The organism is Clostridia bacterium, from assembly GCA_017410375.1.
Lineage (GTDB): Bacteria > Bacillota > Clostridia > RGIG6154 > RGIG6154 > RGIG6154.
Window position 1 is genome coordinate 57,672 of the sequence record JAFQQW010000059.1, and the last position, 96,649, is coordinate 154,320.

Annotated in this window: 87 protein-coding genes and 2 pseudogenes; 37 read left to right on the top strand and 52 right to left on the bottom strand. The window is 44.6% G+C overall.

Going from position 1 to position 96,649, the window contains the following annotated elements:
* Positions 1 to 86: 86 nt before the first annotated feature.
* Positions 87 to 863: a transporter substrate-binding domain-containing protein gene (locus IJE10_09535; GenBank protein MBQ2968346.1), complete on the bottom strand. Its 777-nt coding sequence runs from the start codon at positions 861 to 863 to the stop codon at positions 87 to 89.
* Positions 864 to 986: 123 nt separating this feature from the next.
* Here IJE10_09535 and IJE10_09540 point away from each other — a divergent pair, with 123 nt between their 5' ends.
* The 20 genes from IJE10_09540 to IJE10_09635 all read left to right on the top strand — a co-directional run bounded on the left by IJE10_09540 (position 987) and on the right by IJE10_09635 (position 16,630).
* Positions 987 to 1,988, top strand: a complete 1,002-nt coding sequence (locus IJE10_09540; protein ID MBQ2968347.1) for a LacI family DNA-binding transcriptional regulator — start codon at positions 987 to 989, stop codon at positions 1,986 to 1,988.
* Between the two features lie 102 nt (positions 1,989 to 2,090).
* Positions 2,091 to 3,809, top strand: a complete 1,719-nt coding sequence (iorA, locus tag IJE10_09545; GenBank protein ID MBQ2968348.1) for an indolepyruvate ferredoxin oxidoreductase subunit alpha — start codon at positions 2,091 to 2,093, stop codon at positions 3,807 to 3,809.
* Positions 3,810 to 3,822: 13 nt separating this feature from the next.
* Positions 3,823 to 4,392, top strand: a complete 570-nt coding sequence (locus IJE10_09550) for an indolepyruvate oxidoreductase subunit beta (GenBank protein ID MBQ2968349.1) — start codon at positions 3,823 to 3,825, stop codon at positions 4,390 to 4,392.
* Positions 4,393 to 4,490: 98 nt separating this feature from the next.
* Entirely contained in the window at positions 4,491 to 4,988 is a 498-nt protein-coding gene (locus IJE10_09555; protein MBQ2968350.1) for a hypothetical protein, read from the top strand.
* Between the two features lie 17 nt (positions 4,989 to 5,005).
* The gene (locus IJE10_09560; GenBank protein ID MBQ2968351.1) at positions 5,006 to 6,064 is read left to right on the top strand and encodes an iron-containing alcohol dehydrogenase; all 1,059 of its coding nucleotides are present in this window, start codon (positions 5,006 to 5,008) and stop codon (positions 6,062 to 6,064) included.
* On the top strand, positions 6,065 to 6,409 hold the full coding sequence (locus IJE10_09565) for a BMC domain-containing protein (protein ID MBQ2968352.1): 345 nt from the start codon (positions 6,065 to 6,067) through the stop codon (positions 6,407 to 6,409).
* Positions 6,406 to 6,837: a EutP/PduV family microcompartment system protein gene (gene eutP, locus IJE10_09570; protein MBQ2968353.1), complete on the top strand. Its 432-nt coding sequence runs from the start codon at positions 6,406 to 6,408 to the stop codon at positions 6,835 to 6,837. The genes IJE10_09565 and eutP overlap by 4 nt, the downstream gene beginning before the upstream one ends.
* A 1-nt stretch (position 6,838) precedes the next feature.
* Positions 6,839 to 8,194 carry an ethanolamine ammonia-lyase reactivating factor EutA gene (locus IJE10_09575; GenBank protein ID MBQ2968354.1) on the top strand — a complete coding sequence of 452 codons (1,356 nt, stop codon included), beginning with the start codon at positions 6,839 to 6,841 and terminating at the stop codon, positions 8,192 to 8,194.
* Between the two features lie 14 nt (positions 8,195 to 8,208).
* Positions 8,209 to 9,573 carry an ethanolamine ammonia-lyase subunit EutB gene (locus tag IJE10_09580; protein MBQ2968355.1) on the top strand — a complete coding sequence of 455 codons (1,365 nt, stop codon included), beginning with the start codon at positions 8,209 to 8,211 and terminating at the stop codon, positions 9,571 to 9,573.
* A 15-nt stretch (positions 9,574 to 9,588) separates the two neighbouring features.
* The gene (eutC, locus tag IJE10_09585; GenBank protein MBQ2968356.1) at positions 9,589 to 10,488 is read left to right on the top strand and encodes an ethanolamine ammonia-lyase subunit EutC; all 900 of its coding nucleotides are present in this window, start codon (positions 9,589 to 9,591) and stop codon (positions 10,486 to 10,488) included.
* A gap of 8 nt (positions 10,489 to 10,496) precedes the next feature.
* Positions 10,497 to 11,150 carry an ethanolamine utilization microcompartment protein EutL gene (gene eutL / locus IJE10_09590; protein ID MBQ2968357.1) on the top strand — a complete coding sequence of 218 codons (654 nt, stop codon included), beginning with the start codon at positions 10,497 to 10,499 and terminating at the stop codon, positions 11,148 to 11,150.
* A 3-nt stretch (positions 11,151 to 11,153) separates the two neighbouring features.
* Positions 11,154 to 11,498, top strand: a complete 345-nt coding sequence (locus tag IJE10_09595; GenBank protein MBQ2968358.1) for a BMC domain-containing protein — start codon at positions 11,154 to 11,156, stop codon at positions 11,496 to 11,498.
* Positions 11,482 to 12,915 carry an acetaldehyde dehydrogenase (acetylating) gene (locus IJE10_09600; protein MBQ2968359.1) on the top strand — a complete coding sequence of 478 codons (1,434 nt, stop codon included), beginning with the start codon at positions 11,482 to 11,484 and terminating at the stop codon, positions 12,913 to 12,915. The genes IJE10_09595 and IJE10_09600 overlap by 17 nt, the downstream gene beginning before the upstream one ends.
* A gap of 13 nt (positions 12,916 to 12,928) precedes the next feature.
* Complete coding sequence (locus IJE10_09605; protein MBQ2968360.1) at positions 12,929 to 13,210, top strand: BMC domain-containing protein; 282 nt, start codon at positions 12,929 to 12,931, stop codon at positions 13,208 to 13,210.
* Between the two features lies 1 nt (position 13,211).
* Positions 13,212 to 13,850, top strand: coding sequence for a cobalamin adenosyltransferase (locus tag IJE10_09610; protein ID MBQ2968361.1), 639 nt, complete (start codon positions 13,212 to 13,214; stop codon positions 13,848 to 13,850).
* A 5-nt stretch (positions 13,851 to 13,855) separates the two neighbouring features.
* Positions 13,856 to 14,473 carry a phosphate propanoyltransferase gene (gene pduL, locus IJE10_09615; GenBank protein ID MBQ2968362.1) on the top strand — a complete coding sequence of 206 codons (618 nt, stop codon included), beginning with the start codon at positions 13,856 to 13,858 and terminating at the stop codon, positions 14,471 to 14,473.
* The gene (locus IJE10_09620) at positions 14,470 to 14,937 is read left to right on the top strand and encodes a hypothetical protein (GenBank protein ID MBQ2968363.1); all 468 of its coding nucleotides are present in this window, start codon (positions 14,470 to 14,472) and stop codon (positions 14,935 to 14,937) included. The genes pduL and IJE10_09620 overlap by 4 nt, the downstream gene beginning before the upstream one ends.
* On the top strand, positions 14,880 to 15,110 hold the full coding sequence (locus IJE10_09625) for a EutN/CcmL family microcompartment protein (GenBank protein MBQ2968364.1): 231 nt from the start codon (positions 14,880 to 14,882) through the stop codon (positions 15,108 to 15,110). Before IJE10_09620 ends, IJE10_09625 begins: the two co-directional genes overlap by 58 nt.
* Positions 15,111 to 15,123: 13 nt before the next feature.
* Positions 15,124 to 16,203 (top strand): ethanolamine utilization protein EutH, encoded by a 1,080-nt coding sequence (gene eutH, locus IJE10_09630; GenBank protein MBQ2968365.1) that lies wholly within the window; start codon positions 15,124 to 15,126, stop codon positions 16,201 to 16,203.
* A 1-nt stretch (position 16,204) separates the two neighbouring features.
* The gene (locus tag IJE10_09635) at positions 16,205 to 16,630 is read left to right on the top strand and encodes an ethanolamine utilization protein EutQ (GenBank protein ID MBQ2968366.1); all 426 of its coding nucleotides are present in this window, start codon (positions 16,205 to 16,207) and stop codon (positions 16,628 to 16,630) included.
* Positions 16,631 to 16,657: 27 nt separating this feature from the next.
* On the opposite strand, the gene IJE10_09640 is transcribed toward IJE10_09635, so the two are convergent.
* The 4 genes from IJE10_09640 to IJE10_09655 form a co-directional block, all read right to left on the bottom strand.
* Positions 16,658 to 17,284, bottom strand: coding sequence for an S-layer homology domain-containing protein (locus IJE10_09640; protein ID MBQ2968367.1), 627 nt, complete (start codon positions 17,282 to 17,284; stop codon positions 16,658 to 16,660).
* Between the two features lie 12 nt (positions 17,285 to 17,296).
* Positions 17,297 to 18,697: a M56 family metallopeptidase gene (locus tag IJE10_09645; protein MBQ2968368.1), complete on the bottom strand. Its 1,401-nt coding sequence runs from the start codon at positions 18,695 to 18,697 to the stop codon at positions 17,297 to 17,299.
* Entirely contained in the window at positions 18,698 to 19,063 is a 366-nt protein-coding gene (locus IJE10_09650) for a BlaI/MecI/CopY family transcriptional regulator (GenBank protein ID MBQ2968369.1), read from the bottom strand.
* A 107-nt stretch (positions 19,064 to 19,170) separates the two neighbouring features.
* Positions 19,171 to 19,917 (bottom strand): helix-turn-helix transcriptional regulator, encoded by a 747-nt coding sequence (locus tag IJE10_09655; protein MBQ2968370.1) that lies wholly within the window; start codon positions 19,915 to 19,917, stop codon positions 19,171 to 19,173.
* 157 nt (positions 19,918 to 20,074) lie between these two features.
* On the opposite strand from IJE10_09655, the gene IJE10_09660 reads away from it, so the two are divergent.
* The 3 genes from IJE10_09660 to IJE10_09670 are packed head-to-tail and all read left to right on the top strand — an operon-like array spanning position 20,075 to position 22,364.
* Positions 20,075 to 20,836, top strand: a complete 762-nt coding sequence (locus IJE10_09660) for an SDR family oxidoreductase (GenBank protein MBQ2968371.1) — start codon at positions 20,075 to 20,077, stop codon at positions 20,834 to 20,836.
* Between the two features lie 7 nt (positions 20,837 to 20,843).
* Entirely contained in the window at positions 20,844 to 21,614 is a 771-nt protein-coding gene (locus IJE10_09665) for a type I 3-dehydroquinate dehydratase (protein MBQ2968372.1), read from the top strand.
* 12 nt (positions 21,615 to 21,626) lie between these two features.
* Positions 21,627 to 22,364 (top strand): SDR family oxidoreductase, encoded by a 738-nt coding sequence (locus IJE10_09670; GenBank protein MBQ2968373.1) that lies wholly within the window; start codon positions 21,627 to 21,629, stop codon positions 22,362 to 22,364.
* Between the two features lie 39 nt (positions 22,365 to 22,403).
* Here the strand turns inward: IJE10_09670 and IJE10_09675 are convergent, their stop codons facing one another.
* Positions 22,404 to 23,264: a helix-turn-helix transcriptional regulator gene (locus IJE10_09675; protein ID MBQ2968374.1), complete on the bottom strand. Its 861-nt coding sequence runs from the start codon at positions 23,262 to 23,264 to the stop codon at positions 22,404 to 22,406.
* Between the two features lie 72 nt (positions 23,265 to 23,336).
* On the opposite strand from IJE10_09675, the gene IJE10_09680 reads away from it, so the two are divergent.
* Positions 23,337 to 25,661, top strand: a complete 2,325-nt coding sequence (locus IJE10_09680) for a DUF4982 domain-containing protein (GenBank protein MBQ2968375.1) — start codon at positions 23,337 to 23,339, stop codon at positions 25,659 to 25,661.
* A gap of 32 nt (positions 25,662 to 25,693) precedes the next feature.
* Here the strand turns inward: IJE10_09680 and IJE10_09685 are convergent, their stop codons facing one another.
* Both IJE10_09685 and IJE10_09690 read right to left on the bottom strand, forming a co-directional pair.
* Positions 25,694 to 26,761 (bottom strand): helix-turn-helix transcriptional regulator, encoded by a 1,068-nt coding sequence (locus tag IJE10_09685; protein MBQ2968376.1) that lies wholly within the window; start codon positions 26,759 to 26,761, stop codon positions 25,694 to 25,696.
* A gap of 342 nt (positions 26,762 to 27,103) precedes the next feature.
* A complete protein-coding gene (locus IJE10_09690) occupies positions 27,104 to 28,987 on the bottom strand; it encodes a DUF4965 domain-containing protein (GenBank protein ID MBQ2968377.1) in 1,884 nt (627 codons plus the stop codon).
* A gap of 97 nt (positions 28,988 to 29,084) precedes the next feature.
* Here IJE10_09690 and IJE10_09695 point away from each other — a divergent pair, with 97 nt between their 5' ends.
* On the top strand, positions 29,085 to 29,891 hold the full coding sequence (locus tag IJE10_09695; protein ID MBQ2968378.1) for a helix-turn-helix domain-containing protein: 807 nt from the start codon (positions 29,085 to 29,087) through the stop codon (positions 29,889 to 29,891).
* 8 nt (positions 29,892 to 29,899) lie between these two features.
* Here IJE10_09695 and IJE10_09700 read toward each other — a convergent pair whose 3' ends face one another.
* The 41 genes and pseudogenes from IJE10_09700 to IJE10_09900 form a co-directional block, all read right to left on the bottom strand.
* Entirely contained in the window at positions 29,900 to 30,652 is a 753-nt protein-coding gene (locus IJE10_09700) for an HAD-IIB family hydrolase (GenBank protein MBQ2968379.1), read from the bottom strand.
* A 277-nt stretch (positions 30,653 to 30,929) separates the two neighbouring features.
* Positions 30,930 to 31,283: a 50S ribosomal protein L20 gene (gene rplT, locus IJE10_09705; protein MBQ2968380.1), complete on the bottom strand. Its 354-nt coding sequence runs from the start codon at positions 31,281 to 31,283 to the stop codon at positions 30,930 to 30,932.
* A 27-nt stretch (positions 31,284 to 31,310) separates the two neighbouring features.
* Positions 31,311 to 31,508, bottom strand: a complete 198-nt coding sequence (gene rpmI, locus IJE10_09710; protein MBQ2968381.1) for a 50S ribosomal protein L35 — start codon at positions 31,506 to 31,508, stop codon at positions 31,311 to 31,313.
* Positions 31,509 to 31,529: 21 nt separating this feature from the next.
* Positions 31,530 to 32,027: a translation initiation factor IF-3 gene (gene infC, locus IJE10_09715; protein ID MBQ2968382.1), complete on the bottom strand. Its 498-nt coding sequence runs from the start codon at positions 32,025 to 32,027 to the stop codon at positions 31,530 to 31,532.
* A gap of 239 nt (positions 32,028 to 32,266) precedes the next feature.
* Positions 32,267 to 34,225, bottom strand: a complete 1,959-nt coding sequence (locus IJE10_09720) for a DUF4838 domain-containing protein (protein ID MBQ2968383.1) — start codon at positions 34,223 to 34,225, stop codon at positions 32,267 to 32,269.
* A gap of 115 nt (positions 34,226 to 34,340) precedes the next feature.
* Positions 34,341 to 34,532 (bottom strand): hypothetical protein, encoded by a 192-nt coding sequence (locus tag IJE10_09725; GenBank protein ID MBQ2968384.1) that lies wholly within the window; start codon positions 34,530 to 34,532, stop codon positions 34,341 to 34,343.
* 106 nt (positions 34,533 to 34,638) lie between these two features.
* Positions 34,639 to 34,900: pseudogene (locus IJE10_09730) on the bottom strand (transposase).
* Between the two features lie 161 nt (positions 34,901 to 35,061).
* Entirely contained in the window at positions 35,062 to 39,816 is a 4,755-nt protein-coding gene (locus tag IJE10_09735) for a hypothetical protein (GenBank protein ID MBQ2968385.1), read from the bottom strand.
* Positions 39,817 to 39,978: 162 nt separating this feature from the next.
* Positions 39,979 to 40,737 carry a 4-hydroxy-tetrahydrodipicolinate reductase gene (locus IJE10_09740; protein ID MBQ2968386.1) on the bottom strand — a complete coding sequence of 253 codons (759 nt, stop codon included), beginning with the start codon at positions 40,735 to 40,737 and terminating at the stop codon, positions 39,979 to 39,981.
* A gap of 15 nt (positions 40,738 to 40,752) precedes the next feature.
* Positions 40,753 to 41,637 carry a 4-hydroxy-tetrahydrodipicolinate synthase gene (locus IJE10_09745; protein MBQ2968387.1) on the bottom strand — a complete coding sequence of 295 codons (885 nt, stop codon included), beginning with the start codon at positions 41,635 to 41,637 and terminating at the stop codon, positions 40,753 to 40,755.
* 19 nt (positions 41,638 to 41,656) lie between these two features.
* Entirely contained in the window at positions 41,657 to 42,754 is a 1,098-nt protein-coding gene (gene asd, locus IJE10_09750; GenBank protein ID MBQ2968388.1) for an aspartate-semialdehyde dehydrogenase, read from the bottom strand.
* A 66-nt stretch (positions 42,755 to 42,820) separates the two neighbouring features.
* The gene (tgt, locus tag IJE10_09755) at positions 42,821 to 43,951 is read right to left on the bottom strand and encodes a tRNA guanosine(34) transglycosylase Tgt (GenBank protein MBQ2968389.1); all 1,131 of its coding nucleotides are present in this window, start codon (positions 43,949 to 43,951) and stop codon (positions 42,821 to 42,823) included.
* Positions 43,952 to 44,003: 52 nt separating this feature from the next.
* Positions 44,004 to 45,764, bottom strand: a complete 1,761-nt coding sequence (locus IJE10_09760) for an FAD-dependent oxidoreductase (GenBank protein MBQ2968390.1) — start codon at positions 45,762 to 45,764, stop codon at positions 44,004 to 44,006.
* 15 nt (positions 45,765 to 45,779) lie between these two features.
* A complete protein-coding gene (locus IJE10_09765) occupies positions 45,780 to 46,673 on the bottom strand; it encodes an RluA family pseudouridine synthase (GenBank protein MBQ2968391.1) in 894 nt (297 codons plus the stop codon).
* Positions 46,657 to 47,124: a signal peptidase II gene (gene lspA / locus IJE10_09770; protein ID MBQ2968392.1), complete on the bottom strand. Its 468-nt coding sequence runs from the start codon at positions 47,122 to 47,124 to the stop codon at positions 46,657 to 46,659. Before lspA ends, IJE10_09765 begins: the two co-directional genes overlap by 17 nt.
* A complete protein-coding gene (locus IJE10_09775; GenBank protein MBQ2968393.1) occupies positions 47,121 to 47,564 on the bottom strand; it encodes a DivIVA domain-containing protein in 444 nt (147 codons plus the stop codon). The genes lspA and IJE10_09775 overlap by 4 nt, the downstream gene beginning before the upstream one ends.
* Before the next feature lie 11 nt (positions 47,565 to 47,575).
* A complete protein-coding gene (locus tag IJE10_09780; GenBank protein ID MBQ2968394.1) occupies positions 47,576 to 47,854 on the bottom strand; it encodes a YggT family protein in 279 nt (92 codons plus the stop codon).
* Positions 47,855 to 47,869: 15 nt separating this feature from the next.
* Complete coding sequence (locus IJE10_09785; protein ID MBQ2968395.1) at positions 47,870 to 48,331, bottom strand: cell division protein SepF; 462 nt, start codon at positions 48,329 to 48,331, stop codon at positions 47,870 to 47,872.
* Positions 48,332 to 48,369: 38 nt separating this feature from the next.
* Positions 48,370 to 49,563 (bottom strand): hypothetical protein, encoded by a 1,194-nt coding sequence (locus tag IJE10_09790; GenBank protein ID MBQ2968396.1) that lies wholly within the window; start codon positions 49,561 to 49,563, stop codon positions 48,370 to 48,372.
* Positions 49,560 to 49,802, bottom strand: coding sequence for an RNA chaperone Hfq (gene hfq / locus IJE10_09795; protein MBQ2968397.1), 243 nt, complete (start codon positions 49,800 to 49,802; stop codon positions 49,560 to 49,562). Before hfq ends, IJE10_09790 begins: the two co-directional genes overlap by 4 nt.
* A 60-nt stretch (positions 49,803 to 49,862) precedes the next feature.
* Complete coding sequence (gene miaA, locus IJE10_09800) at positions 49,863 to 50,786, bottom strand: tRNA (adenosine(37)-N6)-dimethylallyltransferase MiaA (protein ID MBQ2968398.1); 924 nt, start codon at positions 50,784 to 50,786, stop codon at positions 49,863 to 49,865.
* 3 nt (positions 50,787 to 50,789) lie between these two features.
* On the bottom strand, positions 50,790 to 52,637 hold the full coding sequence (gene mutL / locus IJE10_09805) for a DNA mismatch repair endonuclease MutL (GenBank protein MBQ2968399.1): 1,848 nt from the start codon (positions 52,635 to 52,637) through the stop codon (positions 50,790 to 50,792).
* Positions 52,638 to 52,650: 13 nt separating this feature from the next.
* Positions 52,651 to 55,266 (bottom strand): DNA mismatch repair protein MutS, encoded by a 2,616-nt coding sequence (gene mutS / locus IJE10_09810; protein ID MBQ2968400.1) that lies wholly within the window; start codon positions 55,264 to 55,266, stop codon positions 52,651 to 52,653.
* An 18-nt stretch (positions 55,267 to 55,284) separates the two neighbouring features.
* Positions 55,285 to 56,691, bottom strand: a complete 1,407-nt coding sequence (gene miaB, locus IJE10_09815) for a tRNA (N6-isopentenyl adenosine(37)-C2)-methylthiotransferase MiaB (GenBank protein ID MBQ2968401.1) — start codon at positions 56,689 to 56,691, stop codon at positions 55,285 to 55,287.
* 131 nt (positions 56,692 to 56,822) lie between these two features.
* Positions 56,823 to 58,454 (bottom strand): glycoside hydrolase family 3 protein, encoded by a 1,632-nt coding sequence (locus tag IJE10_09820; GenBank protein MBQ2968402.1) that lies wholly within the window; start codon positions 58,452 to 58,454, stop codon positions 56,823 to 56,825.
* Between the two features lie 128 nt (positions 58,455 to 58,582).
* Positions 58,583 to 59,236, bottom strand: a complete 654-nt coding sequence (locus IJE10_09825) for an HAD family hydrolase (protein ID MBQ2968403.1) — start codon at positions 59,234 to 59,236, stop codon at positions 58,583 to 58,585.
* The gene (locus tag IJE10_09830) at positions 59,233 to 60,468 is read right to left on the bottom strand and encodes an alpha-L-fucosidase (GenBank protein MBQ2968404.1); all 1,236 of its coding nucleotides are present in this window, start codon (positions 60,466 to 60,468) and stop codon (positions 59,233 to 59,235) included. The genes IJE10_09825 and IJE10_09830 overlap by 4 nt, the downstream gene beginning before the upstream one ends.
* A gap of 14 nt (positions 60,469 to 60,482) precedes the next feature.
* The gene (locus tag IJE10_09835; protein ID MBQ2968405.1) at positions 60,483 to 61,292 is read right to left on the bottom strand and encodes an SGNH/GDSL hydrolase family protein; all 810 of its coding nucleotides are present in this window, start codon (positions 61,290 to 61,292) and stop codon (positions 60,483 to 60,485) included.
* Positions 61,293 to 61,294: 2 nt separating this feature from the next.
* Positions 61,295 to 62,155 (bottom strand): bifunctional methylenetetrahydrofolate dehydrogenase/methenyltetrahydrofolate cyclohydrolase FolD, encoded by an 861-nt coding sequence (gene folD, locus IJE10_09840; GenBank protein MBQ2968406.1) that lies wholly within the window; start codon positions 62,153 to 62,155, stop codon positions 61,295 to 61,297.
* Between the two features lie 31 nt (positions 62,156 to 62,186).
* Positions 62,187 to 63,965, bottom strand: a pseudogene (locus IJE10_09845) (YgiQ family radical SAM protein).
* Between the two features lie 370 nt (positions 63,966 to 64,335).
* A complete protein-coding gene (locus tag IJE10_09850) occupies positions 64,336 to 65,097 on the bottom strand; it encodes a hypothetical protein (protein ID MBQ2968407.1) in 762 nt (253 codons plus the stop codon).
* A gap of 106 nt (positions 65,098 to 65,203) precedes the next feature.
* A complete protein-coding gene (locus tag IJE10_09855; GenBank protein MBQ2968408.1) occupies positions 65,204 to 65,659 on the bottom strand; it encodes a hypothetical protein in 456 nt (151 codons plus the stop codon).
* A gap of 131 nt (positions 65,660 to 65,790) precedes the next feature.
* A complete protein-coding gene (locus IJE10_09860; GenBank protein ID MBQ2968409.1) occupies positions 65,791 to 66,306 on the bottom strand; it encodes a GrpB family protein in 516 nt (171 codons plus the stop codon).
* Positions 66,307 to 66,833: 527 nt separating this feature from the next.
* The gene (locus tag IJE10_09865) at positions 66,834 to 67,610 is read right to left on the bottom strand and encodes an endonuclease/exonuclease/phosphatase family protein (GenBank protein MBQ2968410.1); all 777 of its coding nucleotides are present in this window, start codon (positions 67,608 to 67,610) and stop codon (positions 66,834 to 66,836) included.
* 14 nt (positions 67,611 to 67,624) lie between these two features.
* Entirely contained in the window at positions 67,625 to 68,680 is a 1,056-nt protein-coding gene (locus IJE10_09870; GenBank protein ID MBQ2968411.1) for an acyltransferase, read from the bottom strand.
* A gap of 56 nt (positions 68,681 to 68,736) precedes the next feature.
* Entirely contained in the window at positions 68,737 to 69,840 is a 1,104-nt protein-coding gene (gene wecB, locus IJE10_09875; GenBank protein MBQ2968412.1) for a UDP-N-acetylglucosamine 2-epimerase (non-hydrolyzing), read from the bottom strand.
* Between the two features lie 10 nt (positions 69,841 to 69,850).
* Positions 69,851 to 71,098 (bottom strand): nucleotidyltransferase family protein, encoded by a 1,248-nt coding sequence (locus tag IJE10_09880; protein ID MBQ2968413.1) that lies wholly within the window; start codon positions 71,096 to 71,098, stop codon positions 69,851 to 69,853.
* A 110-nt stretch (positions 71,099 to 71,208) separates the two neighbouring features.
* Positions 71,209 to 72,045 (bottom strand): mechanosensitive ion channel family protein, encoded by an 837-nt coding sequence (locus IJE10_09885; protein MBQ2968414.1) that lies wholly within the window; start codon positions 72,043 to 72,045, stop codon positions 71,209 to 71,211.
* Between the two features lie 2 nt (positions 72,046 to 72,047).
* Positions 72,048 to 74,168, bottom strand: coding sequence for a polyribonucleotide nucleotidyltransferase (locus IJE10_09890; GenBank protein ID MBQ2968415.1), 2,121 nt, complete (start codon positions 74,166 to 74,168; stop codon positions 72,048 to 72,050).
* 150 nt (positions 74,169 to 74,318) lie between these two features.
* Positions 74,319 to 74,582 (bottom strand): 30S ribosomal protein S15, encoded by a 264-nt coding sequence (gene rpsO / locus IJE10_09895; GenBank protein MBQ2968416.1) that lies wholly within the window; start codon positions 74,580 to 74,582, stop codon positions 74,319 to 74,321.
* 139 nt (positions 74,583 to 74,721) lie between these two features.
* Positions 74,722 to 74,997, bottom strand: coding sequence for a hypothetical protein (locus IJE10_09900; protein MBQ2968417.1), 276 nt, complete (start codon positions 74,995 to 74,997; stop codon positions 74,722 to 74,724).
* A 145-nt stretch (positions 74,998 to 75,142) separates the two neighbouring features.
* Here IJE10_09900 and IJE10_09905 point away from each other — a divergent pair, with 145 nt between their 5' ends.
* The 10 genes from IJE10_09905 (at position 75,143) to IJE10_09950 (ending at position 89,902) form a co-directional block, all read left to right on the top strand.
* A complete protein-coding gene (locus IJE10_09905) occupies positions 75,143 to 76,885 on the top strand; it encodes a phospho-sugar mutase (GenBank protein MBQ2968418.1) in 1,743 nt (580 codons plus the stop codon).
* Between the two features lie 69 nt (positions 76,886 to 76,954).
* Complete coding sequence (locus IJE10_09910; protein ID MBQ2968419.1) at positions 76,955 to 79,279, top strand: O-antigen ligase family protein; 2,325 nt, start codon at positions 76,955 to 76,957, stop codon at positions 79,277 to 79,279.
* Complete coding sequence (locus IJE10_09915; GenBank protein ID MBQ2968420.1) at positions 79,279 to 80,100, top strand: glycosyltransferase family 2 protein; 822 nt, start codon at positions 79,279 to 79,281, stop codon at positions 80,098 to 80,100. Before IJE10_09910 ends, IJE10_09915 begins: the two co-directional genes overlap by 1 nt.
* A 4-nt stretch (positions 80,101 to 80,104) precedes the next feature.
* Positions 80,105 to 81,472 (top strand): undecaprenyl-phosphate glucose phosphotransferase, encoded by a 1,368-nt coding sequence (locus IJE10_09920; protein MBQ2968421.1) that lies wholly within the window; start codon positions 80,105 to 80,107, stop codon positions 81,470 to 81,472.
* A 21-nt stretch (positions 81,473 to 81,493) separates the two neighbouring features.
* On the top strand, positions 81,494 to 83,029 hold the full coding sequence (locus IJE10_09925; GenBank protein ID MBQ2968422.1) for a YifB family Mg chelatase-like AAA ATPase: 1,536 nt from the start codon (positions 81,494 to 81,496) through the stop codon (positions 83,027 to 83,029).
* 96 nt (positions 83,030 to 83,125) lie between these two features.
* Entirely contained in the window at positions 83,126 to 84,187 is a 1,062-nt protein-coding gene (locus IJE10_09930; GenBank protein ID MBQ2968423.1) for an undecaprenyldiphospho-muramoylpentapeptide beta-N-acetylglucosaminyltransferase, read from the top strand.
* A 15-nt stretch (positions 84,188 to 84,202) separates the two neighbouring features.
* Entirely contained in the window at positions 84,203 to 84,763 is a 561-nt protein-coding gene (locus tag IJE10_09935; protein ID MBQ2968424.1) for an aminoacyl-tRNA hydrolase, read from the top strand.
* Positions 84,764 to 84,765: 2 nt separating this feature from the next.
* A complete protein-coding gene (gene mfd / locus IJE10_09940; protein MBQ2968425.1) occupies positions 84,766 to 88,104 on the top strand; it encodes a transcription-repair coupling factor in 3,339 nt (1,112 codons plus the stop codon).
* Positions 88,105 to 88,169: 65 nt separating this feature from the next.
* Positions 88,170 to 89,219: a peptidylprolyl isomerase gene (locus IJE10_09945; protein ID MBQ2968426.1), complete on the top strand. Its 1,050-nt coding sequence runs from the start codon at positions 88,170 to 88,172 to the stop codon at positions 89,217 to 89,219.
* Between the two features lie 59 nt (positions 89,220 to 89,278).
* Entirely contained in the window at positions 89,279 to 89,902 is a 624-nt protein-coding gene (locus tag IJE10_09950; GenBank protein ID MBQ2968427.1) for a GTP pyrophosphokinase family protein, read from the top strand.
* Between the two features lie 24 nt (positions 89,903 to 89,926).
* On the opposite strand, the gene IJE10_09955 is transcribed toward IJE10_09950, so the two are convergent.
* Positions 89,927 to 90,784 carry a DMT family transporter gene (locus IJE10_09955; GenBank protein MBQ2968428.1) on the bottom strand — a complete coding sequence of 286 codons (858 nt, stop codon included), beginning with the start codon at positions 90,782 to 90,784 and terminating at the stop codon, positions 89,927 to 89,929.
* Positions 90,785 to 90,931: 147 nt separating this feature from the next.
* Here IJE10_09955 and IJE10_09960 point away from each other — a divergent pair, with 147 nt between their 5' ends.
* A complete protein-coding gene (locus IJE10_09960) occupies positions 90,932 to 92,653 on the top strand; it encodes a hypothetical protein (GenBank protein MBQ2968429.1) in 1,722 nt (573 codons plus the stop codon).
* A gap of 38 nt (positions 92,654 to 92,691) precedes the next feature.
* Here the strand turns inward: IJE10_09960 and xylA are convergent, their stop codons facing one another.
* Entirely contained in the window at positions 92,692 to 94,008 is a 1,317-nt protein-coding gene (gene xylA / locus IJE10_09965; GenBank protein ID MBQ2968430.1) for a xylose isomerase, read from the bottom strand.
* Positions 94,009 to 95,490 carry a xylulokinase gene (gene xylB, locus IJE10_09970; GenBank protein MBQ2968431.1) on the bottom strand — a complete coding sequence of 494 codons (1,482 nt, stop codon included), beginning with the start codon at positions 95,488 to 95,490 and terminating at the stop codon, positions 94,009 to 94,011.
* Between the two features lie 105 nt (positions 95,491 to 95,595).
* On the opposite strand from xylB, the gene IJE10_09975 reads away from it, so the two are divergent.
* Entirely contained in the window at positions 95,596 to 96,354 is a 759-nt protein-coding gene (locus IJE10_09975) for an AraC family transcriptional regulator (GenBank protein MBQ2968432.1), read from the top strand.
* Positions 96,355 to 96,649 lie beyond the last annotated feature (295 nt).

Here is a 96,649-nt window from a genome sequence, read left to right on the forward strand (position 1 = left end):
CCTGTTCTTCCTTTTGTTTTACTTTTTAAAAAGGCAGAATTGCTTCTGCCTTTTTCAATCACTTACTATTCAAGCTTTCTGTTCAATTACAGAGCAAGGTTCAGGCCGTACTTTTCAGCCAATGCATCCAAAGTGCCGTCAGCCTTAAGCTCGTCGATGATGCCGTCAACCTTAGCAGTCAGGTCGGAATCACTTCTGAAGCCGATACCATATTCTTCAGAGGTCAGTTCTACAGCATAGCCCATATCTTCATAAGAAGTACCGTCAGCTGTCATGGATTTAGCCATGGTAATATCAATTACGCAAGCATCAGCCTGACCGCCTGCAACCGCCAGCAATGCATCAGACTGCAAAGCAACGGGCGCATAGTTTGCATCTAAGCCGTTTTCCTTGATTGCGGTTTCACCTGCAGAGCCTGCTTCAGCCGCAAATTTCAGATCCTTCATGCTTTCAGCATCCTTGTACTGTTCAAGCATATCTTCTTTCATAACAACAACCTGTGCATTCTTAACGTATGCCTTGGATACAGCGCAGTTTTTCTTAACTTCGTCCGAAATGGTCATACCGTTCCAGATGCAGTCGATTTTGTTGGAATCTAAGGTTACAAACTTTGTATCCCAGTTGATTTCAATAAATTCCGCTTCAACACCGAGCTTTTCGCAAACTGCTTCAGCAAATTCGGTATCAAAACCGGTGAGCTTGCCGTCTTCCATGTAGTTCATGGGTTCATAAATGGTGTAACCGATGAGCATTTTGCCGTTTTCTTCAATTCTTGCGGTATCGGTTAATTCTTCATTGCCTCCGCAAGCAACAAGACCCAGCATCATGATTGCTGCCAGAGCCAGTACGAGTAATTTTTTCATAATTTTCAAATCCTTTCTGATTTTAGTCTATTGCCATTTTAGCATATTAGCGGACTAAAGTCAATACCTTTTAAAGATTTTTTTCTTAACGAAAATTTTTCGTGCAGATAAAGGTTGCTTTTCATGCCAAAAAAGTGTATAATCATTGTCGGTGGTGATGAAATGATAACCTTATCCAAAATTGCAAAGCTGGCACACGTTTCGGTTTCAACCGTTTCCAAGGCGTTTTCCATGAGTGCCGAGGTCAGCGAAGAAACCCGTGATGCTGTTTTTGATATTGCAAAGCAGTACGGTGTTTTCAAAAAATATTACAGAGCAAAATATCCAAAGCATATTATTGCGGTTATCTGTCCCGAATTTGAGGGCAGAGACTACTCTACCGCACTGACCGCTCTGCAAAAGTATCTTTCGGCGCACAACTGTGAAATCTGTGTTGCCTCCACCAACTTTTCATCCGAAACCGAAAAAGAGCTTTTGGATTACTACAACAGCTATGCCACGGTAGACGGCATTATTTGTATCGGCTCAAGCGGTGCTGTTTCGTACAGCGGTGAAATTCCCGTCGCCCATATTTGCCACAGCTTAAGCGATGCTGAAATTTCCGTCAATGCCTCTTATGATGACGGATATAAACAAGCAATCGCCCACCTGAAGGAAAGCGGCGTACAAACCATCGGTCTTTTAATTGAACCGCATACCGTATCCACACTCGAAACACTTACAAATCTTTGTCTGGAAACAGGCTATACCGAAAAAGATCTTTTCAAAAGCACCTCCCATGCCCGTTTTAACGAAGGCGGATATGAGGCGATGGAACAGCTTTTTAAAAAGAATCAGATTCCCGAAGCCATCATCTGTGCTTATGATAACATTGCCATCGGTGCCATGCGGTGTATTTTAGACCACGGCTTAAAAATTCCCGAGGACATTTTAGTCATCGGCAAGAACAACAACCTTGAAACCGCCTATTTAAATCCGCCGTTGGCATCTGTGGACACAAACTTAGAGCTTGCCTGCGAAAAAGCTGCAAGCGCATTGCTTGCACACCTCAACGGAAAACCCTACGACAGACACATGACCGTAAAATCGGAATTCATCCTCAGAGAATCCGCAATAAAAAAGTGAGTCGCCTTATTTTTTCTTGCTTTTTATCAAAAAAACTTTACATTAGTCTTTTTTTGTAGTATAATATAGATTAAATTCTAAAAAGAACAGGAGTTTTCGTTCATGAAAAAAATGATGTTAGGTAACGAAGCAATCGCACGCGGGCTTTATGAAAGCGGCGTAAAGGTTGTTTCCTCATATCCCGGCACCCCCAGTACCGAAATCACCGAATTTGTTGCCAAATACGATGAAGTGTACGCAGAATGGGCGCCCAATGAAAAGGTTGCGGCAGAAGTTGCAATCGGTTCGGCTATCGCAGGTGCGCGCTCTGCTGCCTGCATGAAGCATGTTGGCTTTAACGTTGCGGCAGACCCTGCATTTACCGCATCCTACACCGGCACAAACGCAGGCTTGGTGTTCTTTGTGGCGGATGACCCGGGACTGCATTCCAGCCAGAACGAGCAGGACACACGCCGGCTTGCCATCGGTGCAAAGATTCCGGTTTTAGAACCCTCTGACAGCACCGAATGTAAAGAATTCACAAAACTTGCCTTTGAGCTTTCCGAGAAATTTGACACCCCCATTATTCTCCGTCTTTCCACCCGTGTGGCGCACTCCCAGAGCCTGGTTGAGCTGTGTGACAGAGAAGAGCTTTCAAACAAGCCCTATAACAAAGACCCCATGAAGTATGTTATGATGCCCGGTATGGCAAAGGTACGTCATACATATGTGGAAAAGCGCTTGAAGGATATGGCAGAATATGCAAAAACTGCATCCTTTAACCGTGTGGAAGAGGGCGATCCGGAAATGGGTATCATCGCTTCGGGTATTGCGTATGAATATGCAAAAGAAGCAATCCCCTCCGCTTCCTTCTTAAAGCTTGGCTTAACCTATCCCCTTTGCGCAGAGCAAATCAAAGCCTTTGCCGCATCGGTTAAAAAGGTATATGTAATAGAAGAATTAGAACCCGTTACCGAAGAATTCTGCAAAGAAAACGGCATTGAAGTGATTGGTAAGGACATTTTGAGTGTGGAAGGCGAATACAGCACCGAGCTGATTAAAAAAGCAATCCTTGGCATAGACGACACCGTTTACACCCAGGACGAACAGCTTCCCAACCGTCCGCCCATCATGTGCCCGGGTTGCCCCCACAGAGGTGCGCATTATGTGCTTAAAAAGCTAGGCGTTACCGTTACCGGTGACATTGGTTGCTACACCTTAGGTGCGCTTCCGCCCATGCAGAGCATGGACACCTGTATTTGTATGGGTGCAAGTGTCAGCATGGTACACGGCTTTGGCTTGGCTGACGAATCCTTTAAAAACAAGACGGTCGGCATCATCGGTGACTCTACCTTTATTCACAGCGGTATCACCGGATTGATTAACATGATTTACAACAAGGGTGCAGGTACTGTGATTATCTTAGATAACTCCATCACAGGTATGACCGGTCACCAGCAGAACCCCACCACCGGCTACACCTTAAAGGGCGAGCCTACCAACATGATTAACTTGGAAAAGCTTTGTGAAGCCCTCGGCATCAACCGCGTTCGTGTGGAAGATCCCTTTGACTTAGTCGGCTTTGAAAAGGCTGTTAAAGAAGAAATTGCGGCAGATGAACCGTCTGTTATTATTTCCAGACGTCCCTGTGCATTGCTTAAAGAAGTTAAATTCCCCGGTCCCATTGCAATTGATCCCGCAAAATGCGTAAACTGCAAGATGTGTATGAAGATTGGTTGCCCGGCTATCGTATTAAAGGACGGCAAGCCCAGCATCGACAGCACCCTTTGCAACGGCTGCGGACTTTGCACCAGAGTATGTAAGCCCGGTGCGATTGGATAAGGAGGCGTTTAAAATGACAAAAAATATTATTATTGTTGGTGTAGGCGGTCAGGGCACCTTGCTTGCAAGCCGTATCTTAGGTGCTGCCGCAACCATTAAGGGGTATGACGTAAAGGTGTCCGAGGTGCATGGTATGGCACAGCGTGGCGGCAGTGTTATTACCTATGTAAAATACGGTGAAAAGGTACACTCGCCCATCGTGGCACAGGGCACTGCAGATATTATCTTGGCATTCGAAATGTTGGAAGGCTTCCGTTATCTGCCCTATCTTAAAAAGGACGGCGTGCTTATTGTAAACCGCCAGACCATCGACCCCATGCCGGTTATTACGGGCGCAATGGAATATCCGAAGGATATTTTAGAAAAAATTCAGGAAAAGAACATTAAGATTATTTGCGTAGATGCACTCGCTAAAGCATTGGAAGCGGGCAACGCAAAGGCTGTAAACGTGGCACTCATCGGCTCGCTCGCAGCCTCCTCGCCCATTGAAAAGGACGTTTTCATTGAAGCTTTGGAACAAACCGTTCCGCCTAAGTTCTTAGATTTAAATAAAAAAGCCTTTGAGCTTGGCTACAACGGCTAATTCATAAACCATTCAGTCTGCTGAAACAAAATGTTTCAGCAGGCTTTTTTTATGCATATTTTTCTAAAAGTGGGCTAAACTACTCGCAGGTGAAAACAATGAAATCCAAAAATCCACGCATTCTGTACCTGTCTTTTCTCCTGCTCTGTCTGCTGGTTTGTGGCATATTTTTAGCAAGGACAGTTGTACAATTTAAGAATCAAAGTGCAAAGCTTTTGGCAGAACGAAAGCCCTACACCTTTGAATTTAACACCCTTTATTCCCTTTGCGGACATACCGACACCCATACTTACCCGAACAAGCAGGCAGTTACCGACCTTACAGAGGTTAAAAATCACTTTCCCGACTGGCGCGTAAGTCAGGGAACAGATAAAATCATATTAAACCGAACGGTTAAAAGCTACTGCAATCTGCACTATTTTGCCGTTTTATCGGAGGACACCATTCGCATCACCTATCGGGACGGCACCTTAAAAGAAGAAATTGACGCCCGTTCCCTTTCCCTTTCCGAGGAAGAAACAGCATGGCTGAAAAACGGTGTCTATTTAGACGGCAAAGAAGCACTAAACGCATTTATCGAAGACTTTAACAGCTAAAGGAGATTGATCAAATCATGCATTTTTCTGTTCCTACCTCCATTCACTTCGGCAACAAATCAGAAACCGCGCTTCAAAGCTACGAAAATCCTTTCGTGGTGGCAGATGCTTTTTTTAAAGACACACCCATGTTAAATGCATTACTGCAAAACTTTAAAAGCTACACGCTGTTTACCGATTTTACCCCCGACCCTACTTTGGAATCGGTGGCAAAGGGTGTACACGCATTTCAGAACGCAAATTGTAAAAGCTTGCTCGCAATCGGCGGCGGTTCTGCCATTGACACCGCCAAAGCCATTTTGTTTTTTTCCGAATCGGATGCAAAGCTTGCAGTCATTCCCACCACCAGCGGTACAGGCTCTGAAGTGACCGCCTTTTCGGTGGTTACCGACACAAACACACGCACCAAATACCCTTTAATTTCCGACCGCATGCTTCCCCATACCGCCATTTTGGATTTTGATTTTATTCGCTCTCTCCCCCCTGCCATCACCGCAGACACGGGTGCAGATGCCCTTTGTCACGCTTTGGAAAGCTATGTTTCTTTAAATCACAATCCCTTTTCGGACGCGTTGGCAGAAAAGGCTGTTTTAATGATTATGCAGTCCCTTTTTAAGGCGTTTAACGGTGACCAAGAAGCGAAAGAAGCCATGCACTATGCCTCCACCATGGCAGGCATTGCCTTTAACAGCGCAGGCCTCGGGCTTTGTCACGGGCTTGCCCACGCCTTAGGCGCCCGTTTTAAAATTCCTCACGGCAGAGCCAATGCCCTTTTAATCCTGCCCACCATTGCCTTTAACACCCGGGACGCAAAAACCGAGGCAAGGTATGCAACCCTTTCCCGCCTTTTGGGCAACGAGGGCGGTCAGGCAATCCTGGTCCGAAAGCTGATTGCAGACATCCGCCGACTGTTTTTAAAAATCGGCATTCCTCAGCATCTTGACATAGACAAAACCGCCTTTGAAAAAGAGCAAAACACCATTGCATCGGCAGTTTTGCAGGATGCCTGTACTCAATCCAATCCGCACCCCGTAACCGAACGGGACATCTTAAATCTTTACATGGAAGTGATGTAAATGGAAGACAAGCAAAGAATCATTCAGGAATTTGTACCCGGCAAGCAAATCACTCTTGCCCACCTGATTGCAAGCCCCACAGACGAAATTTTTCAAAAGCTGGGCTTGGATGCAGACAGCTTTAATGCCATCGGTGTTTTAACCATCACCCCATCTGAGGGCGCAATCATCGCTGCAGATGTTGCCACCAAAGCATCAGACGTACACATCGGCTTTATTGACCGCTTTAACGGTGCACTGGTTTTAACGGGAGATGTCAGTTCGGTGGAATCGGCACTTAACGATATTATGTCTGTCATGGAAAATCAGATGGCATTCACCCCTGCCCGTATTACCCGCACATGAAGAAAATTATTTTTATGGGCAAAAGCCAAAGCGGAAAGACAACCCTTTGCCAAAAGCTGCATAAACTCGCAGTACAATATCGCAAAACCCAGGCAATCGAGCAATACGCAAACGCCATTGACACCCCCGGAGAATATCTGGAAAACCGCCACTATTATTCGGCACTCATTGTGTCTGCGGCAGATGCAAAGGTGATTGCGGTGGTTGCAGACCCCTTAGCCCCCGAAAACTACATTCCGCCTGCCTTTGCCATGACCTTTTCCCGTCCCGTAATCGGCATTGTCACAAAGATTGGCGTGGCAACTAAACTGCAGATTCAAAAAGCGGAAACTGCCTTGAAAAACGGTGGTATTACAAAAATTTTTAAGCTGGACAGCATAGAAGAAATCGGCTTAATCCCCTTATTTTCTTACTTAGAGGAGGTGTAGCATGGAAGAAAGCTTGCTTAGTGTGGGAGTGGATTTAGGCACCAGCACCACCCAGATTATTTTTTCGCGTCTGCACCTTAAAAACAAGGCAAGCGGCGCAAATGTACCGCGCATGGAGATTGTGCAAAAGGAAATCCTTTATAAAAGCGATATCCATTTTACGCCCCTTTTATCCCCCACAACCATAGATACTGAAAAAGTGCTTAACATCTTAAAAGCCGAGTACCAAAAAGCAGGCTTTTTACCTGCAGATACCGACACAGGTGCAGTGATTATCACCGGTGAAACGGCACGCAAAGAAAATGCCTCCGCCGTTTTAAATATACTTTCTGAATTTTCAGGCGACTTTGTGGTAGCAACCGCAGGCGCGGATTTAGAAAGCATTCTCTCTGCCAAAGGCGCAGGCATTGATGCTTTGTCCAAGGAACACCGTCTTTTTATCGCTAACGCAGACATCGGTGGCGGTACCACAAACATCGCGGTATATAAAAACGGCGTTTTGCAGAACACTGCCTGCTATGACATTGGCGGAAGGCTCATCCGCTACGACCAAAACCGCACGGTTACCTACATTGCACCCAAGCTCAAGGAAATCATACGTCAGGAAAACCTTTCTTTAAAAGAAGGAGTTCCCTTAAACATGACAGACCTTTCCAAACTGCTCGACCTGATTGTTTCCGCCCTGGAAAATGCCTTTGGCATAAAGCAAAGTAAATATCATGACCTGCTTGTCACCCACAAAGGGTTAACCGCTCCGGATAAACTTACGCATATTTCTTTTTCGGGCGGTGTGGCAGAGGGCATTTACAACCACCTTGAAAATCCCTTTGCCTTTGGAGATATTGGCGTATTTTTGGCAGAAAAAATCAAAAATTCTGCCCTTTTTCCCCGATATACCTTGCAAAAAGGTACAGAAACCATTCGGGCAACGGTAGTGGGTGCAGGCAGTCATGCCGTTTCCTTAAGCGGAAGTACCGTCTTTTTTGACCCAAAAGTACTCCCTCTTAAAAACCTGCCCGTCACCATCCTTTCTTCTAAAACCCTGCCCGAAAGAACAGAGGACACAATGACTCTTTTTTCGGTTCGGGATGTGGAGGATTTAAGCTTTGCAGGACTGAGTAGCCTGGCAGACCATCTGCAGAAAATCCTGCACCCTGCCCTAAACCCTGTTGTTTTGAATTTTGAAAAAGACATCGGCAAAACCTTAGGCTACATGTTAAAAAGCCGAATGCCCGATAAAACAATTCTCAGCATGGACAGCTTAAAAGTCTCGGAAAGTGACTATGTAGATATCGGTAAACCCGCCCCCGGAGGCTCTGTGCTGCCGGTGGTCATCAAAACATTACTTTTTCAATAAAAGGAGAGAACCAAATGCTTTTAAAAACCGTACTGTTTGGCGAAACCTACGCCTTTAAAGATGTTAAGGAAGTGTTAGCCAAAGCCAACGAAGAAAAATCAGGGGATATTTTAGCGGGTCTTGCCGCCAAAAGCGCTGAAGAGCGGGTTGCAGCAAAAATTGTTTTAAGCAACTTAACCTTAAGGGATCTGCGGAACAACCCCGTCGTCCCCTATGAATTGGATGAGGTCACCCGTATCATTCAGGATGATTTAAACATCCCCATTTACAACGCCATTCAAAACTGGACGGTCGCCGAGCTTCGGGAGTGGATTTTAAGTGAAAGCACCACCGAAGCAGACATCAAAAAGGTGTCCCGGGGCTTAACCTCTGAAATGGTGGCAGCGGTAACCAAGCTGATGAGCAATTTAGATTTGGTGTATGCCGCCTCCAAAATCCGCATCACCGCCCATTGCAACACCACCATCGGAAAGCGTGGCACCCTCTCCTGCCGACTTCAACCCAACCACCCCACCGATAACCCCGACGGTATTATGGCATCGGTTTTAGAGGGGTTAAGCTACGGTGCAGGGGATGCGCTGATTGGTTTAAATCCCGTGGACGATTCTGTACAAAGCGTGTCCGAGGTGTTAAAGCGGTTTGACGACATTAAAAACCGCCTTGCCATTCCCACCCAGATTTGTGTGCTCGCCCATGTAACCACCCAAATGGAAGCCATTCGGCAGGGCGCACCCACCGACCTGATTTTCCAGTCCATTGCAGGTAGTGAAAAAGGAAACTCCGCATTCGGCTTTAACGCCAAAACCATAGAAGAGGCGCGTCAATTAGCGCTTTCCCACGGCACAGCTGAAGGACCGAATGTCATGTATTTTGAAACAGGTCAGGGCTCGGAGCTTTCCTCCGAAGCACACCACGATGCCGACCAGGTGACCATGGAGGCGCGTTGCTATGGCTTTGCCAAGCATTTTTCGCCTTTTTTGGTCAACACAGTGGTGGGCTTTATCGGACCTGAGTACCTTTATGACGGCAGACAGGTCAACCGTGCAGGTCTTGAGGACCATTTTATGGGCAAGCTCACCGGCATCTCCATGGGCTGCGATGCCTGCTATACCAACCACATGAAGGCAGACCAGAATACAATAGAGGACTTGTCCGTTCTTTTAACCGCTGCAGGCTGTAACTATTTCATGGGCATTCCCCACGGGGATGACGTAATGCTCAATTACCAGACCACAGGCTTCCACGAAACCGCGGCATTGCGCGAAATTTTCGGTTTAAAGGCAATCGAACCGTTTCATAACTGGTTGCTTAAACACGAATTTATAACCCCCAACGGCAAGCTCACCGCAAAAGCAGGTGACGCTTCTGCCTTATTGTAAGAAAGAGGTGAACTTATGCAGGAAACAGAGCTTAAAGCATTGGTAGAAGAAATGGTACGCAAAATGACCAATCCCAACCACCATGACAGCTTAACGGTAGAAAAAAGTGTGGTGCACACCACCGACCCGACCACCAACCCCTCGGTGGTGGAGGACGGAATACTTCCCGACATTTCAAAGATAGATTTAAAAACGCAATATTTAGTAGACAACCCAAAAGACAAAGAGGCATTTATGGAATTTAAGTCCAAAACCCCTGCCCGTATCGGCATCGGCAAAGCTGGCGCGCGGTATAAGACCGAAACCATGCTTCGGGTGCGTGCAGACCATGCGGCAGCGCAGGATTCGGTGTTTTCGGATGTATCAGAGGATTTTGTAAAGGCGCAAAACTATGTGGCAGTACAAACCCTTTGTGAAAGCAAAGACGAATATATCACCCGTCCCGACAAGGGCAGACGGTTTTCGGGCAATCAGTTAGACATTATCCGAAAAACCATTCCAAACGGCACAAAGGTTGCCATTGTCATCGGTGACGGTTTGTCCTCTGCCGCGATTGAAGCCAACGCCAAAGAAACCGTTCCTGCCATCCGTCAGGTTTTAAGCGCCCACGGTATGACCATCGGCGACATTTTGTTTGTAAAATACTGTCGGGTAGGTGCAATGGATGCCATCGGTGAGGTTACGGGCTGTGAAGTAATTTGTCTGCTTGTGGGAGAACGTCCCGGTCTGGTTACTGCCGAATCCATGTCCGCCTATGTTGCCTACAAGCCCTGTCACGGGCTTTCAGAATCCAAGCGCACCGTGATTTCCAACATCCACAAAGGCGGTACACCACCCGTAGAAGCAGGCGCGCATATTGGTGAACTGATTTTAAAAATGCTGGAGAAAAAAGCTTCAGGCATTGATTTAAAGTGAGGTAAGCCATGAAAAACGATAAATTATACCCCACCGTTCTGTCGGTTAAAATCATTTCCAATGTGAATCCCGATTTGTTGCAGAATTTAAATATCCCTGCAGACCACCGAAGCATCGGTATTTTAACCTGCGACATGGATGACCCCACCTATGTGGCTCTGGATGCCGCCACAAAAGCGGCAGAGGTGCAGGTGGTGTATGCAAAATCCATGTACGCAGGCTCGGCAAACGCCTCTACAAAGCTTCAGGGCGAGGTTATCGGGATTTTAAGCGGTAAAACGCCCGATGCGGTAAAAAGCGGTATGGACGCCGCCCTTACCCACTTAAAGCAGGACGTTTATTTTGTAAGCGCAAATGAAGAAGATTCCATTCCCTACTTTGCCCACACCATATCCCGTACGGGAAGCTATCTGTCTAAAGTAGCAGGCATAAAAGAGGGCGAGCCGCTTGCCTACCTCATTGCACCGCCGTTAGAAGCAATCTACGGTTTAGATGCCGCCCTGAAAGCGGCAGATGTCAAACTGGTTGCCTTTTACGGACCGCCCTCTGAGACCAACTTCGGCGGAGGCCTTTTAACCGGCACCCAATCGGCATGCAAAGCAGCGGCAACCGCCTTTGCGGATGCCGTTACGCAAATCGCGATTACCCCAAAGGAGATGTAAACTATGAATGCATTAGGCTTAATTGAAGTCATCGGATACCCTTGCGCAATCGATGCGGCAGATGCCGCCGCAAAATCCGCAAGCGTTAAAATACTCGGCATCAGCAAAATCGGAAGCGGTATGCTCACCGTCCAGCTTTCAGGCGATGTGGGTGCGGTGCAGTCTGCCGTTTCCGCAGGTGCGCTTTCGGCACAAAAGGTGGGAAAAGTACTGTATACCCATGTAATCCCCAGAGCAGACAGCCAGCTGACCGAAAAGAACATTGTTCCGTCTCACGAGGCTGTAAAGCAACCTGCAAAGCCTGCTGTAAAGGGAAAGGAGGAGCAAGGTGATCAACGTAAAGGATAAGGATTTAATGTCGGTGCAGGAGGCACGCGAGCTTTTAAAAAATGCCAAATGTGCGCACGATACGCTGTCCTCTTTTTCGCAGGAGCAGTTAAACACCATTATAAAAGCCGTTTCCGAGGCAGGCATGCAATACAAAGCCCACCTTGCCAAAATGGCAGTAGAGGAAACGGGCTTTGGCAACGCAAAGGACAAGGAACTTAAAAACCAATTTGCGGCGCAGGATATTTATAATGCCATCAAAGACACCCCTGCCGTCGGCATTTTGCGGGATGACACCCAAAACAAGGTTTTGGATATTGGTGTCAGTGTAGGGGTAATTTGCGGTATTGTACCGTCGACAAACCCCACCTCCACCGTCATTTTCAAAACACTGATTGCGTTAAAGAGCGGAAACTGCATTGTTTTTTCACCCCATCCGGGTGCTAAAAACTGCATTTTGGAAACGGTAAAAATCCTATCGCAGGCGGCAGAAGATGCAGGCTGTCCAAAGGGTGCGGTCTCCTGCCTTTCCATCCCCACTCCGGCAGGCACAAACGAGCTGATGACCCACAAAACCACCGCGCTGATTTTAGCCACCGGCGGACCGGGCATGGTGCGGTCTGCCTACTCCTCGGGTAAACCTGCCATCGGCGTGGGTGCAGGCAACGGACCTGCCTTTATCGACAAAAGCGCCGATATTAAAACAGCAATAAAGCGGATTTTTACCTCCAAAACCTTTGACAACGGCACCATTTGTGCGTCCGAGCAGTCTATCATCATTGAAAAAAGCATTCAATCGCAAGTAGAAGCGGAAATTTCAGCACAAGGCGGTTATATTTTAAACGAATCCGAAAAAGAAAAGCTAAGTGGATTTATTTTACGCCCCAACGGAAGTATGAATCCTGCAATTGTGGGTAAAACAGCATTGGAGATTGCACGACTTTCGGGGCTAAGTGTGCCTGAAAACACCGCTGTGCTTCTGGCGCGGGAAACCAAAGTAGGCTTTGGTGTACCCTTTTCCCAGGAAAAGCTTGCACCTGTCTTAGGCTTTTATGTGGAAAACTCTGTAGAGGACATTCAAAAAAAGGTTATCGAAATCTTAAAATTTGAGGGTGCAGGACACACCTTTGCCATTCACGCAGAAAACAAAGAACTGATTCGGCAATTTGCCCTGTCTGTCCCCGTTTCCCGTATTCTGGTCAACACCCCTGCCGCTTTGGGCGGTATCGGCAAAACCACCAATCTGTTTCCGTCTCTTACCTTAGGATGCGGTGCGGTGGGCGGAAGCTCTTCTTCCAACAACATCGGGCCTTTGGACATTATAAACATCCGTCGCGTGGCATACGGCGTGCGGGAAGCAGAAAACCCCTCTTCCCTTTCCGAAAATCAAATGATCGAAACCGTTATCCGTCAGGTAATGGAAAAACTCATGCAATAAAGGAGAAACTGTTATGGCAAACACAAATTCATTGGGTATGATTGAAACAAAAGGCTTAATTGGCGCAATTGAGGCGGCAGATGCTATGGTCAAGGCAGCAAATGTACTTTTAGTGGGCAAAGAGCAAATCGGCTCGGGGCTGGTTACCGTTATGGTGCGCGGTGATGTAGGCGCAGTAAAAGCCGCAACCGATGCAGGTGCCGCGGCGGCTGAACGGGTTGGCGAGCTGATTTCGGTGCACGTCATCCCACGTCCGCACACAGAGGTAGACGCCATCCTGCCCCACGGTAACTGATATGCGCGTAATTACAGAGCAATGGCTAAAAGAACAGGGCAACCTCGAAAAAAACTTTACCGTTCCGTCCAACTGCATCCTGACTCCCTCTGCCAAAGAATTTCTTGAACAAAACGGCACAAACGTACTTTTAAACCAAAAGGACGAATCCACAACCCATTTAAACGCTGAAACGCTGGTTCCAAAAACCCATCCGCGCATCGCTCTGCGCGGTGAAAACGATGCATTGCAGGCACAAATCATCTATACGCAACTCATTCTGCAAAAAACAGGTTTTACGCGTTTAGCAGAGGATTTGGACGAAGTGATGCGCTTTTTGCAGTTACTCATCCGTCACGAGGTGAAGGATGAACCGCTTAGAAACTGGACTTTACTGAATCTTTCGCCTGCCGAAATACGGGAGCATTCGCACCATCCGAGCAAGCATTACGGGCAAAAGCATTTTATTCCCGACCGCAGTCAAGGGGAAACAGTTGCCCTTTTAAACATCCTGCGCACCAGGGTACGGCAAACCGAATTAAAGGCACTTTCTGCCTTTCCAAACGGTGAACGGGAGGATTTGATTACCGCCTATAACCGTCTTTCTTCGGTATTTTTTATTTTAATGATTCGGGTAAAGGCAGGCCACTATAAGGAGTGAACCAAATGGAACCTAACATCAACACACTTGTTTCGGTTATTAAGGCGCAGTTTCTGCTCAAAACCGAGGCATCGGGACGGCATATACATCTTTCCAAAACAGATGCCGAGTATCTGTTTGGTAAGGATTATCGGTTTTCCTATATCAAGGAGCTGTCACAGCCGGGACAGTTTGCCTGCACCGAACGGGTCACTTTAAAAACCCCAAAAGGTGAACTGAAAAATGTCGCCATCCTGATGCCTTTCCGCAACCGCACGCAGGTGGAAATTTCCATGACCGATGCAAAGCTTTTAGGCCTGAATCCACCCGTGCGTTTAAGCGGTGATATTGCCGATTCTCCCGGGCTTACCCTTTGTGTAAACGGCAAAGAACTAACCATTCCCGAGGGGGTCATTGTGGCAAAACGGCACATTCACTTAACGCCCGAAACCGCAAACCGTCTACATGTTTCGGACAACGAAGCGGTACGCCTGAAAGTGTTCGGCTCGCGTCCCTTGCTTTTTGACGATACGGTGGTGCGTATAAGCAACGATTTTGCTGACCGGGTACATCTGGATTTTGACGAAGCCAATGCCTGCGGTTTGCATCCGGAAAGCTGTGCGGTTATTGTAAAAAAACTATGATTCAGAAAATCCTGGACATTTTATCTCTTCCCAAAACCTTAGTTGTCGGGGCGCAGACGCGTACTTTTAACCCGTACACGCTGTTTTTACCCTTTCGGGAGGGAATGGATTATATGTATATTTTAATCACGCACCTTTCACCCTTTGAAAAACGGCGGATTGAATTGCAAGTGCCCTTTTCGCCGCAGGAAGAGCTGGTTGCCACATGGCTTATAAAAGGCAAGCCGGTATATGCCTTAGAGCAAGTGGCACTTTCGGGCGCAATTCCCATCCCCGACTGCACCACAAAGCTGATTACCGCTGAAAAAGCAAGGCTGTACCCCTTTAAAAAAATGTTTGTCCCCAAGGGCACGTGCATCACCCATGCCGCCCGGGAAGAATCCATAGAATTTGAGGAATTTAATGTATGCGAACGGGAAAAGTATGCGGAAGTATTTGGGCAACTAAGAAACACGAACAGCTAAACGGTGCTAAATTTTTAGAGGTGGAATTAAGTGACGGCACAACCGTCATCGCTACCGACACCATCGGTGCAGGCATAGGAGACACGGTGCTTTTAACCTTTGGCAGACCTGCCTCGGATTTAAGCCCGTTTCCCACCGATATCGCCGTTTGCGGTATTGTAGATAAAACATAAGGGAGGTTTTCCTTTGAGTATCAACGAAATCATTATTTATATCATGGCTTTGTTTATGGCAATCGGTGCGATAGACCGCATTTTCGGAAACAAACTGGGTCTTGGCGCGCAGTTTGAAGAGGGCATTACCGCCATCGGCGCCCTTGCTCTTTCCATGGTGGGGATTATCACCCTCGCCCCGGTCATTGCAAAGGTGTTAGAGCCGGTTATTGTACCTGTCTTTGATATTTTCGGTGCAGACCCTGCCATGTTTGCAGGCTCTGTGCTTGCCAACGACATGGGCGGTGCGCCTTTAGCCGTTGAGCTTGCCCGCACCCCCGAGGCAGCACAGTTTGGCGGTCTAATTGTAGGGGCAATGCTTGGACCTACCATTGTGTTTACCATTCCGATTGCTTTAGGGCTTGTGGAAAGCAAAGACCGTAAATTCTTAGCAAAAGGGGTGCTTGCAGGGGTTATCACCATCCCCGTCGGTTCGTTTGTCGGCGGACTTGTTGCAGGGTTCCCTGTTATGATGATAATCAGGAACCTCATTCCAATTGTACTGTTTGCCCTTCTGATTGCCTTAGGACTCTGGAAACTGGAACGATTTATGATTAAAGGTTTCTCGGTTTTCGGCAGGTTTGTGGTCATCGTCATCACCATTGGTCTTGCGGCAGGCATCATCGAATCCCTTACGGGTATTGTCCTGATTAAAGGCTTAAATCCGCTGTCCGAGGGCTTTGAAATTGTGGCAGACATTGCCATTGTTTTAGCAGGTGCCTTTCCCTTGGTTTACGCCATTACAAAAATTTTCCGCAAACCGCTTCTCGGCTTGGGAAAACTTTTAAAAATGAATGATGTGGCGGCTGCAGGCATGGTTGCAAGTCTTGCCAACAGCATTCCGATGTTTAACATGGTTAAAGACATGGACAACCGCGGTAAGGTTTTAAATTTCGCCTTTGCCACCTCTGCCGCCTTTGTGTTCGGGGACCATTTAGGCTTTACCGCAGGGTTTGATTCTACCATGATTACCCCCATGATTGTGGGCAAGCTCGTGGCAGGGATTACCGCTGTGCTTCTCGCCCATTTCATGACCCGAAAGGAGAATGCGTAATATGGAAATTGACAAAAGTATTATCGAAGCCATTATAAAGCAGGTGCTTAACGAGCAACAAAGCAAAGAGAGCGTTCTCGCCTTTTCTCCCCTTTCAGAACACATCACTGAAGCCCATCGCTTAGATACGGGAAATCCGTCCCACAAAGTGTACACAAAGGATTTGCTCACCTTAGAACAAAGTCCGCATTTGGGCTTTGGCGTAATGGAAATGCATAAAACCACCTTTGACTGGACTTTAAACTATGCCGAAATCGACGTGGTTTTAGAAGGTACACTCTCCATCATCCAAAACGGATGCACCAAAACTGCAAAGCAAGGGGAAGCACTCTATATTCCAAAAGGCTCGACCATCCAATTCTCCGTCCCCGACCACGCAAAATTTCTCTACATCACCTATCCCGCCGACTGGCAAAATCAACCTTAAAAAAAGACCGCTTCCGCGGTCTTTTTCTTATTGGAATTGCATGCGCAATGTCTTATGCTCTGCACCGTTTCCGTCCAGTATCACATAAAGCTGAGAGCCGTCTGCTTCGGTTTTTTCCTCCATAATCGGAACATCCAAAGCATTGGCAAAAAGCTCTGCCGCATCCTGCCTTACCGCAGGCGTTTGGATTGCAAACTGCATGTCTTTTGTTAATCCGAACTGTGCCGCAGCCGCAGTAAAGCCTGCAGGATATCCGCCGCGCCCCATTGCCAGCGGTTCATACCCCAACAGACAAACCAACATTTTCACCAACTCTTCGTTGGTGATATTCGCTTCGGGATTGAAATTACCGTTCTCGTCGCCCACAATAATACCTGCCCGGCTTGCCGCACCGATATACCCGTATGCCCAATGCGAGGGTTGTACATCCGGGAACACATCCGTTTCAACCTGCTCCAGATTCCCCAGAACACAAAGCATTTTTGCCGCTTCTGCACGGGTAATGGTATCAGAAAGACGCAAATTCCCATCCGGATCCCCACACATAATACCGTAATTTTTCAAATCCGTTAAATCTGTTTCGGTCGGCTCTGCCTGCACTGCAATACATAAAAACAGCATCACCAAAACCAAAGCTAAACATAATTTTTTCATCATTTATCCTCCTTAATAAACCGTATACGTTCCCTCAACCATCCAGGTAGCATCGGTATATCCGTCTACCGCTACATCATATACCTTATCCGCTTCAAAGCCCGAGAACACATACTCCGTTCCTTCCTTTGCCACAACGCTCATGCCTTCCACCTCTGCACCGGTCTCGCTTTCATAAAAACGAATATGCACCAACTGCTCTGCGTTCAGTGAAAACTGCATGGCAATTTCTCCGCTTTCACTTGGCTGAATTTCTTCCATCACACTTTCACAGTTGTCTTTGTAGCTGAGTGTCGCTGTGCGTCCAACCGGCTCAGATACAATTTCATTTTCTTGCGGTAACGGATTAACAGCTTGAGTCGTTTCTGTCGGCAAAGCAATCGTCTCTTCTTCTGAAACCTGTGCCGATTCTGTTTCCGCCGGCTCCGGATAAGCAAGACTTTCTACCGACTCTTCTGTTTTGGCATTTGACACCTTGCTTTTTTTGTCTTGCTGTAAATTCTTTTCAATTTCCGGTATCTGTGTTTTGGCGGGCAATGCATTGGTACCCAGCACAACACATATTAACAGCACCGACACAACACCCGATGCCGTTAGAAACTTTCCCGCTCTTTGTTTTTTCAGCAAAGCCTGAACCCTCTTTTTAACAGAACAGCTTCCAAAGCATATAGGCGTTGCCTTTACAGAACGCTTTTTATCCGCTCCCGATACCAATGCCAGCAAATAGGATTTCGTTTCCCCATCCGAAAGTGAATCGGTTACACAGGCATCGCACACTTGCTCCATATCCGTTTCATACAGATAGTAAAAAATCCAGACCGCAGGGTTGAACCAATGCACCGAAAGTATAAAATACGCCAAAAGCTTAAACAGATAGTCTCTGCGCCGAATATGCATCTGCTCATGACGCAATATATGCGGAATAAACACCTCGTCCTCGCCATGCGGTATGTAGATTTTAGGTTTTATAACGCCTATCACAAAGGATATTGGCATTTCGGATACATAATACCCGTCTTTTTTCACAGCAAACCGTAGCTTTCTCTTTAAATTGAAATAGTCCCAAACACCTTTCCCCAGCATCAGGAGTACACCGCTTCCCCAAAGCAATGTCAACACATCCGCTTTTGCCGCTTTGTTTTCTGTTTCTGTTGCAAGTGCAATGCTCTTTTCTGTCGGTTGCATAACAAGCGTAATGGCAGCCTGTTTCTCAACCGCATTAAACAGGCTCAAAGGACTGTCCGCACTTACAGGACACAGCAAGCGAAATGCCACCACAAGCCAAAGCCAGATTAAAACAGTCCGCGGTATGCCTGCCTTTTGCAGAAGTGCTTTCAACAAAAGCATCAAAATCCCTACCACAGTACCGACTAAGGACATCCGGAACAATGCTTCAAATACACCGTTTACCATTTATTTGTCCCCCATTTTGCGGTCAATCAGCTTTCGGATTTCCTCTGCCTCTTCAGCGGTTAAGCTTCTGTCTCGCATAAAAGCGGCAACAAACGCAGGCAAAGACCCCTCAAAGGTGTTTTCCACCACAAAGGTGCTTTCAAAGGACTCTGCCTCTGCCCGCGGTATACAGGACGAAACCACACTGTTTTCGTTTTTCAGATATCCCTTTTCTGCCATTTTTTTAACCATTGTGTAGGTGGTAGACTTTTTCCAGCCCAGTGTTTCCAGACAGATTTTCACCAGATCCCCCGACTGCACCGGCTCGTTATCCCATACCACCGACATAAATTTAAAATCACTCACACAAAGCTTTGTTTGCTCCATTTTTACCTCCCCTTTTTGTTGGTCTATAGCTATAGATTGATTTTAGTCTATCACAATAGACCGATTTTGTCAACCCCAAAATAAAAAAATCCCCAAAAAAGGGATTTTTAAATATTGCGTATTCTGTTTTGTTTCATATATTCGGTAGGGGTCATTCCCGTTTTTTGCTTGAATGCACGGCAGAAGTGATACGGACTTGCAAATCCGCACTTTTGCGCTATGGCTGTGTTTTTGAGTGTGCCTTCACTTAAAAGCTGTTTGGCATGACTTAAACGCAAATCCAATATAAACTGCTTTGGAGTTACACCAAACTTTTTCACAAAAAGCTTTCTGAAATACACCTCGCTGATATAACACTTGCTTGCAAGCTCCCCATTGGAAAGCCCCGGATTCATAAAATTCTGTTCAATATACCGTATCGCAGGGGTCAGTATGCTGTTTTCACTTTGTCCGAACAGCTCGTGTAGCATCCGATAGAAAATATGCATAACCTCAAAGCTGTTTCCCTCTACCAATGACAATGCCCGTATTTTATCAAACTGGCGCAAAAACCATTCTTCATTCTGAATGGGAATCACCATAAATTCATCGGTAAATTCTTCGGTACAGGAAAAGTTAATAAGCTGAAAAACGCCTGTTTTGTTGCCGTATAAACTATAGCTCTGCCCTTTTGGCAGAATGACTGCAACGCCCTGCTCCTGTACATAATTTTTGCCGTTATGCGTATAAGTAATCTGTCCGCCCGTACAAAAGCTTAAGCCGTAACACTTACGGTTGACCATTTTGTCAACTCTTCCTTTTGCCGACGGAACAAGCATCGCCACCGGCATATCGCTCACAAAAATAGGTTTCATACTTTCACCTCAAGCCCATTATATCATTTCCTGCAAAAAAATCAATATTTTTCTTACAAAGAAGTATCGAAAATGTTAATTTTGTATCATATTTAGCATTGCTGTCCTAAAAAAACAGTTTTATAATGAAAGTATAAAATTTAAGGAGGGGTTTAAAATGGATTTTACAGGTAAAACAGCAATATCTACAGGTGCCGCTTCAGGCATGGGTTTACTTTTCGCACAAAACTTTGCTTCTTTAGGCGGCAACGTAGTGCTTTGCGATGTAAACACCGAGGTTTTAGAACAGGAAGTTGAAAAAATCAATCAGCAGGGCAAAGGCAAAGCTATTGGTTTGTATTGTGATGTGCGTGACTATCAGAATGTATGTCAGGCGCGTGACAAAGCGGTAGAGGCTTTTGGCTCTATTGATGTAATGGCAAACTTTGCAGGCGGTACTGCAGTGCGTATGCAAAAAGTAGACCGTACCCAATATCCTGAATTTCCCGATGTGCCCATTGACGTATACGACTGGGGCATTGATGTAAATTTAAAAGGACCTTTTTATTTTGCCCATGCGGTATTAAAACAGATGCGCACGCAAAAAAGCGGTCTGATTATTAACATCGGCTCAATCACAGGTCAGGAAGGTGACGGCTACGGTATGGACTACCCCACCTCCAAAGCAGGTCTTATGTTTGGTCTGACCAAATCCATCGCCCAATTCGGCGCAAAACATAACATCCGTTGTGTTTGCGTATCCCCCGGTCCCGTACTTACAAGAGCTGCCATGGCAAGTATGCCCACCCTTTTGGGCAGAGCGGCAGAACCACAGGAAATTATTGATTTGGTTTTGTTTATTGCGTCTGAAAAAGGACAATTTATCAACGGCGAAAACATTATGATTGACGGCGGCAGAAACGCGATGAAAAGAGGATAAAGAAAATATGAAAGCTACATTTTTAAATTATGAAAAACCGCTTCTTTGTGCTATGATACAGGCGACGACACCCGAGAAAGCCATTAAAAAAATAAAAGATTCATTGGCTGACGGTGCTGAAGCATTGGGCATTCAGCTTTGCAAGTTCAAAAAAGAATACCGCACCAAAGAAATTTTAAAAGAAATTTTTGATGCCTGCGAAGGCAAACCCATTTATGTAACAAGCTACCGCCACAGCGAAAGTGAAGGCTATACCGACGACGAGTGTGCCGCTCTTTTGCTCCTGGCAGTAGATGCAGGCGCTACCCTTTGTGATGTGATGGGCGACATGTATGCCCGGGACACCTACTACGAGCTTACCCGAAACGAAGAAGCTATCCAAAAGCAGAAAGCTTTGATTGACGAAATTCATAAGCGTGGCGGTGAAGTTTTAATGTCCAGCCACACCATGAAAAACATTTCTACGGGCGAGTGCGAAATGATTGCAAAGGCACATTATGAACGCGGTGCGGATATCAGTAAAATTGTAAACACCGCCAACACCAAATCGGAAATACCTCAATACATACAGGCAATCCAGAATATCATCACCCAAAACCCGGACAAAAAACTTTTGTTACTCGTATCGGGCGAAGGACAGATTATCCGCTATATCGGACCAAACTTTGGTGTTTGCATGTATCTTTGCGTTGCATATCACGGCGAACTGGATACACCGCAACAGCCTGTCCTTAAATCATTAAAGCAAATCCGCGATAACATCCGATTTGATATTTAAGGAGGAAATATTATGAGATTTACAGGAAAAACTGCACTTGTTACAGGTGCTGCAAAAGGTGTAGGCAGAGCGACTGCCACTAAATTTGCCAAGGAAGGTGCAAATGTTGTTATTTTAGACATAAATGCAGAAAATCTTTCTGCAACCGAAGCTGAAATTCGCGAAATCACCCCCAATGTTTTAAGCATTGTGTGTGATATCAGCGACGAAAAGGCAGTAAACGATGCTTTTTCAAAGGCAAAGGAAAAATTCGGCAATGTGGATATATTGGTAAATAATGCCGCCGTTTTCCGTCAGCACAAGCCTTTTCTCGAGCTTACCACAGAGGATTGGAAAACCTATTTTGATATCAATGTAATGGGCACTATGTTCTGCACCAAAGCCGCTCTTCCCGATATGCTGGAAAGACATTACGGCAGAATTATCAATGTTTCGTCTGTTGCAGGGGTATACGGTATTGCAAGTATGTCCCACTACTCTGCAACCAAAGGCGCGGTAAATTCCATGACACGCGCAATTGCCAAGGAGGTAACCGAGCAGGGTGTTCTGGTAAATGCCGTTTGCCCGGGCAGTATCAGTACCTCCGATGTAGCCGATATGGATTATACACAGCCCACCCCCCTTTCCTTTATGGGACGCACAGGCTCCGACAATGAAAACGCCAACCTCATCTGCTTTTTAGCAAGCGATGAAGCAAGCTACATTGCAGGACAATGCATCCAAATCGACGGTTGCCGCAAAAAACAATAAAAATAAAAATCCACCAATGGTGGATTTTTTATTTTTCCTTCATATTTTTTTGGGAGCCTTCCCTGTCTGTTTTTTGTAAAATCTGCTAAAATACAGGCTGTCCTCAAATCCAAGCACCTCTGCCACATCCGCCACACGCATGTGCGTATCTCTTAAAATATCGGTAGCCTTTTCCGCCAGGAGCTTTGCCTTGTATTGGTGCGGTGTAAAATGGGTTACCTGCTTGAATTTGCGGATAAAATGGTATTCGCTGAGTCCTGCAAGTAAAGCATATTCTTTGCACGTTTTGCCCTTAAAATTCTCGGACTTCATTTCACGGATAACGCGTAAAATGCCTGCATCCGTCGCATTCTGCCTTGCACAAAGCTTTGAGAGCATGGAAATTAAAAGTCCGCAAAGCACATCCTCGGCAGTGCCGTTTTCCTCCGCAACACAATCAAGCATCTTGTCAAATATGCCCTGCACCGTCGCCATATTTTCTATTCTGTACACCGTATCGGTCAGCTTAAACCGTTTCAGAAGCTCCCCGATTTCAGTTCCCGAAAAATGAATCCAGAAATTGTCTGTTTTCGGCGCTAAACGGTAGCATTGCACCTCCCCCGGTCGGTACAAAACCGCTTGGGCTTCTTTCAGCACCGTCTCTTTCCCGTCAAAGGTAAAGACACCCTCTCCCTTGGTAATGCAAAGAAGCTGATAATCAGCTCTCCCTTGCAGGCGTTCTACATCCACCGCCTGCCTGATATCCTCATAAAAGCCGAAATTGTTGATTTGCATATATCGGTCAGATTCTCTGTCGGTGCTTTGTGTTCCTTTCCAGAAATAGCAATTCATTCTGCTCACCTCAACGGAATCATACCATATTTTTTCAAAAAAGTCAATCAAAACCGCAATTTTGTCCATAAAACAGCAACTTTCATCCTTGCGCATTTCTTTCTGATTCTTTATAATAAAAACAAAGAAAGGATGATAAAAATGCGCGAAAAAATTCTTTTTAATGACGACTGGCTTTTTCATCTCGGAGACATTGCTTTACCGCTTCCGAAAGACAAGGGTCCGCTTTACATGCAATCCAAAACCGAAACCATGCTGTGGGGACCTGCTTCAAGGCACTATAATGGCAGGTTTGACAGCTATGACACCACCGTCGAAATGGAAACCGAGCCTTGGGATGCAGTAACGCTTCCCCACGACTATATTATCTCTCAAGCGCCCGACAAAAAACAAAACAACACATTGGGCTATTTCAAATACGAAAACGCCTGGTACAGAAAGAAATTTTTCTTAGGCGAGGAAGATAAAGAAAAGCGCCTTACCCTTTATTTCGAGGGTGTTGCCACCCATGCCACCGTATATGTAAACGGCTGTATTTTAAAGCGCAATTTCTGTGGCTACAACAGCTTCGAGGTGGACATTACCGATGTGGCAAAATTCGGTACAGAAAAAAATATCCTTGCCGTGTATGTGGAAACCAACCATCACGAGGGCTGGTGGTACGAGGGTGCAGGCATTTACCGCCATGTATGGCTCTGTAAAACCAACCCCGTTGCCATCGATTTATACGGCGTATTTGTTGCCCCTTATAAAAAAGAGGATGATTCCTGGGACATTCAGGTGGAAACCACCGTCCGAAACGACAGCTACCAAAACGTGATTGTACGGGCAGAAAGCACAGTACTTGACAAGGATGGCAACCCAATCGCTACCCTTTCGGGCAACACAGATATTCCGCTTCGGGAAAAGAGTGTTGCCAAATACAGCGCCAATGTTAAAAATCCCGTTCTCTGGGATGTGGACAACCCGTATCAGTACACTTTAAAGACAGACATTTATGTAAACGAAATCCTTACAGACAGTATACATACGCGCTTTGGCTTCCGTTATTTTGAAACGGATGCCGATAAAGGCTTTTTCCTAAACGGCAGACCCCTTAAAATCAAAGGCTTGTGCGCCCATCAGGATTTTGGACTTACCGGTAAGGCAGTTGCAGACAATGTGCACCGCTACAAGGCAAAGCTGATGAAAGAAATGGGTGCAAACGGCTTCCGCACAAGCCACTACCCCCATTCCGAAGCCTTTATGGATGCGCTGGATGACTTAGGCTTTATTGTGATGAACGAAGCCAGATGGTTCTCTTCTGCCGAGGACAGCTTGAACCAGTTAGAAATGCTCATTAAGCGGGACAGAAACCGTCCTTCGGTGTTTTTCTGGTCATTGGGCAACGAAGAACCGCACCACATTACCGAAGAAGGCAGACGCATCTGCAAAGCCATGATGGCACTTACCCGAAAATCAGACCCCACAAGACCGGTCATAACCGCCGTTTCCAATGACCCGGACATTGCAACGGTGTATGATGATTTGGATGTCATCGGCATCAACTATAACCTGGAAAAATACGATAAAATTCACAGCACCTATCCTCAAAAAGCCATTTTGTCCTCTGAATGCTGTGCCACCGGCACAACCAGAGGCTGGTATGACGAAAGCTCTCCCGAAAAGGGATATATTGATGCCTACGACAAGGACACCAACAACTGGTTCAGAGGCAGAGAAAACACCTGGAAATTCATTATGGAACGCCCCTGGGTTATGGGCGCTTATCAATGGACAGCCTTTGAGCATCGGGGCGAAACGGTATGGCCGCGCCTTTGCTCGCAATCGGGGGCAATTGATTTGTATCTGCAGAAAAAAGATGCGTTCTATCAGAATCAGTCCCATTGGCTGACCACCCCCATGGTACATCTCCTGCCCCATTGGAATTTTAAGGGCAGAGAGGGTGAGCCTATTAAAGTTTTTGCATACACCAACTGCGAGGAATTAGAGCTTTTCCTAAACGGCAAAAGCTTAGGGGTGCAAAAAATAGAGCCTTTCGGTCACGGCGAATGGATTGTAAACTATGTGCCGGGCAAAATAGAGGTTGTTGCAAAAAACAACGGCGAAACGGTTGCAAAGGACTGCAAAGAAACCACCTCTCAACCGGTTGCCTTAAAATTAAAGCTTGAAAACGAAGTCACTGCAAACGGCAGAGATGTTGCAATTATCAGCTGCTACTGTGTGGACAGCAACGGCCTCGAAGTGCCCACCGCCTGCCCCTTTGTGCGTTTCCACACAAATAGTGCAGGCAAAATCATCGGCACAGGCTCGGACATTTCGGATCACACACCCGTAACCGAAACCGACCGTAAGATGCGCGCAGGCAGAATCACGGTTGCCGTTGCAGTCGGCAAAGAGGGACCCTTAAAAGTCTACGCCACCTCCGAAAACCTGATTGATGCAGTCCTGACAATCAAATTTTAACAGTAGCCGAAGTTTTTCGCCGATAGATATGTTCATCTTGCCCACTTATTAAGCATTTCCATATATTTCGGATTTTCCCTCAACTTAGCAAACATAGGATGCGGCGAGCTTAAAAGGCGATTTAATATCCAACCAAGCAGATCATTCGTTTTATAAGTGGTTTCAATCAACTCGGCAAGAATTTCGTCCGTTTCAGCAAGTCCCATCATTCTTTTCATTGATATAAACTGCTTTTGTCTTATACGAATCACATCATCTACAGAAGCATTTTCCGTTGTAAGCATATCCGCCAAAACAGAATAGAGTGATTGTTCGGCAATGCAAAAAAACGCAATCTCTTTCTTCTGCTGCATTTTTGCAAAGGCTTCTGCTATGGATTCAAGACGTTCTGTCTTTTCTTCGACTGAAAGTGCAGGCTCAAAACGAATCATGCGTGCCAACTTTATAGACATTACATCCATAAGACTGTAGCAATTCTTTCTGTTCCAATAACGGTACTCCGAAGTATTCTTGCTAAAGAGCTGTTCTTTAACGATTGGAGCGTGCCACGCAGGGAGTTTGGATAAAAATTCAAGTGCTGCTTCGGTATTCCCTGACGCATGGAGAAGCTTTGCTTTCATATTGATTGCTTCAGCACGAAGGTCATCCTGGGTCGCACCTTTCAAGATGCAATCACAAAGCTGTGTCAATTCTTCTTTATTTTTCAGCAAGGCTTCACAATCGGTTGCAACGCATCCACCTGCTATATCCCACATGTACTTACTCATTATGCGATAGTCATGCGGATATTTCTTGCGAGCGTTGCAAATCAATTCTCTGCCTTCCAAGAATCTACCTTCTACGCACAAGCGCTGATATTCGGCGAGAATTTGCTTCACATCTGCGTTGGCTTTTGCTTCGTCATATCCCATCAGTTCATCAACCGTAACGCCAAATATCTCTGCCAACGGAAACAGCATTGTGATATCGGGATAAGTGTTTTGCGTCTCCCATTTGCTTACTGCCGCAGTTGAAATATTCAAAAGCACTGCAAGTTGTTCTTGTGTCAATCCTTTGGCAAGGCGTAAGCGTTTGATGTTCATTCCAATATTCAGTTTCATCATAATTCTCCTTATAAATAAAGTAACAGACCTATTTGTAAATATTATATCACAAATTATCCTGTTTACAAGCGAAGTATCGGCAACAAGAATTTAACCAACAGTTAATTATTTTAAGTGAATGAAAAAAATCATTGCAATCACGATGCTTTCAAGCTGTCGAAAAAGTCGTTTTACCGCAAGAAAAAACCAAAAACCTTCCTCTGACGAGGAAGGTGTCACGCGCAAGCGTGACGGAAGGAGAGAATATTAAACGGAGCGGAATCCATCGAGGATTCCGCTCCGTTACTTGCTTTTTCACACGCTGAGAGACTGTAAATTTATTACAATCTCTTTTGAATATCATAATAAAGGAATAAACAAGCCACCCACAACGGTTCTGCCCTGGAACGCCTGTTCATAGGCAGTTGAGGTGTAGTACCAGTCGGTCATGGGCACGCGGTTTGGCGTATCCTGCATCATACGCACCATCGCCTTGCACACCGCTTCAAAGTATTCCTTATCCTCAGAAATACAGGTAGACCACATCAGCCAGTCGATTTTGGTGTAATCGGCTCTGCAGTCAAGCGGTACACCATAAGGGTTCATTTTGGTCTTATAAAGCTCAATTTCCGCTTTTTTCACGTCCTCCGAGAACAGATTAAAGCCAAGCAGATTGTCCCATACTATGTTGTATTTTAAGCTCCAGCCGTCCGCATCGTCAAAGGTCAGACGGGTCGCGCCTGTTGCATTTTGGGCATCCTTTTCCCATTCCTTTGCGTATTTTTGCGCAACATCCAAGTATTTCTGTTCGCCCGACAGCATACCAAAGCACGCAATCCCTAAAATCGCTTTTAAGCTTAAGTTACAGTTATGGCTCAAATGACCTGCAAAATCGTCGGTACAAAGCTGATTTGCCGGGTCATAGCCAAATTCTACCAAATAATCTGCCCAGGTACGCATCAATTCTAAATTTTCTTCAAATAGCTTTTTGTCGCCACCGGAATATTTGTAAACCGCACCTAAGCAAAGGAGCATATTGCCCGACTCTTCCACAGGCATCTGGTATTTTTCCTGATTGCCACCGTACACCTGCCCATTGGCAAGGGGGTATTGTCCCACATCATGCGGTGCAAAGTTAAAGGTCCAGGCATCCGTCTTTGCGTAGCGGATAATGGGACGGAGCATACCCAGAACAAACTCGGGATTGTACTTTAAGAACAGCGGAATGGACGGATAGGTTACATCCAGCGTACCGATACAGCCATTGGAATCACATTCTTTGGAAAGGAACAAAATGTCCCCGTTTTCGTCTGCCACCATTTTGTGTCCTGCAATCGCCTGACGGTATGCAAAGCACAAAACCGTATTAAAATCCTCGCCTTTTGCAAGGGCTTCTGCCATAAGCTCTTCATCAAACGCATCACACTCTGCCTTGATGGCATCATACTCAGCTATTGCCTTTTCTAACATTTGCGCAAAGGTTGTGCCGTCTTTTGCAAAGTATTCCTTTAAGGGCTTGCCGAAATATTCAATGGGATACACTTCATCATACGCCACCGTCACAACTCCCGAAAGTTCTTTGCGGACAGTTGTTAAATAGGGCATATCGGAATAGGCGTTATACACCTGATTTAAGGGTGTAAAATTCAAAACTCCTGAGCTGTTTTCTATAATCAGGGGCTTTGCATTTGTGTCACAGACATGCACATAACCCCAGTCAATCATCACTCTGTCGCCCGACTGTGAAAGCGGATTCTGCACTGTATTTCCCATAGAAACCGAAACGGGCGTCTTTTTAAAGGACACATCCTGCTTGCGGTTATCCACGCAGGCTCTTGCGTTGATACCAAAGAAAAACTTCACCCAATTGTGCACATTCGTTTTGCGTTCTATTTCATAGCGGATGTAGCTTGCAGGGCGTGCCAGAATTTCGGGCTTGCGCAAAAGGAGCGGTGTGGTAAAGCAAAGCTTTAATTTCACATGCTCGTTTTCAAAGGTGTAGTAGGTGCTAAGAGGTGTAACTCTGCATTCGGTTTGTCTTAAAACGCGCTTAAAGGGCGTAAAATCACAGCTTGTTCCGCATGCATAAAAAGGCAAATCATCTAACATCACACCTGCTAAGATTGGGCACTCTTTAGAACTCCAATGCTTTGTAACGCCTGTTTCCAGGGTATCTGCACAGTCCCATACTGAAAAGAACGGGTCTACAGTAATAAGCGGTATTGCCGCTGCTTTGCGTTTCATATATATTCCTCCCAAATTATTTGACTTTCTTATATTATACTGCTATAATACAGGTATAACAATGCTAAAAACAGTTGAAAAAATGAGGAAAACAATTATGAAAGAAGAAATTTATTCTATTTTTCAAGGCTCGGAGAACCGTAAGCTGATTACCCTTGAAATCTGCGGTATTACCAATCCTGCCAAAAACTATTGGATTCGCCGTGAAAAATCCCGAACCTGCTGCATTGAGTATATCGAATCGGGTACAGGCACAGTGCATTTAGACGACAAAACCTTTCACCCGATAGGCGGAGACAGTTATATGCTCCAGCCTGAACGTGACCAGTACTATTACAGCGATAAAGCAGACCCCTGGAAAAAATATTTTATCAACATTCGAAACGGCATGTTGTTTTCTGGGATGCTTTCGGCATACGGCTTGGAAAAACATTCCCACTTTATAAATCTGAACATTAAAGCCGAGCTTTTGGAAATTATACACCTTGCCAAGCAGGAAAGCACCGACAACACCGAACAAATCATCGGCATTTTAAACCGCATTTTCTTTAAAATGCACGCCTCTCTGCAAAATGAAGCAAATGTACCTGATATTGCTGTGCAAATGAAAGACTTTTTAAACACAAAGCTACACAGTGCCTTTAAAATTGAGGCGTTATGTGCCTCATTTTCTCTCTCGGAATCCCGAACCATCCGCATTTTTAAAGAAGCCTTTGGCGTAACCCCTTATGCCTATGTTTTAAGCAAAAAAATGAGCCTTGCCAAGCAAATGCTTAAAGACACCAATCTACCCGTAAAAGAAATCGCAAAGCAGTTAAGCTTTGCGGATGAATACTATTTTTCCAACATCTTTAAATCAAAAGTCGGTATCTCCCCCACCGCATTCCGAAAAGCAAAAGACTAAGCTTACGCTTAGTCTTTTAAAAATTCCTCTAAATGATATATAATGTGTGCAATGGCATGCTGTTCCATGGGAACGGTCACAAAATCTGCAACCTCTTTAAGTTCAGGCATAGCATTCCCCACCGCAATACCGATGTCCGCATCAGAAAGCAGACTGAAATCGTTGCCGTAATCCCCTACGCCGATAACCGTTTTTGCCCCGGTCAACTGCTTCACAAACTGTACTGCTCTCCCTTTTCCTGCCGCAGAGCTATTAAGCTCCAGCGACACATTCCAGCTGTGTCCCATCTCAAATTCCGGGAATAAAGGCTCTAACGTTTTCTTTAATTGCTTTGCTTTATCTTCACTGTCTGCCACGAACACAATTTTTAAGAAAACGCCCTCTGCATAATCCGAAGGGTCAAAGCTCGTCACCGTCTCCCCGGTTGGGGTATGTACATACACACTTAAATCAGGGTATGCTTCTTTTGCCACGCGAAGTGCTTCTTTAAAGCTTTCGGTCATTTCGCCCTGCCACAAAATTTCGCCTGTTTTATGGTCTGCAATCTGTGTACCGTTTACCACAATAAGCGGTGCATTAAAGGGAATCAGCCGGCTGAAATGCTCCATAACATAGCGGTAAGCCCGACCTGTGGACAGGGTAAATAAACCGCCGTTTTCGGTAAAATAGCGGATTGCTTCTAAATTTTCTTTTGAAATGTCGGTACCGCGAGCCAATGTGCCGTCCACATCGCTGGCAATTAAAATTCCGTCATACTTCATTTATAACCCTCCGAAATCAAGGTTCCCGCAAGGGGATGGAAAAATGCGTACAGAATAAACGAATCGAATCCCGAACATCGTGAGGGGCAAGCCCGCAATTATATATAGATATATTGCGGGTGAGATTCGTTTATAGTTTAAGGGCATATATAAAAGAGAAATCTGCTTTTTTAAAAGCAGATTTCTTTCATTTCGTTTTCATTTAATGTTAATGCTAACTTTAAAAACTGCTTTTATCTCCATTAAACGATCGGTGCGTATTTTTACGCCCCGTCTATTAAAGAGCAGCTTTTGCTTTAGCTACGAGTTCTGTAAATGCAGCCGGATCGGAAACAGCAATATCAGCCAAAACCTTTCTGTTCAAGTTGATATCAGCCTTCTTCAAACCGTTCATCAGTACGGAGTAAGAAATGCCGTTCATTCTTGCAGCAGCGTTGATTCTGGTAATCCAGAGCTGTCTGAAGTTTCTCTTCTTCTGCTTTCTGCCGATGTATGCATATACCAAGGACTTCATTACCGCTTCGTTGGCAGTTCTGAATTGCTTGGATTTCGCACCTCTGTAACCCTTAGCGAGTTTTAATATTTTCTTATGTCTTTTTCTGGTTGTAACAGCACCTTTAATACGAGCCATCTATATTACCTCCTTCGTACTCTTAAATTATTTGAACGGAATAAGCTTCTTGATAACTGCAACGTTTGCAGGAGAAGCATAAGCTAATTTTCTTAAGTTTCTCTTTCTCTTGGTGGTCTTCTTGTTTAAGATGTGGCTTCTGTAAGCACAGCCTCTTTTAACCTTACCGTTTTTAGTAAAGCTGAATCTCTTTGCAGCAGCTCTGCGGGTTTTTAACTTTGGCATAGTAGTAATCTCCTTCCAATTTTAGTTTGTTTTCGGGGAAATAAACATAAACATATTTTTTCCCTCTAATTTAGGTTTTTTATCAATGATACCGATATCTTCTACGGCAGCAGCGAACTTGTTGAGCATTTCCTCGCCGGCTGCAGCATAAGCCACTTCACGACCACGGAAACGAATGGTAACCTTGACCTTATCCTTCTTTTCCAAGAATTTCTTGGCTTGATTTACTTTTGTATTCAAGTCATGCAAGTCGGTTGACGGAGAAAGACGAATTTCCTTAATGCTTACCACATTCTGGTTTTTCTTTGCTTCCTTTTCCTTCTTTGCAGCTTCGAAACGGAATTTACCGTAGTCCATAATCTTGCATACGGGCGGTTTTGCATTGGGCGCAATCTTAACCAAATCCAGGTTTTCACGGATTGCCATATCCAAAGCCTCACGACCGGACATGATACCCAGCTGTTCGCCGGTGTTGCTGATGACACGAACTTCCTTATCACGAATCTGCTCGTTCAACATATGTTCCTGTTTGCCGCTAATAACGATACACCTCCAAAAAATTTTAGGACAAATTTGTCCGATATACAAAAAAAGAGAACACGCCAATAAAGCAGTCCTCTTTCATTGAATCAAGAAAAACGATTGACCCCTTCATACGTGAACTTGGGGTGAGAAGTCACCTTCTGCTTTATTGCTTAAATAGTATAACACATAAATTTTTACTTGTCAACACTTTTTTTATTTTTCTTGCTTTTTATTTAAAAATCATTATATTTTATGGTTTCGGGAAGCCCGAGCTTTCTCCGCATACGGACAACCGTTATCCGCACAATTCTGTAGTTGAGCAGGAAAACATCAAAATGACGTCCCAAAAATTCCTCATTCTCAAACAGCCATTTCATCAGGCTTTCCCCTATCTCGTATGCCGCTTCAACATCTTTTTTCGAAAGCGCAAGAAAATAGTCCGCATACCGCTTGCAGTACTCCCCGTGATATTTAAGATAGCTCCAGGAAAGCTTGTGGCAGGGATTTTCAATATCCATATTCTGCGCAATAGTGCTTGCAAAGGAATCAACAAAAGCCGGAATTTCCGAAAGTTTTTCCTGAACAGCAAGGTTTCCGATAAAGCCTTGAACCATTTCCGCAACGGCTTCAGAATCTGTATCCTGAATAACCACATCCTCGCTCACTCTTAAATTGCAGGGACAGAACAAGTCTGTAATTTTTTCAAGATAGTCTCTTGCTTTGCTCCAGTCTTTTCCGTAGGTGCCTTTAAAATAATCGTCTGCGTATTTTTCAAACTCAAAGGATGTATCAAAGGAAAAATCGCCCATTACCGCGCCAAGAAGCGAATGCGGGAAACCGTAGCGCATGGTCTGACAATCCATCATCCCCATGCAATTAAACTCGGCATAGCGTTTTAAATCATCTGCCGTTCGACGTGATACCTGAAAATAACCCGGATCATAAAAATGATCAGCATACATATTATATGACATTGGAATAAAAGGCTTATCCAGATGCGGTTTCCAGGCTTCCACATAATCCAATGAAGTTTCTGCCTCGCCTCTAAACGGATTATAGTCGTTTAATACGTATTCAGGAATTTTTCTTATCTTTTTTTCGGGAAGAGGCAAGCTGTAATCTCTTGTAAGTGCCGCACACAAAATAAATCTGTCGGGATTTTTGATTTTCTCCTGAACAGGCGGCCATAAAAGGTCTACATAAAGCGGAAAAAGCACTTTAACATCTATTCCGTTTTCGGTTAAAGCCTCGTCCAGCTCGTTTAAAATCCGGATAAAATGATCGGTAGGGATCATCTTTCTGCATTCGTCACACTCACAGTGATTGTTGGCACCATCTGCATAGTATACGTGCAAAATGTCGGTCAGCGGTCGTTCCTTCATGTATTGCACGAGATAGTCAACAAGCATTTTACGAACCTTCGGATTGGAATAACAAAGCTGTGTATAGTTTATTGAACCACCGTTAACCTCACGTTTTCCGTTAACCATTGCAATATAAGGCTTTACCTCGTCGGGGACAGTGTCTACATGGTCATAATAACGGATACCGAAAGGCTCAAAGAAAAATCCATGTCCCAAATTATGTAAGAGAAGTCCGCGTTTTTTGATTGCTCTTTCTATCTCATACGTAAATTCTTCCATCTGTTCATGAGAAATATTTTCTTTTTCCTTTAAGCGATTAAAATAGTGATGATACCATCTTTTATAAAATACATAGGGGTGAACAAACTGTATAAAGAAAGAATTGTAACCAAGCTTTGCCATCCACTCAACAGAATCGAGTGTGTGTTCAAGCGAGCTTGCCCCCTCAAACATTTGACCGCGGAATTTCATGTCCGCAAGCTTTCTTTTTACAAAGCTGTGATTTGAAATGTCATATTCGGGAACAAAATCGCCGTCTTTTCCGGGACGCACCCATTCACAGCCTGCGGATTTAAAGAATGCATACACACCGAAGAGAATACTTCTTGCGTTGCTGCCTGCAATGTATCCTTTTCCCTTTTCGATTCTGATGTCATATAAATCATCGCTCCACGCATCTTCGATTCCGTCCTCCGACAAACCGAAATCAGAAAGCAAACCAAGAGAAATTTCCAAATCCGCATTTTTGTCCATCATACGCGCATACTTTAAAAACTCTTCTTTTGCATACAAAGTTGTTTCATTTTCAAAAATAACATTTACGACCATTTTCATCACCTCAAAGCAAGTATATCACACAAAAAAAGGTTTGTCTTTAGCAAATCGTTCGCATTTTGTATCATTTTGTTCGCAAAACGTATCGTTTTGCTCGCAACGCCCCTTTTCAGCACCCTGTTTGAATTTTTTCTGCCGTTTCCAGTAAAATACGGCGCACTTCCAGAAAATGCTTTTCGTCTGCATTAAAATCTCTGTAGCCTTCCGCCACACGCTTTGAAAGTGCCAATGCCTTTTCCTTGTTTGTCTTTTCAATGTCAAAGAAAACTGTTCTCCCACCCAATACAGCATAAAAAAACAATAAAAATCCACCGGCATAGCCGGTGGTATTTCATTTCAGGGCTACGCCCTACCCGATACTGGCTGCGCACAAGTGCGCTTTTACCCATCTGCCAGCCATGCATCTCTTACTTACCACCCATAAATGGGTCACGTGGGTCAAAAAAACTTAATTGGTCTGTCTCTTCATCCCTTTTTAGCTGTTCTGCTATATATGTTTTTATCGCTTTTGTGTTTTTGCCCACGGTATCTACGTAATATCTCTCGTATTTCTAACCTTTTTTCTTCATAGAAAACCTTTCGTCTATATTTTGGTGCAAACACTATGTGATACTTGCAATTCCATTTCGTATGTGCTAAACTATTTGTGTCTATGTTTTCTTTTTTCATGGATAAATCCTCCTTTATGTTTTGAATTCGACTGGCAGGTCTTCTTCATTATAACATATTGGAGGATTTTTGTTTATCGATTAACCTCTTTTGAACCACGCGACTATCGCGTGGTTTTCGTTGCACAAGAAATAAAACCCACATATTTGTGGGTTTTATTTTTAATTTATAGGTTGTACCAAAATGTCCCATCTGTGGGCGCCGTCCTCGGCAGTACTGCTGTAGCGGTTATTATTGATACCTGCAAAAGCAGTAATAATAGTGCACATTCCATTACCTCTGTCCTCGTAACCGATAATCACAGAGTTGTAATCCTGCTCACTCTCTTTATCAATCAGTTTACCGTTTACAGGCAACCCAATCACCTTTTCAGCGGTTGGCTCAAAGGGAAAATCCGATTTACTTACTACAAATCGGAAACCGTTATTATCGCCACCCTGTACGGTGTATTTAAGTTTAAAAGGTTCAAAGGCCAATTTTTTCGCCACATCACTTACCACAAGACCGGGCACAGAAATCGAAACCGCAGGTTTCTTGTAAACAATCCCTTCTTGTTTGGATTTGGCATTTGTCATTAATGTGCCGCCGCCGTAATCCGATACATTACCGTTTACATCCGTCACCGAAAGGGTGTATGTAAATACCGCATCCGCGTCATCCACCTGCACAACAAATTCAAAAGGATATACCGTTTCCGTTACCGTTTTGGTCTGTCCGTCTACAGTATAGGTCATACTTAATTCTTTTGTTGTAGCGGGCAAATCTGCAATATAAATGTATGCAAAATAATTTTCGGGTGTCATTTGCAACACATACCCTTTACCGTTTGTGTGATGGCTCATTGTCGCACCGATTTCGGCTGACATTTCACCATACTGCATTTTGGAAAAGGCAGGTGCATAAATTCCATCTGTTTTCAACACAACACCAACCAAAGATTTTGCAGGAATATTTAACGAAAATACACCGTTTTGCACATCAACCGTGCCGATTTTTCCGTTTTTATCATAAAGCTCCGCCACACCGTTGAAAATCGGTACTTTCTCGCCTAAAGTAAGCGTTGTATCTATTGCCTCGCCCGATTCATTCATAAGCGCAATACCTAAAACACCGTCTTTTTTGGCGGCAATATAGTCAATCTGAATATTGTCGGGATTTACAATACCTTCATCTAACCAGAGCCACATCTCTTTTTCGCTAAAGAATGTGCCCGCTGCATGACCGTACTGATTGGAATTAAAATACGCATATCCTTGTTGACGCAATGACGGAAAAGATATTTTCATATCCGACCACGCCATACTCTGCCCAATCAGAAAATCCTCAAGCATCGCCAGATACGGAGGCAGATGGTGCCAGTAAATACCTGTGTAATCGGGACCGACTCTCGGATAATCCTGCTCTAACTGATAGGTCATTCCGTTATCACGGTAATAGCCGTCATAGCTTCTGAATCTGCCGATGATTGCATTTCGTGCCGCCGTTGCAAAATAATCATCCCCTGTATATGCCGAAAGCTTCATAAAATCACCTGCAAAGCATTGCATAATGATATTTGCACTATCGGTAAAAGTTGATGCCTGCTCAACACCAAGTCCTACACGTGAAGGAATCCACCCTGCAACGTTCTGCTTGAATTTGGTGATATTTTCCAAACCTGCCGTGGTGTCCTTTAAATTTTCTGTTCTGCCGATTCGGAATTGTTTATCCCCAGCCCACCAGAAAATAGAAGATGTTTCTTCTGCATAATGCAGATGATTCAATACATTTTCTCCGTTGGTTTCCACAAGGTTGGTTTTCTTTTCGCCATCCACCCCGGGCACCCACAAACCGGTTGACATCCAACGAGCGGTTTCTGCCGCCGCATCCAAATATTTTTTATCGCCCGTTACCTCATAAATATCAATCAAAGACGCAAGACTCGGATAATAGGAAATGTAAATAAACGAACCGAAAAGGGGTTGTTCCGTACTGTCTGCATAAACAATTTCCTCAAGATATGCATCCGCTTTTTGGATTGCGCTATCCAGATATTTTTTATCGCCTGTATATTTGTATAAATTTATATCGTTTGAAAAAGATGCCACAGAGCCGTAACCGTTTTTAATTTCCTGTTCACCTTTTTCTGTCGCATACTGCAAAAGATACGGCACAGAGCCTTGTGTCATTTCATACATTCCGCCCCAAACATTAGCATTAAACGACTCTATCGGCTCACCGATTTTATTGGGTTCTTTTAACTTTTCCCAATAAGACGCACCGCCCGTTTCGCCCACACGATTAAAGTGTAATGTGCCTCTGGTTAATGCGTTGGCAAGGGTCGGAATGGCACGTCTTACAAGCACATCTTCATTTTCGGTCAACAAATACATTTGCATCGCCTGCATGGAGTTGGCCGTTGAAGTTATGTTCATACCCTCCATATTGTAATGCGCCATATCCTTTTTATCCCAACCGCCGTAAACATCATCCATCATCAGTTCACGCGTGTTGTAAATAACCTGATTTAAAGAATATTTGTAATTTTCTCTGTAATCGGTCACATCAAAAAGGTTTTGAGAAATATCTCTGTATGTATCAAACCAATCACCCACTTGGCTTACCACACGGTATTCCAGTTTAAAAGTTTCGCCTACCGTCATTTTGGACGCATCTGTACCCATAACAGGTGCAAACACATTACCCTGACACAGATTCTCTTTGCTTTTCACCGCAATACCAAACAAATTGTTATCGGGATACACCCATCTTTGCGGGATAGCCGAAGGCTCAACTGCAATGCCTTTGGTAACAGGCAACGCACTATATTCATTGTTTTCGGGCAAAGTATAAGTACCCATAGGCGTAAACAAATACTGTTCACTGATCAACTGTTGTCTTTCGGGAATACGTTTATACTGCACTCTGAAGGGTGCAAGTACATATTTCACTTCTTCTGAAGAAAAGGCTTTACCTTCCCAAGCCGCAACCGAATAAAAACCATCCTTATGGAACATTGTGTCCACCGCAACATACGGCATTGTGTTGTCATCCAACGTCCATGTTGCGGTCATATTTCCCACTTCGTTTTGCGGAAAATACAAAGTGATTTTATTACCGTCTGCAATATAATCGTCCGGCACAAACCAGGTACCAAGTCCTGCATCAAAGGGATTTTCGGTTAATCCGCCCAGTTTCTTTCCGTCCGATGTGTATTCGGTTTCCATACTGAAATATTCCTGCACGCTATCCACAATCGCGTTATCGGCACGCATAACCAAATAACCTAAATTTTCACTTCTGTCCTTGGTTTTTATCCACGCACCGTTATGTTTGGAATAAATTTCATTTTGCACAACCTGACCTTTTGAGGTGGGCACTTTATAAAATACAACTTTGGTTGTTTCGTTTTCTATTGCAAAACTTTCGGTCGGCTGATTTTGTTCAGTTGCATAGTACGGAAAAGCAGGTGTGTTTTCCACACCGTCCGAACAAGGATATACTGTCGAAATTAAGCTTTCATACTGTTCAGACGGAACATACTTTTCATCCTTGGTAAGCAAAACACCATCAAAACGTGCATAAAAACCCGAAGTATCGTGTACATACAACGTATTTACACCACTATCCAATGTAACGGTATCGCCTTTTGCCCAATAATAGCCGGTTTTACCGTGTGTACCGAATTTGTGCGGTAAAATTTCGCCATCATTAAAGGAAAGCTGAAAATAACGGTCGCCCTGCTGATTGGATGCGTAATCTTTTGAACGGCACCACACATAATATGTACCGCCTTCTTTGATTTCAAATTCGGCAACGGCAGGCTTTGCAGAAGTGGAATCCGCATCCTCAACCGTAGCACCGATACCCGAGGGCGTAAGACCTTTCAGCGCCTGCTTATTAAATGCACCGTCGGCATTTTCTTCAAATACCCAACTGCCCGCCTCACGAAAAGAAGATGGTGTGAACAAAACGGTTTCTTCGGGCACTTGTGCTAAAATGAGCACCGTTTGGCTCTCGTCCAACCATTTAACCTTTGCACCAAGTGCTTCGGACACAAAGCGAAGCGGTACCATTGTTCTGCCGTTTACCAGCGTTGCAGGTTGGTCCAACACCACTGTTTTGTCCGCAACTTTTACCGCTTTCTGATTGATAGGAAGTTCAATTTTAACACCATTTCTCTGCCCGATTGCCGTCTGTGTTTCATCTTCCCACGACACGGAACATCCAAGGGCTTCAAATATCGCACGGAAAGGCACCATAGTGCGGTCGTTTATCAGCATAGGGTCAACATCAAAGGAAAGCCACGCACCGTTCAATTTTACCGCAATTTCTTTATCGGGACGTCCGTCTGTATCATCAGAAGTTGCTTTGAAATTTTCAGGTTTGTATTGCAACTTTGTAAGCTCTGCAACCGTTTCTTTATCGGCATTTGGTGCAAAGTTTAAATCATTGGTCAAAACAAGCACTGCATTTCTTGCGTGATTGCCCACACAGTCAATTACATTGATTTCAATTTCACCCGAAAAAAGCAAAAGTGCTTCACTTTCCTGCCAACAAAAACCATTGTTACCGTGGTTGCCTGTTTTGATGCGAACATCTCCAACCGTTACATCAAAAGAACGGGTACCGGGCGCAGATGTGTTGTCTTTGGACAACGCATAAAGCTTATACACCCCTTCTTGCGGAATATTAACCACAATTTTTGCAGGCTTATCCTCACTCAGTTTACCGCCCGTGCCGCCAATCATAAAAGGAATTCCCGTTGCAGAATCCGTTTCTGTTGTCCATATACCGTTATCGGTATATTGTCCGGGTGCAAGCAAAATATATGTAAATCCGTCTTTTGTGTCTGTTTTGGGCGCAGTTTCCGCCATAACGGACAACTGGGTAAAAAACATGCACAAAAGCAAAAAATATGCAATCCATTTTTTCAAAATTCATCTCTCCCTATACATCGCTTTATTACAGTATATCTCATATCCTCTACCCATTGCAATCCTTAAAATTATCTATTTGTTGTTTAAAGTTGACTTTTTAAAAAAAGAACTCTGTTTATCAAACAGAATTCTTTTTTATAGTAAATTCTATAGTAAATTTTACATTTCAGCAACTAAGTCTTGCATATTATACATTTTAGCAGGTTTGCCGGTCACGAATTTTGCGGCAGCAACAGCACCGACTGCAAAGATTTCTTTGGAGTGGGCTTCGTGCTTTAATTCGACAACCTCGTCTTTTCCGGCAAAGATAACCGAATGCTCACCCACGATGGTACCACCGCGGATGGCATGGATACCAATTTCTTTTTGCGTTCTCTTTTTACGCACCGCATGACGGTCGTACACATATTCCTTGCGCTCAGAAAGCACATCGTTGATGCCGTCGGCAATGGCAAGTGCTGTTCCGCTGGGCGCATCAATTTTCTGATTGTGATGCTTTTCGATGATTTCAATATCAAAGGCATCTGCCAGAAGCTTTGTGGCACGCTGTGCCAGTTCAATCAGAAGATTTACACCCAAAGACATGTTTGCAGAGAAGAACACCGGCACTTTTGAAGATGCTTCAAGCATCTTTTCTTTTTGCGCATCTGTAAGACCCGTGGTGCATTCTACCAGCGGTGTGCCGGTTGAAACTGCATAATCCAAAAGGGATTCAAGCAGGTCAGGATGGGAAAAATCAATAATTACATCTGCCTTTTCAGGACATTCTGCAGGTGTTTTGTATACGGGATAGCCAAATGCGGTTTCGGTATTGATGTCAAAGCCTGCCACCACTTCAATGTCGGGCTGATTGAGCACAATAGAAGAAACTACCTTGCCCATTTTGCCGTTGCATCCCGATATAATCAGTTTAATCATCTGTAATTCATTCCTTTAAATCAAGTTATGGCGCTTCATTTCAGCCTTTAAGACCTCTAAATTTTTGTCTTCCATTTCGCAAAGAGGCATTCTCATTTCAATATCGCACATGCCCATAAGATGTGCCGCAGTCTTTACAGGGATGGGGTTTACTTCGATAAACAATGCGTTTACTAAGTCAACCGTTTCCACCTGAATTTTAGAAGCTGTCTTATAATCGTTGTTTAATGCTGCAACGCACATATCATGCGTTTCTTTCGGCATAATATTGGACAAAACCGAAATGACGCCCAACCCGCCCATAGACATAATCGGAACGGTAATGTCATCGTTGCCGGAATAAATGGCAAAATCATCACCGCAAAGATTACGGATTGCAGTTACCGCCTCTAATTTACCGCTGGCTTCCTTGATACCTACAATGTTCTCAATTTCAGAAAGGGTCTTTACAGTAGAGGGTGCGATATCCACACCGGTTCTGCCGGGCACATTATACAAAATGCAAGGAAGCGAAACCGCTTCTGCCATTTTTTTGTAATGAGCAATCAAGCCCTTCTGCGTGCATTTGTTATAGTAAGGTGTAACCAAAAGTAATGCATCTGCGCCAACCCGTTCCATTTCCTTACAAAGGTTTACGCCATGCTCGGTATCGTTACTGCCTGCCCCTGCGATAACCGGAACTCTGCCGTTTACATATTTTACAGCATGTTCAACGGTCGCAACATGCTCTGCGTCGGGCATGGTTGCCGCTTCACCGGTTGTACCGCAAATAACAAGCGCGTCTGTCTTGTTTTCAATCTGAAAATCAATAATCTTTTCAAAAGCATCAAAATCCACTTTTCCGTTTTTAAAAGGTGTAATCAGCGCAACCGCTGCGCCTGTGAAAACAGTCTTTTTCATGTTCAACGCTTCCTTTCAATTAGTCCATATAGCCTTTAGCTGCCAGGAGCTCTGCCAGAAGAACAGCGCCACCTGCGGCACCTCTTAAGGTATTGTGGCTCATGGAAACCATCTTGTAATCGTACTGGGTAGATTCTCTCAAACGACCGCAGGAGATTGCCATACCGCCGTCAATTTCTCTTGCAATTTTAATCTGAGGCATGGTGGGTTCTTCTGCTTCTGTATGTACATGGATAAACTGCTTCGGTGCGTGCGGAAGCTCTAATTCCTGCGGAACCCCCTTAAAGCTTCTCCACATATCTTCGATTTCTTCTACAGACGGTTTTTTTACGCCATCCTTAAAGGAGAAGAAGATTGCCGCGGTGTGACCGTCGGACACGGGCACTCTGTAAGTCTGGCATTCGATGGAAAGCTCGGTGGAAGGTACAATTTCCTTACCTTCGATTTTACCCAGGATTTTATTGGGTTCTACTTCCGACTTCATTTCTTCGCCGCCAATGTACGGAATTAAGTTATCCACCATTTCGGGCCATCTTTCAAAGGTTTTACCTGCGCCCGAGATTGCCTGGTATGTAGTTACCAAAGCATGGTCGATGGGATATTTTTCATTGATAATTGCCATAGCAGGCAGGTAGGACTGCAAAGAGCAGTTGGATTTAACCGCAACAAAGCCTTTTTTGGTGCCAAGTCTTTCTCTCTGCTTTTCAATTATTTCGATATGATGCGGATTGATTTCCGGAATAATCATAGGTACGTCGGGGGTATGACGGTGTGCCGAGTTGTTGGAAACAACAGGGCATTCCTTTTTCGCATAAGCTTCTTCCAACGCCTTGATTTCGTCTTTTTTCATGTCTACTGCGCAGAATACGAAGTCTACCATACCAACAATTTTATCCATATCGGCGGTTGCATCGTAAACGGGCATTTCGCCAACCCATTCCGGCATAGGTGTAGACAGTGCCCAACGGGAACCGATTGCTTCTTTATATGTTTTACCTGCACTTCTTGCAGAAGCCGCAAGGGCTGTAATCTTAAACCAGGGGTGGTCTGCGAGTAATGTGATGAAGCGCTGACCAACCATACCGGTTGCACCAACAATACCTACTTTAAATTCCATGTCTCATTACCTCCAAAATATATCAATGTAAAAATAATACCACAAATATCAAAAAAAGTCAATTATTTATATGCGTTTTCCATAAATTTCTCGTTTTTCTCGGTAAAACGCCTCATATGTGCCTGCATCCAAAGCATCTCTTATATCTTCCATCAGGTGATTGTAGAATCTTAAGTTATGCATAACCGCCAAACGCATACCCAGCATCTCCTTTGCCTTGAACAGGTGACGGATATAGCTTCGGGTAAAGTTTTTGCAGGTTTCACAGTCACAATTCGGGTCAATGGGACTTTCGTCCTCCACATATTTTTCGTTCATTATATTAATTATGCCGTTGGATGTGAAAATGTGTCCGTGTCTGGCATTACGGCTGGGCATAACGCAGTCAAAAAAGTCCACACCGCGCCAAACCGCCTCTAAAATATTCACCGGCGTACCAACCCCCATTAAATATCGGGGCTTATCCTGGGGCATATAGGGTTCAACCGCATCAATAATGCGATACATTTCCTCTGCCGTCTCGCCTACCGCAAGACCGCCAATGGCATACCCATCCAAATTCAGCTCTGCGATTTGCTTCATGTTCTCGATTCTTAAATCCTCATAGGTTGCGCCCTGGTTAATACCAAACAACATCTGCTTCGGGTTTACGGTATCGGGAAGTGCATTTAATCTGTCCATTTCGGTTTTGCAACGCTTAAGCCAGCGCACCGTCATCTCGGAAGATTTTTTGGCATAATCCCATTTGGCAGGATTTTCTACACATTCGTCAAACGCCATGGCAATGGTAGACCCCAATGCGGACTGAATCTGCATACTTACCTCGGGCGACATAAAAATGCGTTTGCCGTCAATATGCGACGCAAAGGTTACCCCCTCTTCGGTAATATTCCGAAGCTTTGCCAGCGAAAATACCTGAAATCCGCCACTATCGGTAAGAATCGGCTTTTTCCAGTTCATGAATTTGTGCAGGCCACCCATTTTTTTAACCGTCTGCTCGCCCGGTCTTAAATGCAGATGATAGGTATTGGAAAGCTCCACCTGTGTGCCGATTTTCTCCAAATCCAAAGCAGAAAGTCCGCCCTTGATTGCGGCAGCGGTACCCACATTCATAAATACCGGTGTTTCAATGGTGCCATGCACCGTATGGAAGCGACCGCGACGGGCGCGTCCTTCCACTTTTATCTTTTCAAACATACGTTCTCTCCATGAAAGCAAGGGGGATTGCTCCCCCTTACCTTACTTTATGTTAAAATAATTCTACAGCAAATACATGTGCTTTTTCTGCACCCCAGGTTTCTTTAAAGGTAACCTTCACTTCGGTAACATCTTTACCTACCGGAACTTTCACGAGTCTCTGGTAGTTGTTTTCCACTTTAATGGTTTCTTCTGTGCCATCAGCCAGCTTATAGGTTACATCAAATTCCTTTACCAGGGTATAAGGCGGAACGATGGGTTCTCTGTTCAGCAGAACATTTGAATCCATGTTGTGGTGATAGTTACCCACAGGCTTTCTGTTTAAGAAGCTGTCAAATACAAAACGTACATGGTCAACCGGTTTTGCCGCATCCAAAGTAAAGGTTACAGAACCACCCTTGTCACCGATCCAGCCGTTTTCGGTTTCACCAAAGTTTCTTTCGTGACCGTTAAAGAGATTTTCGGTATATTCACCGTCAGAGGAAACCTTTGCAGACTTGGTCAGCTCGTTGATTTCCTTTGCATGCCAGGGCAGATAGCAGTCATCATTCATCAAATCATTCTGCAATTCTCTGATGTGGTTTTCGTATACACCTCTGGGTGTTGTATCTTTCTTCACCGCAATTGCAGCAGCAGTACCCACTGCCTGACCCATAGTACCGCAGGTCGCCATAACACGGGTTGCACTCATACCCATATGGGTTGCGGAAATGTTTCTGCCTGCAAACATTAAGTTGTCAATGTTTTTGGAGTAGAGGCAACGGTACGGAATGCCGAACGGGTCGGGAGCCGGATGGTGGATGTTGGGTGCACCGGGATAACGGAAGCCCATGGGATGATGGTCATCCATAGTCCAGCCACCGAAGGCTACCATATCGTCAAATCTGCCTTCTGCTTCAATATCGTTCTGCGAAAGCATGTGGTCACCCACATAACGACGGGATTCGCGCTTGCCGGGAATCATACCGACCCAGTCTAAATCCCAGTTTTCGGTATCTTCACATTCACCGCTGTTCTTTACATAATCCCACATACCGAATGCAATTTCCTGCAATTCGTCACGCAAAACTTCGGAATCGGCAATGGTATTACCCATACCGCCAAGCTCTATGTACCAGAAGTTTTCGCTCCAAGACTTCATGTTCGGTTTTCTGCCGTACAGCTTTTCACCGGTAAACTTTTCTGCCCAGAACGGCGGAATGTATTTTCTTTCTTCGGTATATTCTCTGCCCTGAATCATACAGCTTAAGCCCATGGTATGGCCGTCTGCTTCGTCGGGCGCGATGGATTCGTTAAATTCACTTTTTGCTTCTCTGCCCCAACGGAATTCTGCACCGGTAAGAGGCGCTAAAATAGAGTCACCCGAGCAGTCCGCAAAAATCTTTGCGGTTACTTCATGGTACTGCTGCGTAGTAAGCTGCCAGCCTGTGATATTTTTGATGGTCTTGTCATCTGCCATTTCTGCATCTAAGCAGGAGCAATTTAAAATCATGGTAATGTTGTCCTGGAAACGAACAATCTGATACATTACACTATCCCAGATAGAATAGTTTTTGTAAGGGTTACGATAGCAGTTTTCAAGTTCCAGTTCTTCTACGATACCGGTTTCACGGGTATCCATTGCACCGTTTGCCGCACCGCAAACCCACATTCTGATTTCGGACGAACAGTTACCGCCAAACATTGGTCTGTCATGCATGATAGCAACCTTTGCACCGTGTCTTGCTGCCGCAACTGCCGCACAGATACCGGCAAGACCGCCACCAACTACGCACAAATCTACATCGTGCTTAATGGTTTCAAACTTTTTCATAAAAAACTCTCCTTTTTATCCTTTGAGTTGATTGACTATATTTTTAAACGTTTCGGGCAACTCCGACCGAAACATTAATCTCTCTTTCGTTATCGGGTGTTCAAACCCCAGTACCGCTGCGTGAAGCACCTGACCTTCAATACCAAGCTTGTTCTTATCTCCATACAACGTATCTCCTAAAAGGGTGTGTCCGATATACTGCATGTGCACGCGAATCTGATGGGTTCTTCCGGTCTCTAAGCGACATTCAATCAGCGTATAACCCGAAAGCTCCTCCACCACCTTAAAATGCGTTACCGCATGCTTTGCATTTTTATCGGTGACTGTCATTTTTTTGCGCTGTGTCGGATGTCTGCCGATCGGTGCATCAATTTTACCCGTCTTTTCCCGGAAAGTTCCTTTGACCACCGCATAATACACACGGTCAATGGAATGCACCTTAAACTGTTCTGCCAGACCGTTGTGTGCCGTATCATTTTTTGCAACCACCAGCAAACCCGAGGTATCCTTATCAATCCGATGCACAATGCCGGGACGCACCACCGTGTTGATGGTAGAAAGTCTGTCTCCGCAATGGTTCATAATGGCATTTACAAGGGTGTTATCAGGATTGCCCGGTGCCGGATGCACCACCATGCCCTTTGGCTTGTTAATCACAAGCACATCCTCGTCCTCATATACAATGTCCAGCGGAATATCCTGCGGTACAATTTCAGCAAGCGTTTCTTCCGGTTCCTCATACTGTATCACATCGCCGATTTTCAATTTTAATTTTGCCTTTGCAGGAGTACCGTTTACAAAAACACAGCCCTCCTCAATGGCTTTTTGTATAAACGAACGGGTTTTGTCTGTTTTTTCGGGTAAGAATTTATCCAGACGCTCCCCCGCCACATCACAAATGATTTCCATCTTTTTCCTCTTTATCTAAAAACAATACATAAATAACAAGCAACGCCGCACCGCAGCAAATAAGGATGTCTGCCACGTTAAACACGGGAAACTCTATAAAAACGGTTTCGATGAAATCCACCACATAGCCTTTGAAAATTTTGTCCAACAGATTTCCCATAGCCCCCGCCACAATCATGCAAAGGGATAAGGTTGCGACATTTGCCTTTCGTTTTGCATAGCCGTGTGCCATAAAAATACAAATTGCCATAATCAGTATATTCATCGGAATCACAAGCCCATGCATGTTTTTTAGCAAGCCAAACGCAATACCCGTGTTTTCCACATAGGAAAACTGCAAAACCTTCGGGATAAACGTAAGCGCTTCCTTCCCTTTTAATGCCGAAACCGCCCACAGCTTGCTAAGCTGGTCTGCTGCAACAAGAACCGCACTCAACAGAATCCAACTCATTCGTCAAAATCTCCGAGAAGCTGTAATTCCGCCTGCAACAAGGACTCATATTTCGCCTTGAACATTTTATAGTGATTTTCAATTTCCTTTGTTTTGCTGTCTGCGTCTGTTTTTTTCTTGTTTGCGTCATCAATGATTCCCGAAGCAGTCACTCTCGCCTCTTCCAGAATGGTTTCTGCTTTTTGCTTTGCATTTTTTGTAATGTCATCTGCAGTATTTTGTGCAAACAACAATGTGTTCTGCAATGACTCTTCCATTTTTTTAAAGGTTTTTAAGGATTCGTTTAAAACGGTTATCCTGTCCTTAAGCTCCAGGTTTTCCCGGTAATAGACCTCAAACTCCTTCAAAGCAAGTGCAACAAAATCATCCACCTGCTGCTTGTTGTATCCACCGAATTTCTGGGTGGTGAACTCATAATTCTGCAATTCAATCGGGGTCATATAAACGCCTCCTAAATAAATAAATTCAAAACAAAAGCCTGCAAAAGATTTACAATCAACGGGATAACGAGCATTGCCAAAAGCGGTGCAAAATCAATCATCATCGGTCTTCTGATGATTTTATTTAAGAGCATCCGAAAAGGTGCCACAACCGGTTCAATAAAAGCATCCATCACACGCATAATTGCACTGTCCCGCGGTACAAACCAGGTTAAAAGTGCATGCACCACAATCGCCCAGGTCAGTACCTCTCCCATAATTTCCAACGCCACTGAAATGATAATGCCCATATGCAAAAAATCTCCTTACTCTTCCCAGGGAAACAAGCCTTTAGACAAAAGCTCATCCTGGAAATCACCCATAATTTCAACGGTATAGGGGGTTACCAACATAATTTCTTTGGAAATTTTCTGAATTCCCCCGTCCGAAGCATATACAACACCGCTTAAGAAATCAATCATGCGCCGTGCCAGCCGTTCTTCCACACCGCTCATATTAATTACCACCGGTTTTTTGGCTTTGAGGTGGTCGGCAATATCTAACACATCCTCAAACTTCTTTGCGATCAAAACAACCACTTTAAGCTTTGTGGTTGTATGAATATCTACAATTTTTCCTTTTTTTGTATCCGAAATCACGCTGACATTGTTTTTCACTCTGTCCGGCCGCTTTGGTTCTTCCGGAACCAAAAATTCTTCAATATCTTCATCCTGTTCAGGATAGCCGATAAAATTCATCATCTTGTTCCAGACCTTATTCTTCGACATAATAGTATCAAGCTCCTTTCTCTTTTTTTGTAATGTCTTTAACCGGAAATCGCACTCCCATCCTGAATGGGCGTGTCGGTCATGATTACTTCATCATAAATCTTTAAATCCTCACCGTCTCTTACAACCGTGTAGCCGTCATCCGAAGCAAGCACCTCCACCGGCTTGAATTTTGCCGTGCCGTCACTCTGCATCACATATACGCCCGGTTGCTTGTCCTGCATCTTAACTGCTTCTTTAAAGAATTTCAGACCGTTATAGGAATTCAAAATCAGCTCTGCTTCCATAAAGCGGTTATAATAAACCGGCTCGGTATAGGTTGTGCCGCGGCAGATAACCAGCGCACTGTCCTTTTCGGTGTCGGAAATATGCAACACCTCAACCGGATACGCATCCTCTGCATACCGCGGAAAACGAACAGCCAGATCCGCACCCTTCCTGACAGACGGCAATTTGTCTGCGTGTACAGGAATTGCCACATACCACATATATCCGTCTGCAATCTTCATGGTTGCATCATAGGCGTTATTTTCGCCCTTTTCTTTTTTAATCTGCTCCACCGATGAGGGCAGAAGCTTTTCAAAATCTTCCACCGACACTTTTTCTTCGTAACCGTCAAAGCTTGTGAAATACACCCCTGCCGAATCGGCATACAGTTCCTTTTTATCACCCTGGATATTCTTTTCCAGCTCTGCCTGTCTGCTTCTTAAATCGGACAGCACCGACTCAGCACTTGTCGCATCCGAAGCAATCTTACGGATGACCGCATCTTCAATACTGCCTCTGATTTTAAAAAGCTCGTCGGCATCCTGTTTATGTGCTGCTTTCAAAACATCCTCTGCATAACCGCGCATAATGGTATCAGGCGAGCTGCCTGTGTTTTCCGAACGGGCGGCAAGTGCTTCAATGCTTAATATTTTCTCGCTGACCGAACGAAGCTCCGCCTGCACAGCAGGAGAAACCTCTCCGTAATATAAATCTGCTACCTTTTCACCCTTTGCAACCCGTTCTCCGTCTACCAGTCCCGAGCTTGCAATCACATCCGATTCTTTTAAAAGTACAGACTCCTCACGGATAATCATAACCTCTGCAGTTATTTTTTCCTCAATGGTTCCTTTAGATACAATCTGCGTTTTTATCTCCGGATTGAACAACACATATACATTGTAAAAAAGAATCGCCAGCACGGTTAGAAGTGCAAGCAGAATGATAATCTTTAAAATCTTTTTCATTCTGCTGACCCTTCAATCAGTTTCTTAATGTCAATGTTTTTCGCAGGACAAACGGTAGAAACCGCATGCTTGTAAACCACCTGCTGTTTGCCTTCACAGTCGATTAAAATCACAAAGCTGTCAAAGCCGCAAACATGTCCCTTAAACTGAAAGCCGTTGGTTAAGAAAATTGTTACCGGAATTTTTTCTTTAATCATCTGTCTTAATAATGCATCCTGTAAATTAATCGGTTTTCCCATTTTTGTTCCTCCTTATCCTTTGTACAAACTGTCTCTGATTTTATTATACTACAAAATTTCTTACATTTCCATAGATTTTTGAAAGATTTCCAAGTTTTTTTCGTATTCCATAGGCAAAATAATCGTATTTTCCTCTCTCTTGAACCATGAAACCTGCCGTTTGGCATACCGACGGGTGCTTTGTTTAATATTTTCCTTTGCACATTCCAAATCGCAGTTTCCCCGGAAATACTCCAAAACCTCTTTATAGCCAATCCCTTGCATGGAGGTGAATCTTTCATCAATCCCTCTGTCATAAAGAGCTTTAACCTCATCTAAAAGCCCTGCTTCAAACATCAGGTCTACCCGAAGGTTAATACGCTCATAAAGCTTTTCCCTGTTTGATGGCATGATACAGAATTTATGTGCATCATATGGACTTTCCTTATCTTTTGAGCGTCGGATGTGTTCCGATTGCGGAATCCCCGTCGCCTTAAACACTTCTAAGGCACGCACAATGCGTTTGATGTCATTTAGATGCAGTCGCTCTGCACTTTCCGCATCCACTTTTCGAAGCTGTTCCATCAGCTTTTCGTTGCCGTTTTTTTCAGAAAAGGCAAGCAATTCCTTACGGTAGGTTTCATCCCGCACCTCCTCGGACAAGGAAATGTTTTGCACCACCGTGTCGATGTAAAGCCCTGTACCGCCTGCCAAAATGGGCGTTTTCCCCCGGGACACCACCTCCCGGATGCACTTGTGTGCCGCCTCCGCGTATTGGGAAAGGCTGTAGTTTTCATCCGGCTCCACAATATCAATCAGATGATGCGGAACACCTTCCATTTCGTCAATCGTGGGCTTGGCAGTGCCGATATTCATATGTTTATACACTTGCATGGAGTCTGCCGTGACCACCTCGCCGTCAATCCGCTTTGCCATTTGCACAGCTAAGCTTGTTTTACCCGACGCCGTAGGTCCGAACAGAACCACTAAAGGCATTTTTTCCATAAATCACACAATCCGTTTAAATTCTTTTTCGATATAGTTTTTGGTGAACGAAATCATCAGCGGACGTCCGTGGGGACAGGTGCGGATTCTGTCGTTTTCCAGCACCAGACGCACCAGAAGCTCCATTTCCTCTTTTTGCATGGCATGGTTGGCTTTGATGGCACCTTTGCAGGCAATCATAAAGAATGCCTTGTCCAAAATGTCCTCTGCTTTTTTATTGTGACGAATCAGCTCAATGATTTCGGTGACGGTTTCTTCCACATGGTCTGTGGTAATATCCTCCGGAATCTGACGCACCGCATACTGTCCTGCTCCGAATGCATCAATATCAAACCCAAGCTTTTCGAAAGCTTCTTTGTTTTCCAGAAGCAACGCACCGTCGGTGGCAGAAAGGGTAATCATCTCGGGAAGCATTAAAAGCTGACCCGGGATTGCCATATCCTTTACCATTTCCTCATAGCGCAGTCGCTCATGTGCGGCGTGCTGATCCATCATCAGCATTTCGCCGTCCTTTTCAAAAATGATATAGGTGTTAAACACCTGCCCGCAGATTTTAAAATCCAATACGTCAGATGGTGCTTCCACCATTTCAGGCTGTGCTTCGGGCTGCATTTCGGCAAATTTCGGTTCAGGTTCTTCTAAAGTGCCGAAAAAATCCTCCTGTACCTCTGCCTTGGGTTCTACCGTGAACAGCGCCTTGTTTTCTTCTGCAAAAAAGTCAAAGGATTTTTCTTCCTTTTCGTACCGCTCTGCAGGTGTCTCCTTTTTGTGTATCACATTGAAAGAAACAGGCTCGGGCTTTTTATCAGGCTGTGGCATGGTACTTTTCACTTCCGCCACGCTTTCCACCTGACGGGCTTTGGGGCCTCTTAAAAGTGCCTCCTGCACCGCCCAGAACACCGCACTTGTAATCAGCTTTTCATTGGCAAACTTAATTTCTAATTTCTGGGGATGCACATTTACATCAGTCAGCATCGGAAGCACCGACACAGACAGCACCAGAATGGGACGCTTGCCCGTCATCAGCATGGTTTTATACCCTGCCTCTGCACTAAACTGCATTTCTTTGGATTTTACCCATCTGCCGTTTACAAAAAAGTTCTGCATGGTGCGGTTATTGCGCGCCACTTCGGGCAAACCGATATAACCCTTTACCGTAACCCCGTCCCGCTCCAAATCCACTTCCACCATTTTAGAAGCAATTTCGTTACCGAAAATCACAGGAAGCACATCTTTTAAATCGCCCGTACCCGGGGTTAAGAATACCTCTCTGCCATTGCTTAAAAGGCGGAACGAAATCTGCGGATAGCCCAGTGCCATTTTCTGCAACACGTCGGTTACATGTGCCGCTTCGGCACTGTCTTTTTTTAAGAAGTGCATTCTGGCAGGGGTGTTAAAAAACAGATTCTCCACCACAATGGTTGTGCCGTCGGGACAGCCTGCCTCCGACTTGGAAAGAATCTGACCGCCCTCTATTTCGAGTGCCGTGCCAAAGGTTGCATCTTTGGTTTTGGTTAAAACCTGCACCTTGGATACCGCTGCGATAGATGCGAGTGCCTCACCGCGAAAGCCCATGGTGTAAAGCTCATTCAAATCGTCAATTGAACGGATTTTACTGGTAGCATGCGGTAAGAAAGCGGTCTCCACATCCTCGGGCGCAATACCGCCACCGTTGTCTGTGACGCGGATGAACGAAATACCGCCGTTTTTAATTTCCACCGTGATTTTGTTCGCCCCTGCATCAATGGCGTTTTCTACCATTTCCTTTACCGCAGAAGCCGGTCGCTCCACCACCTCGCCTGCGGCGATTTTATTTACGGTTGTAACGTCTAAAACTTGTATTTTTCCCATACAATTCTCCGTTTTATAAGATTTCGTCTGCTTTTTTCTTAATTTCAAACAATTTGTTCATCGCCTCAATGGGAGACAACACATTAATATCAATTTTTTTGATTTCTTCCAGCAACTCATCCTTGGGCGCCTGAGAAAAATCAAACTGTAGCCCTTGGGTTTCGGGTAGCTTGCTCACTTTTTCTTTTCCCTTAACCTGCACCGTGCCCTTTTCCTCCAAAGCCTTTAAAATGGTTTTGGCGCGTTTAATAACCGTGTCGGGGATGCCTGCAAGAGAGGCTACCTCAATACCGTAGCTCTCGTCTGCTCCGCCCCGTACAATTTTACGCAGGAACACAACGGTATCGTCCCTTTTTTTAGCAACCACCGAGTAGTTTTTCACGCCCGGGATTTTGTCCTCTAATTCGGTCAGCTCGTGGTAATGGGTTGCAAACAGCGTTCTTGCGCCGATTTTCTTGGCATCTGCAATATATTCCACCACCGCCCAGGCAATGGAAAGCCCGTCAAAGGTAGAGGTACCGCGTCCGATTTCGTCCAAAATCAGCAGGCTGTTTTCGGTGGAATTTTCGATGATGTTCGCCACCTCGTTCATTTCCACCATGAAAGTGCTCTGTCCCGAGGACAGGTCATCCGAAGCCCCGATACGGGTAAAGATTTTATCCACAATACCGATTCTTGCAGAGGACGCAGGCACAAAGCTTCCCATCTGCGCCATAATGACAATAAGCGCTGTCTGACGCATGTAAGTAGACTTACCTGCCATGTTCGGTCCCGTGATGATGGAAAACGCACTGTCCTTTTTGTCTAAGTATGTGTCATTCGGCACAAACAGAGAATCTGTCATCACCTTTTCCACCACCGGGTGTCTGCCGTCTTTAATATCAATCTCGCCCGACAAATCAATTTCAGGCTTTACATAGTTGTTTTTGTATGCGGTTTCTGCAAGAGATGCCAAAACATCCATGCTTGCAATCACCTTTGCGGTACGCTGAATCCGCTCAATTTCGTCACGGATACGTTCGCGGATGGCACAGAATAATCTGTATTCCTTTGCCACAATTTTGTCGTCCGAGCGAAGCACCAAATCTTCAATCACCTTCAGCTCGTCGGTTATGTACCGCTCACAGTTGGCTAAAGTCTGCTTGCGCACATAATGAGCAGGCACCAAATCAAAGTAAGACTTTGTAACCTCAATATAGTACCCGAACACCTTGTTGAAGTTAATTTTCAAATTCTTGATGCCGGTTTCTTCTCTTTCTTTTGCTTCTAAGGTTAAAAGTTGGCTTGCACCGTCCTCTTTGCCGCTTCTCCAGGTATCCAGCTCCTCATCATAGCCTTTTTTGATGATACCGCCTTCACGCACCGTAAAGGGCGCGTCATCATCAATTGCCGCGTGGATGACATTCCGGATATCCTCTAAATCGTCAAATTCGGTACAAAGCTCTTTGACCAGACTGCTGCTTAAATGGCGCATGCTCTGCAAAAGTGCAGGAAAGCTTTTGATGGACTCTTTTAAGCCCAGCATATCCTTCGGGTTTGCACTGCCGTAGTCAATTTTGGCAATCATGCGTTCCATATCGCGGATGCCTGAAAGGGCTGTACGAATTTCCGAACGCAAAGCATGCTTTTGTAAAAGCTCTTCTACCGCTTCGTGTCTTCTGCGAATCTGTGCGCAGGATACCAGCGGCTGCTGTACCCAGGTTGCCATCATTCTGCCGCCCATAGCGGTGCAGGTTTTATCCAATACCCAAAGCAGACTCCCCTTTTTCTCCTGCTCGCGCATGGTTTTAGTCAGTTCTAAATTATATCTTGCCACCGTGTCTAAGCCCAAATACTGCTCCGACTGGTAAAATTCCACAAAATTAAACTGGGATAAATCGGTCATTTGGGTTTCTTCTAAATATGCAATCAAAAGTCCCGTTGCTAAAATACCGAGTCTTTCCTGCTCCACAACCGCCTTGGTCAGCTTGTTGGAAAGGTGCTTTTTTAAAAGCTCCACCGTTTCAGGCTCGGGCAATTCCGCACGTTTTTGTGCCAAGCATTTAAACTTATGCCCGATAAAATTCAGCACCGCCTTGTCTGCAGCTAAAAAGTCGTTATATACCACCTCGGAGGGGGAATACTTGGAAAGCTCGTTGAGCAAATCCGTTTTTGCCGCCACACCGCCCAAAGAGGTTGCATACAGCTCGCCTGTAGAAACGTCCGCCGCCGCAATGCCATAACCAAGACCCGATTTATAGATCGCAATCAAAAAGTTGTTTTTGGTATCCTCCAAAACGTCCGGCAGGGTAATGGTGCCGGGGGTGATGACCTTAATGACCTTGCGCTCTACAATCCCTGTTGCTTCGTTCGGGTCCTGGGTCTGTTCACAGATAGCTACCTTATAGCCTGCCTTTACAAGCTTTGCAATGTAGCCGTCACAGCTGTGAAAGGGTACGCCGCACATGGGTGCGCGTTCTTCCTGACCGCAGTCTCTGCCGGTTAAGGTTAATCCCAGAACTTCGGATGCTACCTTCGCATCCCCGAAAAACATTTCATAAAAGTCCCCTAAACGGTAAAACACAATACAATCGGGATAATTGTCTTTAATTGCAAGATACTGCTTCATCATGGGGGTAAATTCCTTCATGTATTTCTCTCCCTTCTTTCAGACAATTTCGCCGTACAGAGACCAGGTTCTGATTTCTGTAATTTTTGCCGAAACCGTCTTTCCGATAAAGCTTTTGTCCGCACGGATGTTTACAACCTTGTTGCTTTCTGTCCGTGCCTCTAAAACCTCTTTATCGGTTTTACTTTCTCCCTCAACAAACACGAGAAGAATTTTATCCTGATAGGATTCATTAATTTCCCTGGAAATATCATTCTGAAGCTTTACGAGCCGTTCAAAATTATGCTGAATTTGCTTGCCGTCCAAAACAGGCTCCATTTTTTCCGCTACAGTTCCTTTTCGCTTGGAATAGATAAACGTAAACAAGTTGTCAAACCGAACCTCTTTAACCAACGTCATGGTCTCTTCAAAATCCTCGTTGGTTTCGGTGGGAAAACCCACAATAACATCTGAGGTCAATGCAATATCAGGCATTTTCTCCCGAAGCTTTTTAACCGTTTCCAAGTATTTTTCCCGGGTATAGCTTCGATTCATCGCCTTTAAGGTTTTGTTACTGCCTGCCTGGAAGGGCAAATGCAATTGCTTACAAACCTTATCACACTCTGCCATGGCTAAGATAAGCTCGTCCGAAATATCTTTTGGATGACTGGTGGCAAAACGGATGCGTTCAATGCCGTCAATTTCGTTTACCGCTCTTAAAAGCTCCGCAAAGGTCATGCTTTCTTGCAAATCCTTGCCGTAGGAGTTTACATTCTGACCCAGTAACGTAATTTCCTTGCATCCGTCTTTGGCAAGACTTCTCACTTCGTTCAGTACATCTTCAGGCAAACGGCTTCGTTCTCTGCCACGCACATAGGGTACAATGCAATAAGAGCAGAAATTGTTACAGCCGTACATCACGCTGACCCATGCCTTGTATTTGTCATCTCTGAGCATCGGGATATCTTCGCAAATCTTACCGTCCGACTGAAATACATCAAACACACGGTTGCCCGACTTTGCCTTTTGCAAAAGCTCAGGAAATCTGTAAAGAGAATGGGTGCCGAACACCATACCCACATGACGGAAACGACGGAAGAAATCTTTGGCAATTTCCTCCTGCTGTACCATACATCCGCAAACGCCCACAATCAGCTTTTTGCGTTTGGCTTTCAAATGCTTTAACGCGCCCACATTGCCCTTTAATTTTTTCTCGGCATTTTCACGCACGGCACAGGTGTTAAACAGAATCACTTCCGCTTCTTCCCGCACATCGGTCATTTCGTATCCCATGTTTGTGAGCATGCCCTTGATGCGTTCCGAATCGTTTTCGTTCTGCTGACAGCCATAGGTAATTACGCAAGCCTTCGGTATATGCTTTCGCCGTTTGTTCTGTGCGGCGATTTTCTCTGTAATTTCTTTCTGACGCATCATTTCGGACACGTCAATCCGCTTTTCCTGAGCCATATTTTCCATCCTTCAAATTCATAAATGCTTATTCATTTTATTATACCAAAGAATCGCCTTTTTTGCAATAGAAAACAAAGATTTTTTACAAAAAAATTCTCCCTTTTTTGAAGGGAGAATTTAAATACATTTTATACGCCTCTTTCAAAGAAGCCTTTCAATTCCACGGGACTTTTTCCCACCGCAGGCTTTTCGCCCAAAAGCACCTTTACAAATGCCGACATGGTTTCTGCCGCTGCACTGTATGCGTTTACATAGGTACGCAAAAACGGAAGCTCGTAAAGCTTATACGGGTCACCGAAGGAGGTGAAAATTACACAAGGATGGTCCACCGCAACCCCACGCCAGAAGGGCATGATATTATCCCAGTTAATCCGGAGTGTTCCGCCTAAATAGTTGATCGGTTCCATACGGCAGTTGATTAAAATACAGTCATAGTCGTCCTTGATTCTGCCGAGCAGATAGTGGTCATTGTCACTTAATGTATCCGCCACATATCCCCGCTTTTCAAGTTCTTCCGAAAGCACTTTGATATCCTGCATAAAAGCAAGGTCTGTTTTTCCGACTTTTTGCAAATTCACCAGCAAAAATTTTGCACCTTTTTTAGGAGAGAGCGGAATGAGATTTTGCGTGTTGCGGATAACCGTAATGCTTTTTTCAGCAATTTCCCGGGACAAAGCCTCAATATTTTCGCTCAAAACGATTGCATTTTCAATTTTATCCTGATCCTCAAACAATCGTGCCTTGGCTTTCAAACCAATTATTCGGATAAACGCATCCTTTAAACGTTCCTTGGTGATTTCGCCTGATTGAATCGCATCCACCAGATAATGAAAATCCTTGGGCAACGGGAACAGAAGCATATCACCGCCCGATTTAATAAAGGTAACCGACAGCTTATCGGGCGGACACATTACGCTTGTGCCGACCATACTCATGGCATCCGAAACCACGCAGCCTTCATAAGCCAGCTCCCCTTTCAAAAGGTCTGTGATGATTTTTTTGCTTAAGGTTGCAGGCTTTCCGCCAAGAACAGGGTCTACTTCGTCACCCACCCAGGGCAAATCAATATGCGCCACCATAACAGATGCCGTGCCCTGCTTAAACATTTCTTTATACACATACCCGAAGGTTTTCATCCATTCTTCCTTGGACAGAGAATTCACCGAAGTACAGAAATGCTGATTTCTGTCATCCATGCCGTCTCCGGGGAAATGCTTGCTTGCCGCCATCAGCATGCCGCTATTCTGCATACCTCTGATGTAAGCACCTGCAATTTTTGCCACCTGCTCAGGCTTATCGGACACTGCACGCACATTTACCACAGGGTTATCTTTGTTAAAATTGATATCTACAATAGGGGCAAAATTCCAATGCACACCGTTTTTTCTGCAAATTTCGCCCGTAACGCGACCGGCTCTTTCAATCAGCTTTTCATCATCGCAAGCCCCCCAAGCCATAGGTCTCGGGAAATACGCCTCGTCCTTTAAAACACAACCCGGACCGTTTTCCACATCCCCTGCAACAATAACGGGGATTTTTGTGTATTTGTTGGCAATATCGGTAAATTGCTTAATCTGTTCCTTTGTGCTGTTTCCGCCAAAGAAAAGACCGCCCGGACGGATTTCCTTTGCAATTTCTTCAAATTGCTCGGGAGTTGTGCCGTTGTTTAACTGTATACACATAAGCTGACCTGCAAGGTCCTCCACAGACAGCTCATCAAACAATTTTTCTGCATACGCCTTTGAATTTTCAATACCCATAGCAATGCTCCTTTGTTTTTTTATTTTATTATAAATCAAGAAATCAAAAATTCAATACAATAGTGGGTAAAAAATATGTATTTTTGCGTAGAAAAAAGAGCTATAAATTTATTACAGCCCCTCAATCTTTAATTTAAAAGCAGTTTGCATAGCTCTTGCACCGATTGCACAATATAATTTGCTCCTGCGTTCTGTAGCTCCTCCAAATCACCGTGTCCGTACAACACACCAACAGAGTCGATTTTATGGACTTTTGCACCTTCAATATCAAATTTACGGTCACCAATCATAACCGCCTCTTCGGGGTTATATCCTGCAACGCGCGAGATAGCAAGACGCATCACATCCGGCTTTTCCACCACCGTTTCATTCAAATCACTACCTGCAATCACATCAAAAAAGGGTGCAAGATTAAAGTGGCGCAGCACTTCTTTCGCCTGCGGCTCGGGCTTTGTGGTGGCTAAGCAAAGCACACCCCCTGCTTCTTTTAATCTTTTTAAAAGTTCAGGTATGCCGTCATACACCTTATTTTCATAAATGCCTTTTACCAAAAAACGCTCACGATAATACAGCAGTGCCTGCCGCGCAGTAGGCTCGTCAAACCCGTAATGCTCCATAAATGCAGGCACAAGCGGAGGTCCTATAAACTTACAAAGCTTTTTTCTGTCCGGCTCGTCAATACCAAGCTTTGAGAGGGCATACTGAATGCATTTGGTGATGCCCTCCTCCGGCTCGGTGAGTGTACCGTCCAAGTCGAATAATATGTATTTGTATTTCATCATTCTTCAATATCTGCAACCGCTACACGAACCACATAATTGATGCCGTAAGCAAAGCCCGTAGCATGCATCAGGAAGGTGTCGCCCATCTGTGTAAAGGGTAATTCCTTATTATTATCCATCCAGCGCAGATTGCTGATTTTGCCTTTCACCCCTGCAAAGGTGCGTGCCGCATCGTTGGACATGGAAACGGTAACGTCCTTGTCGCCGTCAATCTTTAAATCATGGATAAAGAAATACATTTTGTTGCCGTCACGGAGTGCAAAATCCTTGCCTCTGCCTTCCACACCGCAGGGCAATGCATTGCGGATGGCAGGCTCGAAAATCTTAACCCACTCGCCCACACATTCAAGCGTATATTTCTGAATGGGCAAAACACCGCCCTGGGCAGTAGGTCCGATGTTTAACAGATAGTTTGCACCGACTTTCCTGCAGGCACAGAGGGTTTCAATCAGCTGTGCGGTAGACTTGTTGTTAAAGTCACAAGAGCCAACACCCCAGTGGTCGTTAATGGTTTCGCACATTTCTGCCGCTAAGTATTTGGGCATCCCTTCTCGGTTCATTGGCTCGGGTCTGCCCTGTTCAAAGGTAACAGAGTCCAGTTCAATGTTACCCAAAGCACCGCGGTCATGAATACCTGTGTTATTGATAATCATTGCCTCGGGCTGATATTTACGGATGGTGGCATATAACTCGTCTTCTTTCCAGTCCGCATCTTTTTTGGACCAGTTGCCGTCAAACCACAAGCCTCCGATTTTGCCGTAGTTTTTACAAAGGATTTCAACCGATTTTCTTAAGTATTCCAGGTACGCATCAAAATCGGTTTCGAATTCGTCTTTCCACCAGTCTAAGGTTGTATGATAGAAAAACGGAATGATATCATGCTTGTTGCAGGCATCCACAAATTCGCGCACCAAATCACGCTTTGCAGGGCTGTGCGGTGCATCGTATTCATTCAAGCCACAAGTGTCATACAGCGAAAAGCCTTCGTGATGACGGGTGGTTAAGGTGATATATTTCATACCTGCATTTTTGGCTGTCAGCACCAGTTCTTCCGCATTAAAATCCTCTGCAGTGAAGGTGTCAAACAGCTTCATATATTCTTCCTTGGGCATTTTGTACATGTGCATTGCCCATTCGCCTTTGCCCATCTGAGAATAAAGTCCCCAGTGTACAAACATACCGAATCCTAATTTTTCAAATCTTGCAATATAAGGTAACGCCTTTGGTATCATAGCTAAAATCTCCTTTAATCTTTAAAATCCTTATTGTATAAATCTGTGCCGATAAAGCCCACCTGATTGAAATCCTCCGGATATTTCCGAATGATAAAATCAATGTAGGAGGCAACCATTTTGGCGGTTAACACATACCCCATGGGATTCATGTGTCCCATAAAGAAATGACGGTAAAACTCCGCATCATAAAGGGGTGCGTATTCTCTTAAATCCAGCACATAGGTGTGGTCAAACAGCTCTGCAATTTCGTGCAGAAGCTTCTGATGTGCATCCTCCAGCGCAACTCTTTTTTCATCCACGGGCTGTTTTTTCGGGATAGTCATTAAGAAAAACCGCGCACGGGGCTGAATTTCTCTGTACCGCTGAATAATCTGTCCGTAATAGCCCGCAAAGGACTTTTTGTTGTTGTGCCAATCGTTTACGTCAATGTCCGAAGCTTCGCCCAAGCCCCCTTCATATTCATCTATATGCGTTATATCATTTACCCCAAGTGCTAAAATATAGCACTGGCACTTTTTGTCGGGATTCCAGAAATCCTTTTCGTCCGCAAAGGTTTTGCAGTATGTATCTGCACGCATACCGCCCCTGGAAAAATTGTATACCTCAGAACCCATCATTCGTGCCATGAACTGCCCCCAGGAATACTCGTACATGTCATGGTAACCGCGCTCGTTGTTTTCATTAAGCGATTCAAACTCACCCGACGACAAGCTGTCTCCCACGCAACCGATGGTGCGGAAAATACTGCAGAATCCGCCGTCGCTTACGATATTATCAAGAGGCTTTTCATTTTCGCCTGCATAAAATTTTGTGATATCCATCTTTATTCCTCCACAAAGCCCTGTACCTTTGCAGCTTTTACGGTATTTTGCATCAGCATTGCAATGGTCATGGGTCCTACACCGCCGGGTACGGGTGTAATGGCACCTGCCACCTCTTTTACGGTCTCAAAATCCACGTCGCCGCAAAGCTTGCCGTTTTCATCTCTGTCCATACCCACGTCAATGACAACCGCACCGGGTTTTACCATGTCAGCGGTCACAAACTTCGGAATACCCACAGCCGCAACCAAAATATCTGCTTTTTTGGTCACTTCAGGCAGATTTTTGGTTCTGGAATGACAAATGGTTACCGTGCCGTTCTGGTGCAGCAAAAGCATCGCCTGGGGCTTGCCCACAATGTTGCTTCTGCCGATAACCACACATTCTTTTCCGCAGATTTCAATGCCCGATTCCTTAATCAGCTCCATCACGCCTGCAGGAGTACAAGGCACAAAATCAAAGTCGCCAATCATAATTTTACCCACGTTTACGGGATGGAACGCATCCACGTCCTTTTTGGGGTCGATAGCATACAAAACAGTCTTTTCGTCAATATGCTTCGGAAGCGGTAACTGTACCAAAATACCGTTTGTGGTCTTATCTTCGTTTAAGGTTTTTACCAATTCCAAAAGCTCTGCTTCAGTGGTTTCTGCAGGTAAAGCATATTTTACGGATTCAACACCGATTTCCGCACAAGCCTTTTCCTTGTTGCGCACATACACCTGAGAAGCTGGGTCTTCACCGACGATGACCACCGCGAGCTTTAGGCTGACGCCCTTTTCCTTTATCTTTTGTACCTTTTCTGCCAGTTCCGCCTTGATTCTTGCCGAAACCGCCTTGCCGTCCAGAATTTTTGCTGTCATTTTTGTTTCCTCCTTTAATGGGTCGGAACGGAATCAGACAATGCTTGTCAAACCCAATCAAATCTGTTCTGCCCGCCTTTATCAATGCTTTTTTTACAATTTCATAATTTTCGGGTCGTCTGTATTGCAAAAGCGCCCGTTGCATTTTCTTTTCTTCATAGGATTTGGGTACATACACCTTTTCCATGGTTCTCGGGTCAAGCCCCGTAAAGAACATACAAGTCGAAAGTGTACCGGGAGTGGGATAAAAATCCTGCACCTGCTCGGGTGTGTACTTGATATCCCGTAAATACTCTGCCAGCTCAATGGCATCCGTAAGCTCTGAGCCGGGGTGACTTGACATTAAATACGGCACTACATACTGCTCTTTACCCAGCTGTTTATTGACTGCCCTGTACTTTTCACAGAAGGCATCAAACACCTTTCTGCCGGGCTTACCCATGTAGTAAAGCACCCTGTCCGACACATGCTCGGGCGCAACCTTTAACTGTCCCGACACATGGTTTTCACAAAGCTGATAGAAAAACGAATCATCTTTATCGTAAATCAGGTAATCGTACCGGATACCTGACCGAACAAACACTTTTTTCACCTTTGGAATGTCTGCAAGCTTTCGTAAAAGCTCTGCATATTCCTTGTGGTCCACCCGTAAATTTTCACATGGTACCGGGAATAAGCATTGCCGTTTGGGACAATTCCCCTTTGTTCCCTGCTTTTCGCAGGACGGTGCTCTGAAATTCGCGGTTGGTCCGCCGACGTCATGGATATATCCTTTGAATTCAGGGTCCCAAACCATCTTTTCTGCCTCACGCAGAATAGATTGCTGACTGCGCGATGTGATAATTCTGCCCTGGTGAAAGGTCAGTGCGCAAAAAGAACAGTTGCCGTAACACCCTCTGGAAGAGGTTAAGCTGAACTTTACTTCCTTTATGGCAGGCACACCACCTGCTTCCTCGTACATGGGGTGATAGGTTCCCATATACGGCAAGCCGTACACCATGTCCATTTCTTTTCGGGAAAGGGGTTTGGCAGGCTTGTTCTGTACCAGATAATAATCCCCGTGGGGCTGAATCACCGTGTTGCCCGTAAAGGGATCCTGATTCTGATACTGTATCATAAAGCTTTCGGCATATTTCCGTTTATCCTTGGAAACCTCGCTGAACGAGTGGCATGCAAAGCATTTTTCATGCGGAATGCTTTTGGTTAAATAGCAGGTGCCGGGAATGTCTGTAATTTCATGCACATCAGTACCCGAGGACAGTCGTTTTGCAATTTCGACCATCTGGGTTTCGCCCATACCGTATACCAGAAGGTCAGCACCCGAATCCACAAGCACCGAACGGCGCACCTTATCGTCCCAGTAATCGTAATGGGCAAATCGGCGGAGGGATGCTTCAATCCCGCCAATAACCACCGGCAAACCCGGGAACGCTTCCCTTGCCCGGTTGGCATATACAATTACCGCTCTGTCAGGGCGCTTGCCCGCCACACCGCCGGGGGTGTAGGCATCGTCACTTCTGCGTTTTTTAGAAGCGGTATAGTGGTTAACCATAGAGTCAATGTTTCCGCTTCCGATGAACACGCCGTATTTCGGCACGCCCATCACTAAAAAATCCTCGGTAGAGCGCCAGCAAGGCTGTGCCACAATGCCCACCTTAAAGCCTGCATGCTCTAACACTCTGCCGATAATAGCCGTACCAAAAGAAGAGTGATCCACATACGCATCACCCGTAACAAGCAGAAAATCCAGTTGTTCCCATCCCCTGTCCTCCATATCCTTACGGCAGACAGGTAAAAATGTATTTTTCATAATGCCTCCGAAATATTTTATGTCTGTTTTATCCTGACGGATATAATCAATTTTCAGACTTTTCCTTGAAGAAACGTTACCATGAATTGGCTTACACATTTCAGCAAATCCCCATTGCGACACATAAGGTTTAGATGCAGTCTATTTTAAGGTATAAAGGCTGTATAATTTAGATGCCTTTCCAAAGGCTTCTCCTTGAGGAGAGGCTCCGCCGTAGGCGGTGGTGAGGTGTAGATTGCGAAAGCAATCGTTATTTTTCCACCTCATCCGAGTTGCTTCGCAACCCACCTTCCCCTCAAGGGGAAGGCTTTTTTGAATTCGACTTTTTTCGACAATCTTTACAAATTCGTGTTAAGTTAGAACTAAAAATTCATTTTGATATAATATATACAGAGTTATTTTCCCACTTCACATCATATCCAAAAAATTCTGCAACCTTTCTAACTGGAATCATTGCCAATTCGTCAATAACCTGATATCCAACATCTATCGGAATAAAAGAATTATTTTCATATACACGATCATTATATATAACCAACGATTCATCTCCCTGTCTTAGAATAACACGGTCACCACCCCAATTAACCTCTATTCCCAATGCCTCTCCTACAACTTTAGCAGGAACAAGTGTTCTGTCATTCGTAATAACAGGGCTGTTATAAAATCTGATTTCTTCATCGTTCAAATACACTTTAGTATCATTTTTTGTTTTATATTTTAACACAATATCTTCTAAATTCCGGCATTCTTCTATTGAAAATTCATAGGATTTATCTGGTGTTCTACACAAATATTTTTCTTTTGAGGATAAGTGAAAACTAATAACCATTTCACCATCAACATAAATATTCAACGATTCTCCACCAGATGCAACCCATCCACCATTAAACGGAGTAAGATTCATGTTTGAAAGACCGTTAAGAATATCTTCTATCTCAGCAGAATCCGTGGTGACATATTTATAATATCCAGCCATTAACGGATCAGAAAACTCTCCGCCATTATAATATGAAACCTTAATTTCATTACAGGATTCAATATCAACATTATAATATTCATAATTTTCTGCAAAAACCAATCGGATTGAAAAAACAACCGACAAACAGAGCATTAAACTAATAATCCTTTTCATTAAATCTCATCCTTTCGACAATATTCGACATATCCATATTTTGAGGCATAAGGTTTAGATGCAAACCTTTTTGGTGTCAAGTTTGTGTCGAGTTAGGAACAAAAAATTATTGATTTGAATTAAATTTATCTATAATTCTATACCTAAAATAATTTGCTTGTCTTTCAGATGTTTTATCGTCTTGTTCGCCACCCAAAACCCATTGAAAATAATGTGATAATTCATGCACTAATGAAGAAATAACTTGTTCATAAAGTTCTTCTCCATCATACTGTTGATATAATTCTGCATTTATTTTAGATGGAATACGAATATATGGCTCTTTATCTTCAAACCATCTGAAACTACCATATGCCCACTTACCATTTAGAAGTTTAACTTTTTCACAGTTTTTGATATAAACTGTTAGATGAACAGGAAAAACATATGTATGCCTTAACCACTTTGCAAACATTTTATATTTTTGTTTTAAACTTTCATCTATACCTTTTTCATAACGAAATGAAATGCCATTATTGGAACATTTGGCTTTATCTATTTCAAAGGTTTGCCACAAATTCATATTCCCACCCCTCTTTCATATTTCGTCATTTTTCGACATATTTATATTGCGATACATAAGGTTTAGATGCAAACCTTTTTGATATCTGTTCATATCAAATTATAACTAAAAACATATAAATAAATTGGAATTTATTTCAAACCGCATTCTTTATACAGTTCTTCAATGCATGGTGATTTATACTCCATGTATCCGTCTATATCATTTAGAAATAGCTCGGCGGCTTTTTCTTTTATCAAACTGTATTTTCTAACCGCTTCGGGATTGCTTCGGAGAAAATCTCTGAATGCAATATGACGGTGCAATTCTTCCGAGTATTTCGGACATACATACAAGTGATGCATTTGCAGATGCTCTTTGCCTGAATACTTAAATGCCTCTCTATCCTTAATACCAAGATTACCCTCGTGGATATATCCGATTGCTTTCAAGCCGTCAACTAACGCAGCAAACACCGAGTAATCCCCAATAATCACATCAATATCAATGCAAGGTTTAGCAGACATTCCTTCGACAGAGGTGCTTCCGACGTGTTCAACACCGATGATTAAATCGCCAATTGCTTCTTCAATCTCACCCTTTATTTTTTCAAAAGCTGATTGCCATGCCGCATCGTATGGCAGTACAACAACCTTTCTTGTTCTCATATAGTTCACCTGCAAATTCTTATTTATCTGTTCGATATTTTTCGACATATCCATATTGCGACACATAAGGTTTAGATGCAACTTGTTTTAGCTAAATTTTGCAACAAGTTGCAAAGCTAAATTATTCCATCTTACTCCATAGCTAAATTACTCCTTTGGAGTAGCTAAATTAAATTCGCTTTAAGCGTGCAAAGCACATTTAGCTGCCGCAAGGCAATTTAGCTGAACTTGTTCAATTTAGCTCGCGATAGCGAATTTAGCTGCGTTGCTATGCAACGCAATTGCGACACATAAGGTTTAGATGCAAACCAAGTTTAATGAATTGACAACTGTTGTTGTCATGAATTGGCGTCCCACCATGAATTCTCGCTTTGCTCCATGAATTGAATCGCCTTTCATGCACTTTAGTGCAATTCATGAGCCGTCAGGCTCAATTCATGAAATCGTAAGATTTCAATTCATGCCGCAGGCAATTCATTGCGGTTGAGTATCAACCGCAATAATTCACATCAGGTCAGGAACAAAAATTACAAATCAATTTCTGCACATATAGGATAGTGGTCGGAAAGGAAAATGCCGTTATGTTCATCTTCCCACAGGGTAACCGACCGCACTTTATCCTTCAATTCATCGGTCACGAAAATATAATCAATTTCATATTCCTGATCTACCGTACCGAAGTTGTGGAATGTTGCAGGATAAGGCCCTGTAATTTTGTTAAGCGGAAGTTCTTTTTGTTCTGCAAATTTTTTTACACACGCGGATTGTCCCCATTTTAAATTAAAATCACCCATTACAACGGCAGGAATATCATATTTATTTTGCTTATCCGCTTTCATTCTTTCAAGCATAAAGTTCAGCTCATCTTCCTGAGCCGAGCTTTCAATATGGTCAAGATGCACATTATACACATACATATTTTCACCCGTGGGCTTATAACGAACAATCGCAGTGTTCAGCGTTCTGGGGCATTGGCTTTGGTTTTTATATCCGGTTTCAGGCACATAAGGCGTATCACTCATCCAGCACACATCCAGCCCGAGCAGCTCCACCGTTTCCTTACGAATGGCAGTAAATACACCTTCACCGCTAAAATCTTTCAGTCTGCCGTGTCCTAAAATCAAATACTCCGGAAGCACAACCTCCAAAAGCTCTTTCGTTTTCGGAATAACCTCCTGAAAAGCAATAATATCAGGCTTTTTTTCTGCAATAACATCATGCACAAGCCCTGCACGGTGTATAAAGCTGTTTACACCATCCCATCCATCGTAGCAACTGCGAATATTAAAAGTTACAATTTTCATTTAGGTCTCCCCCTTTATTTTTTGAAAAATTTCTGTTTCAGCCATGCATACAGCATGCATAGACCAAAGGTGATCAGAGTGGTTGCCGTAAACCGAAGGACAAACAATTCCAAGATGCCCAAAGACGGCAGAAATTCCAGTAAATCGTTTACACTAAACATAACCAAGAGGTGCAAGAGATACACCGAAAAGGTAGATGCGTTAATCATCCTGAACGTTTTGCTTTCAAAGGGCTTTTTGTGTTTTGCAAGCGACACCGCAACCACCGAAAGCAAGGGCAGAATGCCTACACAATACACCGTCTGTAACAGATAGGAAAAACCAAAATAAACGCCGTTTTTCCGCTCTGCATACGAAAAACCTATGTTCAGAAGCAACACAAACAATCCCAAAATTACAATCGGCTTTTTGTTCTCTTTCAAAAACGCCAGATACGCGTTGTATTTATGCCCGGCAAGCATCCCAAGCATATAGTAAAACAAATAGCTCGTAAACAGTCTGTCATTATACAAAAATTCGATTTTTCCGCCCGAAACCGCTCGGAGCATATCCGGCAAAAACTGCCCGAACAGCACGGTTACAAGCAATGATGCCGTCAGTAACAGCAAGGGACTGTACTTTTCAATCCAACTCTTAAAAATCGGCATCAGTATAAAAAACTGCATTAAAATCACAACAAAATAAAAGTGCGCGGCAAGGTCACCGATGAAAATGTAGGACAGTAAATCCCAAAAGCGGAACGAAAAATAGTCCTTTGTTATAAAGTATACATAGTAAACGCATACATACAAAACATACGGCACATAAATTTTCAAAAGCTTGTCCCGCAGAAAAGCACCGTAGCTTTTACGGCTCGAAGAAAAGCCAAGTCCCAGTTTAATGCCGGAAACAAACAAAAAGCCGGGTACTGCCACCGTTGCCGCCTTCCAAAGCATAAAAAGCGGTGCAAAAGCCACCGCATCTGCCGAAAGCTTTGTTACAGGCTCAGATGCCGTGTGTATAAAAAGTACCAGAACGCAAAGAAACACATTGAGTATGTCAAGCTCGGTTTTCTTTTTGGTTACTGCCATCTCTTTCTCCTTTTAAAAGCAAGCCCCTGCCTGAAAAACGCAGAGGCTTGGTATTTTTACAGTTTTTCGCACAAAATATCTGCAATGCGCTTGCAGGCAAAGCCATCCCCATAAGGATTGCTTGCAAGGCTCATCTGATTGTACGCATCGTCATCGGTTAAAAGCAGTTTAAAGGTATCGTAAATAAAGGTCTCGTCTGTACCCACCAGCTTTAATGTACCTGCCTCAATGCCCTCGGGGCGCTCGGTTGTATCACGCATAACCAGAACGGGTTTGCCCAGGGAGGGTGCTTCCTCCTGAATACCGCCACTGTCCGTTAAAATCAGATAGCTTCTTGCCAAAAAGTTATGAAAATCCAATACTTCAAGGGGTTCAATGATGCGGATTCTGTCGCAGTTGCCGAAAATTTCCGCCGCCGCTTCACGCACCACGGGATTCATATGAATCGGATAAACCGCCTTGATATCGGGATATTCGTCAATAATCCGTTTGATGGCACGGAACATGTTGCGCATAGGCTCGCCCAGATTTTCACGACGGTGTGCCGTGATGGTAATCAGTCTTGAGCCCTTTGCCCACTCTAAATGCTCGTGGGTATAATTTTCCTGTACGGTAGTTTTCAAGGCGTCTATAGCCGTGTTGCCCGTTACATAAATATCATCGGGATTTTTGCCTTCATTCAAAAGGTTTTGCTTAGACATCTCGGTAGGTGAAAAATGGAATTTTGCCACAATGCCCACCGCCTGACGGTTAAACTCCTCCGGGAAAGGCGAATGGATGTTATAAGTCCGAAGTCCTGCTTCCACATGTCCCACCGGAATCTGGAGATAAAAACATGCCAGAGCGGTCGCAAAGGTAGTAGAGGTATCGCCGTGTACCAAAACCACATTCGGCTGTTCCTTTTCCAGCACTTCTCTGATGCGCTCTAAAATGTTCGTGGTCACATCAAAAAGGGTCTGCTTGTCCTTCATGATAGACAAATCGTAATCCGGTGTCACCTGAAACGCCTCTAAAACCTGGTCTAACATCTGGCGGTGCTGACCGGTTACACAAACCACTGTTTCTAAGCTTTCGCGTTTTTTCAGTTCCTTTACCAGAGGACACATTTTAATCGCCTCAGGTCTGGTGCCAAACACCAGCATTACCTTTTTCTTATCCATATCCAATCTCCTACATCATATCAAAATATTTATATAAATCCATACGTTCCTGCATCAAAGCATCCTTTGGCTCAGGTGCCGTATATTTTATGCTCTTACCGATATTGCTGATTTTCCGGCTTACCGCAATGCCAATGGTAAACACATGGTGTATCCACGCAACAGGCATCAGAAAAATATGCTTTTCCGCATACGGGTATCTCTTTTTCATGTTCTTAAGCCCGAAAGAAAAGCTGTTTGCCGCTTTTTTGCGGTACCATTTGGTCATAAACGACTGATAATCCTCGTTCTTAAAGGTCGCAAAACGCACGGCATTATACAAATCAAAGCAATCGCTTCTGTCTTCTTTTTTGCCGAACACACCGCCTGCCGCCACATCTTCAAAAAGACGTTTTACCTTTTCGGCATCGTACGAAAAGGGCAGAAAATCCGATTCGGAAAAACCAAGATATGTAACGCCAAACCCTTTTACGGTGTTTAAAAATTCCATGTATTTCAGGTGCGTCAGCGTATCCCGTATGCGTGCTTCATCCAACTCATTTTTATAATATTTTTCATACAAAAGGACATCTAAAATCTGCTTCACACCAAGTCCGCTGCGTACAAAATGGCGCACCGCATGCAAAAGCGTATAAAGATATCCGTCCGTAATACCCAAAACGGTCATGCCATCCTTTTGCATAAAGGGTTCCTGTTGCATATTCATATTGTCAAACCACACATCATGCTCGATGTCATAATAAAGAGAAATATGCAGCTCCACAACCCCGATTTTCGGATGCTCTAACTTGTCATGGTTCGAGGTGGTGCCTCTGTGCTCTACCGAAAAACCCGCCTCACGGAAAACGGTTAATGCCTTTTGCTCATCCTCAGGGGATACCAACAAATCAATATCGCTCGAAATACGGCATTCGGGATGTGCATACATGTAAGAAAGAGATTTTCCTTTCAGCAAACAGCACGGGATGCCTGCATCGGACAGCTTTGTTAAAATTTCCTGCACAGCACCGTTTTTCTGCTCATGCAAAATACAGCTTTGCATAAACCGTTTTTGCAGTTCGGCATAAAAGGGCATGTCCGCCTCATCCAAGGAAAGCTTTCCCGAAGAAACAAGCTGTTTGATGCCTGCAAAACAAAGCTGCCAGACGCCCTGCTCTGCCGCAAGCCGAATCACTTCGCCAAGCGGGATGCTTTTCAAATCCGCACCGCAGTCATTTCCTGCCGCACCGTACGCCAGCAAACCAAGCATTGTTTCCATGGTGTTCTCCTTCCTGTAGACATATATATTTATTGTATTATATTTAGCTGAATTTGTCAAGTTTTTTACAAGAAAAGCGACAAACAGCCATCCGTTTGTCGCTTACATCTTTATTCTTTTACAATGCGCACATCCATCTGCGGGAACGGAATGGTGATGCCCTCCCGGTCAAGAGCCTTCTTCACCTTAACGTTCACATTGTTGTAAACCGTCCAGTAATCAGGGGTGTTGCACCAGATGCGAAGCGCAAATGTAATGGCACTATCACCGTATTCCGCCACCACCGCCTGTGTCTCAGGTTCTTTTAACGCCAAAGGTTCTTCTTCGGCACATTTTAACAATAATGCACACATTTTGTCCACATCCGTATCGTATGCCACAGAGAATTTCAGGTCACAACGTCTGATTTTTTCAGAAGTTACGTTAATCAGCTGTTCGTTGGAAATCTCCGCATTGGGCACAATCACTTTCCGATTATCCGGAGTCAGCAACGTGGTGTAAAACAGACCGATTTCCTTCACGGTACCGCCCTGCTGATCGCTGACAATGATATAGTCGCCCACCTCAAAGGGTTTAAAGAGCAACAAAATCACGCCACCGCTGACATTGGATAAGCTTCCCTGCAACGCAAGACCGATTGCAACCCCTGCAGAACCCAGAACGGTAATTAAAGAAGCCGTCGGGAATCCCAGATAGCCTGCAAGCGCAATAATCAGTACAATTTTAAGCAAAATGCTGATGCCGCTGCCCAAAAAGGTCTGCATGCCGGGATTAAGTGCCGTAAAGCCCTTTCCCTTTTTGATGACTTTTACAAGCTTTTTAATCAGCTTAAAGCCAATCACCAGAAGCAGAACTGCTATACATATTTTACCCATCCCGTGCAAAATAGCACGAAGGATGTCGTTGCCGTATCCGGCAACAACATCCCAATTTATTACTTTATTCATGCTTATTCACCTTTGTTTTCGGTGTTTTCCTTCTTTTCGGGCTTAGGAAGTGTATCCTTTCTGGAAAGGTTCATTCTGCCCTGCTTGTCGATTTCAACCAACTTAACGTTGATGATATCGCCTTCGGAAACCACATCGGTTACCTTTTCCACACGCTTGTGGTCAAGCTTGGAAATGTGCACAAGACCTTCTTTACCCGGCAGGAATTCAACAAATGCGCCAAAGTCCATAATACGGGTTACTTTGCCCTTGTAGATGGTACCAACTTCAGGCTCAGCCACAATACCCTTGATGATTTCAAGTGCTGCATTACCTGCTTCCTGGTCGTTGGTTGCGATAAATACATTACCATCATCTTCAATATCAATTTTAACACCGGTGTCTGCAATAATCTTCTGGATTACCTTACCGCCGGGTCCGATAACTTCACGAATCTTGTCCACTTCAATCTTGAACTGGATAATCTTAGGTGCATACTTGGAAAGCTCAGCTCTGGGTGCCGGGATAACCGGAAGCATAACATCGTTCAAGATGTCCATACGACCCTTTTTGGTGATTTCCAATGCCTGGGTAATGATTTCGGGGGTTAAGCCGTCAATCTTAATATCTACCTGAATGGCAGTAATACCGTTTTTAGTACCTGCTACCTTAAAGTCCATATCGCCGAAGAAGTCTTCTAAGCCCTGAATATCAATCATTTCGATAAAGCGGTCGCCTTCGGTTACCAGACCAACAGAGATACCTGCAACGGGTTCCTTAATCGGAACACCTGCATCCATCAATGCCAAAGTAGAACCGCAAACGGATGCCTGCGAGGTAGAACCGTTAGAGGACAAAACTTCAGAAACTAAACGGATTGCATAGGGGAATTCTTCCACAGAGGGAATTACAGGTGCCAAAGCACGTTCAGCCAATGCACCATGACCGATTTCGCGTCTGCCCGGGCCTCTGGAAGGACGGGTTTCACCTACAGAATAAGACGGGAAATTGTAGTGATGCATATAACGCTTGGATTCTTCTAAATCAATACCATCCAGCATCTGAATTTCGCTGATGGTACCCAAAGTTGCAGCAGTAAGTACCTGAGTCTGACCACGGGTGAACATACCTGTACCATGGGTTCTGGGCATTAAGCCTACTTCAGCAGACAACGGACGGATTTCGTCTAACTTTCTGCCGTCAACACGCTTGCCTTCGTCTAAAATCCAACGGCGAACAACCTGCTTCTGCAGTTTGTAAAGCGCTTCGTCCAGCATACCTTCCATTTCGGGATATTTTTCATCCATAGCCGCATGTACTTCGTCGGTTACAACTGCCATACGTTCGTCACGGATTCTCTTGTCATCTGTATCTAATGCATATTTTACCTTGTCAATTGCAAAAGCTTCCACTTCCGCATAAAGGTCAGCATCCACAACGCAGGGAGTGTACTGAATTTTTTCTTTCTTGCCCACTTCATCTGCAATGCTCTGGATGAAACGGCAAAGCTCTTTACAAGCTTCATGGCCTGTAAAGATTGCATTTAACATCTGATCTTCAGGCACTTCTTTACCGCCTGCTTCAATCATAACAACCTTATCGAGTGTACCGGAAAGAGTAAGCTCTAAGGTGCTCTGTTCTCTCTGTTCCTGGGTGGGGTTGATTACCGGCACGCCGTCAATCAAGCCTACAGATACACTGCAAACCGGGCCGTTAAAGGGGATATCGGAGATTGCAACAGCGGTAGCTGCACCAATCATAGCCGCAATTTCGGGAGAGTTGTCCTGCTCCACGCTCATAACGGTGGTTACAATGGCAACGTCATTTCTCAAATCCTTCGGGAAGAGCGGACGCATGGGACGGTCGATACAACGGGAAGCTAAGATTGCAGCTTCTGTAGGACGGCCTTCACGCTTAATAAAGCTTCCGGGGATTTTACCTACTGCATACAGCTTTTCTTCATAGTCTACGCTAAGCGGGAAAAAGTCAATCCCGTCTCTGGGCTTTGCAGAAGCGGTTGCGGTAGCAAGCACTACTGTATCGCCGTAACGAACCAGCGCAGAACCGTTGGCAAGCTGTGCCATTTTGCCGGTTTCAATCACCAGCGGACGACCGGCTAAGGTCGTTTCAAAAGTTCTGAACATAACACATTCCTTTCCTGCAGACATTTCTTTACCGTCTGCATTTCTGCCGTCGGCAGATTTCTTATATAAATTTTTATTGTTACCGAAAAAATAGAGGGCGACAAGGACTGATGCAACAAAAGCCCCGTTTGCCCTCTACAGCATTTATTATTACTTTCTCAAACCGAGTTTTTCAATAATTGCTCTGTAACGTTCAACGTCCTTCTTCATGAGGTAGTTCAAAAGACCACGTCTTTTACCAACCATCTTCAAAAGACCACGTCTGGAATGATGATCCTTCTTGTTGATCTTAAGATGTTCGTTGAGGTGGTTGATGCGATTGGTTAAAATCGCAATCTGAACTTCCGGAGAACCGGTGTCAGTGTCGTGCAATTTGTTTTCTGTAATAATTGACTGCTTTAATTCTTTGTCCATCATAATGTGAACCCTCCTAAAATAATAAATAATCGCCGATTCACTTTGCCAAGGTTGGAGATTCCTTCAGCAATGCGAACGGTTCAAGAACTATAATACCACAACAAAAATCCCTTTGTCAAGTGTTTTTTGAAAAAATTTAAAACCAGAACAAAAGACAGGAGAAAAATGCCCCCATCAGTGCCCCGCCTGCCATCGCAGCCAAGGTAGACTTAACTTTTCCACTGCCTTTTTTCAGACACCGTACACCTTTTTCATATTTTTTCATATACCGCGCCACCACCTCTCTTGCTTCATTGACTAAAATTTCTTCCTCCCGTATCACGTTTTCCTTCAGCATAAAAATCACCTGTTCAAAGGCGTCTGATTCCGGATTCTCCAGGATTAAAATCTGTCTGTTTGTTGTACTGAGCATACCATTCCTCCTTGTGATGCATATTATATAATGTAATTATTCCTGATTTTACACAAAGATATACTTTTTTCTATTGACTTTATACAATAAATATTATATAATAAAATGAAAATTTGGTATTTTATCATGAAAAGGAGTTCTGACTATGAATCACGCAATGAAGCAATATAAAAGCTGGTTGGAAAGCGGCGTTGTAGATTTAGCCACCAAAAACGAGCTTTTGAACATCGAACAGGACGAAGACGAAATCAAAGAACGGTTCTACCAGAGTCTGTCTTTTGGTACGGCGGGTCTGCGCGGTATCATCGGTGCAGGCACAAACCGTATGAATATATATACTGTAAGAAAAGCAACCCAGGGTCTTGCTATGGTCATCAGTGAGCATGGCGAGGAAGCAAAAAAACGTGGCGTAGCCATTGCATACGACTCCCGCTTGTATTCGGATTCTTTTGCAATGGAAGCTGCGAAAGTGCTTGCGGCAAACGGCATTCGCTCTTATCTGTTTGAATCGCTCCGTCCCACCCCCGAGCTTTCCTTTACCATTCGTCATTTAAACTGCATTTCGGGTATCATCATTACCGCCAGCCATAACCCTGCCAAATACAATGGCTATAAGGTGTACTGGGAAGACGGTGCACAAATGCCTCCGCAGAATGCAGATAAAGTTTTGTCCTACATTGAAAGCATTGATATTTTTGAAGATGTAAAAGTTTTAAGCGACGTGGATGCAAATGCCACCGGCTTAATCACCATCATCGGCAAGGAAGTAGACGACGCCTACCTTGCAAACGTTATGGCACAAGCCATTAACCCTGACCTGGTAAAACAGGCAGGCGATAAGCTTAAAATCGTATACACCCCCTTCCACGGTGCAGGCAACAAGCCGGTACGCAAGATTTTAAGTAGGCTTGGTGTTTCCAATGTCTATGTGGTTCGGGAACAGGAAGACCCCGATCCGGCATTTCCTACCGTTAAATCTCCCAATCCCGAGGATGCGGAAGGTTTTGTTTATGCAGTAAAGCTTGCCACCGAAACCGATTCTCCGCTCATTATCGGTACTGACCCGGACGGTGACCGTATGGGTCTTATGGTTCGTAACGACAAAGGTGATTACGTAACCTTAAGCGGTAATCAGGTGGGTGTGCTTTTAATCAACTACATTTTAAGCCAGAAAAAGGAAAAGGGAATTTTGCCCAAAAACCCCGTAATCATCAAAACCATTGTAACCTCCGAAATGGCAACAAGGGTTTGTGAAAAATACGGTGTGCAAATCACAAATGTTTTAACCGGCTTTAAATTTATCGGTGAAATCATTAAAAATTTAGAAGAAAAAGGCGAAGAAAACCGCTTCACCTTAGGCTTTGAGGAAAGCTATGGTTATCTTGCAGGCACATACGCCAGAGATAAAGACGCGGTTGTGGCTTCTATGCTGATTGCGGAAATGGCGGCATGGTACACCATGCGCGGTATGACCGTATATGACGGCTTGCAGGAACTGTTTGAAGAGCTCGGCTACTATAAAGAAGTGCAGAAAGCTGTAACTTTGGAAGGCATTTCCGGTGTACAGAAAACCAAGGAAGTTGTAGACTTTTTCCGCAACAACCCGCCCGAAAGCTTTGGCGATGCCAAGGTGGTTGCCATCCGCGACTACCGCACCGGTGTCCGCAAAAATCTGGTAACCGGTGAAACGGAAAAGCTGACACTTCCCTCCTCGGATGTTTTGTATTACGAGCTTTCGGATGACACCTATTTCGTGGTACGTCCCTCCGGCACCGAGCCGAAAATCAAATTCTACTTGTTTGTAAACGGCAAAACACAGGCTGCAGCAGACATGGCTATGCAAGCCCTTTCCGACAACCTCTTTGCTGTAGTGGATACATTGCTTTAAAATCAACGGGACTGCTGTCAAAATATATCTTTTGGCACAGTCCTTTTCTCACCTGAAAGGATGAATAAAATGCAAATCAAAAGCGACAAAAGCAGTATGCCCTATCTCTTAGGGCTGTTTGCGTCCCTGCCCATAATTTTCAGGGGCATTTTCTTTGAAAGCGATTATTTTATATTCGCAATCATTGCCGCAATTACGGTCATTTGTGCCCTTTGCTTCGGCAGAACACGTCTTAAAATCAGCAGCATAACCGACTATGCCCTGCTTGCACTGGTACTCAGCTACATCTGCACCCTCTTTACTGCAGTAAGCCTGTACTCCGCGGTGTTGGAAATCAGCCGTTATCTGCTGTTTTTCCTGCTGTATCTGCTTGCCAAAAGCACCTTTGACAAAAACGAAAAGATTGCATCCGCCCTTCGGATTATTATGTATGTGTTGGCGTTCAGTGCACTTTATACTCTGCTTTCTGCAACCGGTGTGCTGGGCAATCTCACCTTCCCGGGCGCTTATTCTTCGGCAGAGCACGAAAGATGGCTGCAGGGTACCGTACAGTACCATAACACCTTCGGTATTTTAATGCTGGTGGGCTTTTTCATGGCTTGCGGCTTAAACACCGCCGAACGGAACAGCAAATCCTTTTTTGCAAATGGCATCTGCTCATTTTTATTCATGTTCGGTCTTTTGATGTCTTATTCCCGTGGTGCATGGGTTCTTGTTCCTTTCTTATTTGTGCCCTATCTGATTTTTGCGGCACCCTTACAGAAGGTTCGCTTTTTCGCAACGGGCATCGCTTCTTTGGCAAGCGTATTGCTTTGCCTGCCTCTGTTTTCGGGGTATGTGATTGCCGAAAGAAGCGGTATGGCATTTTTAACTCTGCTCATCGGCATTCTGATTTTTGCCGGTGTGTATTATGTCACCCATCTGCTGTTTGACAAATGGAGTAAAACAAAAAGCTTTAAAAAGGTGGGCATTTCTCTTCTGGCACTCATCATTGTTTGTGCCGTGTTAATCGTATTTGTTCCGGCCCTTACCAATCTTCTGCCTGCACAACTGGCTGACCGTTTAAGCGGTATCAGCCTGGGCGGTGAGACGGTTAAGGAACGTTTCGTATTCTACGGCGATGCTTTTGAACTTTACAAAAACCACAATATCGTATTCGGTAACGGCGGTAGTGCCTGGGCGCACCTTTATGGCATGTACCAGTCCTATGACTACGCCTCCAGCCAGGCGCACAGCTATATCATGCAGGTTTTAGTCGAAGCAGGTGCTTTGGGCTTTATCTGCTGGGTTGCAGTCATCGTGCTGTTTATTCTTTCCTGCATCAAAGCATATAAAAATGCTATGGTGGACAAGAACCTTTTAGCCGTACTTGCCTGCACCGGACTGGGACTTATCTTGCACAGCTTTATCGACTTTGATTTATCCTTACCTGCAGTTCTCTGCTTGCTCTGGATTGTTTTTGCTATGCTAAACGGCATTGCTCCCCTTTCTGCAAAAACCGTTACCTTAAACAAATGGATTGGGGTCGTACTTGCAGCCCTTCTGCTGATTTTCTCCTTTCCGGGCTGGATTGCTTTTGAAAGCTACTCTGCCTGCAATGAAGGCTTAGAGGCAGAAGAAGTGGATTTTGAAGCCTGCAGAAACAATGCCGAAAGTGCATCCGCACTGATGCCCTTTAACGGGAGATACACCTCCCTTGCTCTGCGTATGAATGCTTTGACCAATCAGAAAATCTCTGCAAAGGATGCCGACGAAATCCGGAATGACAACCGCTTTGAGGTTGCGGTTATGGAAAACCTCTTTTACTGCTACGAAGCAATCAAAGACTACAGCGGTGCATATGCCTGTGTAGAAAACATTGTACAACTACAGCCCTCTATAGATACCAACTACCTCTCTTTAACCGATGTAAGCAAGGTGGCAATGGTTTATGAACTGCGAAACGGCAGATTCTCCGAAACAAATCGCATTGCAAGCTCGTATCTTAGCTATCAGGAAGAAGCACTCCGCGCCGCAAAGGCATCAGGAGAAGCAGATTTGAAAACTGCCGGGCAGACTTTAGAATTTGCAACCGATTTGAAAGAAGCAAATCCCAAGGATTATGTAACAGCAACAGACTTTATGTTCAGCCGTGTTAAAAAGGCGATTGAACAAAAGGCAGAAAAAGAAATTCTTGCAAACCATTACGGTGAGTACGCCATCGTTGCCGGAATGGCAATGCAACAGTTGCCTGCGGAAGGCGATTATATGGGTGCACAAATGGTTGCACTGAAAGTAACTGAGGAAGCTTCCAGTCTGCAGTCTGCAATTCAGTATGCACCGCAGTACAGAGAAGAAATTGAACGTGCCATAGAATATGCCGAAAGCCTGCTTTCGGCTCTGGGAGGTCTGTAATGCGCCTTTCGGTTATTATTGTCAATTACAACACAAAAGACCTGCTTGCAGGCTGTATCCGTTCCATAAACGAAAACCCGCCCACGGGCGATTATGAAATTTTAGTGGCGGACAATGGCTCGACCGACGGAAGTGAGGCTTGCGCTTCCCTTCCTAACGTCACCTATATCCCTATGGACGGAAATGTGGGTTTTTCCAAAGCCAACAACCGTGCCCTGGCACATGCAAAGGGTGAATATATCCTGTTTTTAAACCCCGATACGGTTGTGCTGAAAAACACACTTGACATCTGTCTTGAAAGCTTTTCAGAACGCATTGGCTGTGTAGGCTGTCGTGTGCTGTTAGAGGACGGCACACTTGACCTTGCCTGTCGCAGAGGCTTTCCAACCTTGAAAAACGCATTATTTAAGTTTACGGGTCTGGACAAGCTGTTTAAAAATCGCTTTTTTTCCGGCTACAATCTTTTATATATGCCCGAGGATGCGGTGTATCCTATCGACTGCATTGTAGGTGCCTTTATGATGCTCCCCAAAAAGCTTTTAGACGAAATTGGCGCCTTTGACGAGCAGTTTTTCATGTACGGCGAGGATGTGGATTTGTGTCTTCGTGTACACCTTGCAGGGTACACAACCTTGTACAACGGAAGTTGCAGTATTCTGCACAAAAAGCGCGCCAGCAGTAAAAAAAGCAAGGCAGCCCAAAACGCCTTTTACGAAAGCATGTGGCTGTATTACCAAAAGCATTTTGCAAGCAGGCACAGCAAGCTTTCCAATTGGATGGTTCATAGCGCCATCCGCCTTTTAAAAACAATCAAGAGGTAATTTTATGCTCAGACAAAACGCAAAAATTTTAACGGTTGCCAAAGTGGTGGCAGATATACTTTGTATCCTCGTCGCCTTTTTTGCCAGCTGGTATTTTAAATTTGTGCTTCAGACAGACCCTGCCACCGAGCACCTGCCCATTTCGGCATACTTAGAGCTTTTGTGGCTTTCTTTGCCGACCTTTTTAATTCTGTACTCGGCATTCGGCTTGTATAAGCCCCAGAGAATCCGCTCGGCATTCCGTGAGCTTTACATTCTGTTTTTATCGGGGCTTTGTCTGTTTGCGGCAATTTCCATTTACCTGTTCGTATTTAAAATTTATCACATTTCCCGTATTTTAGTCGGTTTGTTCTGCGCAAGTGCCTTTTTACTTTCGGCTTTCTGCAGAATGGCACAGCGCATTCTCACCCGAACCTTACGCAAAAAAGGCTTTAACATCAAATACATTGTATTAATCGGACTTACCGGGCAGGGCAAAACCTACTTAGATTCTATTCTACGTCGTAAATCCTTAGGCTATGTACCCTTAGGCTTTATGGATGCTACCACAAAAAAATATAAAGAAATTCCGTATCTGGGCGATGGCTCTGACCTAAGCAGTTTCTTGGAAAACAATATCGTGGACGAGGTTGTGCTGGCACTGCCTTTGGAGCAGTACGGTAAATTGCCCGACCTCATTGAAATCTGCGAAAAAAATGGTGTAAAATCGGTTATCATCCCTGCCTACACCGAATTTTTGCCTGCCAAACCGCAAATTGACGAAATTGATGACATTCCGCTGGTGAACACCCGCTACATTCCGCTGGACAATCTGTTTTTCTCCACAATCAAAAGACTGGCAGACATCTTACTCAGCGCCCTTTTAATGCTGGTTTTATCTCCCCTGTTTTTGGTGCTTGCACTTTTAATCAAATGCACCTCAAAGGGATCGGTATTTTTCAGCCAGGAACGGGTCGGCTATAACAAGAAAACCTTTAAAATTTACAAATTCCGCACCATGCGTCCCGGCCAGGCAGGTGGCTGGACGGTAGAAAATGACCCCCGCGTTACCCCTTTGGGTAAGTTTTTACGCAAAACCTCATTGGATGAGCTGCCTCAGCTTTACAACGTGTTCAAGGGTGAAATGAGCCTTGTAGGTCCACGTCCCGAGCAGACCGCCTATGTGGAGCAGTTTAAGGAAACCATCCCGAAATACATGTTAAAGCATCGGGTACGTCCGGGCATTACCGGCTGGGCGCAGGTGAACGGCTTGAGAGGCGACACATCCATTGAAGAGCGCATCAAGCACGACATTTATTACATTGAAAACTGGAGCTTTTTGCTGGATATAAAAATTCTGATTCTGACTCTGTTTAAACATCGGGGTTACTGATTTGTAAAGGAGGATAAAGCCTTGATTACCATTGTAAACAGCTGTGCCTTTATCGGCATAGACGGGGTAAAAATCGAAACCGAAGTGGACATTTCCAAGGGCGTTCCCTCTTTTGAAATTGTCGGACTCCCGGACACCGCAGTGAAAGAAAGTAAGGAACGGGTGCGCTCTGCTTTAAAAAACGCAAAAATCCCCTTCCCGCCTGCACGGTACACAGTAAACTTAGCACCTGCCTCCATTAAAAAGGAAGGGGCTTTGTTTGACTTTCCCATTGCTGCAGGCATTTTAAGCAGTATGCGTTTAATTCCTACCGAAGCCCTTACCGATAAAATGGTCATTGGCGAGCTTTCCTTAAACGGTGAAATCCGCCCTGTAAGCGGAATCCTTGCCGCCGCCATTGCCGCAAAGCAAAACGGCATGGACGGCATATTTGTCCCTGCGCAAAATGCCGCAGAGGCAGCGGTTATTGAAGGACTTTCCGTGTACCCCTGCGAAAGCTTAACCGCTTTTATGCTCCATTGCACGGGCGAGCAACCCATTCTGCCGTTCCGGGTGGATTCTGCCATTCAAAACAGCGCCTTTCAATCCACTCTGGATTTCTCGGAGGTCAAGGGGCAGGAAGCTGCCAAGCGCGCCCTGGAAATTGCCGCCGCAGGCGGACACAACTGTCTGATGGTCGGCAGTCCCGGTACAGGTAAAACCATGCTTGCAAAACGTCTGCCCACCATTTTACCCGATTTAACCTTTGAAGAGTCCTTAGAGGTCACCAAAATTCACAGCATCAGCGGTATGCTTCCCGATAACACACCCCTTATGTGTCAGCGTCCGTTCCGCAGTCCGCACCACACAATCTCTGCCAACGGCATGTCGGGCGGCGGACGTGTACCCCGACCGGGCGAAGTGAGCCTTGCACACCACGGTGTACTCTTTTTAGACGAATTACCCGAATTTCATAAAGACACCTTAGAGGTATTGCGCCAACCGCTGGAGGATTCTAAAATCACCATCTCCCGTGTGGCTTCTACCCTCACATACCCTTGTAACATTATGCTCATTACTGCCATGAATCCGTGTCGTTGCGGTTTTCTGAACGACCCGCACCACGAATGCACCTGTTCTCCGCATCAGGTACAGCAGTATATGGCAAAAATCAGCGGACCGTTGCTGGACCGTATTGACATCCATATTGAGGTCAACCCCATTATGTATGAGGATTTAGAAAACAAAACCGCTCCGTCCGTTTCTTCTGCCGAGATGAAAGAGCGGGTTTGCCGTGCCCGTGCCATTCAGGCATCCCGATTTGCTGAGGACGGCATTTTCACCAACGCACAGATGCAGGAACGGCACATTTTAAAATACTGTGCTTTAGGCGAAGCGGAAAACAATATGCTAAAGAAAGCCTTTGACCGCTTAGGCTTAAGCGCCCGTGCCTATAACCGCATTTTAAAGGTGGCGCGCACCATTGCAGACTTAGACGGCAGTGCGGACATTTTAAAGCCGCACCTGGCAGAAGCCATCAGCTATCGAAGCATGGATCGGAAATTAAAAAACGCTTAAGTTGCAAAAAATGTAAGAATCGTGTATAATTAATAAGGAAAACAATAAAAAGTTTCTAATATACATATACTGAAAAAATATTTGAGGAGTGGTCAAGTGAAAATCGTATTGGCTGGCGGCGGCACCGCAGGGCATGTAACCCCGAACATCGCGCTCATCCCCGCCTTAAAAGAAGCAGGTTTTACCGACATTCAGTACATCGGTACCAACGGCATTGAAAAAGAACTGATTACAAAGGAAGGCATCCCCTTCCATGAAATTCAGGCAGGCAAGCTTCGCCGCTATCTGGATATGGAAAATATAAAAGACATTTTCCGCATTATAAAAGGTACACAGCAGGCGAAAAAGCTTTTAAAGAAAATCAAGCCGGATGTGGTATTCAGCAAGGGTGGCTTTGCCTCCTGCCCTGTAGTATGGTCCGCAAAAAGCCTGCATATCCCTGTAATTTCGCATGAATCGGACATCACGCCCGGTCTTGCCAATAAACTCAGCCTGCCCTCTGCAAGCAAAATCTGCTATGCGTTTCCTGAAACGAAAGCACATCTGCCCGAAGGCAAAGCCATTTACACCGGCATCCCGATTCGCCCTGCATTTTTCACGGGCGACAGACAAAAGGGCTTGTCTTTCTTAGGCTTTACGGGTAAAAAACCGATACTCACGGTTATCGGTGGCTCACAAGGCTCTAAATTTTTAAATGAAACGGTACGCGGAAGCTTAAAAGCTTTGCTTGAAACCTTTGATGTGTGCCATCTTTGCGGTAAAGACAATCTGGATACATCCCTTTTAAGCACCGATGGCTACAAGCAGTTTGAATACATGCACGCAGAGCTTGCTGACGTGATGCAGGCAACCGATTTATTTGTATCCCGTGCAGGGGCAACCACTTTATTTGAAATTCTTGCCATGAAAAAGCCGTCTGTGCTGATTCCCCTTTCCAAGGGCAGCCGCGGTGACCAGATTTTAAACGCAAACTCCTTTGAAAAACAGGGCTTTGCCAAAAAACTGGACGAAGAAACCATGACCGAGCAAAGCTTTCTGGATACTGTTTTTGCAGTGTACAAGGACAGGGAAAGCTACCACATAGCGCTCGGACAGGTTTCAAACGAAAACAGCGCGCAAAAAATTGCCGCACTTTTAAAAGAAAACATCAGAAAATAACGGAGAAACAGCTTTATGTATTTAATCGTAGGCCTGGGCAATCCGGGCAAGCAGTATTTTGCGACCCGTCACAACATCGGTTTTTCTGCCATGGATTATCTGTCGCAAAAACATAACATTGCCATCACAAAAATCAAGCACAAGGGCTTGATTGGCGAAGGAAAAATCAACGGAGAACGGGTTTTGCTTTTAAAACCCCAGACCTTTATGAATTTAAGCGGTGAATCGGTTCGGGATGCCGCAACCTTCTACAAAATTCCGAACGAAAACATTTTAATCATTTATGATGACGTATCTCTTCCGGTAGGCAAAATGCGTCTGCGCGAAAAAGGAAGTGCCGGCGGACACAACGGCATTAAATCCATCATCGCCCATTTAGGCTCGGATGTATTTCCGCGCATCAAAATCGGCGTGGGCAGTCCCAAGCCCGAAACGGATTTGGCAGACCATGTTTTGGGGCGCATCTCCAAGGAAGAAGAGAAAATTTTATTTGAAATGCTGGAAAAAACCAACGGCGCGGTGGAAACCTTTGTCAAAGACGGCATGGAACGCGCCATGAACCAATATAGCGGATAATGATGACACAACAAGGATATTTAGAGGTCCTGCAGGAGCAGGAATCCTACAGCGAAATTTTAAACGCTGTAAAAAAGAACAAATTTCCCATAAAAATCACAGGTACGGCCGAGTCGCAAAAACTGCACTTGGCCTATTCTTTGTGTAAAGAATTTAGAAAAAACATGGTATACATCGTGCCCGATCCTTTAACGGCACGGTTTGCCTTAGAGGATTTAAAATTCTTTGCCGGAGAAGAAAATACCGATTTATTCCCCAAAAAGGAACAGATTTTTTATGAAATTGAAGCCAAAAGTGCCGGAAACGCCTCTAAGCGTATCGCGGTGCTGAATAATCTGTTGCACAGGCAGAACTATTTTGTGGTTACCACCATTGAAGCCTTTTGTCAGAAAATCATCTCCAAGGTGGCGTTTGAAAACCGCAGAATCGCATTAAAAACCGCACAGGTTTACAGCATAGAAGATATCGAAAAGAAGCTTGCGCTCATGGGGTATAAACGGGAATACACCGTTGAAGCGCCGGGTCAGTTTGCGGTGCGTGGCGGTATTTTGGATATTTTCCCCCGGAATGCCCTCACCCCTTGCCGCGTTGAGTTTTTTGATGACGAAATTGACACCATCCGTCTGTTTGATCCTGATTCCCAGCTTTCCATTGAAATTGTGCAGGAAATCGAGATTTCTCCTGCCAACGAGGATTTTTCGGACAACATCGGCACCCTTGCGGACTTTTGCGAAAACTGTCTGTTTTTCCTGGAAGAACCGCACCATTTGCATGCCTCCTACGAAAAGGCTGTGTCTGATTTAACCGATGCCATCGGTGCCGCAAAGGAAAAAGCGATGCTCACCGAGCGGGAGCAGATGCGTGCAGACTATTATATAGAAGCTTATTCCACCGCTTTAAAGAAAACCTACAGCCAGGGTGCTATTGCCCTGTCTAACCTGACTTTAGCGGCAAAGGAATTCAATCCGAAAGAAATTCTTTCCATTAATACTAAATCCACCGCTTCGTACAACGGAAATTTAGGCCTTCTGCTGGAGGATATTTTATACTACATCGGACAAAAATACCGCATCGTACTTCCCTGTGGCTCAGAATCCAAAGCCAAGCATCTGCAGGAAGAGTTAAACCGCGAAAATATTTCGTCTGCCTACACCGCAACCTTAAAGGAAATGCCAAAGCGCGGTATGGTAACTTTGGTAGACGGTACGCTGCAACGGGGCTTTGAATATCCCTTAACCGCATCCGTCTTTCTGTCCGACAAAATCTTTGCAGGCGAATCCCAGAAGAAAACAGCACTCCGTAAAAAAGGACAGTCCATCCGCGATATTTCGGATATCAAGGAAGGCGATTATGTGGTGCATCAGAGCCACGGTATCGGTGTATACTCAGGCATTGAGCGCATCACGGTAGACAACATCACAAAGGACTATTTAAAGGTCAAATATCAGGGCACAGACGTTTTATATGTGCCTGTTAACCAGTTGAACTTAATCAACAAATATATCGGCGCAACCGAACACATTAAAGTAAACAAGCTTGGCGGTCAGGAATGGAACCGCACCAAGGCAAAAGCAAAATCAGCTGTTGCGGCAATCGCAAAAGAGTTGGTGGAGCTGTATGCCGCCCGGGAAAATGTACAGGGCTTTGTTTTCAACCCCGACACTCCCTGGCAAAAGGAATTTGAGGATGCCTTTTTATACGAAGAAACCCAAGACCAGGTAACCGCCATTGCAGATGTGAAAAAGGACATGGAAAGTGCAAAGCCCATGGACAGACTGCTTTGCGGTGACGTAGGCTTCGGCAAGACCGAGGTGGCACTTCGCGCGGCGTTTAAAGCCATTATGGACGGCAAGCAGGTGGCATACCTTGTGCCCACCACATTGCTTGCCAAACAGCATTATGAAAACTTCCTGCAACGGTTGCAGAATTACCCCTTTAAAGTTGAAATGCTCTCCCGCTTCCGCTCCAAAAAACAGCAGGAGGAAACGGTAAAACGCTTAAAAAACGGAAGCTGTGACATGGTTGTCGGCACCCACCGTCTGTTGCAGGAGGACATCGGCTTTAAGGATTTAGGTCTTTTGATTGTGGACGAGGAACAGCGCTTTGGCGTAAACCATAAAGAAAAAATAAAAACCTTGAAAAATAACGTGGATGTGTTGACCTTAACCGCAACCCCTATCCCCAGAACCTTAAAAATGGCAATGTCGGGCTTAAGGGACATGAGCGTTTTAACCGAACCGCCTCAGGACAGACATCCCATTCAAACCTATGTTTTAGAATTCAATCCCGAGGTTATCGCCTCTGCCATCCGTCGTGAAATGGAACGAAACGGACAGGTGTATTATCTTTATAACCGTGTCGAATCCATTGACGCCTTTGCGGCACGCATCAAGCAGTTGGTACCCGAGGCACGCATTGCCATCGCCCATGGCAGAATGAGCCAGATTCAGATGGAAAACATTATGTTAAAGGTCATCGACGGTGAGGTGGATGTTTTAATTTGCACCACCATCATTGAAACAGGGCTGGACATTCCGAATGTAAACACCATTATTTTGGATAACGCCGACCGCTTCGGTCTTGCTCAGCTCCACCAGATTCGCGGACGTGTAGGCCGTTCCTCCCGTCTTGCCTATGCCTACTTTACCATTCAGAAGGATAAGGTTTTAGATGCCGTTGCGGAAAAACGGTTAAAGGCAATTAAGGAATACACCGAATTTGGTGCAGGCTTCAAGCTTGCCATGAAAGACCTGGAAATCCGCGGTGCAGGCAGTCTTTTGGGACAGAAACAACACGGACATATTGAACAAATCGGCTATGAGCTTTACTGCAGATTGTTAGAAACCGCGGTGCGTCAGCTGAAAAACAACGAGGAAATTGTGGAAGAACTGCCTATCACCATTGACCTGCAGCAAGACAGCTACATTCCCGAAAAGTATATCGCAGATGCGGACACACGTATTGATGTTTACAAAACCATTTCACAAATTGAAACCGAGGAAGATGCAGACAACGTAATCAGTCAGCTGATTGACCGCTTTGGTGAACCGCCAAAAGTTATGGAAAGCCTGATAGATGCCGTGCTGATTCGGAATCTTGCCAAATCTTTAGGCGTAACAGATGTAACCCAGACCAAATCCGAACTGGTGCTGACCCTTTCTGCCGCCTCCCCGATTGATGCGATTTTGACCTATGTGCAGGAAAATAAAAACGATTTCATTCTGCGCGCCAACAAAACCACTTGCCTTGTTTACAAATTTAACAACCGCACCGTCAACCAGGGTCGGAATATTAAGATTATATTACAATTGCTAAAACGATTGAAAAAATCCTGCGAATAGTATATAATGAAATTGTGGCAACACGATTGCAACAAAAAATCCGTTTATATTGGAAGGTGATTCCCATGAAAAAATGTATAATCTGTCTTTTGGTTTTCAGTATGCTGTTTGCACTTGTTGCCTGCGGTGATTCCAAGACGGCGAAAAACCTCGAAACCGACCAGGTGGTCGGTTCTGTGGAGGGCGAACCCATTTATTTCTGGGAATACAATTTCTTTTTGCAGGATGTAAAGCAGGTAATGCTGGAGCAGTACGGTATTGAACCATCTGACATTTCTGCATCCAAAGAATTCTGGAAAAGAGATTTTGACGGGCAGACCGCCTCCGAGCTTGCCATTGAAAAAGCCTTTGATGAGGTGACAAGCTTTAAGCGTCAGGTCATTTTTGCCAAGCAGAACGGCGCAACGGTTGACGAAAGCTACGAACAACAGTTAGACAAACAGATTGGCGAATACAAAGAGGCTGTCGGTGCTGAATACTTTGAAGTTTTCTTAATAGAAATGGGCTTAACAAGCGAAGAACAGTACCGCCAGATCAGCCGGGACAACGCACACATCAACAATTTCTATCAGTCCCTCACTGCAGACGGGACAGTAACCGTTTCAGACGAGGAAATCGAAGCTTTTTACAACGAATACATTGCGCCCACCTATGATGTGGTTACCGCAAAGCACATTTTGATTTCCACCGTAGATGAAAACGGTGCACCCTTGTCCGATGAAAAGATTGCAAAAGCAGAAGCTTTAGCAAAGGATTTACACAAACAAATCACTGACGGTGAGATAGAATTTGATGCAGCAATGCAAGAATACGGTCAGGACCCGGGCGTTAAATCCAATCCCGACGGCTACACCTTTGGTCGAGGCGAAATGGTCGAAGCCTTTGAAACCACAGCCTTCGGCCTTGAAATCGGCGAAATGTCCGAGCCTGTTTTAAGTGAATTCGGCTGGCACATTATACTTTTAACCGACGCCAAAACCCAAACCCTGGAAGAGGCGTCCGACAACATCCGTCAACAGCTTTCCTTCAGTGCCTGCACCAAATACATCATGGAGCATACCGAATCGTTTGCAATTGAAAAGAATGAAGACGTTTTAGCCAAAGTACAGATATAATCAACAAAAGCACTTCAGAAACCGAAGTGCTTTTTCTAAGGAAAGGAGCTTTAAACCACATGGAAAAACAAGTCCTTTTTACCGACCATCAGGAATATTTGCAGATGGAGCATTTATACACCTCTGCTTTAAAGCAGCTTCAGCTCCGCTTTGAGGTGTTAAACGGCGAATTCAAGGTGATGCATGACCGAAGCCCCATTCATCACATTCAAAGCCGATTCAAATCCACCAAAAGCATTATCAAAAAGTTAAACAAGCTCGGGCACGAGGTGTCCATTCCCTCTGCCATGAAAAATATTAACGACTTAGCCGGCATCCGCGTGGTTTGCAGTTACATTGATGACGTGTATAATGTCGCCGATATGTTTTTGCGCCAGAACGATATTCGCCTGATAAAAAAACGCGACTACATCAAAAATCCCAATTACAACGGCTACAGAAGTCTGCATCTGGATGTGGAAATTCCCGTATTTTTATCCGACCATACCCAGTCGGTCTTAGCTGAAATTCAGATTCGCACCGTTGCCATGGACTTCTGGGCAAGCTTAGAGCACGATTTGCGCTATAAATCGGACAAAAACATTCCGCAGGAGCTTTGCGAGCAGATGCTTGCCTGCGCAGACGAAATTGCTATCATCGACAAAGAAATGCAGGAAATGTATAAAGAAATACAAAACTTATAAAAAAAGAGCCTTACGGCTCTTTTTTTATAGTAATATCGCAATAAAAATACCTGCCAGCACTATGCCTGTGCACATAAATTTATACAAAATATGTTTTTCGTGAAATACCAACCAACCGGTTAAAACGGTGACTAAAACCGAAGATTGCTTGACAATGGTCATGATGGTGACTTCACTTTCCGGGTTTGCGTTGGCTTCAAACAGCATTCTGTCCCCGACCATCAAAGAAAGACTCATAAGCGGAATCCAGAAATTGGTTTTTAGAGTGGAAATATGCACCTTTTCTTTGCGGGCAATCAGTATTATGCCATAAATTACGGTCATAAAAAGCATAAACCAGAACTGCAGTTGAGAAGAATCCATATACTGCATCAACACTTTGTCCATAGTTCCCGAAATGGCATTGAAAAAGCAGTTTAAAAGTGCCGAAAGCAACACCACAAAGGTTACACCCTTTGCAGTCGTGTTGTCTTTTTTTAGATTTGCCAGAAACAATCCCAAAACCACTAAGAACATTCCCGCTATTTTCGGAACGGTCAGCGATTCACCCAAAACGAACACACCAAGAAGTGTAGAAAACACCATGCGCGACAAATCCATAATGCCATATAAGCTGACCGACATGTTTTTAAGTGCCGCATAGGCAAACAGCCAGGCAGTACAAACCACCGCTGCCTTTATGAATATGTAAAATATCAAAGCAGGCGAAAGTGAAAAGGCAGTTCCCGAAAAAGGAATCGCAAAAAGCAAGCCGATAAGGGTATAGAAAAACAGAATTTCGGTGGAACTGCTCTTTTTAAGTGCCGCCTTCTTCATACCCTCTCTCGACCCCTTTAAGAGCCCGTATATAAACACATATAAAATCCAGATTGAACCTGTCATACTCTGCCTCCGTCTCGTATTTCCGACCCATTGTATCACGGATTTCATATAAAGTCAAGCAGGACATAATTTTATAAATCTGTCTTGTTTTGATATTTACATTTTAAGTCCATTATGTTACAATACAAGCAAAGGGAGTGAATTTACATGCAGGAAATTCTTTTTTCGGATTTGTCCGAGATTACAGTCAATAAACAAGATATTGCAGACACCTCTATGCCGGACAAATGGCGCGTAATGCCTTATACTGCAGGGCATACGGAAGGCAAGCTTTTAGTTGCAGGCGAATGTGCCAAACCGAATCCGCTTACCTTAAAATTAGGTCTTACCGGCTGGCACAAGATTTTCCTGGGAATGATTAAAATCGGCTTTGACAACCGTTTTTATATCAAGCTTTCCAACGACCCCTGGTACCGAGCCGTGAATATGTCCAAAGAACCGCGTCCCATTCATTATGATCCCCATGAATGGATTGAAGAAGATTTCTGGTGCTGTGCCGACCTGACCAACCTCAATATTCTGCTCAAAAAGCCGGATGTAGCAGGAAAATTCGGCATACTCACCTCTTCACTTGCCTGGATTCGCTGTGTACCCATGACCGATGATGAAGTAAAGGCGCATCTTGCCTACAACGCACCGCAACGAAAAGTACACGCCCACTTTGACGGCGACTGGAATTTAATCGAGGAAGCGGGGCTTATCGGTCCCATGTCGCGCCTTTGCTCCATAAAAGACACCGATATCAAGCTGTGCTCGGTAGAAGCGATGGCAGACATCGGCAACCGATTTGACTTAACCGACACACCCATGACCACCCAGGATTTAAGCTATTACGAGGGCAATAAAAAGGGCGCGAAAATCGCAAAACTGCGCCACCAAACCTATACCGATTACATTCGACAAAACGGCATTGTTCCCCTTGCGGCTCTGCGCATGAGCATCTGTAATTTCTGCGTTCCGGACGAGCATCTGACTCGTTTGAAATTCCCGGACGAGCATCCCGAATATTATATCAGAAGCCGTGAAGGCGACACCATTCCCATTTGCTCCTATGCGTATTCCAAAGTGCAGAATTATGTGATTGACACCTTAAAAAACGCCTTAGATTTGGGCTATGACGGCGTAACTTTAATGTATGTACGCGGAAGCCATATCGGTTTTGAACAGCCGGTCATAGACGCATTCAAAGCAATTTATCCTAAAATTGACCCCTTCCGTCTGCCCGTTACCGATAACCGATTAAACGGCGTGTGGCGTTCCATTTTCACCGCCTTTATGACAAAGCTACGCAAAGCCCTTGACGAGCATGCAGGTAAGCATGTGCACATTAACATTGTGACCGATTTCACCCCTGAAACCGATTTTCATTTCGGCATTGATATCCGTGAATGGGCGCGTTTAGGCTTGATAGACAGCATGTGCTCCGACACCATGGAAACCTATGAAGATTTAACCGATTGCCTTGCAGATGACGGTTTGATTGACCTTGAAAAATACAAAGAAGAACAAACCAAACGCATGGTAATTTGCCGGAATTATGACGGACTTGACATTGACCGTGTGGTTGAAGGCGTAAAACAATATTTAGAAATCGAAAAGGAATACGGTGTGGAGTTTTATGCATGTCTTTTGGGCTATTGGCGTCCTTCTATCTACACACCCAACTGGGAAAAAGTAAGAAAAGCAGGTGCCACCAAATTCTGCGCCACAAATTTTGTGCATTCCATGCCCGACTTACCCGGCTATCATCGGGTCTCTAAATTCGGACATGACTCCCTCTGCACCGAATACAGCACTCCAAAGCTTTACCGTGTACTTTCCTTAAACAACAAAAACATCGCAACTTATAACCCCAACTGGAGAGGATAAGAAAAAGCAGGCAATTGCCTGCTTTTTCTTATCCGGACTTATCCAAACATAATTGAATTGACAACCGATTCTAAGTATTCCTGACTCCCGCTTCCGGGCATTTCGGGTTTTTGTAGCTTACCTGCGTATTCTGCGAGTTCTTCAAGTGTTGCGTTGCCCGAACGGATTTTTTGTCCGATTTCGGTGTTTGCAAAGCTCTGATACTTTTCTTTTACAAATTCGTCCAGCCTGCCGTCCTCAATCAGTGCTGCCGCCTTGATTAAGCCTAACGCATAGGTATCCATTCCCAGAATAAAGCCTTTAAACATATCCTCTGCGGTGTAGCTGGGACGACGGTTTTTCGCATCAAAGTTAAATCCGCCCGTAAGACCGCCTGCCTTTAAAACCTCTAACATGCAGTAGGTTGCGCTGTACACATCCGACGGGAACTGGTCGGTATCCCAACCAAGCAGGTAATCGCCCTGGTTGGCATCAATAGAGCCAAGCATACCGTTCATGGCAGAAATGCGAAGCTCGTGCTCAAAAGTATGTCCTGCAAGGGTTGCATGATTGGCTTCAATATTCATCTTAAAATCTTTATCCAGACCGTATTGACGTAAAAAGCCGATGGCGGTTGCCGCATCAAAATCATACTGATGTTTCATGGGTTCCTTGGGCTTAGGCTCAATGTAAAAATCGCCCGTAAACCCGATTTTTCTGCCGTAGGTAACTGCCATTTTCATTAAAGCGGCAATGTTTTCCTGTTCAAATTTAACGTCTGTATTCAAAAGAGTTTCATAGCCTTCTCTGCCACCCCAGAACACATAACCTTTACCGCCAAGCTTTACGGTAAGCTCTAATGCCTTTTTCACCTGTGCCGCCGCAAAGCAGAACACGTCCGCCGAATTGGTACTGCCTGCACCGTTTACAAAACGGGGATTGGAGAACATATTGGCTGTACCCCACAGACATTTGATGCCTGTTTCTTTCATTTTAACCAGTATATAATCGGTGATTTCGTCTAATCTTTTGTTGGTTTCGTTGATGTCATCTGCCTCGGGCACCAAATCCACATCATGGAAACAAAAATACTCCACGCCAAGCTTTTGCATGAATTCAAACCCTGCGTCCACTTTTGCTTTTGCGTGCGCCATAGTGCCTTTTTCTGCGCCGAATGCCTTGTCTGCGGTGTCTCTGCCGAACATATCGGTACCTGCCGCACAGAGGTTGTGCCACCAAGCCATGGCAAAGGGCAGATGCTCTTTCATCTTTTTGCCTAAAATTACTTTTTCCGCATCATAATACTTGAAAGAAAGCGGATTTTTACTGTTTTTTCCCTCGTATTCAATTTTGGGAATGTTTTCAAAATAAGCCATTTAATTTTCCTCCTTTAATTCCTTATATAAATTCTTAAGACTTGGATAAAGCTTTTTAAATTTCTGATATTTCTTTTCATAGCGTGCAGATAACTCCGCTGTCGGCAAAATTTCTTCTTTCACCTTTACGCTTACACATGCCTGAACTGCTTTAAAGTCACCGCAAGCCACCATAGCAAGAAGTGCACCACCAAAACCGGGTCCCTCTTCGGTTTCGGGAATCTGCAGCTTTATATTCAGTACATTTGAAAGAATCTGCATCCAAAGCTTAGATTTTGCACCGCCACCGCAAACCGTACTTTGTGAAACCAAAATACCTAAGCTTTTTGCCACCTCCAGATTGTCCCGCACCGCAAAGGCTACGCCCTCTAATACCGCAAGCAGCATATCCGCACGGGTGGTATTGGGTCTTAAGCCTATAAACATGCCTGTTGCATTGGTGTCGTTAATCGGGCTTCTCTCACCCATCAAATAAGGCAGAAAAAACACTTCATTCTGTCCTAAATCCGATTCCTTAATTTCATCCTGCACAGATTTAAAATCCTCTGTTTTTAAAATTTCCTCACAAAACCATTTGTTGCAGGATGCCGCAGACAGCATGCACCCCATCAGATGATATCCACCGTCCGCATGGCAAAAGGCGTGCAAGGCATTATTGGGGTCAACCCCGAATTTTTCGGAGGAAATAAACACCGTACCGCTGGTACCAAGAGAAATATTACACCGTCCCTCGCCTACTGTTGCCGTACCAATTGCCGCCGCTGCGTTGTCCCCTGCACCTGCCGCCACCTTTACTTCAGCTGTAATGCCAAGCATTTCCGCTACCTCGGGCAAAAGTGTGCCGATGCATTCAAAACTCTCATACAAAGCAGGCATCTGTTCTGCTTTTACCGAGCAGATTTCAAGCATTTCTTCCGACCAGCATTTGTTTTGTACATCCATCAACAGCATGCCCGAAGCGTCCGAATAATCGGTTGCATGCACCCCGGTCAGCTTGTAATTAATATAGTCCTTCGGGAGCATAATTTTGGAAATTTTATCAAAGTTATCCTTTTCGTTGTTCTTCATCCAGAGGATTTTAGGTGCGGTAAACCCTGCAAATGCAATATTTGCCGTGCAGGCAGAAAGCTTTTCTTTGCCTACAACCGCATTCAGGTATGCCGTTTCCTTGTCGGTTCTGCCGTCATTCCACAAAATAGCAGGACGGATAACCGCATCCTTTTCATCAAGCACCACAAGTCCGTGCATCTGCCCTGCAACCGCAATGCCTGCTACAGCCGTTTTGTCCACTTCTGCAATCAGCTCTTTTACACCGTTAACAAATGCATTCCACCAATCCTCGGGTGATTGCTCACTCCAACCGGGATGCGGATAGCAAACCTCGTAGCTTTTGCTTACCGTCTTTACAATTTGCTTGTTTTCGTCTACCAGTAAAAGCTTCAGCGCGGATGTGCCTAAATCGGCACCAATGTAATATTTCATAATTCTCCCCCTTTATCTATTTTCATTGTAGCATAGCCCTCTTGACATTTCCCGCAAAAAGGTATATAATTTATAGACAAAATTTGTCTTTTTAGAGGTGCGTGTATGCTCTATCAGTACCAACACTTCGGATTGTCCGAATATTTTTGCAAGGAGTATGGGGAAAACTTTTCTTTCCCGGCTCATTTGCACCAATCCTTTGAGTTTATTACCCTTTTGTCCGGCGAAATGGACATCACGGTAGAAAACAAGCTGTACACAATAAAACAAGGCGAAGCCCTGCTCATTTTTCCGCATCAGCTACACGCCTTAAGCAGTAACGAAAGTGAGCACATGCTATGTATTTTCTCGCCTGAAATTGTAAAGGCTTACTTTTCCAAAACTGCAAAAAAACTTCCGATTCAAAGTCTTTTTATGCCATCAAAAAATCTGATTGATGCCATAAACACCCTTTCCGAAACAGATTCCGTTATCAAAAAGAAAGGAATTTTATATGCACTTTGTGCAGAATTTGACGAAACCGCTGCATACACCAACAAACAAACAGTCGACAAAAATTTACTTTCTTTGGTTTTTTCGTTTGTTGAAAACAATTTTAACAAAGACTGTTCCCTAGAAAATCTTTCCAAAGAAACAGGCTTCAGTTACGCCTATTTATCCCGTTATTTTAAAAATACAGTGGGGATTTCTTTTAACACTTATGTGAATCAGTATCGCATCAACAACGCCTGCTACCTTTTAAACAACACCGATTATTCCATTCTGCAATGTGCCTTAGACAGCGGTTACACATCCCTGCGGAGCTTTAACCGCAACTTTAAAAGCATCACAGGCATGACACCGCAAGAATACCGAAAACACTAATAAAAATCCACCGGCATAGCCGGTGGTATTTCATTTCAGGGCTACGCCCTACCCGATACTGGCTGCGCACAAGTGCGCTTTTACCCATCTGCCAGCCATGCAACGATTACTTGCTACCCATAAATGGGTTATTTTAAGCAAGGCTTCCCCTCTAAGGGGAAGCTGTCGAGCAAAGCGAGACTGATGAGGTGTAGCCGCTTGCGGCGTTTTTTTTGACGGATTTCTGCGAAATCCTACACCTCATCCGGCTTTTGCTCCGCAAAACCCACCTTCCCCTCAAGGGGAAGGCTTCACA

Bases quoted from the DNA above. Each gene is read 5' to 3' on its own strand.
- iorA (MBQ2968348.1), top strand. From the start codon at position 2,091: ATGAAAAAAATGATGTTAGGTAACGAAGCAATCGCACGCGGGCTTTAT.
- IJE10_09620 (MBQ2968363.1), top strand. From the start codon at position 14,470: ATGATTCAGAAAATCCTGGACATTTTATCTCTTCCCAAAACCTTAGTT.
- IJE10_09670 (MBQ2968373.1), top strand. From the start codon at position 21,627: ATGAGATTTACAGGAAAAACTGCACTTGTTACAGGTGCTGCAAAAGGT.
- IJE10_09935 (MBQ2968424.1), top strand. From the start codon at position 84,203: ATGTATTTAATCGTAGGCCTGGGCAATCCGGGCAAGCAGTATTTTGCG.
- IJE10_09660 (MBQ2968371.1), top strand. From the start codon at position 20,075: ATGGATTTTACAGGTAAAACAGCAATATCTACAGGTGCCGCTTCAGGC.
- IJE10_09555 (MBQ2968350.1), top strand. From the start codon at position 4,491: ATGAAATCCAAAAATCCACGCATTCTGTACCTGTCTTTTCTCCTGCTC.
- IJE10_09870 (MBQ2968411.1), bottom strand. From the start codon at position 68,680: ATGGCAGTAACCAAAAAGAAAACCGAGCTTGACATACTCAATGTGTTT.
- IJE10_09595 (MBQ2968358.1), top strand. From the start codon at position 11,154: ATGAATGCATTAGGCTTAATTGAAGTCATCGGATACCCTTGCGCAATC.
- IJE10_09825 (MBQ2968403.1), bottom strand. From the start codon at position 59,236: ATGATGAAATACAAATACATATTATTCGACTTGGACGGTACACTCACC.
- IJE10_09640 (MBQ2968367.1), bottom strand. From the start codon at position 17,284: ATGAAAAAATTATGTTTAGCTTTGGTTTTGGTGATGCTGTTTTTATGT.
- IJE10_09645 (MBQ2968368.1), bottom strand. From the start codon at position 18,697: ATGGTAAACGGTGTATTTGAAGCATTGTTCCGGATGTCCTTAGTCGGT.
- xylA (MBQ2968430.1), bottom strand. From the start codon at position 94,008: ATGGCTTATTTTGAAAACATTCCCAAAATTGAATACGAGGGAAAAAAC.
- IJE10_09865 (MBQ2968410.1), bottom strand. From the start codon at position 67,610: ATGAAAATTGTAACTTTTAATATTCGCAGTTGCTACGATGGATGGGAT.
- miaB (MBQ2968401.1), bottom strand. From the start codon at position 56,691: ATGGCTCAGGAAAAGCGGATTGACGTGTCCGAAATGATGCGTCAGAAA.
- mutL (MBQ2968399.1), bottom strand. From the start codon at position 52,637: ATGGGAAAAATACAAGTTTTAGACGTTACAACCGTAAATAAAATCGCC.
- IJE10_09580 (MBQ2968355.1), top strand. From the start codon at position 8,209: ATGCTTTTAAAAACCGTACTGTTTGGCGAAACCTACGCCTTTAAAGAT.
- IJE10_09765 (MBQ2968391.1), bottom strand. From the start codon at position 46,673: ATGGAAATCATTTGTGATGTGGCGGGGGAGCGTCTGGATAAATTCTTA.
- infC (MBQ2968382.1), bottom strand. From the start codon at position 32,027: ATGTTGAACGAGCAGATTCGTGATAAGGAAGTTCGTGTCATCAGCAAC.
- IJE10_09835 (MBQ2968405.1), bottom strand. From the start codon at position 61,292: ATGGATATCACAAAATTTTATGCAGGCGAAAATGAAAAGCCTCTTGAT.
- IJE10_09955 (MBQ2968428.1), bottom strand. From the start codon at position 90,784: ATGACAGGTTCAATCTGGATTTTATATGTGTTTATATACGGGCTCTTA.
- IJE10_09780 (MBQ2968394.1), bottom strand. From the start codon at position 47,854: ATGGGCATTATCATTTCAGTGGCGTTGGAAATTATGGGAGAGGTACTG.
- IJE10_09675 (MBQ2968374.1), bottom strand. From the start codon at position 23,264: ATGGACAAAATTGCGGTTTTGATTGACTTTTTTGAAAAAATATGGTAT.
- rpmI (MBQ2968381.1), bottom strand. From the start codon at position 31,508: ATGCCAAAGTTAAAAACCCGCAGAGCTGCTGCAAAGAGATTCAGCTTT.
- eutL (MBQ2968357.1), top strand. From the start codon at position 10,497: ATGAAAAACGATAAATTATACCCCACCGTTCTGTCGGTTAAAATCATT.
- IJE10_09650 (MBQ2968369.1), bottom strand. From the start codon at position 19,063: ATGGAGCAAACAAAGCTTTGTGTGAGTGATTTTAAATTTATGTCGGTG.
- IJE10_09885 (MBQ2968414.1), bottom strand. From the start codon at position 72,045: ATGAATAAAGTAATAAATTGGGATGTTGTTGCCGGATACGGCAACGAC.
- IJE10_09560 (MBQ2968351.1), top strand. From the start codon at position 5,006: ATGCATTTTTCTGTTCCTACCTCCATTCACTTCGGCAACAAATCAGAA.
- IJE10_09910 (MBQ2968419.1), top strand. From the start codon at position 76,955: ATGCAAATCAAAAGCGACAAAAGCAGTATGCCCTATCTCTTAGGGCTG.
- IJE10_09685 (MBQ2968376.1), bottom strand. From the start codon at position 26,761: ATGAAACTGAATATTGGAATGAACATCAAACGCTTACGCCTTGCCAAA.
- IJE10_09915 (MBQ2968420.1), top strand. From the start codon at position 79,279: ATGCGCCTTTCGGTTATTATTGTCAATTACAACACAAAAGACCTGCTT.
- rplT (MBQ2968380.1), bottom strand. From the start codon at position 31,283: ATGGCTCGTATTAAAGGTGCTGTTACAACCAGAAAAAGACATAAGAAA.
- IJE10_09960 (MBQ2968429.1), top strand. From the start codon at position 90,932: ATGCAGGAAATTCTTTTTTCGGATTTGTCCGAGATTACAGTCAATAAA.
- IJE10_09745 (MBQ2968387.1), bottom strand. From the start codon at position 41,637: ATGAAAAAGACTGTTTTCACAGGCGCAGCGGTTGCGCTGATTACACCT.
- IJE10_09740 (MBQ2968386.1), bottom strand. From the start codon at position 40,737: ATGATTAAACTGATTATATCGGGATGCAACGGCAAAATGGGCAAGGTA.
- mfd (MBQ2968425.1), top strand. From the start codon at position 84,766: ATGACACAACAAGGATATTTAGAGGTCCTGCAGGAGCAGGAATCCTAC.
- pduL (MBQ2968362.1), top strand. From the start codon at position 13,856: ATGGAACCTAACATCAACACACTTGTTTCGGTTATTAAGGCGCAGTTT.
- asd (MBQ2968388.1), bottom strand. From the start codon at position 42,754: ATGGAATTTAAAGTAGGTATTGTTGGTGCAACCGGTATGGTTGGTCAG.
- IJE10_09690 (MBQ2968377.1), bottom strand. From the start codon at position 28,987: ATGAAACGCAAAGCAGCGGCAATACCGCTTATTACTGTAGACCCGTTC.
- IJE10_09625 (MBQ2968364.1), top strand. From the start codon at position 14,880: ATGCGAACGGGAAAAGTATGCGGAAGTATTTGGGCAACTAAGAAACAC.
- IJE10_09700 (MBQ2968379.1), bottom strand. From the start codon at position 30,652: ATGAAGTATGACGGAATTTTAATTGCCAGCGATGTGGACGGCACATTG.
- IJE10_09720 (MBQ2968383.1), bottom strand. From the start codon at position 34,225: ATGGTCGTAAATGTTATTTTTGAAAATGAAACAACTTTGTATGCAAAA.
- IJE10_09540 (MBQ2968347.1), top strand. From the start codon at position 987: ATGCCAAAAAAGTGTATAATCATTGTCGGTGGTGATGAAATGATAACC.
- folD (MBQ2968406.1), bottom strand. From the start codon at position 62,155: ATGACAGCAAAAATTCTGGACGGCAAGGCGGTTTCGGCAAGAATCAAG.
- IJE10_09975 (MBQ2968432.1), top strand. From the start codon at position 95,596: ATGCTCTATCAGTACCAACACTTCGGATTGTCCGAATATTTTTGCAAG.
- IJE10_09635 (MBQ2968366.1), top strand. From the start codon at position 16,205: ATGGAAATTGACAAAAGTATTATCGAAGCCATTATAAAGCAGGTGCTT.
- eutC (MBQ2968356.1), top strand. From the start codon at position 9,589: ATGCAGGAAACAGAGCTTAAAGCATTGGTAGAAGAAATGGTACGCAAA.
- rpsO (MBQ2968416.1), bottom strand. From the start codon at position 74,582: ATGGACAAAGAATTAAAGCAGTCAATTATTACAGAAAACAAATTGCAC.
- tgt (MBQ2968389.1), bottom strand. From the start codon at position 43,951: ATGTTTGAAAAGATAAAAGTGGAAGGACGCGCCCGTCGCGGTCGCTTC.
- IJE10_09855 (MBQ2968408.1), bottom strand. From the start codon at position 65,659: ATGAATTTGTGGCAAACCTTTGAAATAGATAAAGCCAAATGTTCCAAT.
- IJE10_09905 (MBQ2968418.1), top strand. From the start codon at position 75,143: ATGAATCACGCAATGAAGCAATATAAAAGCTGGTTGGAAAGCGGCGTT.
- IJE10_09790 (MBQ2968396.1), bottom strand. From the start codon at position 49,563: ATGAAAAAGATTTTAAAGATTATCATTCTGCTTGCACTTCTAACCGTG.
- IJE10_09900 (MBQ2968417.1), bottom strand. From the start codon at position 74,997: ATGCTCAGTACAACAAACAGACAGATTTTAATCCTGGAGAATCCGGAA.
- IJE10_09785 (MBQ2968395.1), bottom strand. From the start codon at position 48,331: ATGTCGAAGAATAAGGTCTGGAACAAGATGATGAATTTTATCGGCTAT.
- eutP (MBQ2968353.1), top strand. From the start codon at position 6,406: ATGAAGAAAATTATTTTTATGGGCAAAAGCCAAAGCGGAAAGACAACC.
- IJE10_09550 (MBQ2968349.1), top strand. From the start codon at position 3,823: ATGACAAAAAATATTATTATTGTTGGTGTAGGCGGTCAGGGCACCTTG.
- IJE10_09695 (MBQ2968378.1), top strand. From the start codon at position 29,085: ATGAAAGAAGAAATTTATTCTATTTTTCAAGGCTCGGAGAACCGTAAG.
- IJE10_09565 (MBQ2968352.1), top strand. From the start codon at position 6,065: ATGGAAGACAAGCAAAGAATCATTCAGGAATTTGTACCCGGCAAGCAA.
- IJE10_09605 (MBQ2968360.1), top strand. From the start codon at position 12,929: ATGGCAAACACAAATTCATTGGGTATGATTGAAACAAAAGGCTTAATT.
- IJE10_09680 (MBQ2968375.1), top strand. From the start codon at position 23,337: ATGCGCGAAAAAATTCTTTTTAATGACGACTGGCTTTTTCATCTCGGA.
- IJE10_09850 (MBQ2968407.1), bottom strand. From the start codon at position 65,097: ATGAAAAGGATTATTAGTTTAATGCTCTGTTTGTCGGTTGTTTTTTCA.
- IJE10_09830 (MBQ2968404.1), bottom strand. From the start codon at position 60,468: ATGATACCAAAGGCGTTACCTTATATTGCAAGATTTGAAAAATTAGGA.
- IJE10_09575 (MBQ2968354.1), top strand. From the start codon at position 6,839: ATGGAAGAAAGCTTGCTTAGTGTGGGAGTGGATTTAGGCACCAGCACC.
- lspA (MBQ2968392.1), bottom strand. From the start codon at position 47,124: ATGAGTTGGATTCTGTTGAGTGCGGTTCTTGTTGCAGCAGACCAGCTT.
- IJE10_09890 (MBQ2968415.1), bottom strand. From the start codon at position 74,168: ATGTTCAGAACTTTTGAAACGACCTTAGCCGGTCGTCCGCTGGTGATT.
- IJE10_09760 (MBQ2968390.1), bottom strand. From the start codon at position 45,764: ATGAAAAAGTTTGAAACCATTAAGCACGATGTAGATTTGTGCGTAGTT.
- IJE10_09820 (MBQ2968402.1), bottom strand. From the start codon at position 58,454: ATGGGTATTGAAAATTCAAAGGCGTATGCAGAAAAATTGTTTGATGAG.
- IJE10_09950 (MBQ2968427.1), top strand. From the start codon at position 89,279: ATGGAAAAACAAGTCCTTTTTACCGACCATCAGGAATATTTGCAGATG.
- hfq (MBQ2968397.1), bottom strand. From the start codon at position 49,802: ATGGGAAAACCGATTAATTTACAGGATGCATTATTAAGACAGATGATT.
- IJE10_09775 (MBQ2968393.1), bottom strand. From the start codon at position 47,564: ATGACCCCGATTGAATTGCAGAATTATGAGTTCACCACCCAGAAATTC.
- IJE10_09860 (MBQ2968409.1), bottom strand. From the start codon at position 66,306: ATGAGAACAAGAAAGGTTGTTGTACTGCCATACGATGCGGCATGGCAA.
- IJE10_09920 (MBQ2968421.1), top strand. From the start codon at position 80,105: ATGCTCAGACAAAACGCAAAAATTTTAACGGTTGCCAAAGTGGTGGCA.
- IJE10_09665 (MBQ2968372.1), top strand. From the start codon at position 20,844: ATGAAAGCTACATTTTTAAATTATGAAAAACCGCTTCTTTGTGCTATG.
- IJE10_09655 (MBQ2968370.1), bottom strand. From the start codon at position 19,917: ATGAAACCTATTTTTGTGAGCGATATGCCGGTGGCGATGCTTGTTCCG.
- miaA (MBQ2968398.1), bottom strand. From the start codon at position 50,786: ATGGAAAAAATGCCTTTAGTGGTTCTGTTCGGACCTACGGCGTCGGGT.
- mutS (MBQ2968400.1), bottom strand. From the start codon at position 55,266: ATGAAGGAATTTACCCCCATGATGAAGCAGTATCTTGCAATTAAAGAC.
- IJE10_09610 (MBQ2968361.1), top strand. From the start codon at position 13,212: ATGCGCGTAATTACAGAGCAATGGCTAAAAGAACAGGGCAACCTCGAA.
- IJE10_09535 (MBQ2968346.1), bottom strand. From the start codon at position 863: ATGAAAAAATTACTCGTACTGGCTCTGGCAGCAATCATGATGCTGGGT.
- wecB (MBQ2968412.1), bottom strand. From the start codon at position 69,840: ATGGATAAGAAAAAGGTAATGCTGGTGTTTGGCACCAGACCTGAGGCG.
- IJE10_09945 (MBQ2968426.1), top strand. From the start codon at position 88,170: ATGAAAAAATGTATAATCTGTCTTTTGGTTTTCAGTATGCTGTTTGCA.
- xylB (MBQ2968431.1), bottom strand. From the start codon at position 95,490: ATGAAATATTACATTGGTGCCGATTTAGGCACATCCGCGCTGAAGCTT.
- IJE10_09880 (MBQ2968413.1), bottom strand. From the start codon at position 71,098: ATGGAAACAATGCTTGGTTTGCTGGCGTACGGTGCGGCAGGAAATGAC.